This is a genomic window from Halopseudomonas pertucinogena, from assembly GCF_014646575.1.
In the GTDB taxonomy this organism is placed as follows: domain Bacteria; phylum Pseudomonadota; class Gammaproteobacteria; order Pseudomonadales; family Pseudomonadaceae; genus Halopseudomonas; species Halopseudomonas pertucinogena.
Genome location: NZ_BMNN01000004.1, coordinates 1 through 113,785, shown reverse-complemented (window position 1 = coordinate 113,785; position 113,785 = coordinate 1). Strand labels below are relative to the sequence as shown.

General features: G+C 64.0%; 105 protein-coding genes, 1 pseudogene and 2 riboswitches. Of the genes and pseudogenes, 38 read left to right on the top strand and 68 right to left on the bottom strand.

The genetic code is table 11. The features are described from left to right. Positions 1 to 128 precede the first annotated feature (128 nt). The 18 genes from IEW63_RS09970 to tssA form a co-directional block, all read right to left on the bottom strand. A complete protein-coding gene (locus tag IEW63_RS09970; RefSeq protein WP_188636475.1) occupies positions 129 to 1,313 on the bottom strand; it encodes a DesA family fatty acid desaturase in 1,185 nt (394 codons plus the stop codon). Positions 1,314 to 1,474: 161 nt separating this feature from the next. Next, positions 1,475 to 2,428, bottom strand: a complete 954-nt coding sequence (locus IEW63_RS09965) for a serine/threonine-protein kinase (protein ID WP_188636474.1) — start codon at positions 2,426 to 2,428, stop codon at positions 1,475 to 1,477. 17 nt (positions 2,429 to 2,445) lie between these two features. Further along, positions 2,446 to 3,174, bottom strand: a complete 729-nt coding sequence (locus IEW63_RS09960; RefSeq protein ID WP_188636473.1) for a PP2C family protein-serine/threonine phosphatase — start codon at positions 3,172 to 3,174, stop codon at positions 2,446 to 2,448. Then, positions 3,174 to 6,599 (bottom strand): type VI secretion system membrane subunit TssM, encoded by a 3,426-nt coding sequence (tssM, locus tag IEW63_RS09955; protein WP_229710442.1) that lies wholly within the window; start codon positions 6,597 to 6,599, stop codon positions 3,174 to 3,176. Before tssM ends, IEW63_RS09960 begins: the two co-directional genes overlap by 1 nt. Continuing rightward, positions 6,596 to 7,480, bottom strand: a complete 885-nt coding sequence (gene icmH / locus IEW63_RS09950) for a type IVB secretion system protein IcmH/DotU (RefSeq protein WP_188636472.1) — start codon at positions 7,478 to 7,480, stop codon at positions 6,596 to 6,598. The genes tssM and icmH overlap by 4 nt, the downstream gene beginning before the upstream one ends. A gap of 5 nt (positions 7,481 to 7,485) precedes the next feature. Then, positions 7,486 to 8,817 (bottom strand): type VI secretion system baseplate subunit TssK, encoded by a 1,332-nt coding sequence (gene tssK / locus IEW63_RS09945; RefSeq protein ID WP_188636471.1) that lies wholly within the window; start codon positions 8,815 to 8,817, stop codon positions 7,486 to 7,488. Between the two features lie 3 nt (positions 8,818 to 8,820). Then, positions 8,821 to 9,297 (bottom strand): type VI secretion system lipoprotein TssJ, encoded by a 477-nt coding sequence (gene tssJ, locus IEW63_RS09940; RefSeq protein WP_373288225.1) that lies wholly within the window; start codon positions 9,295 to 9,297, stop codon positions 8,821 to 8,823. 2 nt (positions 9,298 to 9,299) lie between these two features. Beyond that, positions 9,300 to 10,496, bottom strand: a complete 1,197-nt coding sequence (tagH, locus tag IEW63_RS09935; RefSeq protein WP_188636469.1) for a type VI secretion system-associated FHA domain protein TagH — start codon at positions 10,494 to 10,496, stop codon at positions 9,300 to 9,302. A gap of 21 nt (positions 10,497 to 10,517) precedes the next feature. Then, positions 10,518 to 10,640: a hypothetical protein gene (locus tag IEW63_RS14725; protein WP_272872590.1), complete on the bottom strand. Its 123-nt coding sequence runs from the start codon at positions 10,638 to 10,640 to the stop codon at positions 10,518 to 10,520. Positions 10,641 to 10,964: 324 nt separating this feature from the next. Then, positions 10,965 to 11,414, bottom strand: coding sequence for a hypothetical protein (locus tag IEW63_RS09930; RefSeq protein WP_188636468.1), 450 nt, complete (start codon positions 11,412 to 11,414; stop codon positions 10,965 to 10,967). A gap of 264 nt (positions 11,415 to 11,678) precedes the next feature. Next, positions 11,679 to 13,208, bottom strand: a complete 1,530-nt coding sequence (locus IEW63_RS09925; protein WP_188636663.1) for a sigma-54 interaction domain-containing protein — start codon at positions 13,206 to 13,208, stop codon at positions 11,679 to 11,681. 10 nt (positions 13,209 to 13,218) lie between these two features. Further along, positions 13,219 to 15,813, bottom strand: coding sequence for a type VI secretion system ATPase TssH (gene tssH / locus IEW63_RS09920; RefSeq protein ID WP_188636467.1), 2,595 nt, complete (start codon positions 15,811 to 15,813; stop codon positions 13,219 to 13,221). A 5-nt stretch (positions 15,814 to 15,818) separates the two neighbouring features. Beyond that, on the bottom strand, positions 15,819 to 16,829 hold the full coding sequence (gene tssG / locus IEW63_RS09915) for a type VI secretion system baseplate subunit TssG (RefSeq protein ID WP_188636466.1): 1,011 nt from the start codon (positions 16,827 to 16,829) through the stop codon (positions 15,819 to 15,821). Then, a complete protein-coding gene (gene tssF / locus IEW63_RS09910) occupies positions 16,793 to 18,589 on the bottom strand; it encodes a type VI secretion system baseplate subunit TssF (RefSeq protein WP_188636465.1) in 1,797 nt (598 codons plus the stop codon). Before tssF ends, tssG begins: the two co-directional genes overlap by 37 nt. A 19-nt stretch (positions 18,590 to 18,608) precedes the next feature. After that, positions 18,609 to 19,013: a type VI secretion system baseplate subunit TssE gene (tssE, locus tag IEW63_RS09905; RefSeq protein WP_188636464.1), complete on the bottom strand. Its 405-nt coding sequence runs from the start codon at positions 19,011 to 19,013 to the stop codon at positions 18,609 to 18,611. Positions 19,014 to 19,019: 6 nt separating this feature from the next. Then, positions 19,020 to 20,495, bottom strand: coding sequence for a type VI secretion system contractile sheath large subunit (tssC, locus tag IEW63_RS09900; RefSeq protein ID WP_188636463.1), 1,476 nt, complete (start codon positions 20,493 to 20,495; stop codon positions 19,020 to 19,022). 19 nt (positions 20,496 to 20,514) lie between these two features. Then, a complete protein-coding gene (gene tssB / locus IEW63_RS09895) occupies positions 20,515 to 21,021 on the bottom strand; it encodes a type VI secretion system contractile sheath small subunit (RefSeq protein WP_188636662.1) in 507 nt (168 codons plus the stop codon). Positions 21,022 to 21,038: 17 nt separating this feature from the next. Then, positions 21,039 to 22,610, bottom strand: coding sequence for a type VI secretion system protein TssA (gene tssA / locus IEW63_RS09890; RefSeq protein ID WP_229710441.1), 1,572 nt, complete (start codon positions 22,608 to 22,610; stop codon positions 21,039 to 21,041). A 639-nt stretch (positions 22,611 to 23,249) separates the two neighbouring features. Between tssA and IEW63_RS09885 the strand changes: the two genes are divergently transcribed. The 5 genes from IEW63_RS09885 to IEW63_RS09865 all read left to right on the top strand — a co-directional run bounded on the left by IEW63_RS09885 (position 23,250) and on the right by IEW63_RS09865 (position 28,879). Continuing rightward, positions 23,250 to 24,509 carry an OprD family outer membrane porin gene (locus IEW63_RS09885; protein ID WP_188636461.1) on the top strand — a complete coding sequence of 420 codons (1,260 nt, stop codon included), beginning with the start codon at positions 23,250 to 23,252 and terminating at the stop codon, positions 24,507 to 24,509. A 140-nt stretch (positions 24,510 to 24,649) separates the two neighbouring features. Beyond that, entirely contained in the window at positions 24,650 to 25,549 is a 900-nt protein-coding gene (gene rarD, locus IEW63_RS09880; RefSeq protein ID WP_188636460.1) for an EamA family transporter RarD, read from the top strand. Positions 25,550 to 25,687: 138 nt separating this feature from the next. Then, positions 25,688 to 26,779, top strand: coding sequence for a pyruvate dehydrogenase (acetyl-transferring) E1 component subunit alpha (gene pdhA / locus IEW63_RS09875; protein ID WP_188636459.1), 1,092 nt, complete (start codon positions 25,688 to 25,690; stop codon positions 26,777 to 26,779). Then, positions 26,772 to 27,767 (top strand): alpha-ketoacid dehydrogenase subunit beta, encoded by a 996-nt coding sequence (locus IEW63_RS09870; protein WP_188636458.1) that lies wholly within the window; start codon positions 26,772 to 26,774, stop codon positions 27,765 to 27,767. The genes pdhA and IEW63_RS09870 overlap by 8 nt, the downstream gene beginning before the upstream one ends. After that, a complete protein-coding gene (locus tag IEW63_RS09865; protein ID WP_188636457.1) occupies positions 27,764 to 28,879 on the top strand; it encodes a dihydrolipoamide acetyltransferase family protein in 1,116 nt (371 codons plus the stop codon). The genes IEW63_RS09870 and IEW63_RS09865 overlap by 4 nt, the downstream gene beginning before the upstream one ends. A gap of 5 nt (positions 28,880 to 28,884) precedes the next feature. Here IEW63_RS09865 and IEW63_RS09860 read toward each other — a convergent pair whose 3' ends face one another. Next, the gene (locus IEW63_RS09860) at positions 28,885 to 30,036 is read right to left on the bottom strand and encodes a GGDEF domain-containing protein (protein ID WP_188636456.1); all 1,152 of its coding nucleotides are present in this window, start codon (positions 30,034 to 30,036) and stop codon (positions 28,885 to 28,887) included. A gap of 119 nt (positions 30,037 to 30,155) precedes the next feature. Here IEW63_RS09860 and IEW63_RS09855 point away from each other — a divergent pair, with 119 nt between their 5' ends. Further along, positions 30,156 to 30,629, top strand: coding sequence for a DUF2946 family protein (locus IEW63_RS09855; protein ID WP_229710440.1), 474 nt, complete (start codon positions 30,156 to 30,158; stop codon positions 30,627 to 30,629). 55 nt (positions 30,630 to 30,684) lie between these two features. Beyond that, complete coding sequence (locus IEW63_RS09850) at positions 30,685 to 32,745, top strand: TonB-dependent copper receptor (protein ID WP_188636455.1); 2,061 nt, start codon at positions 30,685 to 30,687, stop codon at positions 32,743 to 32,745. Between the two features lie 253 nt (positions 32,746 to 32,998). Here IEW63_RS09850 and IEW63_RS09845 read toward each other — a convergent pair whose 3' ends face one another. The 11 genes from IEW63_RS09845 to IEW63_RS09795 form a co-directional block, all read right to left on the bottom strand. Further along, positions 32,999 to 33,796 (bottom strand): undecaprenyl-diphosphate phosphatase, encoded by a 798-nt coding sequence (locus tag IEW63_RS09845; protein ID WP_188636454.1) that lies wholly within the window; start codon positions 33,794 to 33,796, stop codon positions 32,999 to 33,001. A 91-nt stretch (positions 33,797 to 33,887) separates the two neighbouring features. Continuing rightward, on the bottom strand, positions 33,888 to 35,195 hold the full coding sequence (trhP, locus tag IEW63_RS09840; protein WP_188636453.1) for a prephenate-dependent tRNA uridine(34) hydroxylase TrhP: 1,308 nt from the start codon (positions 35,193 to 35,195) through the stop codon (positions 33,888 to 33,890). Positions 35,196 to 35,312: 117 nt separating this feature from the next. Next, complete coding sequence (gene hemW / locus IEW63_RS09835) at positions 35,313 to 36,446, bottom strand: radical SAM family heme chaperone HemW (protein ID WP_188636452.1); 1,134 nt, start codon at positions 36,444 to 36,446, stop codon at positions 35,313 to 35,315. A gap of 3 nt (positions 36,447 to 36,449) precedes the next feature. After that, a complete protein-coding gene (gene rdgB / locus IEW63_RS09830; protein ID WP_188636451.1) occupies positions 36,450 to 37,055 on the bottom strand; it encodes an RdgB/HAM1 family non-canonical purine NTP pyrophosphatase in 606 nt (201 codons plus the stop codon). After that, on the bottom strand, positions 37,048 to 37,497 hold the full coding sequence (locus IEW63_RS09825) for a DUF4426 domain-containing protein (RefSeq protein ID WP_229710439.1): 450 nt from the start codon (positions 37,495 to 37,497) through the stop codon (positions 37,048 to 37,050). Before IEW63_RS09825 ends, rdgB begins: the two co-directional genes overlap by 8 nt. Before the next feature lie 13 nt (positions 37,498 to 37,510). Beyond that, positions 37,511 to 38,101, bottom strand: coding sequence for a methionine biosynthesis protein MetW (gene metW, locus IEW63_RS09820; protein ID WP_188636659.1), 591 nt, complete (start codon positions 38,099 to 38,101; stop codon positions 37,511 to 37,513). Between the two features lie 2 nt (positions 38,102 to 38,103). After that, positions 38,104 to 39,246, bottom strand: a complete 1,143-nt coding sequence (gene metX / locus IEW63_RS09815) for a homoserine O-succinyltransferase MetX (RefSeq protein WP_188636450.1) — start codon at positions 39,244 to 39,246, stop codon at positions 38,104 to 38,106. A 106-nt stretch (positions 39,247 to 39,352) separates the two neighbouring features. Then, a complete protein-coding gene (locus IEW63_RS09810; RefSeq protein ID WP_188636449.1) occupies positions 39,353 to 39,649 on the bottom strand; it encodes a DUF167 family protein in 297 nt (98 codons plus the stop codon). Between the two features lie 2 nt (positions 39,650 to 39,651). Then, positions 39,652 to 40,242, bottom strand: coding sequence for a YggT family protein (locus IEW63_RS09805; protein ID WP_188636448.1), 591 nt, complete (start codon positions 40,240 to 40,242; stop codon positions 39,652 to 39,654). 9 nt (positions 40,243 to 40,251) lie between these two features. Further along, positions 40,252 to 41,070: a pyrroline-5-carboxylate reductase gene (gene proC / locus IEW63_RS09800; protein WP_188636447.1), complete on the bottom strand. Its 819-nt coding sequence runs from the start codon at positions 41,068 to 41,070 to the stop codon at positions 40,252 to 40,254. 1 nt (position 41,071) lies between these two features. Continuing rightward, positions 41,072 to 41,770 carry a YggS family pyridoxal phosphate-dependent enzyme gene (locus IEW63_RS09795; RefSeq protein ID WP_188636446.1) on the bottom strand — a complete coding sequence of 233 codons (699 nt, stop codon included), beginning with the start codon at positions 41,768 to 41,770 and terminating at the stop codon, positions 41,072 to 41,074. Positions 41,771 to 41,849: 79 nt separating this feature from the next. Between IEW63_RS09795 and IEW63_RS09790 the strand changes: the two genes are divergently transcribed. Together IEW63_RS09790 and IEW63_RS09785 are read left to right on the top strand one after the other, a co-directional pair. Next, positions 41,850 to 42,884: a type IV pilus twitching motility protein PilT gene (locus tag IEW63_RS09790; RefSeq protein ID WP_188636445.1), complete on the top strand. Its 1,035-nt coding sequence runs from the start codon at positions 41,850 to 41,852 to the stop codon at positions 42,882 to 42,884. A gap of 45 nt (positions 42,885 to 42,929) precedes the next feature. Further along, the gene (locus IEW63_RS09785) at positions 42,930 to 44,075 is read left to right on the top strand and encodes a PilT/PilU family type 4a pilus ATPase (protein ID WP_188636444.1); all 1,146 of its coding nucleotides are present in this window, start codon (positions 42,930 to 42,932) and stop codon (positions 44,073 to 44,075) included. Between the two features lie 54 nt (positions 44,076 to 44,129). On the opposite strand, the gene IEW63_RS09780 is transcribed toward IEW63_RS09785, so the two are convergent. From IEW63_RS09780 to gshB, 7 genes are read right to left on the bottom strand one after another with little or no spacing between them, the layout of a single operon-like run. Next, a complete protein-coding gene (locus IEW63_RS09780; protein WP_188636658.1) occupies positions 44,130 to 45,410 on the bottom strand; it encodes a dihydroorotase in 1,281 nt (426 codons plus the stop codon). A 2-nt stretch (positions 45,411 to 45,412) separates the two neighbouring features. Then, entirely contained in the window at positions 45,413 to 46,408 is a 996-nt protein-coding gene (locus IEW63_RS09775) for an aspartate carbamoyltransferase catalytic subunit (protein ID WP_188636443.1), read from the bottom strand. 3 nt (positions 46,409 to 46,411) lie between these two features. Continuing rightward, positions 46,412 to 46,924 (bottom strand): bifunctional pyr operon transcriptional regulator/uracil phosphoribosyltransferase PyrR, encoded by a 513-nt coding sequence (gene pyrR / locus IEW63_RS09770; protein ID WP_188636442.1) that lies wholly within the window; start codon positions 46,922 to 46,924, stop codon positions 46,412 to 46,414. After that, on the bottom strand, positions 46,924 to 47,364 hold the full coding sequence (ruvX, locus tag IEW63_RS09765; RefSeq protein WP_188636441.1) for a Holliday junction resolvase RuvX: 441 nt from the start codon (positions 47,362 to 47,364) through the stop codon (positions 46,924 to 46,926). The genes pyrR and ruvX overlap by 1 nt, the downstream gene beginning before the upstream one ends. Then, the gene (locus tag IEW63_RS09760) at positions 47,364 to 47,933 is read right to left on the bottom strand and encodes a YqgE/AlgH family protein (protein ID WP_188636440.1); all 570 of its coding nucleotides are present in this window, start codon (positions 47,931 to 47,933) and stop codon (positions 47,364 to 47,366) included. The genes ruvX and IEW63_RS09760 overlap by 1 nt, the downstream gene beginning before the upstream one ends. Before the next feature lie 60 nt (positions 47,934 to 47,993). Next, positions 47,994 to 48,896, bottom strand: coding sequence for an energy transducer TonB (locus IEW63_RS09755; protein ID WP_188636439.1), 903 nt, complete (start codon positions 48,894 to 48,896; stop codon positions 47,994 to 47,996). Positions 48,897 to 48,955: 59 nt separating this feature from the next. Beyond that, positions 48,956 to 49,918 (bottom strand): glutathione synthase, encoded by a 963-nt coding sequence (gene gshB / locus IEW63_RS09750; protein ID WP_188636438.1) that lies wholly within the window; start codon positions 49,916 to 49,918, stop codon positions 48,956 to 48,958. 215 nt (positions 49,919 to 50,133) lie between these two features. Between gshB and IEW63_RS09745 the strand changes: the two genes are divergently transcribed. From IEW63_RS09745 to IEW63_RS09710, 8 genes are all read left to right on the top strand, one after another. Continuing rightward, positions 50,134 to 50,550: a response regulator gene (locus IEW63_RS09745; RefSeq protein WP_188636437.1), complete on the top strand. Its 417-nt coding sequence runs from the start codon at positions 50,134 to 50,136 to the stop codon at positions 50,548 to 50,550. Positions 50,551 to 50,585: 35 nt separating this feature from the next. Then, positions 50,586 to 50,951 carry a twitching motility response regulator PilH gene (gene pilH / locus IEW63_RS09740; protein WP_188636436.1) on the top strand — a complete coding sequence of 122 codons (366 nt, stop codon included), beginning with the start codon at positions 50,586 to 50,588 and terminating at the stop codon, positions 50,949 to 50,951. A gap of 44 nt (positions 50,952 to 50,995) precedes the next feature. Continuing rightward, positions 50,996 to 51,532, top strand: coding sequence for a chemotaxis protein CheW (locus IEW63_RS09735; RefSeq protein WP_188636435.1), 537 nt, complete (start codon positions 50,996 to 50,998; stop codon positions 51,530 to 51,532). A gap of 85 nt (positions 51,533 to 51,617) precedes the next feature. Continuing rightward, entirely contained in the window at positions 51,618 to 53,657 is a 2,040-nt protein-coding gene (locus tag IEW63_RS09730) for a methyl-accepting chemotaxis protein (RefSeq protein ID WP_188636434.1), read from the top strand. Between the two features lie 99 nt (positions 53,658 to 53,756). Continuing rightward, positions 53,757 to 54,596: a CheR family methyltransferase gene (locus tag IEW63_RS09725; protein WP_188636433.1), complete on the top strand. Its 840-nt coding sequence runs from the start codon at positions 53,757 to 53,759 to the stop codon at positions 54,594 to 54,596. Next, on the top strand, positions 54,584 to 60,958 hold the full coding sequence (locus IEW63_RS09720) for an Hpt domain-containing protein (protein ID WP_373288221.1): 6,375 nt from the start codon (positions 54,584 to 54,586) through the stop codon (positions 60,956 to 60,958). The genes IEW63_RS09725 and IEW63_RS09720 overlap by 13 nt, the downstream gene beginning before the upstream one ends. Further along, the gene (locus tag IEW63_RS09715) at positions 60,951 to 61,904 is read left to right on the top strand and encodes a chemotaxis protein CheB (protein WP_188636432.1); all 954 of its coding nucleotides are present in this window, start codon (positions 60,951 to 60,953) and stop codon (positions 61,902 to 61,904) included. Before IEW63_RS09720 ends, IEW63_RS09715 begins: the two co-directional genes overlap by 8 nt. A gap of 25 nt (positions 61,905 to 61,929) precedes the next feature. After that, positions 61,930 to 62,391, top strand: a complete 462-nt coding sequence (locus IEW63_RS09710) for a chemotaxis protein CheW (RefSeq protein WP_188636431.1) — start codon at positions 61,930 to 61,932, stop codon at positions 62,389 to 62,391. Here IEW63_RS09710 and IEW63_RS09705 read toward each other — a convergent pair. Together IEW63_RS09705 and ompR are read right to left on the bottom strand one after the other, a co-directional pair. After that, positions 62,385 to 63,695, bottom strand: coding sequence for an ATP-binding protein (locus tag IEW63_RS09705; RefSeq protein WP_229710438.1), 1,311 nt, complete (start codon positions 63,693 to 63,695; stop codon positions 62,385 to 62,387). The two genes, IEW63_RS09710 and IEW63_RS09705, sit on opposite strands and share 7 nt — an antisense overlap. Continuing rightward, a complete protein-coding gene (gene ompR, locus IEW63_RS09700; RefSeq protein WP_188636430.1) occupies positions 63,692 to 64,417 on the bottom strand; it encodes an osmolarity response regulator transcription factor OmpR in 726 nt (241 codons plus the stop codon). The genes IEW63_RS09705 and ompR overlap by 4 nt, the downstream gene beginning before the upstream one ends. A gap of 144 nt (positions 64,418 to 64,561) precedes the next feature. Here ompR and IEW63_RS09695 point away from each other — a divergent pair, with 144 nt between their 5' ends. From IEW63_RS09695 to IEW63_RS09680, 4 genes are all read left to right on the top strand, one after another. Next, a complete protein-coding gene (locus tag IEW63_RS09695; RefSeq protein ID WP_188636429.1) occupies positions 64,562 to 66,889 on the top strand; it encodes a Tex family protein in 2,328 nt (775 codons plus the stop codon). Positions 66,890 to 66,892: 3 nt separating this feature from the next. After that, entirely contained in the window at positions 66,893 to 67,075 is a 183-nt protein-coding gene (locus IEW63_RS09690; RefSeq protein ID WP_188636428.1) for a hypothetical protein, read from the top strand. A gap of 54 nt (positions 67,076 to 67,129) precedes the next feature. Next, positions 67,130 to 68,701: a glutamate--cysteine ligase gene (gene gshA, locus IEW63_RS09685; protein ID WP_188636427.1), complete on the top strand. Its 1,572-nt coding sequence runs from the start codon at positions 67,130 to 67,132 to the stop codon at positions 68,699 to 68,701. A gap of 135 nt (positions 68,702 to 68,836) precedes the next feature. Further along, a complete protein-coding gene (locus IEW63_RS09680; protein WP_188636426.1) occupies positions 68,837 to 69,814 on the top strand; it encodes an NADPH:quinone oxidoreductase family protein in 978 nt (325 codons plus the stop codon). A 203-nt stretch (positions 69,815 to 70,017) separates the two neighbouring features. Here the strand turns inward: IEW63_RS09680 and trmL are convergent, their stop codons facing one another. From trmL to glnA, 5 genes are all read right to left on the bottom strand, one after another. Next, positions 70,018 to 70,509, bottom strand: coding sequence for a tRNA (uridine(34)/cytosine(34)/5-carboxymethylaminomethyluridine(34)-2'-O)-methyltransferase TrmL (gene trmL, locus IEW63_RS09675; protein ID WP_188636425.1), 492 nt, complete (start codon positions 70,507 to 70,509; stop codon positions 70,018 to 70,020). An 80-nt stretch (positions 70,510 to 70,589) separates the two neighbouring features. Further along, on the bottom strand, positions 70,590 to 72,023 hold the full coding sequence (gene ntrC / locus IEW63_RS09670) for a nitrogen regulation protein NR(I) (protein WP_188636424.1): 1,434 nt from the start codon (positions 72,021 to 72,023) through the stop codon (positions 70,590 to 70,592). After that, positions 72,020 to 73,096, bottom strand: coding sequence for a nitrogen regulation protein NR(II) (glnL, locus tag IEW63_RS09665; RefSeq protein ID WP_188636423.1), 1,077 nt, complete (start codon positions 73,094 to 73,096; stop codon positions 72,020 to 72,022). Before glnL ends, ntrC begins: the two co-directional genes overlap by 4 nt. Before the next feature lie 201 nt (positions 73,097 to 73,297). Then, positions 73,298 to 73,924, bottom strand: coding sequence for a DUF4124 domain-containing protein (locus tag IEW63_RS09660; RefSeq protein ID WP_188636422.1), 627 nt, complete (start codon positions 73,922 to 73,924; stop codon positions 73,298 to 73,300). A 217-nt stretch (positions 73,925 to 74,141) separates the two neighbouring features. Next, entirely contained in the window at positions 74,142 to 75,545 is a 1,404-nt protein-coding gene (gene glnA / locus IEW63_RS09655) for a glutamate--ammonia ligase (RefSeq protein WP_188636421.1), read from the bottom strand. Between the two features lie 315 nt (positions 75,546 to 75,860). On the opposite strand from glnA, the gene thiI reads away from it, so the two are divergent. The 3 genes from thiI to IEW63_RS09640 all read left to right on the top strand — a co-directional run bounded on the left by thiI (position 75,861) and on the right by IEW63_RS09640 (position 79,803). Further along, on the top strand, positions 75,861 to 77,315 hold the full coding sequence (gene thiI / locus IEW63_RS09650) for a tRNA uracil 4-sulfurtransferase ThiI (protein ID WP_188636420.1): 1,455 nt from the start codon (positions 75,861 to 75,863) through the stop codon (positions 77,313 to 77,315). 118 nt (positions 77,316 to 77,433) lie between these two features. Then, positions 77,434 to 79,245, top strand: coding sequence for a translational GTPase TypA (typA, locus tag IEW63_RS09645; RefSeq protein ID WP_188636419.1), 1,812 nt, complete (start codon positions 77,434 to 77,436; stop codon positions 79,243 to 79,245). A gap of 162 nt (positions 79,246 to 79,407) precedes the next feature. Continuing rightward, the gene (locus tag IEW63_RS09640; protein WP_229710437.1) at positions 79,408 to 79,803 is read left to right on the top strand and encodes a DUF1801 domain-containing protein; all 396 of its coding nucleotides are present in this window, start codon (positions 79,408 to 79,410) and stop codon (positions 79,801 to 79,803) included. Positions 79,804 to 79,819: 16 nt separating this feature from the next. On the opposite strand, the gene IEW63_RS09635 is transcribed toward IEW63_RS09640, so the two are convergent. Then, entirely contained in the window at positions 79,820 to 80,722 is a 903-nt protein-coding gene (locus IEW63_RS09635) for an NAD(P)/FAD-dependent oxidoreductase (RefSeq protein ID WP_188636418.1), read from the bottom strand. Between the two features lie 188 nt (positions 80,723 to 80,910). On the opposite strand from IEW63_RS09635, the gene IEW63_RS14720 reads away from it, so the two are divergent. Continuing rightward, positions 80,911 to 81,042, top strand: a complete 132-nt coding sequence (locus tag IEW63_RS14720) for a hypothetical protein (protein WP_272872589.1) — start codon at positions 80,911 to 80,913, stop codon at positions 81,040 to 81,042. A 110-nt stretch (positions 81,043 to 81,152) separates the two neighbouring features. On the opposite strand, the gene IEW63_RS09630 is transcribed toward IEW63_RS14720, so the two are convergent. After that, entirely contained in the window at positions 81,153 to 82,502 is a 1,350-nt protein-coding gene (locus tag IEW63_RS09630) for a KamA family radical SAM protein (RefSeq protein ID WP_188636417.1), read from the bottom strand. Between the two features lie 300 nt (positions 82,503 to 82,802). On the opposite strand from IEW63_RS09630, the gene IEW63_RS09625 reads away from it, so the two are divergent. After that, entirely contained in the window at positions 82,803 to 83,432 is a 630-nt protein-coding gene (locus IEW63_RS09625) for an NAD(P)H-binding protein (RefSeq protein ID WP_188636416.1), read from the top strand. Between the two features lie 94 nt (positions 83,433 to 83,526). On the opposite strand, the gene IEW63_RS09620 is transcribed toward IEW63_RS09625, so the two are convergent. The 3 genes from IEW63_RS09620 to IEW63_RS09610 form a co-directional block, all read right to left on the bottom strand. After that, entirely contained in the window at positions 83,527 to 84,765 is a 1,239-nt protein-coding gene (locus IEW63_RS09620; RefSeq protein WP_188636415.1) for a serine hydrolase domain-containing protein, read from the bottom strand. Positions 84,766 to 84,845: 80 nt separating this feature from the next. Next, on the bottom strand, positions 84,846 to 85,658 hold the full coding sequence (locus tag IEW63_RS09615; protein WP_188636414.1) for a TIGR03915 family putative DNA repair protein: 813 nt from the start codon (positions 85,656 to 85,658) through the stop codon (positions 84,846 to 84,848). Between the two features lie 2 nt (positions 85,659 to 85,660). Continuing rightward, positions 85,661 to 86,902, bottom strand: coding sequence for a putative DNA modification/repair radical SAM protein (locus tag IEW63_RS09610; protein WP_229710436.1), 1,242 nt, complete (start codon positions 86,900 to 86,902; stop codon positions 85,661 to 85,663). A gap of 166 nt (positions 86,903 to 87,068) precedes the next feature. Between IEW63_RS09610 and IEW63_RS09605 the strand changes: the two genes are divergently transcribed. After that, a complete protein-coding gene (locus IEW63_RS09605; RefSeq protein ID WP_188636413.1) occupies positions 87,069 to 88,319 on the top strand; it encodes a DUF2254 domain-containing protein in 1,251 nt (416 codons plus the stop codon). Between the two features lie 56 nt (positions 88,320 to 88,375). Here the strand turns inward: IEW63_RS09605 and IEW63_RS09600 are convergent, their stop codons facing one another. Then, entirely contained in the window at positions 88,376 to 89,875 is a 1,500-nt protein-coding gene (locus IEW63_RS09600; RefSeq protein ID WP_188636412.1) for a catalase, read from the bottom strand. Between the two features lie 135 nt (positions 89,876 to 90,010). Then, a complete protein-coding gene (locus tag IEW63_RS09595) occupies positions 90,011 to 90,631 on the bottom strand; it encodes a trimeric intracellular cation channel family protein (protein ID WP_188636411.1) in 621 nt (206 codons plus the stop codon). A 23-nt stretch (positions 90,632 to 90,654) separates the two neighbouring features. Further along, positions 90,655 to 90,751: riboswitch (glycine riboswitch) on the bottom strand. A gap of 35 nt (positions 90,752 to 90,786) precedes the next feature. Continuing rightward, positions 90,787 to 90,876, bottom strand: a riboswitch (glycine riboswitch). Positions 90,877 to 90,974: 98 nt separating this feature from the next. Between IEW63_RS09595 and IEW63_RS09590 the strand changes: the two genes are divergently transcribed. The 5 genes from IEW63_RS09590 (at position 90,975) to dtd (ending at position 94,586) form a co-directional block, all read left to right on the top strand. Beyond that, positions 90,975 to 91,511 carry a DUF924 family protein gene (locus tag IEW63_RS09590; RefSeq protein ID WP_188636410.1) on the top strand — a complete coding sequence of 179 codons (537 nt, stop codon included), beginning with the start codon at positions 90,975 to 90,977 and terminating at the stop codon, positions 91,509 to 91,511. Positions 91,512 to 91,538: 27 nt separating this feature from the next. Next, positions 91,539 to 92,480, top strand: a complete 942-nt coding sequence (locus IEW63_RS09585; protein ID WP_188636409.1) for an META domain-containing protein — start codon at positions 91,539 to 91,541, stop codon at positions 92,478 to 92,480. Positions 92,481 to 92,509: 29 nt separating this feature from the next. Beyond that, positions 92,510 to 93,091, top strand: a complete 582-nt coding sequence (locus IEW63_RS09580; RefSeq protein ID WP_188636408.1) for an NnrU family protein — start codon at positions 92,510 to 92,512, stop codon at positions 93,089 to 93,091. 85 nt (positions 93,092 to 93,176) lie between these two features. After that, positions 93,177 to 94,148 carry a prolyl aminopeptidase gene (gene pip / locus IEW63_RS09575; RefSeq protein WP_188636407.1) on the top strand — a complete coding sequence of 324 codons (972 nt, stop codon included), beginning with the start codon at positions 93,177 to 93,179 and terminating at the stop codon, positions 94,146 to 94,148. After that, a complete protein-coding gene (dtd, locus tag IEW63_RS09570) occupies positions 94,149 to 94,586 on the top strand; it encodes a D-aminoacyl-tRNA deacylase (RefSeq protein WP_188636406.1) in 438 nt (145 codons plus the stop codon). Positions 94,587 to 95,020: 434 nt separating this feature from the next. Here dtd and IEW63_RS09565 read toward each other — a convergent pair whose 3' ends face one another. Together IEW63_RS09565 and IEW63_RS09560 are read right to left on the bottom strand one after the other, a co-directional pair. Then, the gene (locus tag IEW63_RS09565) at positions 95,021 to 95,611 is read right to left on the bottom strand and encodes a 2-hydroxychromene-2-carboxylate isomerase (RefSeq protein ID WP_188636405.1); all 591 of its coding nucleotides are present in this window, start codon (positions 95,609 to 95,611) and stop codon (positions 95,021 to 95,023) included. Between the two features lie 23 nt (positions 95,612 to 95,634). Further along, a complete protein-coding gene (locus IEW63_RS09560; RefSeq protein ID WP_188636404.1) occupies positions 95,635 to 96,363 on the bottom strand; it encodes an SDR family oxidoreductase in 729 nt (242 codons plus the stop codon). A gap of 104 nt (positions 96,364 to 96,467) precedes the next feature. Here IEW63_RS09560 and IEW63_RS09555 point away from each other — a divergent pair, with 104 nt between their 5' ends. Then, positions 96,468 to 96,962 carry a winged helix-turn-helix transcriptional regulator gene (locus IEW63_RS09555; protein WP_188636403.1) on the top strand — a complete coding sequence of 165 codons (495 nt, stop codon included), beginning with the start codon at positions 96,468 to 96,470 and terminating at the stop codon, positions 96,960 to 96,962. A 3-nt stretch (positions 96,963 to 96,965) separates the two neighbouring features. Here IEW63_RS09555 and IEW63_RS09550 read toward each other — a convergent pair whose 3' ends face one another. From IEW63_RS09550 to ubiE, 9 genes are read right to left on the bottom strand one after another with little or no spacing between them, the layout of a single operon-like run. Then, positions 96,966 to 97,673, bottom strand: coding sequence for a 16S rRNA (uracil(1498)-N(3))-methyltransferase (locus IEW63_RS09550; RefSeq protein WP_188636402.1), 708 nt, complete (start codon positions 97,671 to 97,673; stop codon positions 96,966 to 96,968). Then, positions 97,670 to 98,449: a twin-arginine translocase subunit TatC gene (gene tatC, locus IEW63_RS09545; protein WP_188636401.1), complete on the bottom strand. Its 780-nt coding sequence runs from the start codon at positions 98,447 to 98,449 to the stop codon at positions 97,670 to 97,672. Before tatC ends, IEW63_RS09550 begins: the two co-directional genes overlap by 4 nt. Then, entirely contained in the window at positions 98,446 to 98,829 is a 384-nt protein-coding gene (gene tatB / locus IEW63_RS09540) for a Sec-independent protein translocase protein TatB (RefSeq protein WP_188636400.1), read from the bottom strand. Before tatB ends, tatC begins: the two co-directional genes overlap by 4 nt. A gap of 6 nt (positions 98,830 to 98,835) precedes the next feature. After that, entirely contained in the window at positions 98,836 to 99,066 is a 231-nt protein-coding gene (gene tatA, locus IEW63_RS09535; protein ID WP_188636399.1) for a twin-arginine translocase TatA/TatE family subunit, read from the bottom strand. A gap of 21 nt (positions 99,067 to 99,087) precedes the next feature. Beyond that, positions 99,088 to 99,432 (bottom strand): phosphoribosyl-ATP diphosphatase, encoded by a 345-nt coding sequence (locus IEW63_RS09530; protein WP_188636398.1) that lies wholly within the window; start codon positions 99,430 to 99,432, stop codon positions 99,088 to 99,090. Further along, positions 99,413 to 99,826, bottom strand: a complete 414-nt coding sequence (gene hisI / locus IEW63_RS09525; protein ID WP_188636397.1) for a phosphoribosyl-AMP cyclohydrolase — start codon at positions 99,824 to 99,826, stop codon at positions 99,413 to 99,415. Before hisI ends, IEW63_RS09530 begins: the two co-directional genes overlap by 20 nt. 24 nt (positions 99,827 to 99,850) lie before the next feature. Continuing rightward, on the bottom strand, positions 99,851 to 101,440 hold the full coding sequence (gene ubiB / locus IEW63_RS09520; RefSeq protein ID WP_188636396.1) for a ubiquinone biosynthesis regulatory protein kinase UbiB: 1,590 nt from the start codon (positions 101,438 to 101,440) through the stop codon (positions 99,851 to 99,853). Further along, positions 101,437 to 102,057 carry a ubiquinone biosynthesis accessory factor UbiJ gene (locus tag IEW63_RS09515; protein ID WP_188636395.1) on the bottom strand — a complete coding sequence of 207 codons (621 nt, stop codon included), beginning with the start codon at positions 102,055 to 102,057 and terminating at the stop codon, positions 101,437 to 101,439. Before IEW63_RS09515 ends, ubiB begins: the two co-directional genes overlap by 4 nt. Then, positions 102,057 to 102,818: a bifunctional demethylmenaquinone methyltransferase/2-methoxy-6-polyprenyl-1,4-benzoquinol methylase UbiE gene (gene ubiE, locus IEW63_RS09510; RefSeq protein ID WP_188636394.1), complete on the bottom strand. Its 762-nt coding sequence runs from the start codon at positions 102,816 to 102,818 to the stop codon at positions 102,057 to 102,059. The genes IEW63_RS09515 and ubiE overlap by 1 nt, the downstream gene beginning before the upstream one ends. Positions 102,819 to 102,975: 157 nt before the next feature. Here ubiE and IEW63_RS09505 point away from each other — a divergent pair, with 157 nt between their 5' ends. Next, positions 102,976 to 103,251: a polyhydroxyalkanoic acid system family protein gene (locus IEW63_RS09505; RefSeq protein ID WP_188636393.1), complete on the top strand. Its 276-nt coding sequence runs from the start codon at positions 102,976 to 102,978 to the stop codon at positions 103,249 to 103,251. 70 nt (positions 103,252 to 103,321) lie between these two features. Next, entirely contained in the window at positions 103,322 to 103,894 is a 573-nt protein-coding gene (locus IEW63_RS09500) for a phasin family protein (protein ID WP_188636392.1), read from the top strand. A 22-nt stretch (positions 103,895 to 103,916) separates the two neighbouring features. Here the strand turns inward: IEW63_RS09500 and IEW63_RS09495 are convergent, their stop codons facing one another. The 6 genes and pseudogenes from IEW63_RS09495 to IEW63_RS09470 form a co-directional block, all read right to left on the bottom strand. Then, positions 103,917 to 104,297, bottom strand: coding sequence for a gamma-butyrobetaine hydroxylase family protein (locus tag IEW63_RS09495; protein ID WP_188636391.1), 381 nt, complete (start codon positions 104,295 to 104,297; stop codon positions 103,917 to 103,919). A gap of 19 nt (positions 104,298 to 104,316) precedes the next feature. Next, positions 104,317 to 105,660, bottom strand: a complete 1,344-nt coding sequence (hslU, locus tag IEW63_RS09490; RefSeq protein WP_188636390.1) for an ATP-dependent protease ATPase subunit HslU — start codon at positions 105,658 to 105,660, stop codon at positions 104,317 to 104,319. 19 nt (positions 105,661 to 105,679) lie between these two features. Beyond that, positions 105,680 to 106,210, bottom strand: a complete 531-nt coding sequence (gene hslV, locus IEW63_RS09485; RefSeq protein ID WP_188636389.1) for an ATP-dependent protease subunit HslV — start codon at positions 106,208 to 106,210, stop codon at positions 105,680 to 105,682. Between the two features lie 151 nt (positions 106,211 to 106,361). Beyond that, positions 106,362 to 106,947, bottom strand: a pseudogene (locus IEW63_RS09480) (SPOR domain-containing protein). A 5-nt stretch (positions 106,948 to 106,952) separates the two neighbouring features. Beyond that, complete coding sequence (gene argS / locus IEW63_RS09475) at positions 106,953 to 108,698, bottom strand: arginine--tRNA ligase (RefSeq protein ID WP_188636388.1); 1,746 nt, start codon at positions 108,696 to 108,698, stop codon at positions 106,953 to 106,955. An 86-nt stretch (positions 108,699 to 108,784) separates the two neighbouring features. Next, complete coding sequence (locus IEW63_RS09470; RefSeq protein WP_188636387.1) at positions 108,785 to 111,001, bottom strand: primosomal protein N'; 2,217 nt, start codon at positions 110,999 to 111,001, stop codon at positions 108,785 to 108,787. A 222-nt stretch (positions 111,002 to 111,223) separates the two neighbouring features. Here IEW63_RS09470 and rpmE point away from each other — a divergent pair, with 222 nt between their 5' ends. From rpmE to IEW63_RS09455, 3 genes are all read left to right on the top strand, one after another. Further along, a complete protein-coding gene (gene rpmE / locus IEW63_RS09465; protein WP_188636386.1) occupies positions 111,224 to 111,439 on the top strand; it encodes a 50S ribosomal protein L31 in 216 nt (71 codons plus the stop codon). A 17-nt stretch (positions 111,440 to 111,456) separates the two neighbouring features. Then, positions 111,457 to 112,230, top strand: coding sequence for a thermonuclease family protein (locus tag IEW63_RS09460; RefSeq protein WP_188636385.1), 774 nt, complete (start codon positions 111,457 to 111,459; stop codon positions 112,228 to 112,230). Between the two features lie 120 nt (positions 112,231 to 112,350). Beyond that, on the top strand, positions 112,351 to 113,613 hold the full coding sequence (locus IEW63_RS09455; protein ID WP_188636384.1) for a malic enzyme-like NAD(P)-binding protein: 1,263 nt from the start codon (positions 112,351 to 112,353) through the stop codon (positions 113,611 to 113,613). Positions 113,614 to 113,785: the final 172 nt, after the last annotated feature.

Here is a 113,785-nt window from a genome sequence, read left to right as displayed (position 1 = left end):
GCATTTCCTTTGTTCCAGGAGCGTGAAGGCCGTTGCGCGGGCACAACGGCGTCTGTGACCAGTCTAGTGCAGGCTCCGCGCTGCGCCAGCGAAGCGGCAAGCGCAGCGCGGAAGCCGGGCGAAAGGGTTCAGCCGGCGGTGGGTTGCAGGCTGTAGGTACGCAGGTGCGCCGCAAAGTCTGCGAGCACCCGGATGCGGGTGGCTTCCGCCTGGGCGCACCAGTCCCGCAGGGCCTGGGTCATGTCATGCCCGTTGCTGCTGGTGCGATTCCAGATCTGCTGCAGCGCCAGCTGTTTTTCGTGGATGATGCGCAGTGCCTGGTTCTGCTCCAGCACCCGCTGAATGCGCGCCTGCTGCTGCGGTTCGAGCAGGCTGGCTTCGCGGCCCATGAGGCGCCGCACGCGACGCAGCAGCTCACGCATGGAGTCATCCACGCGCTGCATCTCCTGACGAACCAGCGGGCGGATAACGGTCTTGCGGTACTGGGCCATGACCTGGAAGCGGTTGTTGAGAATGGCGCGTGCGGTCTCCAGATCCAGGGTCTGCTTGCCTTCGATGCGGTGCGGCACAGGAGCCACCCGACGTACCCTGGCCAGGCCCAGCAGGCTGAACACCCGTATCCACATCCAGCCCATGTCGAATTCCCACTTCTTCACCGACAGCTTGGCCGAATTCGGGTAGGTATGGTGGTTGTTATGCAGCTCCTCACCGCCAATGAGGATGCCCCAGGGCACGATGTTGGTCGCTGCATCCTTGCATTCGAAGTTGCGGTACCCGATCGCGTGGCCCAGGCCGTTGACCACCCCGGCAGCCCAGAACGGAATCCAGATCATCTGGACTGCCCAGACGGTCAGGCCGAGCACGCCGAACAGCGCCAGGTCGACCAGCAGCATCAGGACGATGCCGGTATTGCGGAAGCGACCGTACAGGTTGCGCTCGATCCAGTCGTCCGGGCAATTCTTGCCGTAGATGCGCAGGGTTTCCTCGTTGCGCGCTTCCTCCATGTACAGCTCGGCACCCTTGCGCAGCACGGTCGACAGGCCTTTCTGCACCGGGCTGTGCGGGTCTTCCGGCGTTTCGCACTTGGCGTGGTGCTTGCGGTGGATGGCCGTCCACTCGCGGGTGTTCATGCTGGTGGTCAGCCACAGCCAGAAGCGGAAGAAGTGCTGCAGCGCCGGATGCAGTTCCAGCGAGCGGTGCGCGGAATAGCGGTGCAGGTAGACGGTGACGCTGACAATCGTGATGTGGGTCAGTACCAGGGTGATGGCCAGCAATTGCCAGCCGGTAGGATCAAGCAGCCCGTTGTACCACATGAATCTGAACCTCTGTGAAGCTGTTTCCGGGGACCGGTATGTTATTCGAGTATGTACCAGCTTCCGTGAAGCTGACATGACCAGTGGACGAATGGAAGAGGGCGGCGGCCACCCAATTGCTACGGGATGTTATGCCCTCCCACAGGTGGAGGGCGGCTGGGCTAGCGTTGCCGGCGGGCGAACAGGCGTCGCAGAAGGGAGGGCGACGGCGCGCTGAAGGCCTGCAGCAACGTCTGGCTGTCGGGACGGTGGTGCTGATCGAACGCCAGCGCCTGGCGCAGCACCACCCAGCAGTGAGCCGGCAATGAGGAGGGGCGCTGCAGCGTCCGGTCCTGGGCCATTTCCCTGGCCTGGCTTGCGGTGAGCCGGCTGAAGGGATGATGTCCACTGCTCAGCTCGTACAGGACACAGGCGGCAGCGTAGACATCCGCCGCCTCGGTCAGCGCCTCGCCCTCCAGCAGCTCCAGGGCAGCGTAGCGTGGGGTCCAGGCCGCCAGCCGGGTGCGGCTGAGGCGCGGCAGGCCCGGCAGATGATCGCCGGTCGACTGGCCCAGGCCGAAATCGAACAACCGCAGGCCGTCCTCGGCCATGATCACGTTGCTCGGCTTGATGTCGCCATGCAGCACGCCGCGGCTATGGGAATAGGCGAGTGCCTGCAGCAGGGCAACGGCAATTTCCTGCAGCTGATCCCAGGGCATGCCCTGCGGGTTGGCGCTGATCAGGTCGTCCAGCGTCGGCCCCTTGAGCAGCTCCATCGTGATGTAGGCGCGGCGGCAGCTGGAGTCGGTATGAAAGCCGTACAGCTGCACCACATGGGCATGGTGCAGGCGGCTGGTGAGGGCAAACTCGCTGTACAGCAGCGCGTGGGCGTCCGGGTACTCGGCGAAGGTGTCGTTCAGCGCCTTGATGGCAATCCGGGGCTGGGGGTCGCCGAACTGCTCGCGCAGCAGGTCCGTGGCCCGGTACACCGCGCCCATGCCGCCGACGCCGAGCAGGCGTTCGATGCGGTAGCGCTTGCTCAGCAGGTCCGGTATCGGGCCAGGCGGCAGGGCCTGCTTCCGGGTCGATGGATTCGACTCGACGGCTGGTTCGGGGGCGGTGATGGGAGCGTCCATGAAATCTCCTGCAGGATTCAGCGGCGGATGACCACTGCGCTGATGTTGTCTCGCGCGGGGCCGTCCAGCGCCAGCTCGAACAGCCGCTCAAGCGCCAGCTGGGTGGAAGGCAGGCTCAGGGCGCGACCGAGGTCGGCTCCGCTCATGTTCTGGTACAGGCCATCACTGCACAGCAGCAGGGTATCGCCGGGATAGACATTGAATTCCACCACATCCAGCACCAGGGTCTCGCTGGCGCCCACGGCGCGGGTCAGTGCCCCGGCTGAAGGGTGGCTGGCGGCCTGTTCCGGGCTGAGCTGCTGCTCTTCGACGAGTTGCTGAAACAGCGAATGGTCGCGGGAGATCTGGTAGAGGCCGCCGCTGCGCCAGAGATAGCAGCGACTGTCTCCGGCCCAGACGCAGGCGGCGCGGTCGTCCTCGGCCAGCAGGGCGACCACGGTGCTGCCCATCACCGGCTCGGGCTCGCCGCTGACCAGTGTCAGTTCGCGGCTCAGGCGACGGTTGATGGCATGCAGAGCCTGACGCAACTGCCTGACGCGCAGATCAAGATCGCTGCCGCCGTGCAGTTCGGCCAGCTGTTCGACGATCAGCCGGCTGGCAAGCGCGCCGTTCTGGTGCCCGCCCATGCCGTCCGCCACCGCCCAGAGGCCACGCTCGGGCAGGGACAGGAAGGCATCCTCGTTGTGGCTGCGCACCTTGCCGGTATCGGTTCTGGCATTGCTGCGCCAGGCAGTCAGCAGGTCCATCATAATCTCGTTGGCAGGCTGAAGCCGCGCAGCAGGCTGAGGTCGAACGGGTTCGGCGAGCGCTGGCTGTGCAGCAGATACTGCGCACGCATGCCGCCGATGTCGGCCTTGAGCAGCAGCACATCGCGATCCGAGTGATGGTCGACCTGCAGTTCATCGAGCAGGCGGAACAGCGACCACACACCGCGGTTGTGATCCAGCGTCATGCGCTTGCCGCCCAGGTCCTCCAGTACCAGGCTGGTGCGCCCGGCTTCGTTTTCCGCCGGCCAGCGGAACGCGGTCTGCACGATCGGACCATGGCGGTACTCCAGGTTCTGGTAGCCGATACGCAGACTGGCGCGGCCCAGGTTGGAGTCGAGGAAGAAGGGCTCCAGGCGGAACTGCACCTGCGGCTCGTTCGGGTTCTCGGCGAAGAAGCTGCGGCGAATGCGTTCCACCCGGGCCATCTGTGCCAGCAGATCGCGGGACAGTGGCAGGCCGCGCCCATCCACCTGTCGCACGTGATAGCTGCCGCGGCTGCTGCTGACGAAGGGCTGGAGATACTGGTCGAAGAACTGCGCCGCGGTGCCCCGGCTGCGGAAGAATTCGCGGAAATCGCCCAGCGTCACTTCGCTTTCGCTGTCCTTGCGGAACGGATAGCGCTGGCCCACCGAGTTGCGCCAGCTGGCGAACAGCTCGCTGCGATAACGCTGATTGATGTGCTTGTAGGTCTCGTCCAGCACCAGCATCCAGCCATCGCCAGCCAGATCGGTGAGCCATTTGGCTACCGGCTGGGGCAGGCGCGAGGCAGCGCTGCGCAACTGGGTGATGGCGTCTGCCTGACCGCCGATGCGTGCCCTGGCCATGTCGAATGCCGCCTGGCCGGGCACGCTGGCCTGGGCCAGGGCGCTGAACTGCCCATGCATGGCATCGATTGCCTGCAGTGCATGCAGCATCTCCGGCCCGGGATTGGCATCCTTGTCCAGCAGCTGATGCAGCGGCTCGAAACGCCGTTCCATGCTGCGCATGGCCCGGTTGGGCGTGGCGGTTTCATCGGTCAAGAGGGTGTTATGGCGTACCTCCTCAAGCAGCTTCACCAGCGGTGAATTGGCCGCTGCCAGGGCGCTCATGTTCTGCGCCGCCTGGGTGGCGTCGGGCAGCGGGTCCAGGGCGATGCGATTGAGCAGCTCGACCCAGTGGCCGGCGTAGTCCTCGAAGTACAGTTGCTCCATCTCCAGCATCAGGCGGTTGCGATCCTGGCTGCTGAGCTCGTCGTTACCGCCCAGGACCCAATTGTCACGCAGCATGTCCTGCACCAGGTCGTTGCCCCGGGCGAGGAAGATCTGCTGATAGCCGCTGCGGGTGTAGAACCCCGGTACGCTGTTCTGGTTGCTGGTCAGCAGCGCGCCCCGCGGTCCCAGATGGTTGATCAGACGGTACTCGGGAAGGTTCTGCGCCTGTTCCACCAGGGTGCGATACAGCACGCTGGCCAGGGACTCGCGGCGCAGCTCCTGGCGGGCCTGGGCCACCAATCTGGCATCCAGCGGGTAGGGGCGGAACGGCTCCTCCAGCAATCGGGAGAAGTGGGTGTTGAGGCTGGTCTGCATCAGCGTATTGCCGGCGTAGCGCTGGGACCAGTCGGCGGCCATCCAGTCCTGCAGCCACTGGCGGTCACGGCGGTCGTGCATGGCGAGCATCAGGTACGCCCGCAGGTTGCCGAACAGCTGTTCGCGGTCATGCATGCTGGCGTCAATCCGGGACTCCAGGCGCAGCGCCACGTTCTTCAGCATCAGCTGTTCCAGCTGCTGGCGGTAGGCCCTGTGCAGCTGCGGATTGACCTCATCGCCCTGGTACAGACCGGCCCGCTCGCGCCAGCGGGTATCCTTGCGCGGCGCATACACCTGACTGGCGGCATGGCTGGCGTCCAGCACCCGCAGCATGGCGGCGGTCTGTTTGCTGGCGCGCAGCTGACGCTGGTTCTGCTCCAGCTTCTGGGACAGCTCGCGCAGCTGCTCCAGACGTTCGTGGTTGGCGGAGAAGCTGTTCGCCCAGGCCAGACCGGCCACCAGCAGGCAGGCTGCAGCGGAGGCGAACAGGGCGCGCTGGCGCCAGTTGATCCGCCGCACCTCGCGCTGGTCGAGCCCGGCCAGTTCCGCCTCGGGGAAGATGACCCGGCTGAGCAGACGCCGGATGAAGCGTGGGCGGCCGGTCCGGGCGGCGGGCGCCGCAGCGCTGCCGGAGCCCAGATTGCGGCCGATGCTGGTGGTCAGCGGGTCAAGCCCGCCCTGCAGGCTCGGCGCGCTGGTGAGATAGAAGCCACGCAGCTGAGTGGCCCGCTGGTAGCGGTTGCCGGCGAAGGCGAGCTCGATGAACAGACTCAGGGGTTCGCCGATGCGGCCCAGCTGATGGGGGAAGTCGAGAATGCGACCGCGGCGGGCGATGTCTCGCTCCTGATGCAGGCGCATGATCACCTGGCTGTTGAGCCGCTGCAGCAGATCCTCGAACTGCTGGCGCACCACCTGCAGGTCGGTGCCGTCCTGCTCCTTGCGGAAGCTGGCACCGAGTACCTGATCGTTCTCGTCGCTGGACAGGTTCTCGAAGTACTCATCGAAACCGTGCAGCAGGTCGGCCTTGCTCAGCACCAGGTAAACCGGCACGTCCATACCCAGCTTCTGGTTGATCTCCAGCAGGCGCTGCCGCACCTGGCGGGCCTGGTTCTCCAGTTCCTGCTGACTGTCGCTGAGCAGCAGGTCAACGGGCAGGGTCACCAGTACGCCGTTCAGCGGGCGCTGCCGGCGACTGCGCAGCAGCCCCAGCAGGGTGTTCCAGCCGAGGCTGTCCACCTGCGGGTCGGGTTGGGTGAGATAGCGGCCGGCGCTGTCCAGCAGCACCGCGTGCTCGGCAAAATACCAGTCGGCGTAGCGGGTTGCGGAAATCTCGTCGCTGACCCGCTGCTGATCGTTGTTGAGCGGAAACTCCAGCCCGGAGTACTCAAGCAGGCTGGTCTTGCCTGCGGCCTGAGGGCCGAGCAGCAGGTACCAGGGCAGTTCGCTTCGCCAGCGTTCACTGCGGCCCTTGTACAGGCTCGAGCGACTCAGGGTGCGCAGCGCCTGCTTGAACCGGCCGTGCAACTCCAGCTGCTCCTCCACGATCAGGCTTTCCCGACGCAGACGTTCCTGCGCCTCGGTATCGCTTTCCTCCGCCTTCTGTTTGCGGGTCTTCTTCCAGTTGGCGAATACCAGGCTCAGTCCCCAGCCCAGAAACAGCGTGCTGATGGTCAGCAACCGTGCAGTGGCGCTGCCCCAGGGCTTGCGGTCGTTGATCGCCAGGGCCGGCCCGAACTGCCAGATGAAGAAGGCCAGCATGAGTACCACAGCCAGGCTCCAGGCCCAGCTGTGGCGGAACAGGCGCAATCCTCTGAAAAGTATGGCTTTGGCTTGCATCATGAATCATCCCTGAGAATGGTCTGAACCGCTGCCGGGCTGACGATGGTCTCGTAGCCCTGCATGACGTGATGGCGCTGCTCCCTGAGTACCCAGCTGAACCCGCCGTACATGATGCTCAGGCACAGCAGGGTGAACAGGGCAACGGCCCACCAGGGTGCCGCACGGACGAACTGGCCGCGCTCGCCCTGAAGTCCCTGCCAGTGCGGGGAGATTTCGCTGGGCACATCACCGCGCAGCTGGCGGATCTGCCGGTACAGGCTGTCGCGGATCACCTCCAGTTCCAGCGTACCCCGCGGCATCACCCGGTACTTGCCCTCGAAGCCGAGGGACAGGCACAGATACATCAGTTCCAGCAGGTGCAGATGCTTGACCGGATTGCGCGACAGGCGCTCCAGCAGCTGGAAGAACTTCTCGCCGCCGAAGGTCTCGTTGTGAAAGCTGCTGAGCAGGCTCATCTGCGACCAGGCGCTTTCATTGCCCCAGGGGGTGGTGGCTACCGCCTCGTCAATGGCAGTACACAGCACGTAGCGTGCGGCCATGACCTCGCTGCTGTCGCCGCTGTCCTGCAAGGCATGGTGCTCGAACAGGCGAATCTCGGCGCTGAGACGGTCCTTGAGACTGTGCAGATCCTCCGCCTGATAGGTGTTCTTCAACCGAACGACCTCGGACAACAGCGAAGCAGCGAGGGAGATCAGTGGATTCAGACTGGGATTGAAGCTTCCGGCATCCCGCCGGCGCGCCGCATACACCATGCGCTGCTCGATCTTCTCCATGCGCGGGGCCGAGCCGAAATCGGTCAGGGCCGTCTTCGCCGGCGGCTCGCCGCTGCGGTTGAGGATGACGGTACGGTCGTCCTGGCTGTGTTCCATATCCTTGATCATGGTGGTCAGTTCCTGATGGCCCAGAATTTGAGTTCAAGCCCGGGGAAGTCGCCGGAGACGTGGAAGGCAAAACCGCCGGAGCGCTCAAGCTGGGCCAGCTCCTCCGAGTTGAGCTCCAGGGCGTAGTAGGTCTTGCCGGCGTGGAAGGGAATCTGCCGCGGCGCCACCGGCAGCGGCTTCACCCGGATGCCCGGCAGGTGCAGGTTGACCAGCTGGCGGATGCGTTCGACGGGGCCGACCTTGAGGTGGGCCGGCAGACGCTGGCGCAGCTCCTCGGTATCGCACTGGGCACTGGCGGCCAGCACGAAGGAGGCACTGCCGAGCAACTTGTGATCATGCAGCGGCGACACCTGGATACCGTACTGGCGCTGCTGCAGCGCCAGTTCCACCGCGTGCTGCTCCAGCACCATCGACAGTGACTGGCGAAGGGCCTCCATCAGCTTGCGGAAACTGGTGCCCTGATCGCTGTGCTGGTAGCGGCTGTCCAGGCGCGGACGGCGGGTATCCCCGGAGAAGGTCGACAGTTCGCCGAACAGGCCCAGCAGCTCGCGGTACAGATGCTCCGGGTGCAGGTGTTCCTGCGCCATGTAATGGCGCAGCAGGGGTTCATGCCGATTGATCAGCTGCAACATGACGAAATCGCCGAACTCCGCCCCGCTGACCTTGCCCCCGGCGCGGATGCGTTCGGCGAGGATATCGCCACGGTGGGCCAGCATGCTGATCACTTCCTTCAGGCAGGACTGCAGGAACTGGCTGGCCTGGGCATGCAGGAAGCTCGGCACGAACTCACTGTCCAGACTCACGACCCCGTCGGGGGTGGTGTCCAGGACGTGACACAGTTGCAGACGCACGTAGGCCTGCGCATCCGGCTGCTCGCCAAGCAGCAGACGGAAGTCCGGCTGGGCGCAGCAGACGACGCCGCTGCTGTCGTCGCCGGCGTTGGAATCGCTGACCTCCATATCGTGGATGGTATAGCGCGCCAGCACATCCTGCTGCTGGGGCCGGCGGGCTTCCACGTGGTTGCCGGTGACCAGCGGCAGCGCCAGCCATATCGGCGTGTTGCTGGTGTTGGCCGGAATATCCAGTGACAGCGGGCTGTGTCCGGTACCCAGCTCGAACAGGCTGCCGTCCGGCAGGATGCCGCTGGCCTGACTCAGCACCACCTTGCCCATGGCCAGGAACTGCTGGTCGATCTCCAGACTGAAGAAACCGTAGGCTGCATTGTGCAGCAGCTGGGTCCGGGTCTTCAGCTGGTGATCGTAGTAGCGGTCATTCTGCTGGAAATGCTGGGGCCGCAGCAGCATGCCCTCGTGCCAGACAACTTTGTTGGTCATCATGGCTCAGTTTCTCGCCTGCGCGCTGTCGTCCCGGTTGATGCTCAGCTCATCCAGCCGCAGGTGGATGCGGTTGAGCTCACCGATCTGCAGTGGGATCGCCAGCTGCCACTCCGCTTCGGCAAGATTCCGGTAGGCAGCCAGTACCCCGAGGTAGCCGCCGGCCGGTGTGGTTCTGAGGTTGAGCTCCAGTTTCTCGCCGGGGCGCAGCTCCAGCTCTTCGTGGGCCACCAGGTCCAGCGCCAGCGTCTCCTGAGGCTGCTGATAGAGACTGAAGAATTCGGCGTGTTCGAAGGTGACCGGGTTCTTCAGCTCGTACAGCCGCAACACGATCGGCGAGGGCCGGCCATGCAGGTCCGGATTGAGTCGCTCGCTGCCCGTCAGGTGCAGGTCGATGCGGGTGGTGGGGGAGGTCGGCTTCAGGCTGCATGCGGTCAACGACAGGCAGGACAGCAGTAATACAAAGGCAAGGCGCAGCATGATGTTTATCCCTGGATATCCATGTTGAGGGTGGCGATCAGTCGAATCTGTTCTTCATAGGCATTGGCGAAGTCGCGGGCGAACAGCCGCTTGCTCCAGTCCTCCTCGGACTGGATGGCGTGGTGCAGGCGGGCGTAGGCCTTCCAGCGGGCGCCGTTGGTGTTTAGCAGGCCCTTGTTCTCCCGCTCGAAACGCAGGCTCAGCTGCTCCGGCGAGAGATGCTCCAGCATGCCCTTGAGCGCCGCACGGCTGGCGGCGCTCAACGCCACCTGGTGGGCCTGCAGGTCACGGAAGGCCCGTGCCACGGCATGGTTCGGCGGCAGCTGGCCGGGCTCCTTGCCGCGCAGCATCAGGTTCAGCGCCTCGCTGCCGTCCGCGGCATGCTTGAGCGGGTTGTTGCCGGAGGTCTGGACCGTGGTCTGCGCCAGCCGCAGCTCGGTCTTCAGTTCGCTGCGGGTCTTCAGACTCTGGTGCAGGTTGCCCACGCACTGTCTGAGCAGCGCAGCGGCGGTGAGCGCCAGCTCCTCGCGCTGGGTGTCGGGCAGTCCGTCCAGGCTGACGCCCAGCGCCTGGGAATAGCGGGACCAGAACCCGTCGGGCATGGTTTCACGCGGCGCAGGTGGCGGCTCCGCCGGCGCCGGCGCCGGAGGCGCCACCAGTTCGGGCACCGGCAGGCTTTCCATGTCGATCCGGGCGTAGTCATGGGGCTGCGGCAGCGCAGTCTCGACCGGCGAGGCCAGCGACAGGTCATCGTCCTGATACTGGCGACGCTCCTGCTGATCCAGCGCGTTCAACGGATCCAGATCGAGGAAGGCATCATCCGGAATGATGCTGCCGGTAGCCTGACTGTGCTGCAGGCCGGTTTCGAACTCCGCCGGGTTCTGCAGCAGGCGGGCGCGGATCTCGTAGTCGCCGATGCAGAACACGTTCCCATGTTCGATACGCACCGGTTCGCCCCTGGCCATGGGCATGCCGCTTTCCTTGAGGTGAATGCCGTTGCTGCTGGTGTCGGTGAGGTAGAAGGCGCCATTGTCGAAGGTCACCAGGGCATGCTTGCCGGAAACCACCCGATTCCGATCTGGAAGAACCCAGTCGCAGCTTTCCGAGCGACCGATAATGCCGCCTGCCAGCCTGAAGGTCTTGCTCGCACCGCTGCCCGTTATCGGTTGCGGCGCACTGACCATATCGAAAACCAGTTCCATGCCAGATTGCTCCTGTATCGATCAGAGACCACGTGTGGCCAGCGGCTCGCCAAGCGGCCGATAGTCCTTCTTGTTGCTGCTGCAGCCGACGCTGAGAGCAAGCAGGAAGGAAAGGGTGAGTACCGAGTAGAATTTCCTGTTCATGCGCATTTCCTTGGCGATGATTTGTCAGTGGTTGTCGTGATGACCGTGCTGTTTGCGTCCGTTGCAGGCTGCCCTGCGCGACAGGTTCCCTTGAGACGGTCTGCGTCGAGCAGAAGGGAACCCTTGCGTGGAGGTTCTCGCTGCGAATGAAATACGGGTACTGGAGGTGGCTCGAAGCATCGCATTCCTGCCCTCCGCTTGCACCCAGGCGGTACCGGAATTGGGAAATGGATCAAGGTTCGATCATCCAAACTTGCCTTATTCACCGCATGGAGAAGGCATGAACATGCTGATTTCGGCGCGCCTCCTTTATCCATGTGCCAGCTACGTCAAGGGGAACCCCAGAATGATAAAAAAGGTAAACGGCACGATTATCAGAAGGCTTCCGCCAGCCACGATGAAACATAAACGCTGTGAGGATCTTCGTACTGCCATTAGCATCAACGTCAGTGATCCGGCAATAACGCTAAGGCCGCTATACGGTTGGTGGATGCTGATCAGAGCCAGACCAACAAGAAATGACAGTATTCCGAGGCTAACGGATACAGTTTTCAGTAGCTTCGGTATCCCGCCATATTTTTTCACCTCGTAGCGCCAATAAAGAAGCCAGCCTGTGGCGCAGGCGAAAAGAGGAATCATCCAGGTGACCGTATCAGCGGGATGGTTCGATAAAATGAAATGACCTGCTTCCAATGAGTCCTGCAGCAGCCCCCAATAAAAGGTGATGAGGCTTATACTCATGGTTATCAGAAAGAATGCAGCCAGATAAATCATTGTCTTCCCTTGTTTTGATGATGTGCTACCGGCACCTGAGTTGGCGCCCCGCTACTGCTCCGTCACAATATGTATGATTGGTACTCCGCTTTTATCAGATAGGTGCCTCGCTTCCCGGGCTCTGTCTGCAAGTGACGACGCTGCAACGCGCCTGGAGGTAGCAGGCCATGCGCTTGCCGCACTCGCCTGTGGCAGCGTGATGCACCACTGAAGTCGCGGTCGGTGCCCGGCCGTGTCAGGGTGTAATTGACATGGTTCGCCAGGCTAAACATGATTTCTCTCCCTGGCCTTGAGGTCGGCCGGGTTGATGTTTAGCCGCTGCATCCGGTACAGCAGGGTGCGCCGGGGCAGGCCGAGTTCGCTGGCGGCGCTGGTCTGGTTGCCCTGGTTGCGCTGCAGGCACTCCAGCAGCAGGTTGCGTTCGACCCGCTCCAGGCGGTCGCGCAAGCTCATTGCGGACGAGGGGTTGCTGTCATCCGGCAGATTGAAGTGTTCGGGCAGCAGCAGGTTGCCTTCACACAGCAGCAGGGCGCGGGCGATCATGCCCTTGAGCTCGCGCACGTTGCCCGGAAAGCCATAGTCGCGGAGCTGCTCCAGTGTGCCGCCGGCCCACTGGCAGGCATCACGGTTGAGGAAGCGGCAGGCCTCCTCGGCGAAGCGACGGGCCAGCAGCTGGATATCGTCTCCGCGTTCACGCAGGGGCGGCAGGTCGATGGGGAAGGGCGCCAGACGGTAGTACAGGTCTTCACGGAAGCGCCCCTGGCTGACCATTTCCGGCAGATTCTGGTGGGTGGCGGTAATGATCCGCACGTCCACCTTGCGCGTTTCGTTGCTGCCCAGCGGGCGCACTTCGCCTTCCTGCAGTACCCGCAGCAGCTTGGCCTGCAGCGTCAGGGGCATGTCACCGATCTCGTCGAGGAACAGGGTGCCGCAATGGGCATTGTCGATCAGGCCGCGGTAATCCCTGTCGGCGCCGGTGAAGGCGCCCTTGCGATAGCCGAACAGTTCACTTTCCAGCAGATGCTCCGGCAGCGCCGCGCAGTTCTGCACCACAAAGCGCTGGCTGCGCCGCGATCCGTAGTCATGGATGGCCCGTGCCACCAGCTCCTTGCCGGTGCCGGTCTCGCCGGTGATCATCACCGTCACCGGGTTGTGCAGTACCTTGCTGATGAGCTGATAGACCTGCTGCATGGCCGGGCTTTCGCCGATCAGACCGTAACTGCGGCTCAGCGCCGGTGTTGGTTCTGCCGGGCGGGGGGCCGGTTCCGGCCGGGCCTGTTGCAGCAGCTGCAGCTGATGCAGCGTGAAATTGCCCAGCAGGTGCAGCGAGTCCCCATAGACCTTCAGCTGCGCCGCTTCCCGGCTGGCCAGCAGCAGCAGGCCGCTGACATGCTGCTGGTCATCCTGCAGCGGCAGGCACAGCAGGCTGCACCAGTTGCCCGCATCGGCCGGCAGGAAGTCGGTGGCATAGAGATGGTTGTCGAGCTGCTCGATGTACAACGGCTGGTTCTGCGTCAGACAGTACTGCAGCAGCTGTTCATCGCGATAATCGCTGGACAGGGCACCGGTGTCCCGCTCATACCGCCGGCCGTCCAGCCATTCAGCGGTCAGGGTCAGCTGGGTATGGGTCACATCCAGCAGATACAGCTGACTCAGCGCCGCGCCGCTCAACGTGCCGGCGGCTTCGGCCAGGCCGTCCTGGAGCTGCTGCTTGCTCCTGCTGCGTGCCAGCTGGGTGAAGCTGGCCAGCAGCCGCTCGGCATAATGCAGCGGCTGGGCCAGCTGGCCGAACAGGGCGGGCAACTTAAGCGAACTCACAGACCAGCGCCCCTTCGCCGTCCAGGGTGGCGTGCACGTGCTGCAGGGCGGTGCCGCAAGCCATGCTGTCGAGCAGCTGATCGACGATGCGGGGCTGCAGCTGCTGGTCGATGAGGTGGTCGATCAGCCGTGCGCCGCTGTCGCTGTGGTGGCAGCGCTGGACGAAATGCTCTACCAGTGCCGGGCAATGGCTGAAGCCCAGCTGGCGGCGTTGCAGGCGCTGGCCGAAGCGCTGCAGTTTGAGCTCGATCAACTCCTGCAGCACAGCGCCATCCACGGGGTAGTAGGGCACGACCCGCATGCGCGCCAGCAATGCCGGCTTGAAGTGGCGACTCAAGGTCGGGCGGATCGCCTGCTCGAGCTGCTCGGCTGCGGGCCGCTGATCCTGGCTGCAGAGCTGGCTGATCTGCTCGCTGGCCAGGTTGGAGGTCATCAGGATCAGCGTGTTGCGGAAGTTGATCTCCCGGCCTTCGCCATCATTGGCGACGCCCTTGTCGAAGATCTGGTAGAACACATTGAGCACGTCCGGATCGGCTTTCTCGATTTCATCCAGCAGCACCACCGAGTAGGGCTTCTGCCGTACGGCTTCGGTGAGCATGCCCCCTTCGCCGTAGCCGACATAGCCGGGCGGCGCACCGAGCAGCCGCGAGACGCTGTGTTTTTCCTGGAATTCGGACATGTTGATGGTGGTAAGGAAGCGCTCGCCGCCGTACAGCAGATCGGCCAGTGCCAGTGCGGTTTCGGTCTTGCCGACGCCACTGGGGCCCACCAGCAGGAACACCCCGGCCGGTGCTTCCGGATTGTTCAATCCAGCCGCCGCTGCGCGCATGGCCCGGTCCAGAGCCACCACCGCCTGCTCCTGGCCACGGATGCGCTGGCGCAGATCGTCGGCGAAACTTGCGACCTTGCTGTTGTGCTCCCGCGCCAGCTGGGCGATGGGCACGCCGGTCCAGTGACTGATGACCTCGGCGACCAGTCGCGGACAGACCTCGTGACTGACCAGCCGCTGGTCCGCCGGAATGGCCAGCAGCCGGGCCTGGGCTTCAGCCAGCTGGGCCTCCAGCTGTGCGGGGTCAGGTTGCGAGTCCGGCGCGTCGGTGTCGGATCGGGCCTGGCGCGCCTCGGCGTACTCTCTGCGCAGTTCCAGCACCTGATCGGCCAGCTGCCGCTGTTCGTCCCAGCTGGCCTGCAGCGCGAGCAGGCGCTCGCGGTTATCGGCCAGTTCCCGTTGCAGCTGCTCGATCTGACCCGCGTCCAGCGGCAGGCCGGCCTCGTGATCACGTTGCTGGGCCTGCAGCTGGCGCTCCTGTTCGGCGATGGTGTTGCGCAGCCGTTCGATGCTTTCGGGGGCCGAGGCCAGGCTGATGCGTACCCGGGCGCAGGCGGTGTCGAGCACATCCACGGCCTTGTCGGGCAGCTGGCGGCCGGCCAGATAGCGGGCGGACAACTCGGCGGCGGCTACCACTGCATCATCACGCAGGTAGACCCCGTGGCTGCGCTCATAAAGCGGCGCCAGTCCCCGCAGGATGGTGGCGGCTTCGGTGGCGGTGGGCTCGTGCAGCTGCACGGGCTGGAAGCGCCTGGCCAGGGCCGGGTCCTTCTCGAAGTACTTCTTGTACTCACTCCAGGTGGTGGCGGCAATGGTGCGCAGCTCGCCCCGGGCCAGTGCCGGTTTGAGCAGGTTCGCTGCATCCGAGGTGCCGGCCTGGGCGCCCGCGCCGATCAGGGTGTGGGCCTCGTCGATGAACAGGATCACCGGGCGGGCGGCGGCTTTTACCTCGTCGATCACGCCCTGCAGGCGGCGCTCGAATTCACCCTTGATGCTGGCCCCTGCCTGCAGCAGACCCAGGTCCAGTGACAGCAGTTCGACGTCACGCAGTGTTTCAGGCACCTCGCCAGCGGCGATGCGCAGCGCCAGTCCCTCGACAATGGCGGTCTTGCCGACGCCGGCCTCGCCGACCACGATGGGGTTGTTCTTGCGCCGTCGGGCGAGGATATCGATCATCTGCCGCAGGGCCTGGTCGCGGCACAGCACCGGGTCCAGCTTGCCTTCCCGGGCCTGGGCGGTGATGTTGTGGGTGAAGCGCGCCAGGGCACTGTCACCGGTGGGCTGGGGGCCCGCTGCCGACGGCTGCATGGCCTGGGCGTAGTCGCTCAGGCGCTCGGTGCGGATGCTGTCCAGTATCGGTTGATAACGGCTGCCGGCATACCGCAGCGGGTTGCGCAGCAGACCCAGCAGCAGGGCTGCCTGGTCCACATTGTTCTGCTTCAGTTCCAGGGTGGCCACCAGCAGGGCGTCCTGCAACCACTGCACCAGTTCCAGGGAAAAGCTCGGATTGCGGCTGCCATCGCCCTCGCCCCTGGGCTGGAGCAGCTGGCGGAACTCATCGACATCGGCCTGGGCATCCTGAAGCGCACGGCGCAGCAGGCTGTCCTGACGCTCCAACAGTACCAGCAGCAGATCTTCGGTCTGTACCTTGTCGGCGCCGCGCTGCAGGCAGCGCTCGGCAGCGGCTTCGAGGTCGCGGCGGCTGGCGCTGTCCAGCGCCTGTACCAGTTTCTGGATATCCAGATTGATCATCTTGTTCAGTCCTTTGTTCCGGTGGCCAGGGTGACCTCGGGGTTGCTGTCGGCATGGCCTATCCAGCTGGTCCAGCCCAGCTGGCAGAGGTTGTCCCGGGCCAGATGCAGGGGGTGTACTGCTTCCCGACGCAACTGCAGGCGGATGTCATGGGCCAGCGGCGTGCGCAGACAGAAACGTACGAGTGTCAGCAGCGGATTGTGGGATTTTCCGGTGGGCAGAAAGTCGTGAAACCGCTCCCAGTCCAGATCCCGGATATGTATGCGGAATTTGCCGCTGCGGTCGCGGATGCGGTCACCGAGTACCAGGCTGCCGCCCAGCTGGTTGTTGGTCTGACCCAGGCGGTTCTGCTGCTCGGGGTCGATATCCACCTTGCGCTCGATGCATTCCTCGATATGAAGGTCGGTGTGCTGGAAGTAGTAGCGCAGTACCGCTTCCAGCAGGGCGGCGGACTGGGCGCGCATGCTGAGCAACCCGAGGTATGGCAGCAGGCGGCGCCAGTCCAGATCACCCGCCTCGCGCAGCGCGGGGTAGCCCAGCCCGATCAGCGCGAACATCTGCCCGGAGACCACGTCCCGGGCGCCGGCGCGGTAGCGGCTGTGGTAGCGGTACTTGCGCCAGATCGGCAGCAGCAGTCGCTGCAGGCGGTTGTTGAACAGATCCAGAAAATCCCGGGTAGGGTTCTCGCCCAGGCTGTCGCCGAGCGCCTGCTCGCTGTAGAAGGCGGGCAGCGGCGAGCCGGAGCCGAACAGGCTGACCAGGTTGATGCACAGGCGGGCGCGCAGCTCGCCATGCTCATGGAACAGTTCAACGCTCTCGATATCGGTGCCCGGGAACCCCATGCTCGGGTTGGCACGGAACTCGAGGCGCTCGTATAGGGCATCCTCATCCAGATGAGGGTGCGCCTGCCGCAGCCGATGCAGCACCAGCTTGATGCCCTGGAACAGGGTGTATTCCCGAATGTTGCGACCCAGGCTGCTCAGAGCAGGGGTTGCAACCCCATGCGTGGCGTCCATTGATACCGCTCTCCCTGGGTTGTTCTTACCCTCAGTTCGTGGAACGAGTTGAGGCTGGCATAGAGCGCAAAGAACTCATTGAGTACCGAAGCGAACAGGAACAGCTCCCCTTCGCTCAGGTAATACTCCGCATCCATTTCCAGCTCGGTACGCACTCCACGCACCGGCAGGCCGCCATGCAGGCGGTCAACGTGGCGATGACTTATGTGCCGCAGGCCATCCAGCCGGTGCTGGCCGATGCGCGCCGCGTGCTGGTCGTAATGGCGTGGCAGGTCGTAGTTCTGCAGCATCGCCCGCAGCGCTTCGACATTGGTCAGCGACAGGTAGTTGAGTGACATGTTGCTTATCAGCTTCCACAGGAAGTCGCTGTCCAGCGGCGGCGTGTAACTCGGGGTGACGGCGCTGATGTTGCGGAAGCTGAGAAAGTCGGGCGTGTCCTCGGCCAGGCAGCAGATATCCCCCAGGCCAAGCTGACTGGGCAGATTCTGATTGGTACAGATCAGCTCGATGGACAGCGTCTCGTGCAGCTCGCTGCTTTGCGGACCGAAACTGAGGAAGGTTTCCAGACCATCGCCGCTGATCGACGGGTACTGGCGGACACTGTAATAGGGTTTTGCCTGGCCGTTGTCGGTGCTGTGGTCGTGTTCGAAGGATTCGAACGGCACGTATTCGGCATGGCCCATGCCCCCGGGCTTCCAGCCGGTGATGTTCTCGACCGAGTACACACCGCAGTGCTGGGGTGCATATTCGGCCGGTCGAAGAAGATAATGGTCCTGCCGGCCATCCAGCCGGATCGGGGTCGCATCATGGGCGAACAGATTCACCACCGGGGTGCAGTACAGGCGGATGTTGTCCAGCGTTGGCCGGATGCGCTGGCTGCCGGTCCTGCGGATATGGAAGCGCAGCTCCAGCCCGCAGGCCTGCTTGAGAACCTCTGGGTCCACCTGTCCGATACAGTCCAGCCCGCCGATATCGACAAACAGGAATTTCTCCTCGAAGGCATGGTATTCCTGCAGATAGCGGTAGCCGCTGAAGGTGTTCAGCGGGTAGGGGATCAGGCCCTGGTCCGGACCGAATCCTCCGGGTTGCAGCTGCTCCGGGGCAATGCGCAACGGCCGGGCCGTGGCGCCGGGGTGGGCGCTGAGGGCCAGCGGCTTTTCCCTGTCATCCAGCAGGACCAGCTCGACATGGTCCAGCTGGCGCAGCAGGTACAGATAGAGCATCTGGCTGACATGGCGCTCGCCTGCCAGGTGAAGCTGCAGCCGCTCAAGGGCCAGGTCGCCGAGATGGCCTTCACAGACCATCCCCAGCCGGAGGCTGAGCAGGGCGCCCTCGCCCTTTACCGAATGATCCAGTCGGGTCGGTTGCAGCGGGAGAATTTCCACTTCGCTGGTGGTGCGGAACTGGCAGTGCACCCCCTGCACGGCCCGGGATTCAACCGGCGTGTGGCGGGCGACCCGCACCGCTGGTCCGGCGCGTTTGACCGGATCGAACTGCAGCATGCTGAAGGCCGGCAGCGGTCGCATGTAATTGGGCCACAGCAGATGCATCAGCGAGTGGGTGAGTTCGGGAAGCTCGTCATCGAGCTTCTGCCGCAGGCGGCCGGTAAGGAAGGCGAAGCCCTCAAGCAGCCGCTCGACATCCGGATCCTTGCCGCTCTGCCCGAGAAACGAGGCCAGAGCCGGGTTGCGTTCGGCAAACTGCTTGCCGCTCTGCCGCAGCGCGGTGAGCTCGCTCTGGTAGTAATGATTGAATGACATGACGCCTACCCGTGCTCCTTCATTGCACCAGCACCTTGCCGCTGCCATCCAGGGTGGCGGCGAAACTCACTTTCCGGCGCTGGTTGCCGGTATCCAGCATCCCCTCGATGGTGAACGCGAGATACAGCGGATCGTGACTGCGAGGCAGGGCAACCACCCGGACCTGGCTCAGGCGCGGCTCATGCCGCTCGATGAACCGTTCGATCGCCAGGCGCGCCTGCTGCAACGCGTCGTGCACCGACAGGCGCATGTCATTGAGATCCGGCAGCCCGTAATCCGGCGACGTCTGCACGCTGCCGGCGCGGGTGCTGAGCATCCGCGTCAGGTGGCGCGAGACCGACGCCGCTACCGCATCGGCGTGGGTCAGGCCGCCACGCTGATGGGTTTCGCCGGCCAGGCGTTCGAACAGGCTGCCGTAGCTCACCGGCGATTACTCCTTGTCCAGCTTGCCGACCAGCGACAGGGTGAAGTCGGCACCCATGTACTTGAAGTGCGGACGCACGCTCAGGCTGACCCGGTACCAGCCCGGCTCCCCTTCGACATCGGTAACCTTGACCTGGGCGGCGCGCAGCGGGCGGCGGCCACGTACCTCCGGGTTCGGATTGTCCTGGTCGGCCACGTACTGGCGAATCCACTTGTTCAGCTCCAGTTCCAGGTCGGTGCGCTCCTTCCAGGCGCCGATCTGTTCGCGCTGCAGCACCTTCAGGTAGTGGGCCAGACGGTTGACGATGAACAGGTAGGGCAACTGGGTACCCAGCCGGAAATTCAGCTCGGCGTTCTTGCCCTCCTCGCTGTTGCCAAAGAATTTGGCCTTCTGTGTGGAGTTGGCCGAGAAGAACGCGGCGTTGTCGCTGCCCTTGCGCATGGTCAGGGCAATGAACCCCTGTTCCGCCAGTTCATACTCGCGGCGGTCGGACACCAGCACCTCGGTGGGAATCTTGGTTTCGATCTCGCCCATGCTCTCGAAATGATGCAGCGGCAGATCTTCCACCGCGCCGCCGTTCTGCGGCCCGATGATGTTCGGGCACCAGCGGTACTTGGCGAAGCTGTCGGTCAGGCGCGTGGCGAAGGTGAAGGCGGTATTGCCCCACAGGTAGTCTTCGTGACTGCCGGACACATTCTCCTTGTAGACGAAGCTCTTCACCGGGTTTTCCACCGGATCATAGGGCGTGCGCAGCAGGAAGCGAGGCAGGGTAAGCCCCACATAGCGTGCGTCGTCGCGCTCGCGGAAGGACTGCCATTTGGCAAACTGCGGCCCTTCGAAATGGTCTTCCAGATCCTTGATATCCGGCAGACCGTTGAAGCTTTCCAGGCCGAAGAACTGCGGGCCGGCCGAGGCGATGAACGGCGCATGGGACATGCTGGCCACAGTGGCCACGTATTGCAGGGTCTTGATGTCCGGGGCGCTGGGGCCGAAGTAATAGTTGGAGATCAGCGCGCCCACCGGCTTGCCACCGAACTGGCCGTATTCGGCGGTGTAGACATGCTTGTAGAGTCCGGACTGAACGATGTCGGGGCTGTCCTCGAAGTCTTCCAGCAGATCCTGCTTGGAGGCGTTGATCAGCTCGATGCGGGTGTTCTCGCGGAAGTCGGTGCGGTCGACCAGCAGCTTCAGTCCGCGCCAGGCCGATTCCAGCGCCTGGAAGCTGTCATGGTGCAGGATCTCGTCCATCTGCTGGCTGAGCTTGGCGTCGATCTCTGCGATCATGCGATCGACCAGGGCCTTCTTCACCGGCTGCTTGTCGTTCTGGGGCTTGAGCAGTTCCTCGATGAACGCGGACACGCCCCGCTTGGCGATACCGTAGGCTTCGTCCTCGGGGTTGAGCCGGGTTTCGGCGATGATGCGATCGAGAATGCTGTCTTCACTGCTCTGCTGGGCGTTTTCCAGCGCTGTCTGGGTGGTCATGTCAGGCGTCCTTGGCGTGTCAGGAATCGGATTGCTGTTGGGCAGCCAGGCCCAGCTCATTCAGAATGCGCTCACGCGAGTCATCGTCGCTGAGTACGCTCTCGATGGCCTTGCGGAACGCGGGGGCGTTGCCCAGCGGACCCTTCAGGGCCACCAGCGCATCACGCAGCTCCATCAGCTTGCGCAGCTCCGGTACCTGATCGACCAGGTTCGCCGGGTTGAAATCCTTCATGGAATTGATGTTGAGGCTGACCGCCAGGTCTTCGCTTTCGGCGTCATCCTGAAGTCGATTGGGCACGTTGAAGCTGAGGCTCAGCTCCTGCTTGGCCAGCACTTCGTCGAAATTGTGCTTGTCGATGGAAATCGGCTTGCGGTCCTCGATCTTGCGCTCGTCCTCACGCTGGGTGAAATCGCCCAGCACCATCAACTTCAGGGGCAGCTCCAGTTCCTCCTGGGCGCCGCTGGTATCCGGGCTGAAAGTGACATTGATGCGTTCCTTGGGTGCTACCGAGCCTTCTTTGGCCATGTTCATTCTCCGTTCCGTTATGGCCCTAGGGCCTGCTCCAGCACCACTTCGAAATCGAGGTGGCACAACCGTTGAAAGATTTCATCCCGCCGCTCGCGGCCGGCCTTGCCGCCGGTCTGCTCGTGGGTCTTGAGCAGCAGCCGCAATACCCGCACCAGCAGTTGCGGCTCCCAGTCGCCCAGTCGCGCTTCGCGCAGGGTCTGTTCCATGCCCTCCAGCAGGCTGCGGGCCAGCTCGTGCTTGCCTGCCTGCATGCACAGCCGGGCGACAGCCAGCTGCCAGTGGAGTCGGGCGCGCCCGCCCCGGGCGGTGGCAATTCCCGCCTGCAGCGATGCCATGGCGGCCTGCAGTCCGTCGCTGCGCAGCAGGGTAGTGGCCTCGCCAAGGGCGGTTTCCCAGGGTTCGTCCGATGACGGCTCGGTGGCGACGCCCGCGCCCGGTGTGCTGTCGGTCAGGACGCTGGTGGCGATCCAGCCCAGCGTCTGCTGATCGGCAAAGGGAGTGCCATCGAAGAACTGCAGATGCTCGATACCCGGCAGCCGGCGCAGGAAACCGCCGAGCTGCAGTTCCAGTTCCCGACGAGCAGCATCTGCTCTGAGCTCATCCAGACAGCGCCAGGCCAGATACTGGCCGTCGAGCCAGAAGGGGGCCCGCGCCACGCTGCTTTCCACATCCCGCAGCAGCTCGGCGGGCTGGCCCTGGGCGAGGCGTTCCTGGAAACTCTTCTGCCGATCGGCGGGCAGGCCACGCAGTCCGGTCTTGCCGGCCTTGTCATGTTCCGGCAGCGCCTCTATCGGCAACCACAGGCAGGTGCGGGAAAGGGCAATGGCGCGGCTGTCGACGATCGATTGCGTCTGCCACCACTGGCACAGGCTTCGTGCCTGTTCCTGCAGCGCGCGCAGCCCCTTGTGGGCATCGCGCGGGCTGATGATGGGGTCGGCACCCACCGTGCTCCCGGTCAGCACCGGGTTCTCGACCGGCTGCGCCAGCGGCGTCACGCTGGCCGTTTGCGGTGCGGTGGAGGGCGCGGCTGCGGCTGTCGGCGGCGCATCCTGGGCCGCTCTGGCCTTGAGCTGCCGGCACAGGGGCTGCAGCAGGGGCGCCTGGTCCTCGAGTAACCGGTTCAGTTGCAGATCCAGATCGCTCAGTGCTTCAGCGAGCAACGGCCAGACGGTGCTGTCCGGCTTGCCGGAGAGAATTTCCGGCATCGCGCTTTCCAGCCGGTTTGCAAACCAGGTCAATGCAGCGGAGCGGGTTCTGGGCTTGCGCGGATGCAGCGCGTCCCAGTGATCGAGCAGATTGCGCAGCAGCGCCAGACCGGCCTGCAGACCTTCCGTTCCGTTGGTGCGATACAGCGCCCAGGCCAGCCAGCAGGCAACCCGCAGGTCCTTGGACTGACTCTGCAGCAGCTGCTCGCCCTGCTCCACTATTCTGGTCCAGTCCGGACCGCCGTTCCGGTGAATGGAACCTTCCTGCTGCAACGCATTTTCGATCTGCTCGAACTCGCTGGAATAGCGTACGTCCGGTCCGGCGTAATCGCCGTCCGTGACGGGTGTTGCCGCCAGCGCTGTATATCGGGTTACGAGCATTGAAGTCATCGATCCATGAAAACCGGGTCAGGCCAGCCGCCGACATCTTTCAACTGCAAGAAAGTTGAAATGCGTATCAGCAGGCAACTAAAGCGCCTGAATAGTTGTGTGCGTTGTGTGCAACTTGTTGCGCAATATGCGTAGCTGCGAACTCTATTAGTGATGTCCGGACAGGACAAGGCTGTTTATGTGAGCTGTTTAGCGTTTCAACAAAATTGCTCGGTATACATTGACTCAGAGCGTCGGCATGACATTGATTTGACGCCATTTTTTTGTTGATGTGCGGTTTTTTATGATAACTGGTTCACGGTTTTAAACGTCGCGATATTGAATTGATATTGAAGTGGGTCCGAGGCAGGGCGTGTATTAAGCGCACGGTCTTGAATTATTCGGTACTTCATTTAGTGAACAGCTTCACATTATTAGTGCGCAACTTTTTGCGCACTTTGAGGTTGGGTCAGATATATGGTCGTGTGGGTTTCTACCCCGTTGTTTGTAGTAGCATGCGGCGGCGCGGCAACTGCAGCCGCTAGGCAAACCGGCCAGAATATGGATAATGCGTGAACATCCCGTTACATCGTCCCCCGGACGGGTGAGGGGCTAATAATGAAAAAACAACTCACATCCAGGCATCCAAACATGACCAAATACAAACTGAGCGCCATTGCATTGGCCCTGATGACCTCCGTCCCTGCCCTGGCCGCCAGCCAGGCGGAATCCAATGGTTTTGTAGAGGACAGCAGTCTCGATCTGTTTCTGCGTAATGCTTATATGAACCGTGATTACGGAGATGGCGAACAGGACAAGGCCGAGTGGGGGCAGGGCGCAGTGCTCACCTATAACTCCGGCTTTACCAAGGGCCTGGTCGGTTTCGGCGTGGACGCCTTCGGCATGTATGGCTATCGCCTGGACAGCGGCCGTGGCCGCGCGGGCGCCGGCGGCATCGACTTCTTCATGATTGATGACGATGGAGATGTAGAGCGCGATATGGCCCATGCCGGGGCAGCAGTAAAGGCTCGTTTCTCGAAGACCGTACTGGCCTATGGCGACCAGCGTCCGGTGCTGCCCGTACTGAGCCACGACGACAGCCGCCTGCTGCCGGAAGCCTACACCGGCACCATGATCACCTCCAACGAGATCGACGGCCTGACCGTGCATGCCGGTCGCTTCCACGCCCAGCATCGCAAGAGCGATGAAGGCCGTGACAGCGGCGGACTGCGCCAAATCGAGGTGCTCGGCGGCAGCTATCAATTCAACGACAACTTCCGCACCGCACTGTATGCCTCGGACGTGGAAGATGTGCTCAAGCGCCAGTACGTGAACCTGAACTACGTCCTGCCGATGGATCAGGCCGATACGCTGACCCTCGACTTCAGCGGCTACCGTACCAAGCAGGATAAGAAATGGGATAACGGCGAAGGCGCTCGCAACAACCTGTGGAGCCTGTCCGCCAACTACGCCTGGGATGCGCATAACGTGACCCTGGCGTACCAGCGCAGCAGCGGTGATACCGGCTACAGCTACGGCTTCTACCAGAACCAGGGAGAAGTGGGCGATGGCGGCACCACCATCTGGGTGGCGAACTCTTTCTGGTCCGATTTCAACGCCGAGGACGAGCGCTCCTGGCAGCTGGGCTACGGCTATGACTTCACCCAGTACGGCATCCCCGGTCTGAGCTACAACTTCGCCTATATCTACGGTACCGATATCAATATGGGTAACGGCGAGCGCGGGGGGGAGCGTGAGATCTTCAACCAGGTCAAGTACGTCGTGCAAAGCGGTGCGGCCAAGGACCTGAGCGTGCGTCTGCGTAGCTCCGTCCTGCGTACCTCCAACGGTTACGCTGCAGACGGCAACGAAGTCCGCATTTTCGTCGACTTCCCGATCGATATTCTGTAAGGGGTACTCCCCAGGGCAGGCCGGCTCCGGCCTGCCCTTCATACTCCGCCCCGCCTTTCGTTTCTGCGACCTTCCGCGACTGGGTTTCTGTCATCTGAAGCCAGTACAATCACCTGTTGATCCCGCTCCCTGGAGGCGTCTTGTCACCTGGTGTCCTGTTGTCCGTCATGGCATCCGTGCTGTTCGGCGGTCTTTACTATTTCTCCACTCTGCTTGCTCCGCTCAGCGGCGAGCAGATCTTCGGCTGGCGCATGCTGCTGACCTTTCCGTTCGTGACGGTGTTCATGCTGTGCAGCAGTTACTGGTCGCTGGTACGCGAGCAGGTGGCGCGCATGCGCAGGAGGCCGTCGCTGTTTCTGCTGCAGCTGGTGACCTCGGCGCTGGCGGGCACGCAGCTGTGGATATTTCTCTGGGCGCCGGTCAATGGCCGGGCGCTGGAGGTGTCGCTGGGCTATTTCCTGCTGCCGCTGAGCATGGTGCTGGCGGGCTATCTGGTATTTCGCGAGCATCCCTCGCGGCTGCAGCAACTGGCGATCGGTTGCGCGGTGGTCGGGGTCGCCAATGCCCTATTGCAGGCCGGTACCTTTGCCTGGGAAACAGTATTGGTAGCAGCGGGCTATCCGTTCTATTTCATCCTGCGCCGGCTGGCCGGCACCGATAACCTCGGCGGCTTCTGGTTCGACATGCTGCTGATGTTGCCGGCGGCTGCCTGGTTCGCCTGGGCGGGAGGGGCGGCACCGGCGATGTTCGAGTCGACGCCCAACCTGTACTGGCTGGTTGCTCTGCTGGGTGCTTTCAGTGCGCTGGCGCTGGTCGGCTACATCCTGGCGGCGCGTCTGCTGACCTTCACCCTGTTCGGTCTTCTCGCCTATGTAGAGCCCGTGCTGCTGGTGCTGGTGGCGCTGTTGCTGGGCGAGCAGATCGCCCCCGAGGAGTGGCTGACCTACATTGCCATCTGGGCCTCAGTGGGTGTGCTGGTATTCGAGGGGTTGCGCCATCTGCGGCGCAGCCGCCGCCCGCTTAGCCGTCCCGGCGAATGATTGGCTCACGGCGAGACACCCCTCGGCACCGCAAAAGCTGACCTATACTCCTGACGAGACGCTGTCATCGCCGGCACCCCACCAGGGCGCTGGCGGGACGACCGGCCACAAGCCGGCCACCCGGTCAGGAGGATAGCCATGCCATTATCGGTACAGATTCCCTTTAGCCGTTACCTTGACGACCAGGGCCAGCCGCTCGGTGAGCTGCCAGGCTGGGTCGACGATCCCACTCTGCTGCACGCGCTGTATCGCCAGATGAACCTGGTCCGGGTGTTCGACCAGAAGAGCGTGGCGCTGCAACGCACCGGACAGATCGGCACCTACGCCTCCACCCTCGGTCAGGAAGCCATAGGCACCGCGCTGGGGCGTGCGATGACTGCCGCTGATGTGCTCATCCCCTATTACCGTGACACGGCGGTGCAACTGCAGCGGGGCGTGGCGATGGAAGACATTCTGGCGTACTGGGGCGGGGACGAGCGCGGCAGTGCCTGGGCCGCGCCGGGCGCCGCCGAGGATTTCCCGATCTGCGTACCGATAGCCACCCAGGCCTGCCATGCCTGTGGCGTGGCGTCGGCGTTTCGTATCCGCCAGCAGCCCCGGGTAGCGGTCACTACCTGCGGCGATGGCGCTACCAGCAAGGGCGACTTTCTGGAGAGCCTCAACCTGGCTGGGGTCTGGCAACTGCCGCTGGTGTTCGTGGTGAATAACAACCAGTGGGCAATATCAGTACCCCGACATCTGCAGTCAGCCGCGCCGACGCTGGCGCACAAGGCGCTGGCGGCCGGCATCCCCGGTGAACAGGTGGATGGCAATGATGTGCTGGCCGTGTATGACCGCTTGCACAACGCCATCGAGCGGGCCCGCGCGGGCAAGGGACCGGTGCTGATCGAGTGTGTGACCTACCGTCTGGGTGACCACACCACCTCGGACGATGCCAGCCGGTACCGCAGTGCCGACGAGCTGGCCGAGGCCTGGAAGCGCGAGCCGATCGGGCGCATGCAGCGCTTCCTGCACTGCCAGGGCCTGTGGGACGAGCAGCGCGAGCAGCAGCTGCAGCAGGAACTGAGCGATCAGGTCAATGCGGCGGTCGAGCGCTTCCGTACGATGCCGGACGAAGACCCCGGCGCGGCTTTCGATCATCTCTACCAGCGGTTGCCGGATCGCTATCGTGGCCAGCGCGACGAGCTGGTGACCCGCAGCGCTGCCGCGCAGGGAGGCAACCATGGCTGAGCAGAAGACACTGTGCATGGTGGAAGCCATCAACCTGGCATTGCATCGGGCGATGGCCGACGATCCCGACGTGGTGGTGCTGGGCGAGGACGTCGGGCCCAACGGCGGTGTGTTCCGCGCCACCCTCGGGCTGTACGAACGCTTCGGTTTTCGCCGGGTGATGGACACGCCGCTGGCTGAAACGCTGATCACCGGCATGACCGTCGGCATGGCCGCCCAGGGGCTGAAGCCGGTGGCTGAAATCCAGTTCATGGGTTTCATCTACGCGGGAATGGAGCACCTGATTTCCCACGCCAGTCGCCTGCGCAGCCGCACCCGCGGTCGGCTGAGCTGCCCGATGGTGATGCGCACACCGCATGGTGCCGGCATCCACGCCCCGGAGCACCACGGTGAGAGCACCGAGGCGCTGCTGGCGCATGTACCGGGGCTGCGGGTGGTAATCCCGTCCTCGCCCCGCCGCGCCTACGGCCTGCTGCTGGCGGCCATCGCCGATCCGGATCCGGTGATCTTCCTCGAACCGTCGCGGCTCTATCGCTCGGTGCGGCAGACAGTGACGGACGACGGCCAGCCGCTGCCACTGGATACCTGTTTTACCCTGCGCGAGGGCAGCGATCTGACCCTGGTCAGCTGGGGCGCGGCGTTGAAGGAGACGATGCAGGCCGCCGGCCGGCTGGCGGAGCAGGGCATCGATTGCGAGGTGATCGATGTGGCGACGCTCAAGCCACTGGACAGCGAGACCATCCTCGCTTCGGTGAACAAGACCGGGCGCTGCATCATTATCCACGAGGCGGCGCGCAGTTACGGTCCGGGGGCGGAGATTGCGGCGGTTCTGCAGGAGCGGCTGTTCCACCGGCTGGAAGCGCCGGTACAGCGGGTGACCGGTTTCGACTGTGTGATTCCCTACGCCCGTGGGGAGATGGCCTATCTGCCGGACGTGGACAGCATCTGCCGGGCGGCCCGGCGGAGCATGCAGGGGGAAGCATCATGAAACAGTTCAAACTGCCCGACCTGGGTGAAGGTCTGCAGGAGGCGGAAATCGTCGAATGGCACGTGCAGCCCGGCGCGAGTGTAGAACTGGACCAGTTGCTGGTCTCGGTCGAGACCGCCAAGGCCATCGTCGAGATTCCGTCGCCCCGGGCCGGGGTCATCAGCCGCTGTTTCGGCGCACCGGGGGACGTGCTGCACGTTGGCGCTCCGCTGGTGGAGTTCGAGGGTGCCGGAGAGGACAGCGGTACCGTGGTCGGCAGCCTGGGCCAGGACAGCGGCCACAGTGACCTGGCCGCCGATGACTTCATCATCGGTGCTGCGCCCTCCAGCCGCGACGCCTGGGCCGTCCAGGCCTCGGCCCAGACCCGGCAGCTGGCTCGGCACATGGGTATTGATCTGCAACAGCTCGAGGGCAGCGGAGCGCACGGGCAGGTGACCGAGGCCGATGTCCAGCGTGCCGCGCATGCCCGCCCCGGCGCCGGCGAGCCTGTACGGGGCGTGCGCCGGACCATGGCGAAGAACATGGCCCGTTCCCATGCCGAGGTGGTACCCGTCACCCTGATGGAGGATGCCGATCTGCATCGCTGGCCCGAGGGCGCGCGTGACCCGATGGTGAGGCTGGCGCGGGCCATCGCCCGAGCCTGTGAAGCCGAGCCGGCACTGAATGTGGGTTTTGACGCCCTTGCCATGAGCCTCACCCGCCATGCCCAGGTCGACCTGGGGGTGGCAGTGGACACGCCCGATGGCCTGTTCGTGCCGGTGCTGCGGGATGTGGGCCGGCGCGATGCGGAAGACCTGCGCGAAGGTCTGCGGCGACTGCGGGCGGATGTGCGCAGCAGATCGATACCGCCCGCCGAGCTGATGGGCGCGACCATTACCCTGTCCAATTACGGAGCGCTGTTCGGACGCTACGCCACGCCAATGATCGTCCCGCCGCAGGTGGCTATCGTGGGCGCCGGGGTAATCCGGGAACAGGTGGTGGCGGCTGGCGGGGAAATGGCCGTGCATCCGGTGTTGCCGATCTCGGTGACCATCGACCATCGGGTAGTGACCGGCGGAGAAGCTGCGCGCTTTCTCAAGGCGCTGGTGGAGGATCTCCAGGCGCCGGAATAACCGGATCAGATGGCCTGGATGCGGTTGCGGCCGGCGGCCTTGGCCCGATACATGCGGCTGTCGGCCAGCTCCAGCAGCCCGCTGGAGCTGTCGATCCGGTCGTAAAAGCGTTCGGCCAGGCCGATGCTGGCGGTCAGCGGCGTGCCGTCCGGGCGTGAGCCCAGACCGCTGCGCTGCAGTCGGTCCAGCGCTTGGCGCGCCCGGGTCATGTCGGTGTCCGGCATGATCAACAGGAACTCCTCGCCGCCCCAGCGCACCAGGCTATCCGAGCTGCGCATGCAGCTCTGGATACGCTGGCTCGCCTCGCGCAGCGCCTGATCGCCCATGGCATGGCCAAAACGGTCATTGATCTGCTTGAAATGATCGAGATCGATGAAGGCCACCGACAGGGCGCTGTTATTGCGCAGGCTGGTGCTCCATTGCACCTGAAGGATCTCCTGGCCGCTGTTGCGGGCGAATACCCCGGTCAGGTCGTCGCGGATTGCCCGGCGCAGCAGGGCGACCATATAGGCCAGCTGGCTCATGCAGGCCAGACTGGTGACCCCGGCAATCAGGATCAGCAACCAGAAGGCACCGACGAAGGAAGGCCAGTTGAGGGTCGACCAGTTCATATACCCGGCGATGCCCTGGGCCATCAGCAGGACGGCTCCCACCAACAGGTTTTCCAGCAGCGTGAGGGGAAACAGTGCCAAACCCGCCATCAACACGAAGGGCAGGAAGGCATAGCCGGCAGCCACTGCGGCGGGCAGGTCGGTCAGCTGGTAATGCGCCAGCAGCGTATGCGAACCGACATAGAAAAGGGTGGGAATGGCGAACAGGAAGAACATCGCCAGGTAGGCATCGGCCATGTGTTCCTGGTCTCGATAGAACAGCAGCAGACTGAAGAAGGCCAGGCATACCAGCAGACGCATACCCAACAGCTGCGCCCACAGCGGAAACGGAAAGGCCAGGTAATCGATCACCCCCCACAGCGGAGTCAGCACAGCGAACAGCAGGGCAAACAGCCGCACCCGGTCAACAATGAGGCTGGCGCGGTGACGGCTGACCAGCAGCGGGTGACGAAAGGGTGTCAGCAATTTCAAGCGTTCGCTGCCGGCGACCTCGGCAGGCAGGAGACGCGACAGACGGTAGCGGAGCAAGCTGAGAAGCGAAGGCATGGGAATGAAGTTGTAATTGATGTCGTAATGATGGCCTGGGCAAGATTACCGGCGTTCAGCCAGGCGCTGGCTGACGCAGATCAACGGAATGAAATGCGCGAAGAAAAATTGCGCCGGAATTGACGCTCGCCAAGAAAGCGTTTCCGCGCCTTCGCTATGCTCTGGACATCGAACCTGATGCGGACCTTCTACCGGTGCACAGACGACTCTCCCCGGCAAGTATCCGGCTTGGCCTGCTTGCACTGCTGCTGATCCACGTCGGCCCGCTGTATTCAGCATGGCAGCTGGCCCAGACCGGAACGCCGCAGGTCCACCGCCAATACGTGGACACCGCAGCTGGCGAGCTGGAATCCCCGGCCCACAGCGCACATCACCAGGCCATGGCCGGTCAGCCCCGGTGGCTGACCGTGTTGAACATGTGTGGCTATTGCGACCTGCTGACGCTGATTCCGCCGCTCACGCTGTTCGCTGCGCTGGTCCTGCCTCGATACCGGCCAGCAAAAGCGCACCCGCTGCCGGACATGTCGATGCCGCCAGCGTGGCGGCATGGTACCCACCATCCGCGGGCACCCCCTGGACCCATTTCCATCTGAACAGCCCGACCGTGCCAGACACGGCGATCCTGACTACTGAAAATGGAAATGTCCCATGTCCCGATTTCGTGACCGGCAGGCCCCCGTGCGCCTGCCCCAGGGCTGCGCCCTGCTCAACTCCCGCCGCCGCTGGCAGGCGGCCCATGCCGCCTTGCTCAGCGCCCTCGCTGCTGGCGCACTGGCGGCGGATCACCACGCCCACCATGGACACCACGACGCCGCCCAGCTGGCGCCGGTGGTCATCACCGGAGTCGGCCAGCAGTCCGCGCTGACGGTGATCACCGATCCGAAAATTCCGCGCCAGCCGGTACCGGCCAGCGATGCCGGTGATTATCTGCAGACCATCCCCGGCTTCGCCGCAGTGAGCGGCGGCGGTTCGAACAGCGACCCGGTATTCCGCGGCATGTTCGGCTCCCGCCTGAAGCTGCTGAGCAACGGCGGTGAGATGCTCGGCGCCTGTCCCAGCCGCATGGACTCGCCCAGTTCCTACATCACCCCCGAGAACTACGATTCGCTGACGGTGATCAAGGGCCCACAGACGGTGTTGTGGGGGCCGGGCAATTCGGCGGCGACCATCCTGTTCGAGCGCGACCCGGAGAGCTTCAGTGAGCCGGACGCACGCATCGATGCCAGCGTTCTGGGCGGCTCACACGGGCGTTTCGATCGCAACATCGATGCGGCGGCGGGCAGCGGGCAGGGCTACATCCGGCTGCTGGCCAACAGCTCCAGATCCGACGACTACGAGGATGGCAGTGGGGACGAAGTGCACTCGCGCTGGGCCAAGTGGAACAGCGACCTGGTGCTGGGCTGGACGCCGGATGCGGAGACCCTGCTGGAGCTGACCCTGGGCCGGGGCGACGGCGAGGCCCGTTACGCCGGCCGTGGCATGGACGGCAGCCAGTTCGAACGCGAGAGCCTGTCCCTGCGCTTCGAGAAAGGTGGTTTAGGCGACGTGCTGCAGCAGCTGGATGCGCGGGTCTATTACAACTACGCCGACCACGTCATGGACAACTACAGTCTGCGTACGCCGGGCATGATGCTGATGGCCTCCAATGTCGACCGCCGCACTCTGGGCGGACGTGTTGCAGCCACCTGGCAATGGGGCAACCATGAGCTGATTACCGGTGTGGACGCCCAGCGCAACGAGCACCGCCGGCGTGGCGGGGTGGATTACAGTGATCAGCCCTGGGACAAGGATGCCGACTTCCACAATTACGGCCTGTTCGGCGAATGGACGCTGGAGCTGGAGGACGATAACCGCTGGGTCACCGGTGCCCGCTTCGACCGCGCCAGCTCGCGGGATCACCGCCCGTCCGGCCCCACCGCCGGCAGCCGTCGCAGTGATAATCTGCCCAGCGGCTTTGTCCGCTTCGAGGGCGGGCTGGAAGCTCTGCCCGCCACCTACTACATCGGCCTGGGGCATACCCGGCGCTTTCCGGATTACTGGGAACTGTTCTCCGGCGGCACCGATGCCTTCGCCAGCCTGAGCCCGGAGAAGACTACCCAGCTGGATCTTGGGCTGGAATACTCGCGCGGCAATCTGGACGCCTGGGTGTCAGCCTACGCTGGTCAGGTGCGTGATTACATCCTGTTCGTCTACCCCGCGGGTGGCGGCATGGGCATGAACTCAGCCCAGGCCTCCAATGTGGACGCCCGCATCATGGGCGCCGAGCTGGGCGCCGGCTACCGCTGGGCGGAAAACTGGAAGACCGACGCAAGCCTGGCCTATGCCTGGGGCAAGAACAGCTCCGACGGCGAGGCGCTGCCGCAGATGCCGCCGCTGGAAGCACGGCTGGGACTGACCTGGGAGCGGGACGACGTCAGTGTCAGCGGCCTCTGGCGGGTAGTCGCCGCGCAGACCCGGGTGGCGGAAGGCAGGGGCAACGTGACCAGCAGGGACTTCGACGAGAGCGCCGGCTTCGGTCTGCTGTCCGTCAACGGGGCATATCGCTTCAATGAGCATTTCAAGCTCAGCGCGGGTGTGGACAACCTGCTCGACAAGACCTACAGCGAACACCTCAATCAGCTGGGCAATGCCGGGGTAGGCCTGTCGGCCAGTGAGCGGTTCAACGAACCGGGGCGGACCCTGTGGGCGAGGGTGGATATGAGCTTCTGAAGGTGTGCTTCCCCCTCTCCCTGTGCAAACCGGCAACATGGGTTAAAAGTGTTACCCATGCTCCGGTTGCACAGTCAGTACTGCAGCTGAGTTCACCCTCTCCGCCCGGGGGATAAGGGCGGATCTGAGTTTTTGAGAGGTGGCTACCCTTGGATGATGGACTGCCATCCAGAGACTGAAATCTGTGCTCAACCAGTCACCCCTCTCCCCTCGCGGAAGAGGGGCCGGGGGGAGCAGCGACCTGGGAAAGGCCTCAGTAAAACACCACCAAAAGCGCCGCACCCAGAATGATCCGGTAGATCACGAAAGGCTGCATGCCGATACGCTTGATGAACACCAGGAAGTAGTGAATGCACAGGAAGGCACTCACTGCCGACACCAGTACACCCAGCCCCATGGCAAACCAGTCCACCGCCACCTGCTCCTCGATCAGATCCCTGGTCTTGAGCAGGCAGGCCAGCAGAATCACCGGAATGGACAGCAGGAAGGAGAAGCGCGAGGCGGCTTCCCGGTTCAGACCCAGCATCAGCGCGGCGGTGATGGTGATGCCGGCCCGGGAGGTGCCCGGTATCAGCGCCAGCGCCTGGGCGCAACCGATGATCAGCACGTCCTTCCAGGTCATCTGGCTCTCGGTGCGGTTGCCGCGGAACTTCCAGTCGGCCCAGCCCAGCAAGAGGCCGAAGAACACCAGTCCCATGGCCAGATAGAACGGCGAGCGCAGGTACAGCTCGATCTGGTCCTTGAACGCCAGCCCTGCCAGCCCCACCGGGATGGTGGCGAACAGCACTCCCCAGGCCAGCCGGGCATCGTCGTCGGCCTGGCGGGTAATTACCGAGCGGCCCCAGCTGCGGGTCATGTTGAACAGGTCGCGGCGAAAATACAGCAGCACCGCAAACAGGCTGCCGAAGTGCAGCGCCACGTCGAATGCCAGGCCCTGATCAGGCCAGCCGGTCAGGGCCGGGACCAGGATCAGGTGGGCCGAGCTGGACACCGGCAGAAACTCGGTCAGGCCCTGCAACAGGGCCAGAATCACTACTTGCAACCAATCCATCTGTTACTGCGCTCCAAGGTTGGGAGGAAATGAGGCTGGACGAGGGCGCAAGTAAACCACGATCGGACGGATTGAGCGACTGCCGGCTGGCCTACTCCGTCGTCGGCAGACAGCGCAGCAGCAGCGCCATCTGCGCCGTCGCACCTTCGGGTCTGGGAATGCGCACAACGTGCCCGGTGCCCGGCGCGATCTCGGCGGGCTGGCCATGGCGGTCCAGCAGTGACTGCAGAACGAAGCTGTGATTGCCGGAGGGGGTCATGAGTTCCATCCGGTCGCCCAGTTCGAAGCGGTTCTTCACCTCGATGCTCAGCCAGTCGCCCAGATCTTCCAGCACTTCGCCGACAAACTGATGACGGCTCATGCTGGAATTGCCCCGCTCGTAGTTCTGGTACACACCCGGCGGGTGGCGGCGGTAGAAGCCTTCGGTGTAGCCGCGGTTGGCCAGGCTTTCCAGATCGTCCATCAGGCCCATGTCGAAGGGCCGCCCGGCGACGGCATCGTCGATCGCCCGGCGGTAGGTCTGTACCGTGCGCGCGACGTAGAAATGCGACTTGGTGCGGCCCTCGATCTTCAGTGAATGCATGCCCATGTCGACGAAGCGCGGCACATGCTGCACGGCGCGCAGATCCTTCGAGTTCATGATGTAGGTGCCGTGTTCATCCTCCTCGATGGCCATCTGCTCGTCGGGTTTGTCGCTCTGGTTCAGCAGGAACACCGGCTGCTCCTCCGGTTGATAGGTGCGCACCGGCTCGACATTGCCTTCGGCGGTCTCCCGGGCCGGCTGCAGGTCGTACTTCCAGCGGCAGGCGTTGGTGCAGGCGCCCTGGTTGGCGTCCCGGTGGTTGAAGTAGCCGGACAGCAGGCAGCGGCCCGAGTAGGCAATGCACAGGGCACCGTGGACAAAAACTTCCAGCTCCATGTCCGGGCACTGCCGGCGGATCTGCTCGATCTCGTCCAGCGAGAGCTCCCGGGACAGGATCACCCGTTCCAGCCCCTGTTGCTGCCAGAACTTCACCGTGGCCCAGTTGGTGGCATTGGCCTGCACCGAAAGATGCACCGGCATGTGCGGCCAGCGTTCGCGCACCAGCATGATCAGTCCGGGGTCGGACATGATCAGCGCATCGGGGCCCATGGCGATGATCTGCTCCAGATCCCGTTCATAGGTCGCCACCTTGCTGTTGTGGGCGGCGATGTTGCTGGCCAGGTAGAACTTCCTGCCCAGCGAGTGGGCTTCCTTGATGGCCTCGGCCAGCACCTGGGGATCGTGGAAATCATTTTCGCGCACACGCAGGCTGTAGCGCGGCTGGCCGGCGTAGACCGCATCGGCGCCGTAGGCAAAGGCAAAACGCATGGCCTTGAGGGTGCCGGCTGGCGCCAGCAGTTCGGGGGCTTGGGGCATGAGTGATCCTGTTTACAAGACAAGAGGGCGGGGAGGATAGCCGCTCGGTCCTTGCGGGACATTGATCAGGATCAGGTGAAGTGGGGGATTCGCCGGGCTGCTGCGCAGCCCCGGGATCTAGAGAAACATCTCCAGCAGATCATTGAGAAACAGCCGGCCCTGCTCGGTCGGACGCAGCTGCCGGTGCCAGGGCTCGAGCAGGCCCCGCTGTACTGACTGGTCGAGGAGCGGGGCGATAGACTCGATGGGCTGGCCGGTGCGCTGGCTGTACCAGGCGCTGGGCACACCGTCGACCAGGCGCAGGGCATTCATCAGGAAATCGAAAGGCAGCTCCTGCTCGCTCAACACCTTGCTGCCGGCGAGAAACGCCTTGTCCCGATCCAGATAATCCCGCGGCTGACGGGTCTTCCAGTAGCGTTCCACCCGGCCATCCGGGTGGGTCAGCTTGCCGTGGGCACCGGCGCCGATACCGAGGAAGTCGCCATATTGCCAGTAGTTGAGGTTGTGTCGCGCCCGACGCCCGTCGCGGGCATAGGCTGATATCTCGTACTGGGCATAACCGGTTTCAGCCAGCCGGGCCTGACCGGCTTCCTGGATGTCCCACAGCACCTCCTCTTCGGGCAGCACCGGCGGGCGGCTGTAGAACACCGTATTGGGTTCCAGCGTCAGCTGATACCAGGACAGATGTTCAGGTGCCAGGGCAATGGCCTGATCGACATCGGCCCGGGCCTGCTCCAGCGACTGGCCGGGCAGGCCATGCATCAGGTCCAGGTTGAGGTTGTCGAAGCCGGCCCGGCGTGCCATGTCGACCGCCGCCAGGGCTTCGCGGTCGTCATGGATACGCCCCAGGGCCTTGAGATGGACCGGATTGAAACTCTGGATGCCGATCGACAGCCGGTTGATGCCGGCGACCCGGTAGTCCCTGAATCTGGCCTGCTCGAAAGTCCCGGGGTTGGCTTCCAGGGTGATCTCGATATCCGATGCGAAGGCAACGCGTCGCTGCATGACCTGCAGCAGCCGATCGAGGCTGGCGGCGGAGAACAGGCTTGGCGTGCCGCCGCCGAAGAAGATCGAGCCCAGCTCGCGGCCATGGACATGCTGCAGGTCGCCATCCAGATCGGCGATCAGCGCATCGATATAGTCCTCTTCCGGCAGCCCGCCCTCATGGGTATGGGAGTTGAAGTCGCAATAGGGGCATTTGCGCACGCACCAGGGGATGTGCACATAGGCGGCCAGCGGCGGGAGCGTCATGGGTTATTCCGCCAGCCCCAGCCGGGCGCGCAGCAGGGCCATGGCCCGGGCGCGGTGGCTCAGCCGGTTCTTCTGCTCGGCCGGCAGTTCGGCGCTGGAGACGCCCAGTTCCGGGATCAGGAACAGCGGATCGTAGCCGAAACCGTGCTCACCTCTTGCAGCGTGAAGGATGCGTCCTTCCCAGGCACTTTCACAGATGATCGGTGCCGGGTCGTCGGCATGGCGCACCAGCGCCAGCGCACAGATGAAACGGGCGCTGCGCCGCTCATCCGGCACCTGGGCCAGTGCGTCGAGCAGCTTGGCATTGTTGGCCGCGTCACCCTGGCCATCGGCATAGCGTGCCGAGTAGATACCCGGTGCGCCGCCCAGCGCGTCCACTGCCAGACCGGAATCATCCGCCAGCGCCGGCAGCCCGGAGGCGCGGGCGGCGTGGCGGGCCTTGATGATGGCGTTTTCGACGAAGCTCAGCCCGGTTTCCTCGGCCTCCTCATTGATGAAGCGGCTCTGCGGCAACACCTCGATGTCATCGCCGAGCATGGCCTGCAATTCTTTCAGCTTGCCGCTGTTGTTGCTGGCCAGCACCAGCTGGCTGAACTTCAGATCACTCATCCGGGTGGAATTCCTGCTGGAAGCGCACGGTATGTACCGGTGCGTTGTCGTCGGCCTGCACCCGCACCTCAAACTGCAGCAGCCCGCGCTGGGCTGCGCTGTAGTTGGCGACGAAGTAGATCGCCTCCTCCTCCTGGATGCGGATGAACTTCAGCGGCGTGGTCTGCTGGATCAGGTTCTTTACCGTCCCTTCGACTCGCGCGTCCACCACTTCAATGCCGTCGTCGGTGAGCCGCTGTACGGCGATGTTGACCACGCCCTGGCGCGGACCGCGTTGCAGGCCTGCGGCAGCGGCGATCTCCGGCTGCAGATAGGAGCTGTTGAAGGTGTTGTGATGCACCAGCAGATCGCCGAAGCGCTGGGGACTCTGTGCCGGGCCCGACTGGGCAAGGGCGAGGGCAGAGGCAAACATCAGCAGGGTGGCGGATATCAGACGTTTCATCAGTTTCTCCTTGTCAGCGGGTGACGCGATAAATGGCGACTTCGCCGAGCAGGTTCGGCCACATGGTGCTCAGGCGATTGCTGCGGTGGGTCTGGTCCACCACCAGCCGGTCGAGGATGCGGACCGAGCGCTCATGGCACAGTCTCTCGAAGTCATTGAAGGTACAGAAATGGATATTGGGCGTGTTGTACCAGGTGTAGGGCATGAACTCGGAGACCGGCATGCGCCCCTTCAGCCCGAGGTACAGGCGACAGCGCCAGTGTCCGAAGTTGGGGAAGGTGAGAATGGCCTCGCGGCCGATGCGCAGCATATCCTCGAGGATGCGGTCGGGATAGTGCACCGCCTGCAGCGCCTGGGTCATGACCACCGTGTCGAAGCTGCGGTCGGCGAAGTTGTCCAGACCGAGGTCGAGGTTCTTGTCGATGACATTGACCCCCTTCTCGATGCAGGCGTTGATGTTGTCCGGATCGATCTCCAGCCCGTAACCGCGTACCTCCTTATGGTTCTGCAGGTAGTGCAGCAGTTCGCCCTGACCGCAGCCCAGGTCGAGCACATGGCTGCCGGGCTGGATCCATTTTTCGATGATCTGCAGATCGGCGCGCAGGCTCATGCGTCCACCTCGATACGATTCATGTAACTGCCCAGCGCCTGGATGTACCTGGGTATCGGCAGCAGGAAGGCGTCATGGCCCTGCTCGGCTTCCACTTCCAGATAGCTTACGTCCTTGCGCGCGGTGATCAGCGCATTGGCCAGTTCCCGCGAGCGGGCCGGCGGGAAGCGCCAGTCGGTGCTGAAGGAGATGACCAGAAAACGGGCCTTCACCGGCTCCAGGGTCTTGCCCAGATCCCCGCCGTGGGCACGGGCCGGATCGTAGTAGTCCAGTGCCTTGGTCATCAGCAGGTAGGTGTTGGCGTCGAAGCTCTTCGAGAAGGCCTGGCCCTGATAGCGCAGATAGCTCTCCACCTGGAATTCGACGCTCTTGATGTCGTATTTCAGCTCGTCCGAGCGCAGGTCGCGGCCGAATTTCTGGCCCATGGCATCGTCCGACAGGTAGGTGATATGACCGACCATGCGCGCCAGACCGAGGCCGTGCTTGGGCACCACGCCGAAGGCGGCATAGTCGCCGTCGCGGAAGTCCGGGTCGCTGAGGATTGCCTGACGGGCGACCTCGTTGAAGGCGATGTTCTGGGCCGACAGCTTGGACGCCGTGGCAATCGCCACGCAGTGGCGCAGCCGGTCCGGGTACGCAATTGCCCATTGCAGCGCCTGCATCCCGCCAAGGCTGCCGCCGACCACGGCGGCCCAGCAGTCGATCCCCAGGTGGTCGGCCAGACGGGCCTGACTGTTGACCCAGTCCTCCACCACGATCATCGGGAAGTTGGCGCCCCAGACCTTGCCGGTTTCCGGGTTGATGCTCGACGGGCCGGTGGAGCCGTGACAGCCGCCGAGGTTGTTCAGCGCAACGACGAAGAAACGGTTGGTATCGATGGCCTTGCCGGGGCCGATACAGGCATCCCACCAGCCGGGCTTGCGATCATCTTCGCTGTGGTAGCCGGCGGCGTGGTGATGGCCGGACAGCGCGTGGCAGATCAGCACCGCATTGCTGCGGCTGGCATTGAGCTGGCCGTAGGTTTCATACACCAGCTCGTACTGAGCCAGGCTGCGCCCGCAGGCCAGCTGCAGAGGCTCGCTGAAGGTCTGCCGCTGCGGCGTGACCAGGCCGACGGAATCAGCAGGGAATCGGGACATTGGGTTTCGCTTTTCCTGTAGTGAATTGGCCGCGATGTACGGTCCGGGCCAATAATCGAGGCGTCAGTCTAGGGTGTCTCGACATCCTGTCGCAAGCGGCGACGCATCATCCTGGGCGCTGGATCCCCAGCGCAGCGGGCAGCTGTTGCGGCGATTCGATCAACACCCTTTTCTGCCGGCTCTGCTGGCCGCTCAGCAGGCTGACCTGGCGCTTGCCCACGGCAAACTCGCGGGCGAGGAAGTCGATCAGCATGCCGTTGGCCTTGCCGTCCACCGGCGGGGCGCTGATGCGGATCTTCAGGCGTTCACCATGCTGCCCGGCAAAGCCGATCTGCCTTGCCCCCGGCTGCAGGTGGCAGTCCAGAATCAGGTCCGGACCGCGCCAGTGATAGAACCCGGCCATCCTCAGAGCGCCAGGGTCAGGCCCTTCGGCATGCCGGTGGCGATGGCCAGGTTGGTGATCAGCAGCATGTCCAGCAGATTCAGCGCGATGAACGCGAAGATCGGTGACAGGTCCAGCCCGCCCATGCTCGGCAGGAAGCGGCGGAAGGGCGCCAGCACCGGTTCGCAGATCTGGATTACCAGAATCGCCGCCGGGTTGTGGCTGTGCGGCGCCACCCAGGACAGGATCACGCTGATGATCAGCGCGAAGAAGAAGATCTTCAGGAACAGCGCGGTGATCCCCACCAGCGACCACACCAGCAGCTGAAGTATCGGCGGCAGGGCGTAGCCCATCAGCTTGATGATCAGCGCCAGCAGTACCAGCTGTACCAGCACCGCCAGCACCAGCGACGCCACGTCAACGCCGCCGAAGCCCGGAATGACCCGGCGCATGGGTTTGAGCAGGGGCTGGGTGGCCCGCACTATGAACTGCGACAGCGGGTTGTAGAAGTCGGCGCGGACCAGCTGCAGGATGAAGCGCAGCAGCACGATCAGCAGGTACAGGCTGCCCAGGGTCTGCACCACGTACACGGCGGCCATGTTCATTCCGTTCATCATGTCTCCTCAGGCAAGTTCTCTTGAAAGGTCTGCGGACCGCTCCGCGGCGGCTTCCATGGCCCGGGCCACCATGCCCGGAAGATCATCCTTGGTGAAGCTCTTTATGGCCTGCTCGGTGGTGCCGTTGGGCGAGGTGACACGGCGGCGCAGCTCGGCAGGGTCCACATCGCTGTGCACCGCCATGTCGGCGGCGCCCAGCGCGGTGTGCAGGGTCAGGCGCTCGGCCACGTCGCGGGGCAGACCGAGCTGCACGCCGGCATCGGTCATGGCCTCCATCAGATAGAAGAAATACGCCGGACCGCTGCCGGATACCGCGGTGACCGCATGGATCAGGTCTTCCTGCTCCAGCCAGAGACTGATGCCCACCGCGTTGAGGATGTCCTCGGCCAGTGCCTTCTGCTGCGCGCTGACCAGGTCACTGGCATACAGGCCGCTGACCCCGCGGCCACGCAGCGCCGGCGTGTTGGGCATGCAGCGTACCAGCGGGGTGTCCTCGCCCAGCCAACGGGCCAGGCTGGCACAGGTGATGCCGGCGGCAATCGAGATCACCAGCTGACCGGGCTTGCGCGGGCGTGGCAGCGCCTGGCAGACGGCGCGCATGACCTGCGGCTTGACCGCCAGTACCAGCACGTCACATTCGCGCGCCAGTTCGCCGTTGTCGCTGCTGGTGCGGATGCCGGCCTGGCGGGCCAGGTCGGCTAGCTGCTGCTCGTTGAGGTCGCTGGCCATGATCCGCGAGGCCTCGACACCCTGCTGCAGCAGGCCGCCGATCAGGCTGGAGGCCATGTTGCCGGCGCCGATGAATCCGATGGTGGGTGCGGTCATGTCAGTGATCCTTCTGGGTGGAGGAGTAATCGCGGGCCCCGAACAGGGCGGTGCCGATGCGTACCAGGGTAGCGCCTTCGGCAATGGCTTCGTCGAGGTCATCGCTCATGCCCATGGACAGGGTATCCAGCGGCAGTGCCAGCTCGGCCATGGCCTCGCGCAGGGCACGCAGCGGTACACGACGTTCGGCACTGGTCGCGGCCGGGGCGGGAATGGCCATCAGGCCACGCAGGCGCAGCCGGGGCAGCTCCGCCACCGCCCGGGCCAGGGCCGGCAACTCGTCGGGGCTGACGCCGGACTTGCTGTCCTCGCCGCTGATGTTCACCTGCAGGCATATGTTAAGCGGCGGGGCGTCGGCCGGGCGCTGGTCGGACAGGCGCTGGGCAATCTTCAGCCGGTCCACGCTGTGCACCCACTGGAAGTGCTCGGCGATGGCGCGGGTCTTGTTCGACTGGATCGGGCCGATGAAATGCCAGACCAGCGGCAGATCGGTCAGCTCGGTCATCTTGGCGAGGGCTTCCTGCAGGTAGTTCTCGCCGATATCCGCCACGCCGGCGGCATGCGCTTCACGAATGGCCGAGGCCGGGCGGGTTTTGCTGACCGCCATCAGGGTAATGTCCTGCGAATCGCGTCCAACAGCGTGCGCAGCACGCAAAATGCGCATACGAACGTTTGCAATATTCTCTGCTATCGTGGACATTACGGACGTTAATCACCTTGCCAAATGGAGCTGACCTGCGCTGCATTCTACATGCTTGCAGGTTGCAATGGGGAACCCTATGGATATTACCGAGCTGTTAGCCTTCAGCGCCAAGCAGGGCGCGTCGGACTTGCATCTTTCGGCCGGACTGCCGCCCATGATTCGCGTGGATGGTGATGTGCGCCGTATCAACGTGCCGGCGCTCGAGCACAAGCAGGTGCATGCGCTGATCTATGACATCATGAACGACCGCCAGCGCAAGGATTACGAAGAGTTTCTCGAAACCGACTTCTCCTTCGAGGTGCCCGGAGTGGCACGCTTCCGGGTCAACGCATTCAACCAGAACCGGGGCGCCGGTGCGGTGTTCCGGACCATTCCTTCCAAGGTACTGACCATGGAAGATCTGGGCATGAGCGACGTGTTCAAGAAGATCTCCGACGTGCCGCGCGGTCTGGTACTGGTTACCGGGCCCACCGGCTCGGGCAAGTCCACCACGCTGGCCGCGATGATCGACTATCTCAACACCACCAAGTATCAGCACATCCTGACCATCGAGGACCCCATCGAATTCGTCCACGAATCGAAGAAGTGCCTGGTCAACCAGCGTGAAGTGCACCGCGATACCCATGGCTTTGCCGAGGCGCTGCGCTCGGCCCTGCGTGAAGACCCGGACATCATCCTGGTGGGTGAGATGCGAGACCTGGAGACCATCCGCCTGGCACTGACTGCGGCGGAAACGGGTCACCTGGTGTTCGGCACCCTGCATACCACCTCAGCGGCCAAGACCATCGACCGGGTGGTGGACGTGTTCCCCGGTGAAGAGAAGGCGATGGTCCGTTCGATGCTGTCCGAGTCGCTGCAGGCGGTGATCTCCCAGACCCTGCTGAAGAAGATCGGTGGTGGCCGGGTGGCGGCCCACGAAATCATGATCGGCACCCCGGCGATCCGCAACCTGATCCGCGAAGACAAGGTAGCGCAGATGTATTCGGCGATCCAGACCGGCGGCAACATCGGCATGCAGACGCTGGACATGTGCCTGAAGAATCTGGTTTCGCGTGGCCTGGTCACCCGGGAAGCGGCACGGGAAAAGGCCAAGGCGGCGGAAGGTCTCTGATGATATTTGGCAGGGTGCAGGAAGGCGCCCGCAGACGAGGAAGCTATGGAGTTTGAGAAGCTGTTGCGACTGATGGTCGAGAAGGGCGCGTCGGACCTGTTCGTCACCGCCGGCGTGGCGCCGAGCATGAAGGTGCACGGCAAGATCCTGCCGGTGACCAAGACCCCGCTGTCCCCGGAGCAGACCCGGGAGACGGTGCTGGGGGTGATGTCCGAGGCCCAGCGCCGGGAGTTCGCCGAGAAGAAGGAATGCAACTTCGCGATCAGCGCGCGGGGCATCGGCCGCTTCCGCGTCAGCGCCTTCTACCAGCGCAACCTGGTGGGCATGGTGTTGCGCCGCATCGAGGTCAACATCCCGACCATGGAAGACCTGCGCCTGCCGGAGATCCTCAAGAAACTGGCCATGACCAAGCGCGGGCTGGTGATCTTCGTTGGCGCCACCGGCACCGGCAAGTCCACCTCGCTGGCGTCGATGATCGGCTACCGCAACAAGCACTCCAGCGGCCATATCATCTCCATCGAGGACCCGATCGAGTTCATCCACCAGCATCAGAACTGCATCGTCACCCAGCACGAGGTGGGCATCGATACCGACAGTTTCGAAGTGGCGCTGAAGAACACGCTGCGCCAGGCGCCGGACGTGATCCTGATCGGTGAGATCCGGACCCGCGAGACCATGGAGCATGCTCTGGCGTTTGCCGAGACCGGCCACCTGTGTCTGGCCACCCTGCACGCCAACAACGCCAACCAGGCGCTGGACCGCATCATCCACTTCTTCCCGGCGGACATGCACCAGCAGGTGTGGATGGACCTGTCGCTCAACCTCAAGGCCATCGTCGCCCAGCAGCTGATACCGACGCCGGACGGCAAGGGTCGCCGTGCCGCCATCGAGGTCATGCTCAACACCCCGCTGGCGGCGGACATGATCCGCAAGGGCGATGTTCACGAGCTCAAGCCGCTGATGGCGCGCTCCAACGAACTGGGCATGCAGACCTTCGACCAGGCGCTGTACAAGCTCTACAGCCAGGGCGAGATCACCTATGAGGACGCGCTGGCCCACGCCGACTCGGCCAACGACCTGCGTTTGCTGATCAAGCTGGGCTCGGAAACCGACGGCAAGTATCTGATGCGCGAGGAGCAGTCGCTTTCCATTCAGGGCGACGAGGAAGAAACCTTCCATCTGCGCCGCTAGGCTTCACCGACACTCCCCGGCGCCAGCCGGGGAGTTCTCCCCAGACTTCGCTGCTCAACCTGCCTGGTTGTAATAGACCTGCCGACCCTGATACAGGGTATGAACCACTCGCCCCGGTGCGCTCTGGCCGATGAACGGGCAGTTGTTGCCGCGGGACAGCCAGTTGGTACCGATGTCGGTGGTGATCGCCGGGTCGAACAGCACCAGATCGGCACTGTCGCCCTGGGCAATACGCCCGGCGGGCAGGCCCAGTGCTGCAGCGGGGCCGGAAGTCAGGCGGGCCAGCAGCGCCGGCAGCTCCAGCAAGCCATCGGCCACCAGCGTCAGCGCCAGCGGCAGGAGGATCTCCACGCTGCTGATGCCCGGTGCCGCAGCGGCGAAGGGGACGCGCTTGGCTTCGGACTCGTGGGGCTGGTGATGAGAGGCGATGGCCTGGATCACCCCGCTCTGTACCGCCGCCCGCAGCGCACGCCGGTCGCTGCTGCTGCGCAGTGGCGGCATCACGTGGAGCAGGCTGGAGTAGCCATCCAGATCCTCATCACACAGCAGCAACTGATACATGGCCACGTCGGCGGTGACCGGCAGGCCGCGGGCCTGGGCATCGGCGAGCATATCGACGGCCCGGGCGCTGCTCAGGCCGCTGAAATGCGCGCGCACACCGGTCTGCTCGATCAACAGCAGGTCTCGCGCCAGCGCCACGGTTTCGGCGGTTTCCGGAATGCCCCGCAGGCCCAGCCGCGCCGCGGTGGGGCCCTCGTGGGCCACGCCGCCTTCGGCCAGCGCGGCGTCGAGCGGCATGAAGATCACCGGCAGGTCGAACCCGGCGGCGTATTCCAGTGCCCGGCGCAGGATACGGTTGCTGCCGAAGGGTGCCAGCCCCTGGGTGAAGGCCACGCAGCCGGCGTCACGCAGGGCCACCAGTTCGCTCAGCTGGTCACCTTCGAGCCCCTTGGTCAGGGCGCCGATGGGGAAAACCCGGGTCTGACCGGCGCGCTCGCTGCGGTCGAGGATCAGCTCGGCCACCGCCGGGGTATCCAGCACCGGCCGGCTGTCCGGCGGACAGCACAGGCTGGTCACGCCGCCGGCGGCCGCGGCCCGGGTTTCACTGGCGATATTGCCCTTACGGCCGAAGCCCGGTTCGCGCAGGCTGGCATCGAGGTCGACCAGGCCCGGGCAGGCGATCAGCCCGCGGGCGTCGATCGTCTGGGCGGCGACGAAACCTTCCGGCGCCTCGCCCAGGGCGTGAATCCGGCCGTCATCAATATGCAGGTCAATGATCTGGTCGAGCTGGCTGGCAGGGTCAATCACCCGAGCGCCGGCAACGGTAATGCGCATGCTCATACTGCTCCCTGTCTGGACTGGCGTTGGGTGGTCTGGCCGGCCATCGCCATGGACATCACGGCCATGCGTACGGCGATGCCGTAGGTCACCTGGTTGAGGATCACCGACTGGGCGCCGTCGGCCACCGCCGATTCGATTTCCACCCCGCGATTGATCGGTCCCGGATGCATCACCAGCGCATCGGGCCGGGCCAGCGCCAAGCTGTCACTGGTCAGCCCGTACTGGCGATAGAACTCGCCTTCGCTGGGCAGCAGTCCACTCTGCATGCGCTCCTTCTGCAGGCGCAGCATGATCACCACGTCCACATCCCGCAGGCCGACCCGCAGGTCGTTGAACACCCGCACGCCGTACTGCTCGATGCCCTCGGGCAGCAGCGTGCGCGGGGCGATCACGCGGATGTCCGGGCAGCCGAGAATGCGCAGCGCCTCCATGTTCGAGCGGGCCACCCGTGAATGCAGGATGTCACCGACAATGGCCACCGACAGCTGTTCGAAGGGCGCCTGATGGCGGCGGATGGTCAGCATGTCGAGCATCGCCTGGGTGGGGTGGGCATGGTTGCCATCGCCGGCGTTGATGATAGCCACATCCGGGCAGACGTTGCCGGCAATGAAATGCGCGGCGCCGGAGTCGCCATGGCGAACGATGAACATGTCGGCGGCCATGGCTTCCAGGTTACGCAGGGTGTCGTACAGGGTTTCGCCCTTGCTGGTGGAGGAGGTCTGCACATCCAGGTTCAGCACGTCGGCGGACAGCCGCTTGGCGGCCAGCTCGAAGGTGCTGCGGGTACGCGTGGAATTCTCGAAGAACACGTTGCACACGGTCTTGCCGCGCAGCAGCGGCACCTTCTTGATGGCCCGCTCGCCCACCTCGAGGAAGGAATCGGCGGTGTCCAGGATCTCGGTCAGCAACTCCCGCGACAGCCCGTCGATGCCGAGGAAGTGACGCAGCTGGCCTTGGTCGTTCAGTTGCAGTTTGCTGGATTTCAGGCTCATTGCTCAGGACTCGGCGGTGTGGATCAGGGTCAGGCGCAGCGGCTCGGGGCCGGTCAGCTTGATCCGCTGGCCGGTGGCGAGTTTCATGCTGGTGCCGAGAATGTCAGCGCGGATGGGCAGCTCCCGGGATTCGATATCCACCAGCGTCACCAGGGTTACCGAAGCAGGACGCCCATAGTCGAACAGCTCGTTGAGCGCCGCGCGAATGGTACGGCCGGTCATCAGCACGTCATCCACCAGCACCAGATGCCGGCCATCGACGCTGAACGGCAGTTCCGAAGGGCGCACCCCCGGCTGCAGACCGATCTGCTCGAAGTCGTCGCGATAGAAGGTGATATCCAGGGTGCCCAGCGGCGCATCAGGCAGGAACCGGTCGCGCAGCCGTTCGGCGATCCAGGCGCCACCGGTATGGATGCCGACAATGGCGGGGTCGGGACGGGCGGTGCGGTCGAGCCAGGCAGCAAGCTCCTGTCCCATGCGCTCTATCAGTACTTCGACGTCGGGGGTGTCGCTCATCAGGTCTCCTTGGTCTGGCCGCCAAGCCAGGTCTCCAGCAGCAGCACGGCAGCCAGGCTGTCCACCGGGTTGTCCCGGTAGCTGCCGTGCTGCCGGCGACCGCTGTCGCGCAGTGTCTGTTTGGCTTCGAAGGTGGAAAGGCGTTCGTCGATGCAGTGGACGGGCAGGCCGAAGCGGCCCTGCAGCCGCCGGGCGAACTTCTCGGCGCGGGCGCTCATGTCGCTGGGGGTGCCATCCATGTTTAGCGGCAGGCCGACAACCAGGGCGTCGGGCCGCCATTCGCGCAGCAGCGCGGCAATCTCCTCCCAGTCCGGGATGCCGTCACGGGCACGCAGCTCCCTGAGCGGGCTGGCGCTGGCGGTGAGGGTCTGGCCGACGGCCACGCCGATCTGGCGAGTGCCATAGTCGAATCCCAGTACCCGTTGCAGCGCCCCTGTCATCAGGCGTGGCCTGCCTGACTGGTAAGCAGGCCGAGGTCGATGCCCAGGCTGCGGGCGGCTGCGTCCAGGCGCAGCTCGGCGGCCAGTTCGAAGAGGATGTGATAATCGGCGGGGCAGCTGAGCCAGACGTTGTCCAGCAGCTCCTGCTCGAGCTGCCCGGCTTCCCAGCCGGCATAGCCCAGGGCAACGAAGGATTCGCCCGGGCCCTGGCCACGGGTCATGTCGACCAGGATATCCCGGGAGGTGGTCAGCTGCAGCGGTCCCAGATCCAGGCTCGACTCCCATTTGCGCGGCCCCCGGTGCAATACGAAGCCGCGCTCGCTCTGTACCGGGCCACCGTTGAAGACGATGCGCTCGCCGATATCCAGCGGCACGCTCAGCTCGGGAGAGGTCTGCTCCAGCACGTCGCCCAGGTTCAGCCCGCTGGGGCGGTTGATGACCAACCCCATGGCGCCGTCGGCGTTGTGCTCGCACAGGTAGATCACGCTCTGGGCAAAGCGCGGGTCTTCCATGTGCGGCATGGCAATCAGGAAGTGGTGCTTGAGGTAGCTCGGTAGTGTCTGGGTCATGCGCATAGTATTGGGTGCGTCGGCGCGGAGGGCAAGGGCGCGCCGTGCCGGACCCGGTATTCAGAAGCTGGAAATGCGGTCACCCGGTTCGAAACGCCAGGTACGGGTGATTTCCAGGACGCCGTACTCCATGAGATCGCCGGTGAAGGGCGCATAGGGCGCCGCCAGTCGGACGATGCGCAGGGCGGCATTGTCCAGCACCTCATGTCCGGAGGACTGCACCAGCTCCACACTGGAAAGCGTGCCGTCGCGCTTGATCGAGACCCGCAGCACCAGACTGCCATAGATGCCCTCGCGGCGCGCCTCGGCTGGGTAGTTCTGGTTGCCGATCCGCTCGATCTTGCGCCGCCAGGAATCCATGTAGTACGCCCCGGGATCGCGCCGGGTCGAAGCCGAATTGACCCGGTGCACACGGGGCCGCTCGGCATAGAGCTGGCGCTCCCTGGCGACCTGCGCCTCCAGGCTGGCGATCTCCTGGGACAGCTGAGACATGTCGAAGCGTATGCCGGTCTGCGGGGCATCCAGCGGGTCGGGCTGGGGTGGGGCAGTGGCCACCTTGTCCGGTGCCGGTGAGGTGGTGGTCACTACCTGCTCCTCGGTCACCGGAACGGGGTCGGGTGCCGCTTCCTCGGCCGGCATCACCGGCTGGATCTCGTTGTCCTGGAATACGGTCTCTTCCGGCGTGCTGGGCGTGGCCTTCTCGTCCAGGGTGCCGCTGCCCAGCTGGTCGAACTGGGCAAGATAGTCGGCCTTTTCCGGCGCCTCGGTACTCGGCTGGCTGGCCAGGGTAATTTCCAGGCTGCGGGCCAGCTCGCGCGGGTCGGGCAGATCGAAGGTCACGCCGAGAATGACCAGGGCGTGCAGAACCGCCGCCAGGAACAGGGTAAAACCGAGACGATCCCGGGGTTCGATACCCGCTCCGGGCGGGCGGACGGTGGCTGGCTGCGTCGCTGCTGTGTTCATGCTATCCATAGACATTGGGGCTGGCTGCTGCGCAGTCTGCCCCCGTCGCGGAAAAAAATCTACGCACTGCGTCGCTGTTTCAGCTGTTCGGCAATGCAATCCATCAGTTTCCCGCCGATATCCGTATCGTAGGCCGCGTCGATCTCACGGATGCAGGTCGGGCTGGTCACGTTGATCTCGGTGAGATAGTCGCCGATCACGTCCAGGCCGACGAAAAGCAGCCCGCGGCGGCGCAGCTCCGGCCCTACCTGGGCGGCGATCCAGCGGTCCCGTTCGGTCAGCGGTCGCGCCTCGCCCCGCCCGCCGGCGGCCAGGTTGCCCCGGGTTTCCCCGGCCTGGGGGATGCGCGCCAGACAATAGGGTACCGGCTCCCCGTCGATCATCAGAATGCGCTTGTCGCCGTCGACGATCTCCGGCAGGTAGCGCTGGGCCATGATCTGCTGCTGCCCGTGCAGGGTCAGGGTCTCGATGATCACGCTGATGTTCGGGTCATCCTCGCGCACGCGGAAGATCTGCGAACCACCCATGCCGTCCAGCGGCTTCAGGATCACGTCGCGGTGCTCGCCGATGAAGGCCCGGAGGATGTCCGCCCGTCGCGAAACGGTGTTCGGCGGCGAGCACTGCGGGAAGCGGGTGGCAAAGAGCTTCTCGTTGCAGTCACGCAGGCTGGCCGGCCGGTTGACCACCAGCGCGCCTGCACGCTCGGCAGCCTCCAGGATATGAGTGGCGTAGAGAAATTCGTTGTCGAAGGGCGGGTCCTTGCGCATCAGGATCACATCCAGCTCGCCGAGCGGCTGTTGCCGGGCCTCGCCCAGTTCGTACCAGTGCGCCGGATCGGCAAATACCTGCAGCGGCCGCATGCTGCCCATGGCTTCACCGCTCTGCAGATACAGGTCCTGCGGCTCCATGTAGCTGAGCTGCCACTGGCGCTGCTGTGCTGCCAGCAGCATGGCCAGGGAGCTGTCCTTCCTGTAGTGGATCTCGCTGATCGGATCCATGACGATACCAACGTGAATGGTCATGCTGTGTTTCACCAGGCTGTTCAGAGGTCACAGCAGTGTACCCCCTGCACCGGAGCCGGATAAAGGATGACCGGTTTCGCAAGCTGCTCATTCGGGGTAAGGGTTTATGGATTGCCTTCTGAAACTGTGTTAAAAGTAGCCGGAAATGGAATTGGTCGGTCTGTCTGCCACTGGCCGCCCGGTAACTGACCGCCGTATATACAAGGGCTGTGTTTATGGAAGAAAATTTCGAGAGCCTGAAAGTCATGGTAATTGACGACAGCAAGACCATTCGGCGTACGGCGGAAACGCTGCTGAAAAAGGTCGGCTGCAACGTCATCACCGCCGTCGATGGCTTTGATGCCCTGGCCAAGATCGCTGATAATCACCCCGATATCATATTCGTTGACATCATGATGCCGCGCCTTGATGGGTATCAGACCTGCGCGCTGATCAAGAACAATACCGCTTTCCGCTCCACGCCCGTGGTCATGCTGTCCAGCAAGGACGGCCTGTTCGACAAGGCCAAGGGGCGTATCGTCGGTTCCGATCAGTACCTGACCAAGCCATTCAGCAAGGAAGAACTGCTGGGCGCGATTCGTGCTCACGTTCCGCAGTCGGACAAGAATATGGCCGGTGCAGCGGGAAGCTGAACCAGCCGGCATCTTATTTAAATCCAGGGGGATAAATGGCTCGCATACTCGTAGTTGATGATTCGCCGACAGAGCTCTACAAGCTGGGCGGCATGCTGGAAAAGCACGGTTATGAAGTGATCAAGGCAGAAAACGGCGCCGATGGCGTGGCACTGGCACGCCAGGAAAAGCCCGACGCCGTGTTGATGGACATCGTCATGCCCGGCCTCAACGGCTTCCAGGCGACCCGTCAGCTGACCAAGGATCCGGAAACCTCCGGTATCCCGGTGATCATAGTGACAACCAAGGACCAGGAAACCGACAGGGTGTGGGGCAAGCGCCAGGGCGCCAGGGACTACCTCACCAAGCCGGTCGAGGAAGCCACGCTGATCAAGACCTTGAAGTCGGTACTCGCAGGCTGACCATCGCCGGTACACCCCGGCACGCCAATGACAACAGGGACGGTATGTCAGAGACAATACATCCTTTCGATCTTCTCCAGCAGCTGGCGGAGCGCTGCCTGCGCATGGCAAGCGGTCTGCCGGCGCAGCAGGTCGTGTCCGAAACCTGGAGCGGCATCGGCTTCCGTCTGGCCGGCCAGCCCATGGTCGCCACGCTGGGGGAGATCAGTGAAATTCTTCACGAGCCGCGCTATACCGCCCTGCCGCGGGTCAAGCCCTGGGTCAGGGGTGTAGCCAACGTCCGCGGCAGGCTCCTGCCGATCGTTGATCTGAGCCAGTTCTTCGGTGCCACCGTCAGCGCCCCGCGCAAGCAGCGTCGGGTCCTGGTGCTGGACCGTGACGACCTCTTCGTCGGGCTGCTGGTCGACGAGCTGTTCGGCATGCAGCACTTTCCAGTAAGCAGTTTCACCACATCGGTCCCTGCGCTCCCGGAGCAGTTCAGGCCCTATGTGGTGGGCGCTTATGCCGGTGAGCAGTACTCCATGATCTTCAACTTCCGGGCATTGGCACGCGACCAGGCGTTCCTTGATGTGGCGATCTGATCGGTAGGGGCGGGCTGGCATCAAGTCAGTGCGTAACAATTCAGGACTTCAAGCAGCATGCGGTAGGCCAGGTAGGGGCCAGAAAATGAAAAAGTTTGATACCACCAACATCGTTACCACACTGCGCAGCAACCGGACCATCAGTGCGCTGTTCCTTGCGCTGGTCATGTCCCTGGTTCTGCTGTTCGCCAACTTCGTGTATCTGAACGTGCAGAGCTCGTACGATACCGAATACATCGGCCACTCCGGTGAGCTGCGGGTTCTGTCCCAGCAGATCTCCAAGTCGGCCACCGAAGCCGCGACCGGTACCAGGGAAGCCTTCCCGCTGCTGCTGCAGGCGCGCAACGACTATGAAGAGCGCTGGCGCTACCTGACGGACGGTCGGGACGAGACCGGCCTGCCGCCCACCCCGGGCTCGCTGCACGAGCCGCTGGAGGCGGCCGGTGCCGACTGGGACAGGGTGCGTGCCAACGCCGACGCCATCCTCAGCAGTGAGGAAACGGTACTGTCGCTGCACGATCTGGCTGCCCAGCTGTCCGACACCGTGCCGCAGCTGCAGGTGGAGTATGAGGACGTGGTGGACGTGCTCATCGACAGTGGCGCGAGTGCTACCCAGGTATCCCTGGCCCAGCGCCAGTCGCTGCTCGCCGAGCGTATTCTCGGCTCGGTGAACCGGGTACTGGCCGGTGACGCCGACGCGGTGATGGCGGCGGACAGCTTCGGTCGTGACGCGACCCTGTTTGGCCGCGTTCTGGATGGCATGATCAACGGCAACGAAGTGCTCGGCATCGCCCGGGTGACCGATGCCGACGCGGTGAGCCGTCTGGAAGAGATCGCCGACCTGTTCAGCTACGTATCCGAATCCGTCGAGCAGATCCTGCTGACCTCCCCCGAGCTGTACCAGGTACGGACCGCGGCCAACAGCATCTTCACCGACTCCCAACAGTTGCTGAACAACGTTTCCGACCTGTCGCAGGCGTTCGAGAAGCGCAGCGCGGGCCGCTGGATCAACACCCTGCTGGGTTATGTGCTGGCGGCGGTAGCGCTGGGCTCGATTCTGCTGATCGGTCTGCAGCTGACCCGCGAAACCCGGATCCGCCTGGCGGAGACCGCTGCCACCAACGAGCGTAACCAGGCCGCGATTCTGCGTCTGCTGGACGAGATCGCCGACCTCGCGGACGGTGACCTGACGGCCGAGGCCACGGTAACCGAGGACTTCACCGGTGCCATCGCCGACTCCATCAACTACTCCATCGACCAGCTGCGGGCACTGGTGGAAACGATCAACCACACCGCCCTGCAGGTGGCCAGCGCCGCCCAGGAAACCCAGAGCACGGCCATGCACCTTGCCGAGGCGTCCGAGCACCAGGCCCAGGAAATCGCCGGGGCCTCCGCCGCGGTGAACGAGATGGCCGTGTCCATCGACCAGGTATCGGCCAACGCCGCCGAGTCCGCTGCGGTAGCGGAGCGCTCGGTAGCCATCGCCAACAAGGGCAACGAGGTTGTACAGAGCACCATCGCCGGCATGGACGTGATCCGCGAGCAGATCCAGGACACCTCCAAGCGGATCAAGCGCCTGGGTGAGTCTTCCCAAGAGATCGGTGACATCGTGAGCCTGATCAACGACATTGCCGACCAGACCAACATTCTGGCTCTGAACGCGGCGATCCAGGCCGCCATGGCCGGTGACGCCGGTCGCGGCTTCGCGGTGGTTGCGGACGAAGTACAGCGACTGGCGGAACGTTCCTCGGCGGCGACCAAGCAGATCGAGGCGCTGGTGAAGACCATTCAGACCGACACCAACGAGGCGGTGATCTCCATGGAGCAGACCACCTCCGAGGTAGTGAGTGGTGCGCGTCTGACCCAGGACGCGGGTGTCGCACTGGAGGAGATCGAGAAGGTATCCACCAGCCTGGCGGCGCTGATTCAGAACATCTCCAACGCGGCACGGCAGCAGGCTTCGTCTGCGGGTCACATCTCCAACACGATGAACGTGATTCAGGAGATCACCTCGCAGACGTCGGCCGGTACCACCACCACGGCCCGCAGCATTGGCGAGCTGGCCAAATTGGCGGAGAGCATGCGTCAGTCGGTGGCCGGCTTCACCCTGCCAGGGCAGAACTGAGGGCAGCGCGGGGCGGCCACCGGCCGCCCTCCATAAGGGCACCGCGAGGGTCGCAACGTGCACACAACGCCGCACTGGTCATTGGAGAAGTTGCCAGAGATGGACGGACAGCAGTTTCGTCAATGGCAGGCGTTGCTCGAACTGCGAACCGGCGTGTGCATCAGCGCGGAGCGCAAGGTGTATCTGCAGACCGGGCTCGGGACGCGCATGCGAGCATTGGGTATCCGGGATTATCAGGCCTACTACCAGTACGTCACCGAAGGCATCAGCGGTGCCGTGGAGTGGTCGGCGCTGGTGGAATGGCTGACGATCCGGGAAACCAGCTTCATGCGTCACCGGCCCTCGTTTGATTGCGTTGCGCGTCACCTGCGGGCGCGGATGAGCGAGGGGCTCGACCGTCCGCTGCAACTGTGGAGCGTGGGTTGTGCCAGCGGCGAGGAAGCCTACTCGCTGGCGATCATCCTCGAACAGCTGCTCAGCGACAGCGCGATCCAGCGTCGGGATTACGGGATATGGGCGACCGACATCAGCCAGCAGGCGCTGGACCAGGCGCGCAGGGGCTGTTATCCGGCGCGTCGCCTCGGTGGCCTGACCGACGCGGAGATTCACCAATGGCTCGAACAACAACCGGATGGTCAGTATCAGGTGGCTGCGGCGCTGCATGAGCGCGTCTGTTTCACCCGGCTGAATATCCTGGAACTGGCCCAGGCCCCGATCCGGGATCTGGATATCATTTTCTGCCAGAACCTGCTCATCTACTTCCGGCGCTGGCGCCGTCGTGAACTGCTCAACCAGTTGGCATCAAGGTTGGCACCGGGCGGCGTACTGGTGATCGGTCCGGGTGAAATAATGGACTGGAACAATCCCTCGCTTGAGCCCGTAGCCGACGACCGGGTACAGGCCTACCGACGCAGGGAAAGCATGGAATGTCTGGAGTGACTATGGGTGATCGGCATGATTATGTCGCCCTCGACTGGGTTAAAGGCGAAATTTCCGAGACGCTGAATCAGGCGCGCCAGGCACTTGAAGCCTATGTGGAAAACCCCGGGGACACGACGCGGCTGCGGTTTTGCCTGACCTATATCCATCAGGTGCACGGCACCTTGCAGATGGTCGAGTTCTACGGTGCGGCATTGCTGGCCGAGGAGATGGAAAAGCTGGCCCAGGCGCTGATGCATGGCAGCTGCAGTCGGCAGTCCGAAGCACTTGAGGTGCTGATGCAGGCGATCCTGCAGATGCCTGCCTACCTGGATCGGGTCCAGAGCGCGCGACGGGACATGCCGCTGCTGCTGTTGCCGCTGCTCAATGACATGCGAACGGCCCGTGGCGAAAACTTGCTGACCGAGACTGCGGTATTCAATCCCCGGCTGAAGACCGGCGAGCCGCAACCGCAGCAGCCGGGCGTCGACTTCGCCAGCGAGGGGGTGTTGCTGCAGCTGCGCAAACTGCGTCAGGCCATGCAGATCACCCACGCGGCGATCATTCGCGGACAGGACGTGGAGCGCAACAGCCATCAGATGGCCCGGGTGTTCGATCGGCTGCAGCAACTCTGCACCGGGACCCGTTTTGCCGAGCTCTGGGCGGTCTTCGCCGGGGTCGCCGAAGGGCTCGGGCACGGCAGCATCGAGAACGGTGCCGCGATACGCCAGTTGCTGCGCCTGGGCGACCGGGAGCTGCGCGATCTGCTGGAGGATGCCGCCAGCATCGCCAGTCGCGAACCCAACTCCGAACTGCTGCGCAATCTGCTTTTCTATGTCGCCAAGAGCGCCGGTGATACCCCGCGTCTCAGTGCCCTGCGCGAGCATTATCAACTGGCTGCCCTGTGGCAGGAGGAGCCAGCCCCCGCCAGCGAGTCCCACAGCCGTCTGGTCGGACCCGACAAGGACACCATGCAGTCGGTGGCTGTGGCGCTGAACGAGGAGCTGCTGCAGGTCAAGGAGCGCCTCGACCTGTTCGTCCGCAGCACCTCGCGCAGCCAGCAGGACCTCGACGGCCTGCTGCCGGACATGAAGCGCATCGCCGATACCCTTGCGGTGCTGGGCCTGGGGCAGCCGCGCCGGGTGCTGCAGGAACAGATAGAGCGGGTCGAACAGATGACCCTGGCCGACGAGCCGCCCGCCGATGCCCAGCTGATGGAAATCGCCGGTGGCATGCTCTATGTCGAAGCCAGCATGCACGGCATTCTGGCAATGGAGCGTGTGGCCGCCGATGGCCCGGCACAGGGCAGTCAGGGCAGCCAGCTGGCTGACGCCGGCGAGATCCTGCAGATCCAGCAGCAGGTCGTGCTGGAGGCGCGCAATGCGCTGGAGCAGACCCGTGAGGCGATCAATGCGTTCATCGCCGCCCAATGGGATTTCAGTCTGCTGGAGCCGGTTGACGAGCTGCTGAACAGCATCCGCGGCGGACTGGCCATGCTGCCGCTGGAACGCGCCGCCAATGTGGTTGCCGCCTGCCGGCTGTACATCCATCGTGAGCTGTTTGTCCGCCAGCGCAGGCCTGACTGGGAAGCGCTGGATACCCTGGCCGATGTCATTTCCGGGATCGACTACTACCTGGAGCGGGTTGCCCGGGATGACATCGACCGGGGTGAGGGGATTCTCGCTGCCGCCGAGGGCTGTCTCGCGGTGCTCGGCTACGCGCCGGCAGATCTGCCGGCTCTGCTCGCCGAGGAAGAGCAGGACGACCCGGCAGTTCTAGCGGACGAGCCGGCGCAGGCCGTCGCAGCGGAGCCGGACGAGGATGAAGATGAGCTCGATCCCGAGCTGCTGGAAATCTTCGTCGAGGAAGTCGGCGAGGTGCTCGAGACACTGGACGAATACAGCCCCCAGTGGCAGGCCGACCCGGACAACAAGGCCGCCCGCACCGAAGTGCGGCGCGCCTTCCACACCCTCAAGGGCAGTGGCCGCATGGTCAAGGCGAGCATCCTCGCGGAACTAGCCTGGGCGGTGGAGAACATGCTCAACCGGGTGATCGATGGCAACGTCGAAGCCAGCCCGGCCGTGTTTGCCGTGGTCAATGCCGTGCGCGAACTGATGCCCGGCCTGCTGGAAGACTTTGCTGCCGGGCGGGCCGCGCCATCACCGGTGGTCGACCGGCTGGCCGGGCAGGCCGAAATGCTGTCCCGTGGCGAAACCCTCACGGAACCGGTCAGCCTGGAGGGGGCGCAGGCGAACTCGCCGGAATCCGCAGAGGAGTCGGCAGACATCGAGCCGACCTTCGAGCTTGCCGATGCGTCGGAAGGTGACGACACCGGCGCAGCGCTCGAACCGACTGCGGAGGTGCCCGGGGAGCCGACGGTTGCCGAGGAGCCTTTCACGGCATGGCAGGGTCCGGACGTGGCCGACGAGGAGGTGCTGGAGTTCGAGATCACCGAGCTGCCGGAAGTCGACGTACAGATCGCCGATGCCGTGGAGGACCTCGACTTCGGACAGTTCGACGAGCCGCAGCCCCTCGACGAATCGCTTCCGGATGAGGGGCTGGAAAACATTACCCTGGAGCCGCTTGAGGACGCTGCGGAACAAGCGCAGGATGCGACACTGCCGGAACGGCTCGACACGCTGCCACAGGCCGACGAGCCGGAACCGGAGCTGCCGGTGGTCGCCGTCGAGGAGCACGATCTCCCTGCGGAGGCGGCGGAGCCGATGTCCGGCGAGCTCGACCCGCTGCTGCTGAAGATCTTCCGCACCGAAACCGAAGCCCATATCGGCCAGATCCGCGGCTTCCTCGAGAAGTGCGAGCAGAGCCTGCCGCAGCCCCTGAGCGATGCGTTGCAGCGGGCATTGCATACGCTCAAGGGCAGCGCCCACATGGCGGGTATCCAGCCGGTAGCGCAACTGGCCACGCCGCTGGAGAAACTGGCCAAGGACTTCAAGACCAACCTGATCCCGGCCGACCGCCCGCTGGCGGAGCTGCTGGGCGATGCGGTGGACAAGCTGGAGCAATGGCTGGCGCAGGGCGACGCCCGCCAGCCGATAGCCGGCAGCGAGGAACTGCTGTCGCGACTGGATGCCCTGTACGGGCAGGCCATGGAGGAGCGCGAGAGCAGCCGCGCCCAGCTGGAAGGGGGCAGCGATACGGACCTGCTGTCGATCTTCCTCACCGAGGGCATCGAGCTGCTGCTGGATGCTTCCGACGAGCTGGCGCAGGGCAGGCAGATCGATCACGCCGCTCTGGCAAGGGCGCTGCGCGCGCTGGCGGACGTCGCCCAGGATGTGGAGCTGGGGCCGATCGAAGAGCTCTGCCAGGGGCTTGAGGATGTACACGAAGCGCTGGTCGGCCAGCGTCTGCCTTTCTCCGACGAGGTCGCCAGCAGTCTTGCCCAGGGTCACGAGCGGCTGATCGCGATGATGGACCAGGTCGCGGCCCACCAGCATGTGCAGTCGGCCAGCGGTGAGTTGCAGCTGTTGCAGGAATTGTTCTCCCAGCCGCTGGGAACCGGCGACCCGCACGCCGAGACGGCGGAATCGGATGCCGACAGAGGGCCTTCGGCCCCGGCGGCGCCGTCCGCAGGGCTGTGGGATCCGACCGACGCCGGTACCGACGACGAACTGGTGGATATCTTCCTCGAAGAAGCCCAGGAGATTCTCGACAGCGCCGCCGGCAGCCTCACGCAATGGCTTGCCGAGCCCGCCGAGGAAGCCCCGCTGCATGCGGTGCTTCGCGACCTGCACACCCTCAAGGGTGGTGCCCGCATGGCCGAGATCCGTCCGGTGGGGGATCTGGCCCACGAGCTCGAATTCCTCTACGAGGGTCTGGTCGGCAAGCGTTTCGAACTTGTCGAGGGGCTGCCTGCCTTGCTTCTGGCGTGCCAGGACAGCCTCGCCGAAATGGTCGAGGGCATTCTGGCCGGCCGTTCGATCAGCGACGGCATGGGCCTGGTCCGGGCCATCCGCGACTTCCGCGCGGCACCGGATCAGCCGCCCAGGCTACCGACGGAGGGTACGGCCGAGCTGCCCGAAGCGGCACCTCAGCAAGCGGCCACGGCCGAACCGCCTGTTACCCCGGAGCCACAGCCGACGGTGCCCGGCATGCTCGGCATGTTCATCGAGGAAGCCCGCGAGCTGCTGCAGCCCTGCGCCGCACTGGTCGGCCAGTTGCAGGGCGATCCGCAGGCCTCGCTCGACCTGCTGCATCGTCTGCAGACGCTGAAGGGCAGCGCACGTCTGGCGGGCCAGCAGGCCCTCGCCGAGCAGGCCAGAGAGCTGGAGCAGGCCCTGCACCAGACCGGTGAGAGCGACCAGCCGCAGCTGCAGCTGCAGCTGTCCCGGTTGCAGGCAGCGATAGAGCAGCTGGCGCAGGGTCAGGGCATCGAGCAGGTCAGCTGGGAACTGCCGGTACCGGCGGCGCGCCCGACCGGTGCGCCCATGGCTGCCCCGGATCCCGCCGCCGCGGGACGCACCCTGGCCGATGTGCGGCAGATCCTGCGCGACGCCATGGGCGTAGGCCGGGATGAAGCCGCCGGTACCAGCCGCGCCAGCGTGCAGGAAACCGTCAAGGTGCCGGCCGCGTTGCTGGAGGAGCTGGTCAACCTGGCGGGTGAGACGTCCATCTTCCGTGGCCGGGTCGAGCAGCAGGTCAGCGATATCAGCCATACGCTCAACGACATGGAGAGCACCATCGAACGGGTACGCGACCAGCTGCGGCGCCTGGACATGGAAACCCAGGCCCAGATCCTGTCCCGCCACCAGGAAGAGATCGAACAGGGTTACGAGGATTTCGACCCGCTGGAGATGGACCGCTACTCGCAGCTGCAACAGCTGTCCCGATCGCTGTTCGAGTCGGCATCGGACATGCTCGACCTCAAGGAAACCCTCGCCACCCGCAGCCGTGATGCAGAGACCCTGCTGCTGCAGCAGGCACGGGTCAACACCGAGCTGCAGGAAGGTCTCATGCGCACCCGCATGGTGCCCTTCGAGCGGCTGCTGCCGCGCCTGCGTCGGGTGGTCCGTCAGGTATCGACGGAAGTCGGCAAGCAGATCGAGCTGGTGGTCGCCAATGCCGAAGGGGAGATGGACCGCAGCGTGCTGGAGCGGATGATGAGCCCGCTGGAGCACATGCTGCGCAACGCGGTGGACCATGGCATCGAGACGCCCGAGCGGCGGGCCGAGCTGGGCAAGCCTGCGGAAGGACGTATTACCCTGGAGCTCGAGCGCGAAGGCGGCGAGATCCTGCTGCGGCTGAGCGACGACGGACGGGGTATCGACCTTGAAGCCGTGCGGCGCAAGGCCATCGAGCGCGGGCTGATGGATGCCGACGCCAACCTGACCGATCAGGAAATCCTGCAGTTCATCCTCGAGGCCGGTTTCAGTACCGCCGCCCAGGTGACGCAGATCTCCGGCCGCGGGGTGGGCATGGATGTGGTCAACAGCGAGATCAAGCAGCTGGGTGGCAGCATGACGCTCACCACCGAGCCCGGCCAGGGCACCACCTTCATCATCCGGCTGCCGTTCACCGTGTCGGTGAACCGGGCGCTGATGGTGTACTCCGGCGATGACCTGTACGCCATTCCGCTGAACACCATCGAGGGGATCGTGCGGGTATCCGGCTACGAGCTGGAAGCCTACTACGCACCGGGGGCGCCGCCGTTCGAGTATGCCGGCAAGCATTACGATCTGCGCTATCTGGGCGACCTGCTGGCGACCGGCCAGCAGCCCAGGCTCAGCGGCCACAGCCTGCCGCTGCCGGTAATCCTGGTACGCGGCGCCGAGCACAGCATCGCGGTGCAGGTCGACTCGCTGGCCGGCTCGCGGGAGATCGTGGTGAAGAACCTCGGCAAGCAGTTTGCCGTGGTGTCGGGTATCTCCGGCGCGACCATCCTCGGGGATGGCCGAGTGGTGGTGATCCTCGATCTCCTGGCGGTGATCCGCGCCCAGCAGGCCCATGCCCAGCACCAGCAGCGCATCGAGCAGCCCTCCGCGGTGGAAGACCGCGCCACCCTGGTCATGGTGGTGGACGACTCCATCACCGTTCGCAAGGTGACCAGCCGACTGCTCGAGCGCCACGGCATGGAGGTGGTGACCGCCAAGGACGGGGTGGACGCCATCGCCCAGCTGCAGGATCTGCAGCCGGACATCATGCTGCTGGACATCGAGATGCCGCGCATGGACGGCTTCGAGGTTGCCACCCTCGTACGCCATGACGAGCGGCTGCAGGATCTGCCGATCATCATGATCACCTCCCGGACCGGCGAGAAACACCGGGAGCGGGCGCGGAGCCTGGGGGTCAACGAGTATCTGGGCAAACCCTATCAGGAAGCGCAGCTTCTCGAACTGATAGGCAGTCTGGTCGAGGCGGGTGACTGAGATCGCCGCGCCCGCTGTAGCGCTGCTGGTGGCCTGTGATGACAGGCGCCGCAGCCTGAGCGAGACGGTCCGGCGCCTTGGTTACGCGGTGGTGTTCGACGCGCCGCCGCTGCGATTGGGCCCGCCGCAGCTGGCCGAGGTCGCCACCGACCTCTGGCTGCTGGATATGGAAGAGGATTCGGCGCTGGTGGATTGGCTGCTGGAACACAGCGACGTCCCGGTGCTGCTGGGTAACGACGAGATTCCGGCGCAGCGTGATGAGGATTTTCCCCGCTGGCAGCGCCGTCTGCTGGGCAAGCTCAGCAAGCTGGCGGGTGCGCCGGCGGGTGTCCCGCAGCTGGCCCCGGCGGTAGCGCCCGAGCCGGCCTGCTGCGTGTGGCTGCTGGGCGCATCCCTCGGTGGACCGGCAGCGGTGAAGCGGTTTCTGGATCTGCTGCCCGATTCGCTGCCGGTGGCCTTTGTCTACGCCCAGCATATCGATGCTGGGTTCGAGCATCAGCTGCCGCGGATCCTCGGGCGCGAGAACGGCTGGCGCATACTCAACTGTGAGGAAGGTGCCCGGCTGCAGCCGGGCGAAGTACTGGTGGCGCCGATCAGCCGGGCCCTGAGCTTCGACGCCGGGAAACGGATATGTCTGCAGGAAGGCGGCTGGTCGGGTGCCTACCAGCCAGCGATCGGCATGCTGCTGGACGAAGTGGCGGCGGCGTTCGCACCGCACTGTGGAGCGATCATCTTCAGCGGCATGGGCGAGGACGGCGTGGATGCCTGCGGCCGCCTGCGTCGTCAGGGAATGCAGGTGTGGACCCAGAGCGCGGATAGCTCGGCCTGTGCCACCATGCCCGAGGCGGTGCAACGGGCCGGCTACAGCTGTCTGCAGGGCTCACCCGAAGAGTTGGCCATGGCCATGCGCCAATGGCTGGAACAGGAACGCCCGGCGCCCCAGTGAGCGTCGCCGGGCAAGAGGATGATGTATGTCAGATGCACTGGATAGTCTCAACGGACTGATCATTCCACTCACCGCCGAGCCGTTGCTGCTGCCTAACGTGGCGGTCGCGGAGCTGGTCGGTTACCGTCTTGTCGAGACGGCTGCGCAGGGCCCCGACTGGTTCCTCGGCTGGGCGAACTGGCGTGATCAGCGCATACCGCTGGCGGATGCGGCGCAACTGCTGGGCCAGCCCCCGCTGGCGCCGGACGTTGCCCCGCGCATGCTGATCCTCAACGCCGTCGGCGGCGACGAGCGGTTGCGCTTCATTGCCCTGCGGGTTGCTGGTATCCCCCGTTCCCGGCGCGTTCTGCGCGGGGAGATCGGAAGGGTGGCCGGCGGCAGCGGCTTTGTCAGCCAGCTCGTCAGTCTGGCCGACGAGGAGCGCTCCTTGCTGATTCCGGATCTGGCGGCCATCGAGCAGGCGCTGGCGCAGGCCGCCGCTCAGTGAGACGGGACCGGGAAACTCAACCGTGCCTCGGTGCCGCCACCCGTTCGGTTGAGTAGCTGCACACTGATGCCGTGGCCGTCGGCGATGCGTTTGACGATGGCCAGCCCCAGCCCGGTGCCCTTGGTGGACCGGGCCCGGTCGCCCCGGATGAACGGGGTGAAGAGATCCTGCCCCTTGCTCTGGTCCACCCCGGGACCGCGATCGAGCACACTCACCACCACGCAGGGCTGTATGCTGCTGCGCTCCAGATGGCTGGTCACCTCGACCCCCTCCACCCCGTGATTGAGAGCGTTCTCCACCAGGTTGGTCAGCATCCGCTTGACCGACAGGCGCCGCAGCGCCAGCTCGGGTAGCGGCTGCAGATACAGCGCTACCCGCTGCTCGGTCATGTTCAGCGGGGCCACTACCTCGCTGATCAGCTCGTTGAGATCGCAGGGTTCGATCGGCTCCGCGCTGCCGTCGCGGATATAAGCCATGAACTGATCGAGAATGGCGTCCATGTCTTCGATGTCGCGGATCATGCCTTCGGTCAGCTCCGGCTCGACATCGGCCATCAGTTCGGTGGACAGCCGCATGCGGGTCAAGGGTGTGCGCAGGTCGTGGGATACCCCGGCGAGCAGCAGCGCGCGGTCACTGTTGGCCTGCTCGACATCCTGGGCCATCTGATTGAAGGCCCGGTAGACTTCGGCGATCTCCGCCGGGCCGCTGGTATCCAGCAAGCGGACGCTGTGGCCCTGGCCGATACGCTGGGCGGCACGCTCGAGGGTCTTCAGCGGCCGGTTGAGCTGGCGCACGAACATCCAGGCGGTAGCGGTGGAAAGCATCACGATCAGCGCCAGCCAGGTCATCACCAGCCCGAGGCGCTGGCCACGCAGGGGGTGGGCATACAGCGGGACCTTCAGCCAGTAGTCGTCATAGCTGGGCTGATGCACCCAGATGGCCGGCTGTTCCTGGGTCTGCACGCGGATCTGGGTGCGGTCACCCAGCTCGTCACGCAGCTGCCGGGTGAACACGCCGGAATAGGGCCAGTGCACTTCCCCGGGGGGAACCAGGCTATGGTGCACCAGTCGCATGCCGGTCAGCCGTTCCAGATCGCTGCGGGCCTCCGGGCCGCTGGCCCAGTAGGCGTGGACCATCATCGCGGTACCGTGACTGTACTGCCGGTCGACCAGCAGGTCCTCGTTGCTCATCAGATAGACCAGCGTGAGGATCTTGGAGAACAGCAGAGTCAGCAGTACCAGCAGCAGGGTGCGGGCAAAGAAACTGCGGGGCAGCAGCGGGTGCCAGCCCGGGCCACCCTTCACTGTTGCTGACCATCCGGCACGAATACGTATCCCACCCCCCAGACGGTCTGGATATAGCGGGGCTTGGACGGATCGGGTTCCAGCAGCCGGCGCAGGCGCGAGATCTGCACGTCGATGGAGCGCTCCAGCGCGTCCCATTCCCGGCCCCGGGCCAGCTGCATCAGCTTGTCCCGGGTCAGCGGAATGCGCGGGTGGTGCACCAGTGCCTTGAGCACGGAAAACTCGCCGGAGGTCAGCATGTGCACCTCATCGCCGCGCTTGAGCTCCCGGGTCGCCAGGCTGAGCACGAAGTCGCCGAAGGTCACCTCGTCATCCTCGATGCTGGGCGCGCCCGGGATCTGCGGCGCCTGACGGCGCAGCACCGCCTTGATCCGTGCCACCAGCTCCCGCGGGTTGAACGGCTTGGGCAGATAATCATCCGCACCCAGTTCCAGGCCCTGGATGCGGCTGGTCTCGTCGCCCTTGGCGGTGAGCATGATGATGGGCGTGGTGTTGCCCCGCTCGCGCAGGCGCTCGCAGGCCTTGAGGCCATCCTCACCCGGCAGCATCAGATCCAGCACGATCAGCGAATACAGCTCGCGATCCAGCAGGCGGTCCATCTGCGCGGTGTCCTCGACGGCGCGCACCCGGTAACCCTGCTCACTCAGAAAACGTTCCAGCAGACGACGCAAGCGGGCGTCGTCGTCCACGATCAGAATCTTCTCGCCTTCAGTATTGGTCATTATTCAACCACCTATTTAGCAGGGTGACATTGTCGCTGATGCCAGTGGTACCGCGACATGGCCATTGTTACAAGAGGTTTCGCCGCGACTGCCACGGGGGGTTATACTGCCGCGCTTGAGTCAACTGATGTGGATACAGACCCAATGGACAGTATTGCCTCGCGCATCGCCGCTGAGCTGAGCGTGCGCCCCGAGCAGGTTGCCGCCACCGTAGCCCTGCTGGACGAGGGCGCCAGCGTGCCTTTCATTTCCCGCTACCGCAAGGAAGTCACCGGCAGTCTGGATGATACCCAGCTGCGCCAGCTGGAAGAGCGCCTGCGCTATCTGCGCGAACTGGAAGACCGTCGCAGCACCATCCTCGGCAGTATCCAGGAGCAGGGCAAGCTCACCCCGGAGCTGGAGCGGGACATCCGCAACGCCGAAACCAAGACCGCCCTGGAAGATCTGTATCTGCCCTACAAGCCGAAGCGCCGCACCCGTGGCCAGATCGCGCTTGAGGCCGGCCTCGGGCCGCTGGCCGAGCAGCTGTACGAGAACCCGGAACTGGATCCGCAGCAGCTGGCCGCCGAATTCGTCGATCCCGACAAGGGCGTGGCCGACATCAAGGCGGCGCTGGACGGCGCCAAGTACATCCTCATGGAGCGCTTCAGCGAGGACGCCCGGCTGCTCGAGCGTCTGCGCCAGACCCTGCGCCAGGACGGCCGGGTGGTCTCCCGGCTGGTACCCGGCAAGGAGCAGGAGGGGGCCAAGTTCCGCGATTATTTCGAATATGACGAGCCGCTGCGCAACGTGCCCTCGCACCGCGCGCTGGCCATTCTGCGCGGGCGCAACGAGGGCATTCTGAGCATCGCCCTGGAACTGGGCGAGCCGGATGCCCCCGCTGGCGCCAGTCATCCCTGTGAGGGGCTGATTGCCGAATCTGCCGGCATCGGCAACCAGGGCCGGGCAGCGGACGGCTGGCTGCAGGAAGTGGTGCGCTGGACCTGGCGGGTCAAGTTGCTCGGGCAGATGGAAACCGAGCTGCTGGGAGAGCTGCGTGAAGCGGCCGAGGATGAAGCCATCCGCGTGTTCGCCAGCAACCTCAAGGATCTGCTGCTCGCCGCACCCGCCGGTCCGCGGGTGACCCTGGCGATGGACCCGGGCCTGCGTACCGGAGTCAAGCTGGCGGTGGTGGATGCCACCGGCAAATTGCTGGATACCGCGACCATCTTCCCCCACGCGCCGCGCAACCAGTGGGACCAGTCTCTGGCGGTGCTCGGCGCGTTGTGCCGCAAGCACCAGGTCAGCCTGCTGGCCATCGGCAACGGCACCGCCTCGCGGGAGACCGACAAGCTGGCCGGCGACCTGCTCAAGGCCTGTCCGGAACTGAAGATGCAGAAGGTCACCGTGTCCGAGGCCGGCGCTTCGGTGTACTCGGCCTCCGAACTGGCGGCGAAGGAGTTTCCGGATCTGGACGTGACCTATCGCGGTGCGGTCTCCATCGGCCGGCGCCTGCAGGATCCGCTCGCCGAGCTGGTCAAGATCGAACCCAAGGCCATCGGCGTCGGCCAGTACCAGCATGACGTGTCACAGATGAAGCTGGCGCGCAGCCTGGATGCGGTGGTCGAGGACTGCGTGAACGCGGTCGGCGTCGATCTGAACACCGCCTCGGCAGCGCTGCTGACGCGGGTATCCGGGCTGAACCCGACCATCGCCCAGAACATCGTCGAATACCGCGACCAGCACGGCGCCTTCCACAGCCGCAAGGAGCTGCTCAAGGTCTCCCGGCTGGGTGCCAAGACCTTTGAACAGGCGGCGGGGTTCCTGCGGGTCATGGGCGGCGACAACCCGCTGGATGCCTCGGCGGTACACCCCGAAGCCTACCCGCTGGTCAACCGCATCGCCGAACAGACCGGCCGGGACATCCGCAGCCTGATCGGTGATTCGGCCTTCCTGCGCAAGCTGGACCCGGCACGCTTCACCGACGAGCACTTCGGTATTCCGACCATCACCGACATTCTCAGCGAGCTGGACAAGCCCGGCCGCGACCCGCGTCCGGAGTTCAAGGCTGCCGCCTTCCAGGAAGGGGTGGAGAAGATCAGTGACCTGGAGCCGGGCATGGTATTGGAGGGCGTGGTGAGCAACGTGGCGAACTTCGGCGCCTTTGTCGACATCGGTGTGCATCAGGACGGCCTGGTGCATATCTCCATGCTGGCCGACAGCTTCGTCAAGGACCCGCGGGATGTGGTCAAGGCGGGCGATATCGTCAAGGTCAAGGTGCTGGAGGTGGACGTACCGCGTCAGCGCATCAGTCTGACCATGCGCATGGGCGATCAGCCCGGCGCCGTCGAGCGCACGCGTGGCGGTACCGGCGGCAATGAGCGCAGGGGTGCCCGGGCGCCCCGGGCGGAGAAAGACCGCTCTGGTCCGGGGGCGCAGTCAGGTGCTACCTTTGCCAACCTGTTCGCCAATGCCCGAAATCTCAGGAAGTAACTCATGAGCACCGCCCTGTTCGCTCACCTGGACGCCCATGCGACAACCGCTACCATTGAATGCATGGCCAGCCACGTGCCGGGCCTTTCCGGTGACGCGGTGAATGGCCGCGCGGTCGCGCATGGCGGGGTATGGCAAGGCGATACACTGGCGGCCAGATGTCCGGGCACCTCTGCCCGTATCTGACCGGTCTGCCGGAGCGGCCCGAGCGGCCGACCCATTTTTTGAGGAGTGACGGCTTTGTCACCACTGTTGAAACAACGCCTGGACCTGCTGGCCCGGTCCGAATTGCAGGATCACCTGCGGGGCGCCATGCATGGTATCGAGAAGGAAAGCCTGCGGATCAACGCCCGCGGTGAACTGTCCCGGCGTCCGCATCCACCGGCCTGGGGCTCGGCGCTGACCCACCCGAGCATCACCACCGACTACTCCGAAGCCCTGGTCGAGCTGATCACCCCGGTGACGGGCGACATCGACGAGCTGTTTGCCGAGCTCGACCGCATCCATCGCTTCGCCTACGGCGAGCTCGGCGACGAGCTGCTGTGGACCGAGTCCATGCCCTGCCGCCTGCCGGCCTGCGACAACGATATCCCGATCGCCTGGTACGGCACGTCCAACGTCGGCATGCTCAAGCATGTCTACCGTCGAGGGTTGGCGGTGCGTTACGGCAAGCCCATGCAGTGCATTGCCGGCATTCACTACAACTTCTCGCTGGCGCCGGCCCTCTGGCAGGCGCTGCAGCGCGAGGATGGCGACGCCCGCAGCGCGCAGGACTATCAGTCGGAACGCTACGCCGGGCTGATCCGCAACTTCCGCCGTTACGCCTGGCTGCTGATGTACCTGTTCGGTGCGTCCCCCGCCCTGTGCGCCACCTTCCTGCAGGGGCGCGATCACCAGCTGCAGCCGCTGGGGGAGAAGGGGCTGTATCTGCCCTATGCCACCAGCCTGCGCATGAGCGACCTGGGCTATAACAACGATGCCCAGGCCGGCCTGAACATCTGCTACAACAGCCTTGAAAGCTACATCGCCAGCATGCGTCAGGCGATCAGCCTGCCGTATCCGCGCTATGCCGAACTCGGCACCCACGACGCCGACGGCGAGTGGCAGCAGCTCAATACCAACCTGTTGCAGATCGAGAACGAGTTCTACAGCTCCATCCGGCCAAAGCGGGTCGCCCGCAGCGGCGAGAAACCGGTGATGGCGCTGGAAGAGCGCGGGATCGAATACGTCGAGGTGCGCTGCCTGGATATCGACCCCTTCGCTCCCATGGGGATCGAGCCGAGTACTGCCTATTTCCTCGACAGCTTCCTGCTGTTCTGTGCCCTGGCGGAAAGCCCGGCCATGTCCCAGGACGAATGCCGCGCCAGCAACGACAACTTCACCCTGGCCGTGCTGCGCGGCCGCGAGCCGGGCCTGCAGCTGACCCGCAAGGGCCAGGACTGTGGGCTGCTCGAGTGGGGCGAGCATCTGCTGGACAACATTGCCTCCTGCGCCGCCCTGCTGGACGAGGCGCACCGGACCACGGCCTACAGCGACGCCCTGCAGCTGCAGCGCGACAAGCTGCATGACCCGGCGCTGACACCCTCCGCCCGGGTGCTGGAGGAAATCCGGCAGCACGGCGACAGCTTCTTCGCCTTCGCCCTGGCCCAGTCGCAGGCGCACAATCAGCACTTCCGGGCCCGTCCGCTGGACGAATCCGACCAGCGGGCGTTCGCCGAGCTGGCACGCCAGTCGCTGGTGGATCAGGAGGCGTTGGAGCGGGGCGACAGTATCGACTTCGATACCTACGTGGAGCGCTATCTCGCGCAGTAGTCGCCTGACGCCAATCCTGGGATGAGCTCTCCTGGCAGTTGTCTTATGCACACCGATCAATCACCGGTATGGTGATTGACCGGGTTGCGGGGCACGCAGCTAGACTATGAAAAAATTCGATAAAAGGGAGCCATCATGAAAGCCGTATTGTGCAAAGCCTACGGTCCTGCCAGCAGCCTGTCGCTGGAAGAGACTGCCGATCCGGTAGCCGGGGACAACGAAGTGGTCATCGACGTCCACGCCGCCGGCGTCAACTTCCCGGATACCCTGATCATCGAAGGCAAGTATCAGGTCAAACCGGAATTCCCCTTCTCCCCCGGCGGCGAGGCCGCCGGTGTGGTGTCCAGCGTCGGTTCCAAGGTCAAGCATCTCAAGCCCGGCGACCGGGTCATGGGCCTGACCGGCTACGGCAGCTTTGCCGAAAAGGTCTCGGCTGACGCCTTCCGTGTGCTGCCGATGCCCGACGACATGGATTACGTTACCGCTGCGGGCTTCAGCATGACCTATGGCACCTCCATGCACGCCCTGGCCCAGCGCGGCCAGTTGCAGCCCGGCGAGACCCTGCTGGTGCTGGGTGCCTCCGGTGGCGTCGGTCTGGCTGCGGTGGAAATCGGCAAGGCCATGGGCGCGCGGGTAATCGCTGCCGCTTCCAGCGAGGAGAAGCTGGAGGTCGCGCGCAATGCGGGCGCTGACGAACTGGTCAACTACAGCGAAGGCGACTTCAAGGAGAAGATCAAGGCGCTGACCGACGGCAAGGGCGCCGATGTCATCTATGATCCGGTCGGTGGCGATCTGTTCGACCAGTGCATGCGCTGCATCAACTGGAAGGGCCGTCTGCTGGTAGTAGGCTTTGCCAGCGGCCGCATCCCCGAGCTGCCGGTGAACCTCGCCCTGCTCAAGGGTGCCTCGGTGGTCGGTGTGTTCTGGGGAGCCTTTGCCACCCGTGAGCCCCAGGCCAACCTGGACAACTTCCGCCAGCTGTTCAAGTGGTACAGCGAAGGCAAGCTCAAGCCGCTGGTATCCCAGACCTTCGCGCTGGATCAGTACGAAGCCGCCCTGACCACCCTCACCAGCCGCCAGGCCGTGGGCAAGATAGTCATCAATACCCGCTGACCTACGCTGTGTCGAGATGGAACTCGACACTCCCGAATGGAAGGCCGGGTTCCATCCCGGCCAGCGGCGTCTCCGGCAGCCGCCCCCATGTCGAACTGGAACTCGACACTCCGGATGGAAGGCCGAGTTCCACCTTGGCCAGCGGCGTTTCCGGCAACCTTCATGTCGAGATGCAAACTCGACACTCCCCAGCCACTTGCGCCCTACAGAGGCTCGCTGTTTACCGGCAGCCCCTGCTGCCCCACGAACCCCTGCTGCCTCCAGGCCTCATACACCAGCACCGCCGCGCTGTTGGACAGATTCAGACTGCGATTCCCCGGAAACATCGGAATCCGCAGTACCTGCTCCCGCGGCAGCGCATCGCGTACCTCGGCAGGCAGCCCGCGGCTTTCCGGTCCGAACAGGAACAGGTCCCCCGGCTGGTAACGCACCTGGCTGTAACACTGCTGTCCCTTGGTGCTCAGTGCAAACACCCGGGTCGGCCGCACGGCGGCCAGACAGCTGTCGAGATCGGGGTGGGTCTGTACCCGGGCATATTCTTGGTAGTCCAGGCCTGCCCGCCGCAGCCGCTTGTCATCCAGTTCGAAACCCAGCGGCTCGATCAGATGCAGCTGGCAGCCGGCATTGGCGCACAGACGGATGATGTTGCCCGTGTTGGGAGGAATTTCGGGCTCGAGCAGGGCAATATGGAACATGACGTGCGATCCGCAGGAAAACGGCTGCAAGTGTAAGAGTGGTCATGAGGCGCTTCAAGCGCAGAAGTGACCGGGCTCATTCACTCGCCACTGTCGTCCTCGGTATCCGCTACATTCATCCCCAGCTCCTTTATCTTGCGGGTCAGGGTATTGCGGCCCCAGCCCAGCAGCAAGGCTGCATCACGCCGGCGCCCGGCGCTGTGCTTGAGGGCGGTCTCGATCATGACCCGCTCGAATGCCGGCACTGCCTCGTCCAGCAGATTGCGAACGCCCCGGGTCAGCTGCTGGTCGGCCCAGTTGCGCAGGCTCTGCTCCCAGTTGCTGTCGCTGGGGGTGCCCTGGTGCTGCGCCAGCAGCTCCGGTGGCAGGTCGTCGACCAGCACCTCACGGCCGGACGCCATGACGGTAATCCAGCGGCAGGTGTTTTCCAGCTGGCGCACATTGCCGGGCCAGGGCAGGGCCTTGAGGTATTCTTCGGTCTGGGGCCTGAGCACCTTGGGCTCCACCGCCAGCTCCTTTGCGGCCCGGGCAAGGAAATGCCTGGCCAGGGTGGGAATATCCTCGCGACGTTCCGCCAGAGTCGGGATATGAATGCGGATCACGTTCAGCCGGTGGAACAGGTCCTCGCGGAACTTGCCGGCCTGCACCAGCGCTTCCAGATCCTGATGGGTAGCGGCAATGATGCGCACATCTACCTTGATCGGCGCGTGGCCGCCGACCCGGTAGAACTCGCCATCGGCCAGCACCCGCAGCAACCGGGTCTGGGTTTCGGCCGGCATGTCGCCGATCTCGTCGAGAAACAGCGTGCCGCCGTCGGCCTGCTCGAAGCGCCCGCGCCGTTGCAGTGCGGCGCCGGTGAAAGCCCCCTTCTCGTGACCGAACAGCTCGGACTCCATCAGCTCGCGGGGGATGGCCGCCATGTTCAGGGCGATGAAGGAGCCTCGGGAGCGGGGACTGTGGCGGTGCAGGGCATGGGCGACCAGCTCCTTGCCGGTACCGGACTCGCCGTTGATCAGCACCGTGATGTTGGAGTGCGACAGCCTGCCGATAGCGCGGAACACCTCCTGCATGGCCGGCGCCTCGCCGATGATTTCCGGGGTGTGCGCCAGCCCGCCTCCGGTGCTGCCGGCCTCCTGTTCGCTGCTGTGCGCCAGCGCACGGCGCACCAGTGCCACCGCCTCGTCGACGTCGAACGGCTTGGGCAGATATTCGAAGGCGCCCCCCTGATAGGAGGCCACCGCACTGTCCAGATCGGAGTGTGCCGTGATGATGATAACCGGCAGCCCCGGGTGCAGCTCGCGGACGCTGGCCAGCAGCTCCAGTCCGCTGCTGCCGGGCATGCGGATATCGCTGATCAGCACATCGGGACGCTGCTGGCGGCGCAGCCGCGCCACGGCGCTGTCGGCATTGTCGAAACATACCGTCTGCAGGCCATCCTGCTGCAGGGCCTTTTCCAGTACCCAGCGGATGGAGCGATCGTCATCAACGATCCAGACATTGGCGGATGGATTCATTCATGGTCCCCGGTGATGGGTAGGAAAAGGGTGAAGGTGGTATGCCCGGGCACGCTGTCACACTCGATCAGCCCCTGGTGTCGGCTGACGATGGTCTGGGTAATCGACAGACCCAGCCCCGTCCCGTCGGCGCGGCCGCTGACCATGGGGTAGAAGATGCTGTCGAGGATGGCCGGCGGAATGCCCGGTCCGTTGTCGCTGATCTCCAGCCGGCATACCAGCCGGTGGCGCCGCGAGCCGATGGTGAACTGGCGCAGGGTACGGGTGCGCAGGGTGATGCGGCCACGGCGGTCATCGGTGGCCGACATGATCGCCTGCATCGCGTTACGGACGATGTTCAGCACCGCCTGGATCAGCTGTTCCCGATCACCCGGCAGGTCGGGAATGCTCGGATCGTAGTCACGGTGGATATCCAGACTGCCCAGGGTCTCGGCTTCCACCAGGCTGCATACATGCTCGGTGATCTCGTGGATATTGATCGGCATCAGTCGTGGCGGCTGGTAGGGGCCGAGCATGCGGTCGACCAGGTTTCGCAGTCGGTCTGCTTCCTGGATGATGACATCGGTGTAATCGCTCAATGCCGGCTCGACCAGTTCCCGGGCCAGCAGCTGCGCTGCGCCTCGAATGCCACCCAGCGGATTCTTGATCTCGTGGGCCAGCCCGCGTATCAGTACCCGGGTGACCTCCTGCTTGGTGACCTGGGCCTCTTCTCTGGTAATGCGCAGCAGGCGGTCGCGGGGCAGGATCTCCAGCAGTATCCACTGCCTGTCCAGCGCCGGCATGGGCGTGACCGAATAATCGGCCATCAGACACTGACCGGTGCTCAGGTTGAGCTGGGCTTCGCGCTTGGTGAAGGGGTGGCCGCTGCTGATGGCGCTGCGCAGCGACTCCATGGTTTCGCTGGCGTCGCTGAACAGGCTGGAGATACGCTGGCCATTGACCCGCTGACCGCTGACCTCCAGCAGCATTTCTGCGGCGGGATTCATGTAACTCACGCGCAGGGGGGCGTCCAGCAGCAGTACCGCCGTGGTCAGGTTATCCAGTATCTGTCGGAGGAATTGCTCGGGCGGCATAGAAATCGTCCAGCCGGAAACGGTTCATGGATCTTTGCAAGAAGCGAACCAGAGTGGCGCAACAGACCGCAATCAGGCGGCGCGCCCGGGAGCCCGCCACCGCAGCGCGGGCCCGCCGGGTCGGATTGATGCCCTGCGGGAAACTATCGCACAAAAAGAGGGCGCGCGCCCCATGATGGTGCAGCGCCTGTTCAATGAATATCAGCCGCCGCTGCCGGGACGGGCCGGGGTAGGGGCGCGAGGGGCAGCCGGTGCACGGGGAGCCTGGTTGGCGCCGACGCGTCCCGGCTGATTGACCGAGGTGCGCTGCACATGCACGGTGATGGGCGTGCTGCGCTGGATTTCTTCACCCCGTGCATCCACTACTACCGCAGCCACTTCATGGGTGCCACGATCGACATTGTGCACGGTCAGCTGGTGCATCCCGCCACCGGTGCCGGGCAGTCCCGCCTGACTCACCACCCCGTCCAGCGCGACCTTCAGCAGGTGGCTGCCGCTCAGTGGCGGATCGGTGACTATCGTCAGGGTCAGCTCGCCCTCATTGCTGCGGATGGCGCTGTCATGGGTCGGATTGGTGATTGCCAGCTGCTGATAGGCATTGCCCGGCTCGGATGACGACGGGTCATCCCGCTCGGCCCGCGGTGCGTCGGTCACAGGCGGTGGCTGCACGACGTTGGTGGGCTTGAGCTCGACGGTGCTGGCGCCGGGGCGGGGCTGGTCGGAGTACACTCGATTGCCTTCCGCATCGGTCCAGGAGTAGATCTGCGCGGCGGCAGGGCCAGCCAGCAGTGTCAGCAGACAGAACAGCGGCAGTATCGGACGCAACATGGCTTTTTGACTCCCGGGGAAATAACCCAAGCGTTGCACTCAACGGCCGTTGTGGCAAGTGACGCGCAGCAGCGTGCGACGCCGTTCGCACCCGCAGCAGAGCCGATGGTCGAAAACCTCGAAAAATGGAAAGCGGTTTCTCAGAACGCCCATCCCCGGCCTGGGCCGGGGATGGGTGAGCCGGATCCTGCGAGTCCGGCCAGAGGTACCTGCTGAATTACACGCTGTAATACAGCTCGTATTCCAGCGGGTGGACGAAGGTGCGCACCTTGAGCTCTTCGGCCGCCTTCAGCTCGATGAAGGCATCGATGAAGGTGTCGGTGAATACGCCGCCCTTGGTCAGGAAGGCACGGTCGGCATCGAGCGCTTCCAGTGCCTCCTTCAGGCTGCCGCAGACCTGCGGGATTTCCCTTGCCTCTTCCGGAGGAAGGTCATACAGGTTCTTGTCCGCGGCATCGCCGGGGTGGATCTTGTTCTGGATGCCGTCCAGACCGGCCATCAGCAGCGCAGCGAAGGCCAGGTAGGGGTTGGCAGCCGGGTCCGGGAAGCGCGCCTCGATGCGGCGGGCCTTCGGGCTGGTCACGTAGGGGATGCGGATCGACGCGGAGCGGTTGCGGGCCGAGTAAGCGAGCATCACCGGTGCTTCGAAGCCGGGCACCAGACGCTTGTAGGAGTTGGTGGACGGGTTGGTGAAGGCGTTCAGCGCCTTGCCGTGCTTGATGATGCCGCCGATGAAGTACAGCGCGGTATCGGACAGGCCGGCATAGCCTTCGCCGGCGAAGGTGTTCTTGCCGTCCTTGCTGATGGACATGTGCACATGCATGCCGGAGCCGTTGTCGCCGTACAGGGGTTTGGGCATGAAGGTCGCGGTCTTGCCGTAGGCATCGGCCACGTTGTGCACCACATACTTCAGGTTCTGCACCTCGTCGGCCTTGGCCACCAGGGTGTTGAACTGCACGCCGATCTCGTTCTGGCCGGCGGTAGCCACCTCGTGGTGGTGCACCTCGACGGTCTGGCCCATTTCCTCCAGCGCGTTGCACATGGCGGTACGGATCTCGTGGTCATGGTCTACCGGCGGCACCGGGAAGTAGCCGCCCTTGACGCCCGGACGGTGACCCTTGTTGCCGGTCTCGAAGGAGCTGTCGGTATTCCAGGAGGCCTGCTCGGAGTAGATCTTGAACATGGAGCCGGAGATGTCGGACTTGAACTTCACCTCGTCGAAGATGAAGAACTCGGGCTCGGGGCCGAAGAAGGCGGTATCGCCGATGCCGGTGGACTTCAGGTACTCCTCGGCCATCCGGGCGATGCTGCGCGGGTCGCGCTCGTAGCGCTGCATGGTCGACGGCTCGATGATGTCGCAGACCAAAATCAGGGTAGGCTCCTCGGTGAAGGGGTCCAGTACCGCAGTGCTGTCATCGGGCATGAGAATCATGTCGGACGCTTCGATACCCTTCCAGCCGGCGATGGAGGAGCCGTCGAACATCTTGCCTTCTTCGAAGAACTCTTCGTTGACGTCGCGGGCGGGCATGGTGACATGCTGCTGCTTGCCTTTGGTATCGGTGAAGCGCAGGTCAACCCACTTCACGTCAAATTCGTTGATCAGTTGGATCGCTTTCGACATGCTGTTCTCCAGAAGGACTCATATTCCAGGTGGTGCCTGGCGGTTATCTCGGTAGTGTCGCGGAACGCATTCCGCCGGTTCGTCGTCCATCCAATAGCCAGCAAAAGCTGTGCCATCATTCCCTGGTTGCCGAAACCCATCTCCGACCTGACGCAGACGTGCTGTGCAGATATTGCGGCACATTATTGCGCACTTGAACGGTGCGTGGAACCGCGGCCATGCACCATATTAGCGCGCCTGTCCGCAAACCGCGCAGTTATGGCCCGGCCTCGGTATAATGGCCGGTTTTCGCCGCCCCGACTGCTGAATCTCTCTATGAAACTGATCATCAAATTCTTTGCCGAAGTCACCATCAAGTCGCCCCAGGTGCGCAAGCGCTTCGTCAGCCAGCTGCGCAAGAACCTGAAGGTACTGCTGCGCGCCATTGACCCGGAAATCCGTCTCACCGGCACCTGGGACAGCCTGGAGGTAGTGGTCGGTGACGATACGGCGGTGCAGACACAGGTGCTGGAGCGGCTGAAGAACACCCCGGGCATCAACCATATCCATGAGGTGCGCGAATATCCGCTGGGCACCATCGAGGAGCTCGGTCAGCTGTGTGCCGAGCTGTTCGCCGATCAGTTGACGGGCAGGACGTTCGCCGTGCGCTGCAAGCGGGTCGGCAATCACCCCTTCACCTCGAACGAGGTGGCCCGGGATGTCGGCGCCTATCTGCTGACCCACACCGATGTGAGCGGCGTGTCGCTGAAGGAGCCGGAGGTGACCGTGCAGGTGGAGATCCGCCAGCAGCGGGTATTTCTGATCCGGGCGCGGCACGAAGGTATCGGCGGTTTCCCGCTGGGGACCATGGAGCCGGTACTGAGCCTGATGTCCGGCGGCTTCGACTCCACCGTCGCCAGCTACCAGATGCTGCAACGGGGCATCCTGCCCCATTTCGTGTTCTTCAACCTCGGCGGGCGTGCCCACGAACTGGGCGTGCGTCAGGTGGCGCACTATCTGTGGGAGAAATACGCCGCCAGCCACCGCCTGCGCTTCATCAGTGTGCCCTTCGAGGGCGTGGTCGCCGAAATCCTGCAGAACGTCGACAACAGCCAGATGGGCGTGGTGCTCAAGCGCATGATGCTGCGCGCCGCCAGCCGCATCGCCCACCGCCGCGGCTTCCATGCGCTGGTCACCGGCGAGGCCATTGCTCAGGTGTCCAGCCAGACCCTGCCCAACCTGGCCGCCATCGACCAGGTGTGCGACATGATGGTGCTGCGCCCGCTGATCACCACCAGCAAGACCGAGATCATCCGCACCGCCCGGCGCATCGGTACCGAGGCCTTCTCCAGCAGCATGCCGGAATATTGCGGGGTGATCTCCGTCAGTCCGGATATCCATACCAACGTGCGCAAGGTGGAGGCCGCCGAGGCCGGCTTCGACTTCAGCGTGCTGGATGAAGCCATCGAACAGGCCACCTCCACCGATTGCTGCGATCTGGAGCTGGAAATGGACGGCTCCGAAGTGGAGACCGTGGAGCAGGCGCTGACCGGGCAGGTGGTACTGGATATCCGCGCGCCCGATGAAGAAGAAGCCCGTCCGCTGGAACTGGAAGGAGTGGAAGTGCTCAAGGTGCCCTTCTATCAGCTCAGCAGCCGATTCGCCGAACTGGATGCCGCCCGGGCCTATCTGCTGTATTGCGAGAAGGGCGTGATGAGTCAGTTGCATGCCCAGTATCTGCTGGATCAAGGGCACGACAACGTGCGGGTATTACGCCTGCCGCGGCGCTGAATCTACCGGCGGTCCGACCAATTCGTACAAAAAACAGACACTGGACACCGGTGTCTGTATAATGCGTGCCTCTTTTAAGACAGGCGCGCCTGTCCTTGCGTACTCCAGGATGACCCCAGTGATCGAGAATCTCCGTAATATCGCCATCATCGCCCACGTTGACCACGGCAAGACCACGCTGGTTGACATGTTGCTGCGCCTCTCCGGCACGCTCGACCGCAAGGAAGCGGAAAACGAACGCGTGATGGACTCCAACGATCAGGAGAAGGAACGCGGGATCACCATCCTGGCGAAGAACACCGCGCTGAAGTGGAAGGACTACAACATCAACATCGTCGACACCCCCGGCCACGCCGATTTCGGTGGTGAAGTCGAGCGCGTGATGAGCATGGTCGACTGCGTACTGCTGGTGGTCGACTCCATCGACGGTCCGATGCCGCAGACCCGCTTCGTGACCCAGAAGGCCTTCCAGGCCGGTCTGAACCCGATCGTGGTGGTGAACAAGATCGACCGCCCGGGCGCCCGTCCGGACTGGGTCGTGGACCAGATCTTCGACCTGTTCGACAACCTGGGTGCCAACGAGGAGCAGCTGGACTTTCCGATCGTCTACGCCAGTGCCCTCAACGGCATCGCTGGCATGGACCACGAGAACCTCGACGACAACATGGACGCCCTGTTCCAGGCCATCGTCGATCATGTGCCGGCGCCCAGCGTCGACCTGGACGGCCCGTTCCAGATGCAGATCTCCCAGCTGGACTACAACAGCTTCCTCGGCGTGATCGGGGTGGGCCGCATCAACCGCGGCAAGGTCAAGACCAATACCCCGGTGGTCGCCATCGGTGCCGACGGCAAGAAGCGCCAGGGTCGCATCCTCAAGATCATGGGCCACCATGGTCTGCAGCGCGTGGAAGTGGAAGAAGCCCAGGCCGGTGACATCGTCTGTGTCAGCGGCATGGACGAGCTGTTCATCTCCGACACCCTGTGCGACATGAACAACGTCGAAGCCCTGCCGCCGCTGACCGTGGACGAGCCCACCGTGTCCATGACCTTCCAGGTCAATGACTCGCCCTTCGCCGGCAAGGAAGGCAAGTTCGTCACCAGTCGGAACATCAAGGAGCGTCTGGAGAAGGAGCTGCTGCACAACGTGGCCCTGCGCGTCGAGGAAGGTGACTCCGCGGACAAGTTCAAGGTCTCCGGCCGTGGCGAGCTGCACCTGTCGGTACTGATCGAGACCATGCGCCGCGAAGGCTTCGAGCTGGCCATCGGCCGTCCGGAAGTGGTGATCCGCGAGATCGACGGCGAGAAGCAGGAGCCCTACGAGAACGTCATCATCGACATCGAAGAGCAGCACCAGGGCGCCTTGATGGAACAGATGGGTCTGCGCAAGGGTGATCTGACCGACATGGCACCGGATGGCAAGGGCCGTATCCGCCTGGAATACACCATTCCGGCGCGCGGCCTGATAGGCTTCCGTAACAGCTTCCTGACCATGACCTCGGGCACCGGCATCCTGGCCTCCACCTTCAGCCACTACGGCCCGATCAAGGGTGGCGACGTAGCCCACCGCCAGAACGGCGTACTGGTGTCCATGGCCACCGGCAAGGCGTTGACCTACTCGCTGGAAACCCTGCAGGAGCGCGGCAAGCTGTTCCTCGACCCGGGTCAGGATATCTACGAAGGTCAGGTCATCGGCATCCACAGCCGCGACAACGACCTGGTGGTGAACCCGACCAAGGCCAAGAAGCTCGACAACATGCGCGCTTCCGGCAAGGACGATACCGTCCAGCTGACCCCGCCGGTCCGCTTCACCCTGGAACAGGCGCTGGAGTTCATCGATGACGACGAGCTGGTAGAAGTGACGCCCAAGTCGATCCGCATCCGCAAGAAGCTGCTCGACGAAAACCAGCGCAAGCGCGCCGCTAAGAACTGATCGCCCGCCGGTAAGCACAAGCCCCCGACGCGTACGCCTAGGGGGCTTTTTTTGCCTGCTCGACCCGCGCTGGTATCAGCTACCGTAACTCCTCATCACACCAGCTAAACTGCCGTAACACATATTGCCCCGGCTGGTGCCGGCGAGTTACGGAGACCCTCCATGAAAACTCATAAGCCGCTTTCCACGAAAAAGCCACCGGCGCCCGAGGAAGATCATCAGCTCATCGAAGACTGGATAGCGGATGCCAGGCCTGCCGTGAACCCCGTCCTCAAGGCATTGGACAAGCAGATCGGTAGTGAGCTGAAGAATCCCCGTTACGCAATCAAGTGGGGCAAGGCCTATTACGGCTCGCCCGGGCGGGGCTGGTGTATCGAGGTGGCGGCCTACGACATTTCGGCCAATATCGTGTTTCTCAATGGCAACCGGCTTGATCCGCCGCCGGAGCTGGGGGACGAAACGCGGTATGTGAAGATCAGGAAGCCTGAAGAGCTCGAGTCTTCCCGGTTGCGGGAATGGATCAGGCAGTCGTGCAGCAACTCGGGGTGGGGCTGGTGAGCGAGCCGGCGTGACCTCACCAGGGAGGCTCCAGGCTGTTATGCACGGCAGTCGCTGCGATGGCAGCCTGACCGGTAGCAACGCAGATCTGTCGCAGGCCATCCACCACGTCTCCCGCCGCGTAGAGTCCTTTCACTGACGTCTGTTGGTGGCTATCGACCACCAGCGACCCCGCTTCGTTACATGCCGCCCCCAGCGTGCAGGCCAACGAGGCCCGGCAGGTACTGCCCATCACGGGATAAACCAGGTCGAAGACTCTGCGTCCCGACTCAACCATGACCTCCACCTTGTCTTCAGCGGTCACCCGCATGGCCCTGGTGTCGCCAGTCATTACCTCGATACCGAGCTGTTCCGCACGGGCCGCCGCCTCCGGTCGCACCTCCTCGCTGCCCTGGGTCAGTACGGTTACCCGAGAGGTGAAGGTACGCAGAAAAGCCGCATGCCCAATGGCATTGTTTGCCTCGCCATACACGGCGATGTCGTCCCCATCGACCTCGTAACCATCGCAGATTGCACAGAGCCTGACGATACCCGCCGTAATAGCCTGACCCACATCCGGTATATCCGGCAGGGCATCGTCAATACCCGTGGCGAGGATCACCCGGCGCGCCAGCAGCTGTCGGTCGCCAACCGTCGCCAGAAACCCATCACCATGGCTGTCCAGGCCGTCCACCTGGCCCTGCTCCAGGCATGCACCGTAGCCCACGGCCTGCTCGCGCAGACGGGCCAGCAGATCGGGGCCGGAGATACCCGGCGGAAAGCCGGGGTAGTTATGACTCTTCGGAATGTACGAAGCACGGCTGGCGCCGGCATCCAGCACCAGGCAGCGCCGGCGAAATCGCGCGAGATAGATGGCAGCAGTGAGGCCTGCGGGCCCGCCGCCGATAATCAGGCAATCGAGGGTCGGCAGATCTGGCATGAGTGGCTCCCTGGGTAGCGTCACCAGTAGAAAATACTTGCCGACAGAAGTTCGGGCAGTTTGAGAAAAGGCCGATATTTGCTTCGCTGCCGAAGCGCTGCTAGACAGGGTAGGGAGGCACTGGCATTCGCGTTGTTAAAGGCGCAGGGACGCCGGGCACCATCCTGAGTACAACGAAGGAGAAGAATATGGGCATCAAAACCGGTCCCAAGAGAACCGCCGAATCGACGGGCAAGCCCGATAAGCGTCAGCGGGACAATAAAGGCACCCCGGGTAACGAGTCGTCCCTCAAGCCGCATAAGCACAAGAAGGGCGACTAACGCCGGTACCGTACACGTGTGGCTGACGAGTGGGCAGGCTCGCTGCACTGGAGGTGCTTCGATGATCAACCCGGGCTGAAAGGGAGCTCGCCCGGGCCGGTATTGGCTGCCTAGTCCTCTTCGAAGAAGAAGCGTTCTTCCCCGAAGGCCGGGCGCAGGTGGTTGAGCCAGGTGGCCTTGTCGTCGTAGCGGGCGAAGAAGGGCCGTTGCACCCAGTCCGGGTTGCGGCCCTGGATCATTCTCAGCGCGAGCACCTTCTCGCCGTTGATTTCAGTCACTCCCTGAATTTCCACTTTGCCTGGCTCCGAGCTCATGGAAGGGCCCCGGGCGGTGCGGGCGATCCCGGACACGCGCTGGATGGCGTCACGGTAGATCTCCCAGGCGCGTACCAGTGGCACCTCGAAGTAATGCCGGGCGCCGGTGTCCCGTTCCACGAACATGTAGTAGGGGATGATCCCCAGCTCTACCTGTGTCTGCCACAGGCGGGCCCAGACCGCCGGGTCGTCGTTGATATGCGCCAGCAGCGGCCCCTGAGCCCGGATCTGGGCGCCGGTGGCGCGGATCCGGCGGATGGCTTCACGGGCTATTTCCGGCTCCAGCTCCCGCCAGTGGTTGTAGTGCGCCATCAGCGCCAGGTGTTTGCCCGCGGCCTGGATTTCCTCGAACAGGGCCAGCAGGTCGTCCGCGTCCTCGTCGGTGACAAAGCGCTGGGGCCAGAAACTCAGTGCCTTGCTGCCGATGCGGATGGTGCGCACATGATCGAATTCCGGACTGAGCAGTGGCTCGAGGCAGGCGCGCAGGTTGCGGGTCTTCATGACCAGCGGATCGCCGCCAGTGACCAGCACGTCGGTGACCTGAGGGTGGGCCCGCAGGTAATCGCAGAGCTGGCTGGATTCCTTGGCGGCGATGCGCAGGTCCTTGTCCCCGACAAACTGCGCCCAGCGGAAGCAGAAGGTGCAATAACTGTGGCAGACCTGACCGGAGCTGGGGAAGAACAGCACCGTTTCACGGTACTTGTGCTGGATGCCTTCGACCCGCTCCCCGTCGAGCTGGGGGATGTTGTGTTCCAGTTGACCCGCCGGATGCGGGTTCAGCTCGTTGCGGACGTCCGCCACCAGGGCATTGAACCGTTCGGCGGGCCATTCCTCCCGCAGCGCCTGCGCCACGCGGTCAAAGTGCTCCGGACGCAGCATGCCCCGCTGGGGGAAGGTAAGTTGAAACAACGGGTCGTTCGGGACGGCTGACCAGTCGATCAGCTGCTCTATCACGTATTGGTTGACTCTGAACGGCAGCACACTGGCCACCACCCGCATATCGAAGCGCTGCTCCTCGGAGAGCTGGCGCAGCTGGGGGATCTGGTCAAGTTGGCGGGCGGTAAAGACCCGGAACCGTTCAGCCTTGAACGAATGGACGGTAGGCGTTATATCGCGGACCGCCACTGCAGAATCATGTGTTTTCATCTTTAGAGCTGTTATCTATCTTTTAGTCAGAGCCGAGGCAGGCAGGCGCGAGAAAGCCTGGGTAATGCAGAAAGTCGTTTCGTTCAACCAGTATATGGTTGGAAACTGACCGGCTTCGGCTATCAGGTTTATCTGAGGGGAGTGTTCAGCAGAACTGCATGAAAGGATACAGCAGTAAGCAATTGCTTGTCCAAAATGACCTATGCCACAGCGCGGCGCGGGACGGGCTTTGATCCAGCTGGCTGTGTGATCATCGGTGTGATTCAGATAGATTGACGCGACTGCGAGAGAGGGATCCAGATGAAGATTCTGTTGGTTGGTGCAACCGGTCTGGTGGGCAGCCATGTGCTGAAGCGCGCGCTGGCGGATCAGCGAGTCACCAGGGTGGTGGCGCCAGCCCGGCGCAACCTGACTGAACACCCGAAGCTTGAAGCGCCGCTGGTGGACTTCGAGCACCTGCCCGCCGATGCTTCCTGGTGGCAGGCTGATGCGGTGATCTGCACCCTCGGCACCACCATGAAGCAGGCTGGGTCGCGGGAGGCTTTCCGTCAGGTGGATCACCATTATCCGCTGGCGGTGGCGCATCTTGCCCGGCGCCACGGCACGCCCACCTACGTGCTCAATTCAGCGGTGGGCGCCAGCAGCGCGTCGCGCTTTTTCTATAACAGGGTCAAGGGTGCGCTGGAGGATGATCTGGCCACCTGCGGCTTTGCTTCCCTTACCTTCGTGCGTCCCGGTCTGATCAGTGGGCCGCGCCAGCAGTTCCGCGCCGGGGAGCGGGCAGCGGAGTGCGTGCTGGCCTTGCTGGGCCCGGTATTGCCTCGGCGGATGCGGGTCAATCCGGCGGATAACATTGCCCGTGCCCTGCTGGACGCGGCGATCGAGGCGAAGCCGGGGGTGAATGTCATCGGCTCGGAGGCGCTGGCCTGAGGGCAGCATCCTGTCACAAGCCCATCTATCAGCTGGAGCAGCCCACCGACTTCAGCAGATGAGACGGTGGCTGCGTCCGGAGCGCGAGTTCGGCTCAGCGCTCCCCAAACAGAATATGACTCACCGTCCCGTGCACTACCCGTGAGTGGCGATAGTCGGTGTTCTGCATCATCCCCAGCACGATCCGGTTGTTGCTCGGGTCGACCCACATCCAGGGGCCCTGGATACCCCACCACCAGTAGGTGCCCACCGGCAGATGCCCGGCCGCGGTACTGTCATTGACCACGGCCACGTTCAGGCCGAAGCGGTTGCCCGGTGCCCAGCTGGGGCCGGCGACCTCAGCCGGGAGCTGGTCGCGGCTCATCTCGGCGATGGACTCGGCGGAGACGATGCGCACCCCGTCCAGCTCGCCGCCGTTGAGCAGCATGCGGGCGAAGCGCAGATAGTCGTCCATGCTGGAGATCAGGCCGCTGCCGCCCTGGATCAGGGTCGGCTTGCTCAGATACTGGCTGTTGTCCTGCGGCTCCAGTCCGCTGTCGCCGGCTTTGTAGGATACGGCCAGCCGCGGCGCCTGGTCGGCACTGGCGTGGTAGCCAGTGTCCTTCATGCCCAGCGGCTTGAAAATGTGCTCGGCGACGAACTGGTCATAGGGCTGGCCGCTGACGACCTCGACCACGCGGGCCTGGATGTCCACCGACAGGCTGTAGTTCCACACCGTCCCGGGCTGGTTCATCAGCGGTAATCTGGCAAGCTTGCCGACCATCTGCTCCAGTGTCTGTTCGGTATTGAACAGGTCGGCCTTGAGGTACAGGGTGTCGACCTGGGACTGGCTGAATACTCCGTAGCTGAAGCCGGCGGTCTGGTTCATCAGCTCGCGCAGGGTAGGGGCATGGGTTGGCTCGGTGGTTTGCGGAATGCCATCAGGGCCGTCGGCCACTGCTACCCGCAGATTGGCGAATTCCGGCAGGTATTTCTCCAGCGGATCATCCAGCGACAGCTTGCCCTGTTCCTGCAGCATCAGCATGGCGATGCTGGTTACCGGTTTGGTCAGGGAGAAGATCTTGTACAGGCTGTCCTCGGCCAGCGGGACCTCACCGGCGATGTCCTGATAACCGTGCTGGCTGCGGTGCAGCAGCTTGCCGTCCTGCTCGACCAGTATCGCGATGCCGGCCAGGCGGCCTTCGTTCACTTCCTTCTGCAATGCCGCTTCCAGAAGCCTGAAGCGTTCCGGGGCGATGGACGGGGCGGGTGTCTCGGCATGCAGGGCGGCGCTGAACAGCAGGCAGGCGGACAGCCAGAGGGAGAACAGGGCGCGATGAGTGAGCTTGGTCATGACAGGTTTTCTTGTTGTTTGGTGGGTGACACACAATAGCATTCTGCTACGTCGGGCAGAAGATGCAGCGTGGCGTGCCGCTAACGGCGCGAACGCAGATCTATATCCACAGGCTGCGCGCCGTTGCGCGGCTGCTTTTCCGACAGGTATTTCCAGTACCGCTTGGGCAGCTGGCGCAGGTGGTGCTTCCGGTTGGCGCGCGCCTTGATGTTCACCGAATCGAAATAGGTTTTCCACAATCCCTGAAAGGCCTGTTCCTGCTCGTCCAGCATGGCTTCGTTCAGCTGCGCCCGGCGGGTGTCCAGCAGACCGTCCAGGGAGGCGATCAGCCGTACCGTTACGCCATCGTAGGCGATGCCGTATTGGCGGCGCACGTCGAAGATGTGCCAGCGCATGTCGGCGAAGCGGCGCACGAAATGATCATCAAGTAGCGGAACCACGTCGAAGTCCGGGTCGATCAGGGCGTAATACGCGCCGTCATGGGCCTTCTGAAAGCGGATGAAGGCATGCATGCGGTGGATCTCCCGGCTCATCATCTTGCGGATCTGGGCGGCGCGCAGTACGTCGCTGTCCGCATAGTTGCCGAGAAACCCGGCGCTCTTCACCCGCATCAGCTTCCGGATCAGCCGCCAGACCAGCAGATTGGCGTCGTCGAACTCGGAGAGAAAGATCATCAGGCACAGCCGGCTGGCCTTGTCATCACTGACCGTATCGATGCCCCTGAGTACCCGCAGGGCAATCTCTTCGTCCGTTGTTATCTCGATGATGTCGTCGAACAGGTTGGTCTGGTACACCGCCGCATCGACGATGGCGGTGGGCATGGAGCAACTGTAGGAAGCGAACACGGCGCACAGCAGCCCCTCGAAGCTGCCATCGGTCACGTAAATACTCATGGTTAACCGAACAGGCTCAGCTGAGGCGATTCGAGGGGGCGGCTGGCGGGTGCGATCAGTTCGCTGCGCAGGCGCGGGGTGTCCCAGTCCGGCGCGGCGGTAAGGCCCGGGCAGCTGATGAAGTAGCGGGCCCGCCTGGTCGCCACGCCCAGGGCCTTGAGGTTGTCCCAGGTGATGCGCTGGAAGCGCCGGGCGCTGACGATCTTCCTTGCTGACTTCACGCCGATACCGGGTACACGCAGGATCATCTCGTAGTCGGCGCGGTTGATATCCACAGGGAAGGCCTGTGGGTTGCGCAGGGCGTAGCCCAGCTTGGGGTCGACTTCCAGATCCAGGTCGGGCGCTTCGGGGGTGACGATCTCGTCCAGCGAGAACCTGTAGAAGCGCAGCAGCCAGTCCGCCTGGTAGACCCGATTCTCGCGGAGCAATGGCGGGGCGCTCACGCTCGGTACCCTATCGTCCGTGGCGATGGGCACGTACCCGGAGTAGTACACGCGTTTGAGCTTCTGCTGCTTGTACAGACCATCGGCCAGATTGAGGATCTGCCAGTCGCTGTCGGGGGACGCGCCGACAATCAGCTGGGTACTCTGCCCGGCGGGCATGAATCTGGGCGCGCTGCGGATCACCTTGCGCTCGTCCACCAGCCGGATGCGCTCCTCGCTGAGGAAGTTCATCGGTGTGATGATGTCGCTGTAGTTCTTTTCCGGCGCGACCTTCTGCAGGCTGGGCTCGGAGGGGATCTCGATGTTCACGCTGAGTCGGTCGGCATACAGGCCGGCCTCGTGCAGCAGGTCCTCGCTGGCGCCCGGAATGGCCTTGATGTGGATATAACCGTTGAAGTTGTGCTCGTTGCGCAGGGTCCTGGCTACGCGCACCAGCTTTTCCATGGTGGCGTCGGCGCTCTTGAAGATCCCCGAACTGAGAAAAAGCCCCTCAATAAAGTTGCGCCGATAGAAGTTCAGCGTCAGCGCGACCACCTCCTGCACGGTGAAGCTGGCGCGCTGCACATCATTACTGCGACGGCTGACGCAATAGGCGCAGTCATAGATGCAGACGTTGGAGAACAGGATCTTGAGCAGGGAGACGCAGCGGCCGTCCTCGGTATAGCTGTGGCAGATGCCCATGCCATCAGAATTGCCCAGGCCCTTGTCCTTGTTGGCCCGCTTGCTGCCGCTCGACGAGCAGGAGGCGTCGTACTTTGCCGCATCGGCAAGGATGGATAACTTTTCGGAAACGGAAGCCATAATGCACCTAGCTGTATATGCGTACAGTATAGCTCGGTGAAAAGTGTCGGCAAATATCGAGCCGCTATATGGTCGCGGCGCAACCCGGACGCCAGAGCATGATCTGCCTCCCTCTTTCACACCCTGCTGCTAACCTCTGATTAACGAAACGGGAGGAGAGGTGGCGGTGAACTACTGGCGCTGGATATTCGAGCGGGTGCGGCGGCAACTGTGGTGGCGAGTGGTGGCGTACGGTCTGGCAGGAATGCTGACGGCCATCGTGGCGCTGCTGGTGGAGGAATACTTTCTCTGGGAGCTGCCCTTCGACCTCAGCCCGGATGCGGTGGAAAGCCTGCTGACCATCATTGCCTCGAGCATGCTGGCGGTGACCACCTTCTCCCTGGGCGTCATGACCTCGGCCTTCAGTGCGGCCACCACCAACGTGACGCCCCGGGCCACCAAACTGCTGATGGAGGACGAGCTGACCAACAGCGTGCTGTCCACCTTCATCGGCGCCTTCATCTTCGGCGTGGTCGGCATCATAGTGCTGAAGACCGGCTCCTATGGTGAGCGAGGGCGAGTGGTGCTGTTCCTGATCACCATTGTGGTCATCGCCCTGGTGGTGATCCAGTTGCTGCGCTGGATCAACCACCTGATCTCCCTGGGCCGGGTAGGGGCCACCATCGATCGGGTCGAGGAGGCCACCCGGACTGCGCTGGTGGAGCGTCTGGCGGTGCCCTATCTGGGCGCCAGACCCTGGCACGATACCAGTGCCGTGCCAGAGGGCACCATCCCGGTGCATGCACGCTCCATCGGCTATATCCAGTTCATTGATGTACGCATGATCTCGCACTTGTGTGAAGAGGCTGGGTGCGACGCCTATCTGCCCTGCAATCCCGGTACCTTTGTGTTCGAAGATACAGTCATGGCCTGGGTGCACACGCCCGACGAGCTGCCGGAACATTTGCTGGGCAAGATAGCCAGCCACTTCGTGATCGCCACCAACCGCAGCTTCGAGCAGGACCCGCGCTTTGGTCTGGCGGTGATGGCTGAGGTGGGCTCGCGCGCCTTGCCGCCGACGAACAATGATCCGGGCACGGCCATCGATGTGATCGGCCGTCTGACCCGGCTGCTGGCGCTCTGGGCCGAGGGACGGGACGACGTGGCGGTGGATTTCCCCCGGCTGCATCTGCACCCGTTGCAGGAGGCGGATCTGTTCGAGGATGCCTTTATGCTGATCGCCCGGGATGGGGCGGAGCTGGTCGAGGTGCAGTTGCGCCTGCAGAAGTCGCTGGCGGCACTGCAGCGTCTGGGTAGCCCGAGCTTCCGCGCGGCGGCAGCAGCGCAGTCAGTGCTTGCGCTGGAGCGCAGCGACCAGGCTCTGACCTGCGAGACCGATAGGCACCGACTGCGCGAGCTGGTGGCGCAGGCTGATTAGAGCGGAAATGAAAAGGGCCGGCATTGCGCAGGCCCCTTTCAGGATGAGCCAGGCTATCAGGCCTCGCCCATGCCCTCCGCCGGTTGACCGGCGCTGCCGCTGCGGACCTTCTCCTCGATCCGCCGGCCGACATCGGGATCGATGCTCTTCCAGTAATCGAATGCCCGCTCCAGCACGGGGCTGCGCACGCCGCCGAGCAGGCTGCCGGCGACCTGGTCGACCAGCCGATCACGCTGGGCGTCGTCGAACACGTCGCGCACCATGGTGCCCGGCTGGCTGAAGTCATCATCCTCGGAGTGCAGGTTGTAGGCGCTGCGTACCATGTCGCCGTCCGCTTCCCAGCCGTCTTCCATCTTGCCGGTCGTGTCGGCCCAGCTGCGGCCTTCGCTGTTGGTCGCGTACACCGGAGCATTACCGCTGTGCTCGTAGGTCATGTGGCCGTCAAACATGTAAGTGTTGACCGGCACCTTGGGGCGGTTCACCGGCAGCTGATGGAAATTGGTGCCGATGCGGTTGCGCTGCGCGTCGTTGTAGGCGAACGCACGGCCCAGCAGCATCTTGTCCGGAGACAGGCCGATGCCCGGTACGGTGTTGCCGGGGGAGAAGGCCGCCTGCTCGATCTGGGCGAAGAAGTTGTCCGGGTTGCGGTTCAGGGTCATCCTGCCGACCCTGATCAGCGGATAGTCCTTGTGCGGCCAGACCTTGGTCAGGTCGAAGGGGTTGAAGCGGTAGGTCTTCGCCTCTTCATAGGGCATGACCTGTACCGACAGCGTCCAGCTCGGGTGCTCGCCACGGGCGATTGCCTCGAACAGGTCACGGCGATGGAAGTCCGCGTCCTTGCCGGCCATATCGGCGGCTTCGGCGTTGTTGAAAAACTCCATGCCCTGATCGGTATGGAAATGGTACTTGACCCAGAAACGGTCGCCGGCGGCGTTGATCCACATGTAGGTGTGCGAGCCGTAACCGTTCATGTGACGCCAGGTGCGCGGCAGGCCGCGATCGCCCATCAGGTAGGTGACCTGGTGTGCCGATTCCGGATTGTTGGTCCAGAAGTCCCACTGCATGTGGTTGTCGCGCAGGCCGGAGTCGGGCAGACGCTTCTGGCTGCGGATGAAATGCGGGAACTTCATCGGATCGCGGACGAAGAAAATGGGTGTGTTGTTGCCCACCAGATCGTAGTTGCCTTCGCTGGTGTAGAACTTCAGCGAGAAGCCGCGCACGTCGCGCCAGGTATCCGGGCTGCCCATCTCACCGGCCACGGTGGAGAAGCGCGCCAGCATCTCGGTCTGCGCGCCTTTCTGGAACAGTGCGGCCTTGGTGTAGGCCGAGACGTCCTCGGTGGTTTCGAACATACCGAAGGCGCCGGCGCCCTTGGCATGGGGCTGGCGCTCGGGCACCTTCTCCCGGTTAAAATGCGCCATCTGCTCGAGGAAGTGCACATCGTGCAGCACGATCGGGCCGTTGGCACCGATGGTCAGCGAGTTGCGGTCACTGGGAGCCGGCGCTCCGGTACTCATGGTCGAGCCGGTGGCGGACTTGTTGGTGGGGTCGGTCATACCGAATTCTCCTGGTCAGGCAGTTGACGGAGCCATCATGGCGGGTCGTCTTTACTGTAGACCATACCGCTGCGTTGGGAACCGCTCTCTTTATTACTAGTTACGAGGCGCGCTGGTTCTCCGCATGGCGGACCTTCAATCGTTCCAGCGCCCCGGGGCGTAGGAGAACACCGGCAGGGACCAGTGCCAGCGGATGGCCGCCAGGCGGATGGCCAGCCCGAAGGAGAAGGAGGCGATCATGTTGATGTCCTCGTTCACCTCGAAATGGCGCAGGGTCAGGTAGAGGATGGCCACCGCCAGCGACACGCTCGCGTACAGCTCCTTGCGCAGCACCATGGGCGTGCGGTTGCACAGGATATCCCGCAGGATGCCACCGAAGATACCGGTGGTCATACCGGCCATGATCACCACCGTGGTGGTGTAACCCAGGTTCAGCGCGACGTTGCAGCCGATGATGGTGAAGGCGATCAGGCCCATGGCATCGAGCACCAGGAAGATCGAGTGCAGGCGGTGCATGTAGCGGGCGACCAGCATGGTCAGCAGACCGGCGGAGATGGTCAGGTGGATGTACATCGGATGCTGGGTCCAGGTGACCGGATAGTTGCCCAGCAGCATGTCGCGGACGGTACCGCCACCCAGGGCGGTGATGAAGGCGATGAAACCGACACCGAACATGTCCATGTTGCGCCGACCGGCGGCCAGGGCGCCGGACATGGCTTCGGCAGTGATTGCGATCAGATAGATGTAAAGAAGCACACAGGTATCCTCGTAACTGTGTCGCCTCTCCCCCTGTCCTTTTACCTGAGAGTTTACGCAGTCAGCGACTGCTTGCCCCTTCGGTGGGTTGCAAGGCAACCTCTCTCCAGCTGGCGGTACGGTTGCGTTGCCTACATGGTAGCAACGGTTTCCGGATCTGATTCGCAGTAACTTGTGCCTGAGCGATTATGGGAGTTTGCGCCTTCGGCGGGAGCAGTGAAGCTCCTCTCTCCTGCGAGCCGGCGATTATACATCAAGCCTCGGCCATGGATAGCCCGGCTCGCCGGGCGGCAGCGGAGCAGATTGTTTACACTGGGTAAGCCCAGGCGAGCGGAGGTAGGACATGCATCAGGCGATACTGGAATTCTGGTTCGAGGAGCTCAAGCCGGCCAACTGGTGGGAAAAGAGTCCGCGACTGGATGACACCATCCGCCAGCGCTTCGGTGAGCTCCATCGGCGGGCGGCCGGCGGCGAGCTGTGGCACTGGCGCGGCAGCGCGGAAGGGCGACTGGCGGAAATCATCATCCTGGATCAGTTCTCCCGCAACCTGTACCGCGACCGGCCAGAGGCCTTTGCCCAGGACGGCATGGCGCTGGTGCTGGCGCAGGAGGCGATCAGCCTCGGGCTGGATGAAGAGCTGCCGGTGGTGCAACGTGCCTTCCTGTACATGCCCTTCATGCACAGCGAATCCCTGGCGATTCATGATCGGGCGGTGAAGCTGTTCGACGTGCCGGGTATGGAGAGCAGTCTGGATTACGAACACCGCCACCGGGATATCATCCTGCGCTTCGGCCGCTACCCCCATCGCAATGCGATTCTCGGGCGAGCTTCCACGGAGGAGGAACAGCAGTTTCTCCGCCAGCCGGGCTCGTCGTTCTGATGTTCATTCCCATTGAGGACAATACCCTTGAACAGGATTACCCATGCAGCGCCCCTTGCCATCCTTGCTGCCCTTGCCGGCTGCAAGGGCAACGTAGCCGAGCCCGTTGCCGAACCCCGCAACTTCACTGCCGAATTGCACTGCGGTGCATTGCCGCTGAAGGTCAGCGGCGCCGGCGAGCAGCTGACGGCGGACCTGCCCGGTCGGCAGCTTGCGCTGCAGCAGGCAGTGAGCGCCTCCGGTGCCCGTTACGTTGCCACGGATGAGACGGACACCAGCCTGTGGTTCAAGGGCGAGCAGGCAACGCTGGTGGTGGACGGCATGGAGTACCCCCGGTGCGCCCCGGCCAATGCGCTCGTCGAGCCGTTTCGTGCGTCGGGCAACGAGCCGTTCTGGAGTCTGGTTGCCGATGACGGGCAGATGACGCTGAATCGTCTGAATGAAGGCGAGTTGCCGGCGCAGCGCTACACAGCCGGTGAGCAGGCCGGGGACTACCTCGGCGATGGCGAGCCGCCGCTGAAGTTGCGGGTACGTGATGGGCTGTGCCGGGACGACATGAGCGGCATGCCGCACCCGCAGCAGGTGACTCTGGAGCGGGACGGCGCGGCTCTGACCGGGTGCGGCGGTGCTCCAGCCCGGCTGTTGCAAGGTGTCGAATGGGTAATCGAGGACATCAACGGTGGCGGCATCATTGATCGCTCGCGGGTTACGCTGAATTTCTGGCAGGATGGGCGGGTGACCGGACGCGCGTCCTGTAACAGTCTGATGGGACAGTATGAACTGACCGGCGAAGGGCTTGCCTTAAGCCAGCTCGGCACCACCCGGGTGGCCTGCGCCCCCGCCCTGATGAATCAGGAGCAGCGGGTGCTGAATACATTGCAGCAGGTGCAACGCTTCGACTTCGATGAAACCGGCGCGCTGCTGCTGCATGCGCAAGAGGGCACCCTGAAGGCCCGCACGGAATACTGATAAGCCAAAAAATGGATGAGGAGATATACATGCTGGCGCTGATACTGGGGTTACTGATTTTTCTCGGGATACATTCAACGCGGCTGTTCGCTGCCGACTGGCGTGAACATCAGGTGCAGCGCATGGGGCTCACGCCATGGAAGGCCATCTATTCTCTGGTATCACTTATCGGTCTGGTGCTGATCGTCTGGGGCTACGGCCAGGCGCGGCTCAGCCCCGAGTGGTTGTGGGTTTCGCCGGTCTGGACGCGCCATCTGGCAGCCTTGCTGACCATTCCCGCCTTCATCCTGATTGTCGCGGCCTACGTGCCCGGTACCCATATCCGTGCGCGGGTCGGTCATCCGATGCTGCTGGGTGTGAAGTTCTGGGCGCTGGCGCACCTGATCGCCAACGGCACGCTGGCTGATCTGCTGCTGTTTGGCGGCTTCCTCGCCTGGGCCGTGGCACTGTTCATCGTGCTGCGCCGGCGTGATCGTCTGGCTGGCATCACCTATCCGGCAAAAGGTGTGAGCCGTGATCTGATTGCCATCGTGCTCGGGATAGTCGCCTTCGGCGTGTTCGCCATGGTGCTGCACGGGCCGTTGATCGGCGTGCGGCCCTTCGGCGGCTGAGCAGTAGCAAACAACCGGCGCCATGGCGCCGGTTCCATTTGTGCGGCCGCTGCAGGCAGCCCGGCCGCTGAGCGGGAGTCGAACCATGCAATTGCTGTATCCGGCGATCAAGCCATATGCCCGTCATGACCTGGCGGTAGAGGCACCCCACGTGCTGTACGTGGACGAAAGCGGCCAGGACGATGGCCTGCCGGTGGTATTCATTCACGGTGGGCCGGGTGGCGGCTGCGATGAGCTGAGCCGGCGGTTCTTCGATCCATCGGTGTACCGCATCATCACCTACGATCAGCGAGGCGCCGGCCGCTCCACGCCCCATGCCAGTCTGGAGAACAACACCACTGCGCATCTGATTGCAGATCTCGAGGCGTTGCGGGTGCATCTGAACATCGACAAATGGGTGCTGTTCGGTGGGTCATGGGGCTCGACCCTGGCGCTGGCCTATGCCCAGGCCCATCCCGAGCGGGTGCTGGGCATGGTCCTGCGGGGCATCTTTCTCTGTCGTGACCGGGACATCCACTGGTTCTACCAGGAGGGTGCCAGCCGCGTCTTTCCCGATTACTGGGAAGAATATGAAGCGCTGATCCCCGAGGAAGAGCGCGGGGATATGGTGGCGGCCTACTACCGGCGCCTGACCGGCGATGACGAGATATGCCAGATGCATGCAGCACGAGCCTGGTCCGCCTGGGAGGGCCGCTGCGCCACCCTGAGGCCCAGCGCCCAGGTGGTGGAGCGCTTCACGGATTCCCGCCGGGCGCTGGCCATGGCTCGCATCGAGTGCCATTACTTCGTCAACCAGTCCTTCCTCGAGCCGGACCAGCTACTGCGGGACATGCCCCGCATCCAGCATATACCGGGGATCATCGTGCATGGGCGATACGACATGATCTGCCCGCTGGACAATGCCCTGGCGCTGCACCAGCGCTGGCCGGGCAGCGAGCTGCAGATCATCCGCGACGCCGGCCACTCGGCGGGAGAGCCGGGGATAGCCGATGCGCTGGTCCGCGCCACCCAGAGCATGGCGCAGCGATTGCTGAAACTGGCGCCGGAGGCAGAGTAGGTGAAGGGATTATTGCAACGGGTCAGCCAGGCCCGAGTGGAGGTTGCAGGAGAGATCGTGGGTGCCATTGACCGGGGCCTGCTGGTGCTGGTCGGCGTCGAGCCGCAGGATGACAAGGCCAGCGCCGACAGGCTGCTGCACAAGCTGCTCAACTATCGGGTGTTTGCCGATGCCGAAGGACGGATGAACTGCTCGGTGCAGGACGTGCAGGGCGGGCTGCTGCTGGTCTCCCAATTCACCCTCGCCGCCGATACCCGCAAGGGCCTGCGCCCCGGATTCTCCACCGCCGCCCCGCCGCAACAGGCTCAGGAACTGTTCGACTACCTGCTGGCGCAGGCGCGCGCCGCCTGGCCGCGGGTGGAAACCGGCCAGTTCGGCGCCGATATGCAGGTGCACCTGGTCAACGACGGTCCCGTGACCATTCTGCTGGAAACCTGAGCCCCGGAGGGCCTTGTTCTGGAAGGCCGAGTTCCACGTCGGCCAGCGGCGGCTGCCGCACGCTCGCATCATCGAGATGGAACTCGACGCTCCCCGGGTTTTGGAAGGCCGAGCTCCACCTCGGCCAGCAGAGGCTGCCGCATGCTCGCATCATCGAGATGGAACTCGACGCTCCCGGGTTCTGGAAGGCCGAGTTCCACCTCGGCCAGCGGAGGTCGCCGCACGCTCGCTCGTCGAGATGGAACTCGACGTTCCCGGGTTCTGGAAGGCCGAGTTCCACGTCGGCCAGCGGCGGCTGCCGCACGCTCGCTCGTCGAGCTGGAACCCGACGTCCCCGGGTTCTGGAAGGCCGAGTTCCACCTCGGCCAGCGGAGGTCGCCGCACGCTCGCATCGTCGAGATGGAACCCGACGTCCCCCGGTCCGGACGCCCGCTTCAACCCGCCGCCAGCGCTTCCTCAACGAAATCCAGCCGATCCTGGCCGAAAAACATCTCCCCATTCACAAAGAACGTCGGCGCACCGAACACGCCGCGCCCGATGGCCCCTTCGGTGATCTGCCGCAGCCGGTCCTTCACCTCCGGTTCATTGACCTTCTGCATCACCTCGCCGGGATCAAACTCGCTGGCAGCAAGTACCTGCCCCACCACCTCCGGATTGCCCAGGTCCTTGCCATCCACCCACATCGCCTGGAACACCACCTCCAGGTAAGTCGGAAAGCGCTCCGTTCCCAGGTAGGCCACCGCTCCACGCATCAGCTGCATGGTGTTGACCGGAAAGTGAGGGTTATGGGCGAAGGGCACCCCGTAACGCCGGGCAAAGCGCTGGAAGTCCACCCGGGTATACGCGCCCTTGGCCGGGACCGTGGCCGGTGAGCTGTTGCCGGTGGCCTTGAATACTCCGCCCAGCAACATCGGCTGGAAAATGACCTCCGCGCCGTGGCGCTCGGCCAGTGAGCGGATCTGCGTCCAGGCCAGATAACTCGCCGGGCTGCCTACATCAAAATAGAACTCCACCTGCTTGCTCATTGTTGCTGCTCCGTCGGTCAGGCTCAGAAGGTTTCCATCCATGGCCGCAGGTCCAGTTCGTGCGTCCAGGCGTCCCGTGGCTGGCAATGAATCTGCCAGTACTGCTCGGCGATATGCTCGGGGTTGAGTATTCCGTCCTGTTCCTTGAGCGCGTAGCGTTCCGGGAAATTGTCGCGGATGAAGGCGGTGTCGATGGCACCGTCGATGATCGGGTGAGCCACATGGATACCCTTGGGTCCCAGCTCCCGGGCCATGCTCTGGGCCAGCGCGCGAAGGGCGAACTTGGCGCCGGCAAAGGCGCAGAAACCACTGCCGCCGCGCAGCGAGGCGGTGGCACCGGTGAAGATGATGGTGCCACGGCCCCGGGGCAACATGACCCTGGCCGCTTCGCGCCCGGTCAGGAATCCCGACAGCGCAGCCATTTCCCATACCTTGCGATAGACCCGCTCGGTGGTTTCGGTAATGGAAAAGCGCACGTTGGCGCCGATATTGAATACCACCACCTCGATCGAACCGATGTCCCGCTCGATATCGGCAAACAGCTGCACCATCTCGCTCTCGACCCGGGCGTCACAGCCGAAGGCATGCGCCCTGCCACCTTCCAGCTCGATACGGGAAACCAGCTCCTGAAGCTTGTCGGCCTGGCGTCGGGTGACGCAAAGGGTGAAACCTTCACGGGCGAAACGTCTGGCGATGGCACCGCCTGTGGCGTCACCGGCGCCAATGATGACGGCTACGGGGGTAACGGACATTGTGGGCTCCTGTTATAGGTTCTTTTTCGGAACTGAGGGTATCGTGGGTTCCTTAAAGGAACTTGTCAAGCTAAGCTCTGCCACTAAACCGAAGGAGAATGACCATGAGATGGGAAGAACTGGGCCAGCAGCCATGCTCGCTGGCGCGTACCCTGGCGGTGCTGGGCGACCGCTGGACGCTGATGATCCTGAGGGACTGTTTTCTGGGCATCCGGCGCTTCGAACAGTTTGAGAGGCGACTTGGCATCACCCGTCATGTATTGGCGGACCGGTTGAAGAAACTGGTGGAGCACGGCGTGCTGAGCCGGGTGCCGTACCAGCAGCGCCCGCTGCGCGAGGAATACCGGCTGACCGAGAGCGGACTCGACCTGCACCCGGCGATCATGGCGCTGGTCAGCTGGGGTGATCGGCATATGGCTGATGAACGGGGCGCGCCGGTGCAGCACCGGCACAAGGCCTGCGGGCAACTGATTCGGCCGGTAACCGTCTGCTCGGAATGTGGCGAGCCGGTGACCGCGCGGGATATCGAGGTGCAGGTGGGGAGTGGCTGGAAGGCCGATGAGCTTTCGCCGCTGTCGATCCCGGCAGCGCAGGGTTGACGCTCAGCTCAGGCGGGCGATCAGTGCAGTGACCGCTGTTTCCACCCGCAGGATTCGTTCGCCCAACTGCACCGGCTGCAATCCCGCATCCTTCAGCTTGTCGACCTCGTAGGGGATCCAGCCGCCTTCGGGACCGATGGCCAGAGTGACGGGTCGCTCGACGGCACGAGGGCAGGCTGGGTAGTTACCGGGGTGAGCGACCAGCCCAAGGCTGTCACCCAGCAGCGCGGGCAGACGATCCTCGACAAAGGGCTTGAAGCGTTTCTCGATGCGCACCTGCGGCAGTACCGTGTCCCGGGCCTGTTCCAGCCCCAGCAGCAGGTTCTCGCGGATCACCTCGGGCTGCAGAAAAGGCGTTTGCCAGAAGCTTTTCTCCACACGGTAGCTGTTGAGCAGCACGATGTCGGCTACGCCGAGGGAGGCGCAATGCTGGAGAATGCGGCGGAACATCTTCGGGCGGGGCATGGCCAGCAGCAGGGTGAGCGGGAGTTTGGATGGGGGTGGCTCGCTCAGACAGACCTCCAGCTCGGCCTTGGTATCGGACAGCTCCAGCACCCGACCCTCACCCATCAGGCCGTCGACCTGTCCGACCCGCAGGCTGGTGCCTAGCTGCACCTGATGCACCTGCAGCATGTGCTGCAACCGCCGCCCGCTCAGACGAACTCGTTCGGGAGCAATGAAATCCTGCTCCTCGAGCAACAGCAGGTTCATGCGGAAGGGCTGTCCTCTTCGGACTGCTCTTCCCGCTTGACCGGTTTGAGCATGCCGCCGAACAGGATACCGACCTCATACAGCAGCCACATCGGTACCGCCAGCAGGGTCTGGGAAATGACATCCGGCGGCGTCAGCAGCATGCCGATGGCGAAACAGCCAATGATCACATAGGGTCGGATTTCCTTGAGCTTCGCTACATCCACCACGCCGGCCAGCACCAGCAGCACCGTGGCCACCGGGATCTCGAATGACAGGCCGAAGGCGAGGAACAGAGTCATGACGAAATCGAGGTAGGCGCTTATATCGGTCATCACTGCGACGCCTTCCGGCGCCACGCTGGTGAAGAAGCCGAAGATCAATGGAAAGACCACAAAGTAGGCAAAGGCCATGCCGGCATAGAACAGGATGATGCTCGACGCCAGCAGCGGCAGGGCGATGCGCTTCTCGTGCTTGTACAGGCCCGGAGCGATGAACCCCCAGAACTGATGCAGGATAAAGGGCATGGCCAGGAACAGCGCGCTGATCAGCGCCAGCTTGAAGGGCGTCAGGAACGGCGAGGCGACGTCCGTCGCAATCATGCTGGCGCCTTCAGGCAGGTATGCGCGCAGCGGCTCTGAAATGAAGGTGTACAGATCGTTGGCGAAGTAGAACAGACCGAGAAAGATCACAAGCCAGATGAGCACGATACGCAGTAGACGGGAGCGCAGTTCGGTCAGGTGCGCGACCAGGGGCATATGGCCCTGGTTATTCTCGGGGGGCAGCTTGTCACTCATGGGCGCGGTGTCTGGTCATCGTTGGATGGGGGCGGAGAGCCGGCTTCGCTGCTGCCCGTTTCCGGGGCGGCAGCGGGCGCAGCCGGCGACGTCCCCGCAGCGGGCTCTTCTTCGTCGGCATCCTGATTGCGCCGTTTGACGTTAGAGGTACCGGGCTTCTTCGCCAGGTCCGCCATGATCTTTTCGTTATGAAGGGTCTGGCGCAGTTCGTCGGCGCCTATCTCGCGCTCGACCTGACTGCGGACCTCGGCCAGGCTGCGCTTGATACGCCCCATATAGAGACCGGCCATGCGCACCGCGCCGGGCAGTTTCTCCGGGCCGAGCACCAGCAGGGCGACCACGGCCATCACCACCATCTCGAGAAAACCGATATCAAACATGGACGATCAGTCCTTGTGCGAAGTGGATTCCGCTTTCTTCTCGGCTTTCACGTCCAGGGTCTCGCCCTTCTGCTCTTCCACCGAGGGCTTGTCATCCTCGTGCATGGATTTGCGGAAGCCCTTGATGGCCTCGCCGACATCGGTGCCGATGCCCTTGAGCCGCTTGGTTCCGAACAGCAGGATCACGATCAGCAGGATGATCGCCAGTTGCCAGATACTGATTCCACCAAATCCCATCTCAACCTCCAGGGCGTCGCCCTATCTAGTGTCTCGCGCTGCTTTCTCGGCCAGGCCGGACAAGTCAAAACGCCGTTCCAGTTCATTCAATACATCGTCCGGACCAAGGCCCAGATGGCTGAGCATGACCAGACTATGGAACCACAGATCAGCGGTCTCATAGATCAGCTCGCTCTTGTCCCCGCTGCGCTCACAATCCTTGGCTGCGAGCAGGGTTTCCGTGCATTCCTCGCCTACTTTCTCGAGGATCTTGTTCAGTCCCTTGGCATGCAGGCTGGCGACATAGGACGTGTCTGCCCCGGCCTGCTTGCGTTGCTCCAGGACCTCGGCGAGGCGCTGGAGCGTGTCAGTCGTGCTTGTGCGCATAGATATCTTCCGGGTTCCTGATGACAGGATCGGTATCCTGCCATTGTCCATTGCTGTAAACCTTGTAGAAGCAGCTCTGCCGCCCGGTGTGGCAGGCGATGCCGCCGCGCTGCTCGACCTGCATGACGATCACATCATTGTCGCAGTCCAGTCGCAGCTCATGCAGTATCTGCACGTGACCGGATTCCTCGCCCTTGCGCCACAGTCTGGCACGGGATCGTGACCAGTAGATGGCGCGGCCTTCACGGGCTGTCAGTTGCAGTGCTTCACGGTTCATCCAGGCGACCATCAGTACGCGGCCGGTGGCATGATCCTGGGCAATGGCGGGCACCAGACCGTCCGCATCCCATTTGATGCAGTCCAGCCAGGTGGTATCGGTTTTGTTGTCGGTCATGATATCAGGTCGGGCGCTATCAGGTCAGCGGCGCAGCACCAGCCAGGCACCGGCCACAAGGGAAAGCCAGTACAGCGGCTGGGTCTGGGCCCAGGTGGTCGGGTCCGCGCCCAGGCTGCTGGCACCCAGCGCGACCAGCGCGGCGCCCAGCAACCGCAGGGCGCGTGCATCATTGCGGCGCGCACGGGGATGGTGCTCCCACTGGGCGATATTGTCCAGTGCACGGTGGGTGGTATGCAACAGCGGTGGGATGCGTTCCATCTGCTGGCGCAACTTCTCGAACTGTTGCCGCGGGCTGGCCCGCTCACGCATCCAGCGTTCCAGATACGGCTTGCCGGTGCGCCACAGGTCCAGCTCGGGGTAGAGCTGACGGCCCAGCCCCTCGATGTTCAGCAGAGTCTTCTGCAACAGGACCAGCTGGGGCTGTACTTCCATATTGAACCGACGGGCGGTCTGGAACAGGCGCAACAGCAACTGACCGAAGGAGATGTCCTTGAGCGGGCGTTCGAAAATGGGCTCGCAGACGCTGCGGATGGCTGCCTCGAATTCGTTGACCCGGGTCTCCGGCGGTACCCAGCCGGAGTCGATGTGCAGTTGCGCGACCCGGCGGTAATCCCGCTTGAAGAACGCCATCAGGTTGCGCGCCAGATACGTCTGGTCTTCCGGAGTGAGGCTGCCGACGATACCGAAATCGATGGCAATGTACTTCGGCTGCTCCGGATGTTCATGGGAAACGAAGATGTTGCCCGGGTGCATGTCGGCATGAAAGAAACTGTCGCGAAACACCTGGGAGAAAAAGACCTCCACGCCACGCTCGGCCAGCTTCTTCATGTCGGTGCCCTGTGCCTTCAGCGCATCGATATCGGTCACCGGAATGCCGACGATTCTCTCCATGACCAGTACCTTGTGCCGGCACCAGTCCCAGTAGATCTTCGGAACGTACAGCACCTGTGAGTCCTGGAAGTTGCGCCGCAGCAGGGAGGCGTTGGCGGCCTCGCGATAGAGGTCCAGTTCGTCGAAGATCGTCTGTTCGTAATCGCGCACCACTTCCACCGGGCGCAGCCGGCGGCCTTCCCGGGATACCCGCTCCAGCGTGCGGGCGGCCAGGTACAGCCACTGGATATCCTGATGGATGACGTCTTCGATGCCCGGGCGCACCACCTTCACCACCACTTCACTGCCATCGTGCAGGCGGGCGGCATGCACCTGTGCTACCGAGGCCGACGCCAGAGGTGTCTGGGAAAACTCGGCGAAGGCGTGTTCTATGGAGACGCCCAGCTGCTCCTCGATCCGCCTGCGCGCCAGTTCGGGCGGGAACGGTGGAACCTTGTCCTGCAGGAAGGCCAGCTCGGTGGCAATGTCATCAGGCAGCAGGTCGCGCCGGGTGGAAAGGATCTGACCGAACTTGATGAATACCGGGCCCAGATTCTCGAACGCCAGCCGCAGCCGGGCGCCGCGCGTCAGTCCCCGGGGCGCCGGGTAGAGCTTCCATGGGCCGATCAGCAGCAGCCGCACGTACCAGGGCAGCGGCAGGGGAGCGAGGATCTGGTCCAGGCGGTAGCGGGTGAATACCAGCAGAATGCGGAACAGACGCAGAAAAGCGGTCAGGTTCATGTATCGGACTCGGTATCGTTCTGCAGCAGGCGCTGCACGCGGGCTTCCAGGCGATCGAGCTGCAGGCGCAGCTCGTGAATCCGGGCAGCACTGGTATCGGCCTCGGCCCGGCCGGCCAGCTGCTGCCCCTCCTCGGTGAGATATTCACTCACCGCCTGCTGCAGATTATCCCGACTGCCAGCGGCCCAGCCGCGTCCGCGGCGGGCGAGGCGGCCGAGGGCATGTGCCGCCACCGGACCCAGCCAGCGGGCCAGGGCCGCTTCGCCGTCAAGCTGCAGGTCGGCAAAAATGTTCTGCAGCTGCACCAGCAGTTGGGTGTCGCCGCTGAGCTCCACCTCCGGCAGCTGCAGCAGCTGCTGACGGTCACTGCTCAGCGCCAGACGGGCGAGCAGGCTGGCGGGTGCGCTCAAGGTGCAATCCGGGTCCTCTTCGTGATGACTCGCAAGACGCAGGCCTTCGCTGTCCGGCAGCAGATAGACGGACATGGCCGGCTCCCGGGAGCGCAGCAGGATCACCCGCCCCGCCAGCGTGGCCAGCCGTTGCCTGGTGAGCGGGTCCTGATTGATGGCCAGCGCCAGACTGCGCTCGACCCCGGCCAGCAGCAGACGGCTGGACATCAGGGCTTGATACCTCGGTGCAGGGCCACAATGCCCCCGGTCATGTTGTGATAGGTCACCCGGGCGAAGCCGGCCTCTTCCATCATTCCCTTGAGGGTTTCCTGATCCGGGTGCATGCGGATGGATTCGGCCAGATAGCGGTAGCTTTCAGCATCGCCGGTAATCATCCGGCCCATCAGCGGCAGCATGGTGAAGGAATACTGGTCATAGGCCTTGGACAACAGTTCGTTGCCCGGCTTGGAAAACTCCAGCACCAGCAGGCGGCCGCCCGGTTTGAGCACCCGCAGCATGGAAGTGATGGCTTCTTCCTTGTGGGTCACGTTGCGCAGGCCGAATGCGATGGTGATGCAGTCGAAATGGTTGTCCGGGAAAGGCAATTTCTCGGCATCGGCCTGGACGAACCGCACATTGCCCGCCACGCCCTTGTCCAGCAACCGATCACGACCAACCTTGAGCATGGACGCGTTGATGTCGGCCAGTACCACTTCGCCGGTGGGACCCACCAGACGGGAAAACTTGCGGGTCAGGTCACCGGTGCCGCCGGCGATATCCAGTACCCGATTGCCGGGGCGCACCCCGGACAGCTCGATGGTGAAGCGCTTCCACAGCCGGTGAATGCCACCGGACATCAGGTCGTTCATCAGGTCATACTTGGATGCGACGGAGTGGAAGACTTCGGCAACCCTCCCGGCCTTTTCCGCCTCGCTGACTGTCTGGAAGCCGAAATGAGTGGTGCGGTCTGAGCTGGATCTGTCTGTCATGGAAGCATCTGCCTTGGCAAATTGAATGGCCATTCTACCCCTATTTTGCGGCTGCGGAGGGATCGCCGCCTGCTGAATGATAGGACAGGCTGTCGCATGTCGGCGCGACATCCGGCATGCTAGGCGTTTTTCAACAACCATACTCAAGGGAATAGCCGTGGCAACAGTCGAAATCACCCGTGAACACTCGCTGGGCAAGGAAGTGGCAAAGGAGCGTGCACAACAGATGGCCGACAAGCTGGCCGCCAAGCTGGGCGCCGAGTGCACCTGGAACGAGGATGAGCTGACCTTCCAGCGCAGCGGTGTGGATGGCAGCATTCTGGTGGGTGCGGACAGTGTTCGGGTGGCGGTCAAGCTCGGCATGATGCTTACGCCGATGGCCGGCATGGTCAAGGGCGAGATCGAGAAGGCGCTCAATCGCTATCTCGTTTGATCCAGCGCAAGGCAGGGCCGTGCGGGTCTGCTAATCTGCAGTTCTCACAATCGAAGGGGTGGGTGCTGCGATGGCGGACAAGAAGAGGAAGGCAAAGGACAGCAATCGGGACGAGCTGGAAGACTACGCACGGCAGATCTGGCTGGCGGGACTGGGGGCGTATACCAGGCTTGGCAAGGAAGGCGGCAAGCTGTTCGAGGCGCTGATTCGCGAAGGCGAGGAGGCGGAGAAGCTCGCCAGCAAGGTCTCGCTGGAGGGGGCCAGAGCCAAGGTCGAGAAGGCCCGCAGAAAGCTCGCCGACAAGCTCGGTGATTGGGAGGAGCATGTCGACAGGCGCCTGCAGGAGGCTGCCGAGCGCATGGGACTTGCCAGCCAGGCCGATCTCGAGGCGCTGGGCACGCGGGTCGACGAGCTGGCCCGCATGGTGGAGAAATTGGCCACCCCGCCGGCGACCAGGCCCTCGACTGCGCGCAAGCCGGCAGCCGCACGCAAGCCCGCTGCGGCAGACTCCGCAGGCACGGCCACCGCTGCCGCCAAAGCAGCTCCCCGGCGCCGTACCACTGCTCCCAAGGCCGCCACCCGGGGCAAGACCTCTCCCGCGCCGGCGACCGACGCCGCACCGGGTACACCGCCGGAGCTGTAAGCGCTGACGCCCGGGTGTCAGCTCAGAGCATCACCCTCACGACCGAGACATCCGGGTCGCGACTGGCACCGGCTGCATGCAGCCGGTCCAGATACTCCTGCCACAGGCGCTCCTGGTCGCTGCCCAGCTCATGCAGGTACTCCCAGCTGTACAACCCGCTGTCATGACCGTCATCGAAGGTCAGCTTCAGCGCATAGTTGCCCGCCGCCTCGACGCCGATCAGGGCCACGTTCTGCTTGCCGGTCTGCAGCACCGGTTTACCATGTCCCTGCACTTCGGCGGAGGGTGAATGCACACGCAGGAACTCCGCCGGCAGGACGAAGCTCCGGCCGTCGGCGTAGGTCAGCTCCAGGGTGCGCGATGCCTTGTGCAGCTTTACCCCGGTAGGGATGGGATGGCTCATGTCGGCACGTCCATGGGTCTCAGAGGATGTAGCGTGACAGGTCTTCGTTGACCGCAAGCTCACCCAGATGCTCGTTGACATAGGCTGCGTCGATTACCAGCTTCTCACCCGCCTGGCGGGCCGCCAGATCACCGGCGCTGAACGACAGTTCCTCAAGCAGGCGCTCCAGCACCGTGTGCAGGCGACGGGCACCGATGTTCTCGGTCTTCTCGTTGACCTGCCAGGCAATTTCCGCCAGCCGGGCGATGGCATCCTCGGCAAATTCGATCTCCAGCCCTTCGGTCTTCAGCAGTGCCCGGTACTGCTCGGTGAGCGAGGCGTCGGGCTCGGTCAGGATACGCTTGAAGTCCTCCGGCGAGAGCGACTGCAGTTCGACACGGATCGGCAGACGTCCCTGCAGCTCGGGGATGAGGTCCGATGGCTTGGTCAGATGAAAGGCGCCGGAGGCGATGAACAGGATGTGATCGGTCTTGACCATGCCGAACTTGGTATTCACCGTGCAACCTTCGATCAGCGGCAGCAGGTCGCGCTGAACCCCCTCGCGGGACACATCGGCGCCACCACCACCGCTGTTGGCGCGCTTGCTGACCTTGTCGATCTCGTCAAGGAAGACGATGCCGTTCTGCTCGGCCACTTCGATGGCGCGGGCCTTGAGGTCTTCTTCGTTGACCAGCCGTGCAGCTTCCTCGTCGCGGATCAGCTTGAAGGCTTCGCTGACCTTGAGCTTGCGGGTCTTGCGTTTGCCCTTGCCCAGCCCGGAAAACATGTTCTGCAGCTGGCTGGTCATTTCCTCCATCCCCGGCGGCGCCATGATTTCCACCCCCACCGGGGCGTCGGCCACCTCGATGTCGATTTCCTTGTCGTCCAGCTGACCTTCGCGCAGGCGCTTGCGGAACAGCTGGCGGGTGCTGGAGTCCTCGCGGGCCGGCTCGTCACCGGTGCCCTGGCGTGGCGGAGGCAGCAGAGCATCGAGAATGCGCTCCTCAGCGGCGTCCTCGGCGCGGTGGCCGACCTTGGCGATCTCCTGCTGGCGCAACATCTTCAGCGAGGCGTCGACCAGGTCGCGGATGATCGATTCCACGTCGCGCCCGACGTAGCCGACTTCGGTGAACTTGGTCGCCTCGACCTTGATGAAGGGGGCCTGGGCCAGGCGTGCCAGACGACGGGCGATTTCGGTCTTGCCGACGCCGGTCGGCCCGATCATCAGAATATTCTTGGGCGTCACTTCCTGGCGCAGCCGCTCGGGAAGCTGCATACGCCGCCAGCGGTTGCGCAGGGCAATGGCGACGGCGCGCTTGGCATCCTGCTGGCCGATGATGTGGCGGTCCAGTTCATGGACGATTTCACGGGGTGTCATGGACATGTAGTTACTCCTGGCCGCCTCAGGTATTGGCGTCCAGCTCCTCGATGGTTTGATTCTGGTTGGTGTAGATGCAGATTTCGCCGGCGATGCCCAGGCTGGATTCGACAATTTCCCGGGCGGACAGATCGGTGTGGCGCAGCAGTGCGCGGGCGGCGGATTGGGCATAGGGGCCGCCGGAGCCGATGGCGATCAGGCCTTCTTCAGGTTCAAGCACATCGCCGTTGCCGGTGATGATCAGCGAGGCATCCTTGTTGGCCACTGCCAGCAGGGCTTCCAGCCGGCGCAGGGTGCGGTCGGTGCGCCACTCCTTCGCCATCTCCACCGCGGCGCGCACCAGATGACCCTGGTGTTTCTCGAGATGACCTTCGAAGTGCTCGAACAGCGTGAAGGCGTCGGCGGTGCCGCCGGCAAACCCGGCAATCACCTGATCATGGTAGAGGCGGCGCACCTTGCGCGCGTTGCCCTTCATCACGGTGTTGCCAAGCGATACCTGGCCATCTCCACCGATGACCACCTTGCCGTGGCGGCGTACTGAAACGATCGTAGTCACGCGCAGCTCCTGTTGACTGTTCAAATGGTGTGCAGCACGGCGTGCGCGCTGTCATGAACAGGTATCTGGGGATGCCGGCGGGAGAATTCAAGCCGCCGGGGGCTGGCGGGGCAGGGAGCTGACCAGCGGATGCGGGTCAGCCGTTGCTGTTTCAGCGAACGGTACGCTGCTGGCGCAGCAGGTTGCTGAAGCCGTTGCCGCTCAACGTCCGCTCCGCCTGGCTGACGCGGGTCTCATCAGCGAAGGGGCCGACCTGGACCCGATGCCAGACCTCACCATTGGCCAGCCTGGCGTCCTCCAGGCGGGCATCCAGACCCATGAGGATGATCTGCGCGCGCACCCGGTCGGCTTCAGCGCGCTGGCGGAACGAGCCGGCCTGCAGGAAGTACTGGGTGGTCGAGGCCGCCTTTTCCGGCTTCGGGGCCGGAGCGGGGGGGCGGTGCGGGCGCCGGGCGTGGCGCAGGCACTACCACTTCGGATTCCGGCAGCAGGGTATAGAAGTCGTAGCTGGGGCTCTGGCGCTTCGGCTGTTCCGCCGGACGCAGGGCCGGCTGCGGTGGCGGCGTGCTGCCCCGTTTGACGCTTTCCCGCCCCGGCTCCAGCGTGAACAGGAAGGCAATGAACAGCCCGACTATCACGCCACAGATGGCGATCAGCCAAACGGGAACACGGGGGCCGGTCTTCGGTCTGGCGCGGCTGGCGCCGCGGCGGGAGGCTGCCTTGCGTGCTTTGGCCATCGGTATTACATGCGCTCCAGAGTATTGATACCCAGCAGGTTAAGGCCCTGGGCCAGGGTACGTCCAGTCAGTGCGGCCAGGCGCAGCCGACTGTCGCGATCCTGTGGCTGCCCGGCGGTGAGAATGGGGCAGTTCTCATAGAAGCTGGAGAAGCGGCCGGCCAGATCGTAGAGATAATGGCAGAGAGTGTGCGGCGTGCCTTCCCGGGCAACGTACTGGAGCAGACTGCCGAACTGGTTCAGGTGGGCAGCCAGGTCGATTTCCGCCTCCTCTTTCAGCGCCAGTGGGGCCAGGTCATCCAGTTGCTGCATGTCGCGGTCGATCCTGCGGAACACGCTGGCGACCCGGGTGTAGGCATACATCAGATAGGGGGCGGTATTGCCCTCGAAACTGAGCATCTGGTCGAAGTTGAAGTTGTAATCGCTGCTGCGGTGCTTCGACAGGTCGGCGTATTTCACCGCGCCGATACCCACGGCACGGGCGATCTGCTGCAACTCCTCGGCATCCAGCTGCGGGTTTTTCTCCTGTACCAGCTGCAGGGCGCGCTGCTCCGCTTCGTCCAGCAGGTCGATGAGCTTGACCGTGCCGCCGTCCCGGGTCTTGAAGGGCTTGCCGTCGGCACCGTTCATGGTGCCGAATCCCATGTGCTCCAGTTGCATATCGGCCGGCACGAACCCGGCCTTGCGTGCCACGGCGAATACCTGCTGGAAGTGCAGTGCCTGGCGCTGGTCGACAAAGTACAGCACGCGGTCGGCATTCAGCTCCCGGTGCCGATAGCGCATGGCGGCCAGATCCGTGGTGGCATAGAGGTAGCCACCGCCGGCCTTCTGCACGATGACCGGGAGCGGCTTGTCTTCGCTGGTGCGGAATTCGTCAAGAAACACGCAGCGGGCGCCCTCGCTCTCGGTCAGCAGCCCGGCCTGCTGCAGGCTGTCGACCACGTCAGCGAGCTGATCGTTATAGGCGCTTTCACCGCGTACGTCGGCCGGCGTGAGACTGACACCGAGGCGGTCATACACGGCCTGACAGTGGCCCAGGGAAATGCTGTTGAAACGGTTCCACAGCGCCAGACAGTCAGGGTCGCCGGCCTGCAGCTGCACCACACGCTCGCGGGCGCGGTCGGCGAAGGCCTCGCTTTCATCGAAGCGCTTCTTGGCCTGACGGTAGAAGTTCTCCAGATCGCCCAGCTCTGCTTCGGCGGTGGCCGGGTTCTCTTCCAGATAGGCCAGCAGCATGCCGAACTGTGTGCCCCAGTCGCCGACGTGGTTCTGACGGATCACGGTATGGCCGAGGAATTCCAGCACTCTCGCCACCGCATCGCCGATGATGGAGGAACGCAGGTGGCCGACGTGCATCTCCTTGGCCAGATTGGGCGAGGAATAGTCCACCACCACGCGCTGGGCTGGATCGGCGCGCGCCACGTTCAGGCGCGGATCGTCCAGCGCCTGCTGCAGCTGGCCGGCCAGCCAGGCGCGATCCTGGAAAAAGTTGATGAAGCCGGGCCCGGCAATGGAGATCTGGGCCACTGCCTCGTTGGCTGGCAGGGCAGCGACGATCTTCTCGGCAAGGTCACGGGGCTTCATGCCTGCGGGCTTGGCCAGCATCATCGCGAGGTTGCTGGCGAAGTCGCCATGGCTCTTGTCGCGGGCCGTCTCCACCTGAATGTTGGGGCTGATATCGGCGGGCAGCACGCCCTCGGTCTGCAGGGTGCTGATGGCGCTGGCGAGCAGCTGGCTGATGAGGTTCTTCATAAATGCTCTGGATTCCGACAAGGGCCCGGGGAAAACCACACATTATCCGGTTTAACCGCGGCCTTGCCAAATCCTCCGGCGACCGTTCAGAACATATCCATGGGGTCGACATCGATCGACCAGCGCACCCGACGGGCCTGGGGCTGCTGTTCCAGAGCGACCAACAGCAGATGCAACAGCTGATGCAGCGACGAGCGCTGCCGGCCCAGCACCAGCAGCTGCGCGCGGTAGCGCCCGGCCCGGCGCTCCATGGGTGAGGGAACCGGCCCGAGCAGCTCGACGCCGGATATCCGATGAGTAGCAAGCAGCTGTTCGGCAATGTCGCAGGCATTGTCGAGGAACTCGTCGGTCTGCGTCACGGCGTTCGCTTCCGCCCTCAGCAGCGCCATGAAACTATAGGGGGGCAGGCCGGCCGCCTGGCGGGCTGCCAGCTCGCGGGAGGCGAAGCGGCTGTAGTCATGCTCGACCAGGTCCAGCAGGAGCGGGTGCTCGGCCATGTGGGTCTGGATGATGACCTGGCCGGGCTTGTCGGCCCGCCCGGCCCGTCCGGCTACCTGGATCACCTGCTGGGCCATGCGCTCGGGGCCGCGGAAGTCGGCGGAGAACAGGCCGCCGTCGGCGTCCAGGATGGCCACCAGGGTGACGTCGGGAAAGTGATGCCCCTTGGCGAGCATCTGGGTACCCACCAACAGACAGGGTTCACCGCTGTGGATGCGTTCGAGCATGTCCTGCATGGCCCGCTTGCGGCCCATGGTGTCACGGTCGATACGCAGTACCGGAAAGTCCGGGAAGCTGGCGATCAGCTGCTCCTCGGTGCGCTCGGTACCGGCGCCAATGGGGCGCAGCTCCTCGCTCTGGCACTTGGGGCAGCAACGCTCGACCGGTCGCTGGCTGCCGCAGTGGTGGCAGTTCAGCTGGGGTGGCGACTGGTGCAGCGTCATACGTGCATCGCAGCGGCGGCATTCGGCCATCCAGCCGCAGTCATGGCACATCAGCGTCGGAGCGAAGCCGCGGCGGTTGATGAACACCAGCACCTGGTTGCCTTGCTGAAGATGGTCACCCATCAGCTTGATCAGCGGCCGGGACATGCCGCCTTCAAGGGGGCGGCTGCGGATATCCAGCGCCTGGAAGCGGGGAGGGCGTGCATTGCCGGCCCGCTGGGTCAGGCGCAGCAGCTGGTAACGGTTGCGCTGGACATTGTAGAGGCTTTCGAATGACGGCGTGGCCGAGCCGAGAATGACGCCGGTCTGTTCCAGGCTGGCGCGGTATACCGCCAGGTCCCGCGCGTTGTATCGCAGACCTTCCTGCTGTTTATAGGACAGATCATGTTCTTCATCGACGATGATCAGCCCCGGGCGAGCCAGCGGGGTGAAGATTGCCGAACGGGTACCGACAACGATGGCCGCTTCACCATCCCGCGCGGCAATCCAGGCGTCCAGCCGTTCCCGGTCGTTGAGTCCCGAATGCAGAATCACCACCGGCACATTGAACCGCCGGCGGAAGCGCTCCATGGTCTGCGGCGTCAGGCCGATCTCGGGGATAAGCACCAGCGCCTGGCGCTGGCGCTCCAGACAATGGGCGATCGCCTGCAGATAGACCTCGGTCTTGCCGCTGCCGGTCACCCCTTCCAGCAGCCAGCAATTGAAACCCTCGGCAGCTGTTATCCGATCAAGCGCAGCCTGCTGCTCGGGGTTGGCCTGCAGCGCCGGCTCCCTGTGCAGGGGGCGTGGCTCATGTACATGGTGTGGTGACTGACTGATCCTTCGCACCAGTCCCTTCCGCTCGAGGGCCTCCAGCACATCACGCGTCAGTCCCCACTGGCTGATCAGTGCATGGGACAGGCCATGGGGGTGCATGGCGAGAGTCTGCAGCGCCTGCTTCTGCTTGGGCGCGCGGCTGACGGCCGGGTGCGCCGGGTAGGCGCCGGGCATCAGTTGCCAGAGCATCTGCTGGCGGGCCATGGCCGGCTCGCCCTGGCGCAACAGCACCGGCAACGCGCTGCTCAGGGTATCGCCCAGGCCGTGCTGGTAGTAGCTGGCAGTCCAGCGGCATAACTGCCACAGGCTGTCGGGCAGCAGTGGGGTTTGGTCAAGGAGCTCGCTGGCCTGCCTGAGCTTGCCGGCAGGTACGTCAGAATGATCGGCGATGGCGGCGATCATTCCTACCAGCTGGCGGTTGCCGAAAGGCACCCTTACCCGCAGACCGACCTGCAGCATCTGCGCGCCCGCACCCGCCGGCGCCCGGTAATCGAATAACCGCCGCAGGGGGGAGGGAAGGGCGACCTGGATGATCGGTACTGGCACGGGGTGGATGTCCTTTTCTGTCAGGCTGCTGATGGTAGCATCGGCCGACCGGGATAGGCAGTTGCACGCGAGCTCCGGTGACACTTGCGCGGCGGCGGAATTCTGTTATCATCGCCGGCCTGTTTTCCCGTCCATTCGATTTTTTCGGTGTCGGGCAGAATCACACAGTGCGGTGCCTGATCAGGTTGGTCCGGTGGCGGCACACAAAACCGAGGAATCACCATGAAAGCTGATTTGCATCCTGCATATGAAGAGATCGAAGCCACCTGTGGTTGCGGCAACGTGATCAAGACCCGCTCCACTCTGGGCAAGAACATTTACCTGGACGTCTGCTCCGCCTGCCACCCTTTCTACACCGGTAAGCAGAAGGTTCTGGACACCGGCGGACGTATCGAGCGCTTCAATCAGCGTTTCGGTGCCGTCAGCACCAAGAAGTAACGATCAGGCAGCCCTCGATGGCTTTGCCCGGTTCGAAGAAGGCGCTCCTCTGGAGCGCCTTTTTTGTTTTCTGGCTGATGGCCGCGCCGGCGCTGGCCGGCCATTGCGCCATGCCAGGCGTCGGCGAGCAGATCAGCAGCAAGCAGGTGATCGATGGCGATACGCTTGATCTGGTGGATGGTCGACGGGTGCGGCTGATCGGTGTCAATGCACCGGAGATCGGGCGTCGGGGCAGCGCGTCGGAACCTTTCTCCCGGGCTGCCCGTCGCGAGCTGATGCGTCTGGCGGGTAAGGGCGGGCTGCGACTTCTGGTCGGCGAGGAGCGTACAGACAAGTACGGGCGCACCCTCGGCCACCTCTTCGACGCGCGGGGTGCGAATCTGGAGGCTGTACTGTTGCAGCAGGGGCTCGGCTTCGCTGTGGGTATCGCACCCAACCTGCGGCTGCTCGACTGTCATCTGCGCCACGAGCGCCAAGCCCGGCTGGCGCAGCGCGGGATCTGGACACGGAACCCGGTCACGGCGGCGGCACAGCTTGACGCTGGCGGCTTTCGGATCCTGCGTGGTCGGGTGGCCAGGCTGGGTCGCACTGGCAGCCATATCTGGGTTGACCTTGATGGCCCGCTGGCGTTGCGCCTTCCCATCGGACTGATCAAGCCCGGAGATGATGTCGCATGGCTCGGGCATGAAGTCGAAGTGCGCGGTTGGGTGGTGGATCGTGGTCCTGTTCGCCGCGGGCACAAGCGCTACATGCTGCCGGTTGACGACCTGCGTCTGATGCCCCGGAACTGACGGCTTCCGCCGCGCGACCGGAGCGCCATGCAAGCGCATAGCGCCAGCTTGTGAGGGGTAGGGCTTTTCTGTATTCTCGGGGGTTCGCAACACCATAAGAATCTGACCGGAATCGTAATCATGTCTGACCTGAGAACTGATGCACTCGAATACCACGCTCGTCCCCGTCCGGGGAAGCTGAGCGTGGAGCTGACCAAGCCCACTGCCACTGCGCGAGATCTGGCGCTGGCTTACAGCCCGGGTGTGGCAGAGCCAGTGCGTGAGATCGCCAAGGATGCAGACAACGCCTTCAAGTACACCGGCAAGGGCAACCTGGTCGCCGTGATTTCGGACGGTACCGCCATTCTGGGGCTGGGTAACCTGGGGCCGCTGGCGTCCAAGCCGGTCATGGAAGGAAAGGGCGTGCTATTCAAGCGCTTCGCCGGTGTCGACGTGTTCGATATCGAAGTCGAGGCGGAGAGCCCGCAGGCCTTCATTGATACCGTCAAGCGCATTTCCTGCACCTTCGGCGGCATCAACCTCGAGGATATCAAGGCGCCCGAGTGCTTCGAGATCGAGCGTGCGCTGATCGAGCAGTGCGACATTCCGGTGTTCCACGACGATCAGCACGGCACTGCCATTGTCACCGCGGCCGCGATGATCAACGCCCTGGAGCTGGCGGACAAGAAGCTGGAAGATGCCAGGATCGTATGTCTGGGCGCCGGTGCGGCTGCCGTTGCCTGCATGAAGCTGCTGGTCAGTCTCGGGGCGGCGATCGAGAACATTTCCATGGTTGACCGCAAGGGTGTCATCCACGCCGGTCGAGATGACCTGAACGAGTACAAGGCCATCTTTGCTACCGAAACAGACAAGCGCACCCTGTCCGATGCCATGAAGGGAGCGGATGTGTTCGTCGGTCTGTCGGGTCCGAACCTGCTGCAGCCGGCCGAGCTGAAGCTGATGGCGGAAAACCCGGTGGTGTTCGCCTGTTCCAACCCGGATCCGGAAATCAGCCCCGAGCTGGCCCATGCCTCGCGCCCCGACGTGATCATGGCCACCGGCCGTTCGGACTATCCGAACCAGGTCAACAACGTGCTGGGTTTTCCGTTCATCTTCCGTGGCGCGCTGGATGTCCGGGCAACCCGCATCAATGAGGAAATGAAGATCGCGGCCGTGCATGCCATCCGCGAGCTGGCCAAGGAGCCGGTGCCGGAATACGTAATGCAGGCCTACGGCGGTCTTTCGCTGGAGTTCGGTCGTGACTACATCATTCCCAAGCCAATGGATGTGCGTCTGATCGAGAAGGTGCCGGCGGCGGTAGCTCAGGCTGCCATCGACAGCGGCGTGGCTCGGTTGCCGTATCCTGCTCACTACCCGCTGAAGTCGGTAGAAGACTGCTTCTGAGTGCTTGCCGGAAGGGTGCAAAGCCTTCCGGCAAAATGAATCGAAAGAAGCTTGACGTACCCGCTGCGCTCTCTATAATGCGCCGCTCACCGCCGGGGCAGGTCAGCAGCAGGATCGCCAGGCAGTGAAAGGGATGTGAGGAAGGCGTTGACAAGGTGTTTCAACCCTGTAG

Excerpts from the sequence above, each read along its gene's own strand:
- IEW63_RS09970 (WP_188636475.1), bottom strand. The coding sequence starts at position 1,313 with ATGTGGTACAACGGGCTGCTTGATCCTACCGGCTGGCAATTGCTGGCC.
- IEW63_RS09965 (WP_188636474.1), bottom strand. The coding sequence starts at position 2,428 with ATGGACGCTCCCATCACCGCCCCCGAACCAGCCGTCGAGTCGAATCCA.
- IEW63_RS09960 (WP_188636473.1), bottom strand. The coding sequence starts at position 3,174 with ATGGACCTGCTGACTGCCTGGCGCAGCAATGCCAGAACCGATACCGGC.
- tssM (WP_229710442.1), bottom strand. The coding sequence starts at position 6,599 with ATGATGCAAGCCAAAGCCATACTTTTCAGAGGATTGCGCCTGTTCCGC.
- icmH (WP_188636472.1), bottom strand. The coding sequence starts at position 7,480 with ATGATCAAGGATATGGAACACAGCCAGGACGACCGTACCGTCATCCTC.
- tssK (WP_188636471.1), bottom strand. The coding sequence starts at position 8,817 with ATGATGACCAACAAAGTTGTCTGGCACGAGGGCATGCTGCTGCGGCCC.
- tagH (WP_188636469.1), bottom strand. The coding sequence starts at position 10,496 with ATGGAACTGGTTTTCGATATGGTCAGTGCGCCGCAACCGATAACGGGC.
- IEW63_RS14725 (WP_272872590.1), bottom strand. The coding sequence starts at position 10,640 with ATGAACAGGAAATTCTACTCGGTACTCACCCTTTCCTTCCTGCTTGCT.
- IEW63_RS09930 (WP_188636468.1), bottom strand. The coding sequence starts at position 11,414 with ATGATTTATCTGGCTGCATTCTTTCTGATAACCATGAGTATAAGCCTC.
- tssH (WP_188636467.1), bottom strand. The coding sequence starts at position 15,813 with ATGATCAATCTGGATATCCAGAAACTGGTACAGGCGCTGGACAGCGCC.
- tssG (WP_188636466.1), bottom strand. The coding sequence starts at position 16,829 with ATGGACGCCACGCATGGGGTTGCAACCCCTGCTCTGAGCAGCCTGGGT.
- tssF (WP_188636465.1), bottom strand. The coding sequence starts at position 18,589 with ATGTCATTCAATCATTACTACCAGAGCGAGCTCACCGCGCTGCGGCAG.
- tssC (WP_188636463.1), bottom strand. The coding sequence starts at position 20,495 with ATGACCACCCAGACAGCGCTGGAAAACGCCCAGCAGAGCAGTGAAGAC.
- tssB (WP_188636662.1), bottom strand. The coding sequence starts at position 21,021 with ATGGCCAAAGAAGGCTCGGTAGCACCCAAGGAACGCATCAATGTCACT.
- tssA (WP_229710441.1), bottom strand. The coding sequence starts at position 22,610 with ATGCTCGTAACCCGATATACAGCGCTGGCGGCAACACCCGTCACGGAC.
- IEW63_RS09885 (WP_188636461.1), top strand. The coding sequence starts at position 23,250 with ATGACCAAATACAAACTGAGCGCCATTGCATTGGCCCTGATGACCTCC.
- pdhA (WP_188636459.1), top strand. The coding sequence starts at position 25,688 with ATGCCATTATCGGTACAGATTCCCTTTAGCCGTTACCTTGACGACCAG.
- IEW63_RS09870 (WP_188636458.1), top strand. The coding sequence starts at position 26,772 with ATGGCTGAGCAGAAGACACTGTGCATGGTGGAAGCCATCAACCTGGCA.
- IEW63_RS09865 (WP_188636457.1), top strand. The coding sequence starts at position 27,764 with ATGAAACAGTTCAAACTGCCCGACCTGGGTGAAGGTCTGCAGGAGGCG.
- IEW63_RS09860 (WP_188636456.1), bottom strand. The coding sequence starts at position 30,036 with ATGCCTTCGCTTCTCAGCTTGCTCCGCTACCGTCTGTCGCGTCTCCTG.
- IEW63_RS09850 (WP_188636455.1), top strand. The coding sequence starts at position 30,685 with ATGTCCCGATTTCGTGACCGGCAGGCCCCCGTGCGCCTGCCCCAGGGC.
- IEW63_RS09845 (WP_188636454.1), bottom strand. The coding sequence starts at position 33,796 with ATGGATTGGTTGCAAGTAGTGATTCTGGCCCTGTTGCAGGGCCTGACC.
- trhP (WP_188636453.1), bottom strand. The coding sequence starts at position 35,195 with ATGCCCCAAGCCCCCGAACTGCTGGCGCCAGCCGGCACCCTCAAGGCC.
- hemW (WP_188636452.1), bottom strand. The coding sequence starts at position 36,446 with ATGACGCTCCCGCCGCTGGCCGCCTATGTGCACATCCCCTGGTGCGTG.
- rdgB (WP_188636451.1), bottom strand. The coding sequence starts at position 37,055 with ATGAGTGATCTGAAGTTCAGCCAGCTGGTGCTGGCCAGCAACAACAGC.
- IEW63_RS09825 (WP_229710439.1), bottom strand. The coding sequence starts at position 37,497 with ATGAAACGTCTGATATCCGCCACCCTGCTGATGTTTGCCTCTGCCCTC.
- metX (WP_188636450.1), bottom strand. The coding sequence starts at position 39,246 with ATGTCCCGATTCCCTGCTGATTCCGTCGGCCTGGTCACGCCGCAGCGG.
- IEW63_RS09810 (WP_188636449.1), bottom strand. The coding sequence starts at position 39,649 with ATGGCCGGGTTCTATCACTGGCGCGGTCCGGACCTGATTCTGGACTGC.
- IEW63_RS09805 (WP_188636448.1), bottom strand. The coding sequence starts at position 40,242 with ATGAACGGAATGAACATGGCCGCCGTGTACGTGGTGCAGACCCTGGGC.
- proC (WP_188636447.1), bottom strand. The coding sequence starts at position 41,070 with ATGACCGCACCCACCATCGGATTCATCGGCGCCGGCAACATGGCCTCC.
- IEW63_RS09795 (WP_188636446.1), bottom strand. The coding sequence starts at position 41,770 with ATGTCCACGATAGCAGAGAATATTGCAAACGTTCGTATGCGCATTTTG.
- IEW63_RS09790 (WP_188636445.1), top strand. The coding sequence starts at position 41,850 with ATGGATATTACCGAGCTGTTAGCCTTCAGCGCCAAGCAGGGCGCGTCG.
- IEW63_RS09785 (WP_188636444.1), top strand. The coding sequence starts at position 42,930 with ATGGAGTTTGAGAAGCTGTTGCGACTGATGGTCGAGAAGGGCGCGTCG.
- IEW63_RS09780 (WP_188636658.1), bottom strand. The coding sequence starts at position 45,410 with ATGCGCATTACCGTTGCCGGCGCTCGGGTGATTGACCCTGCCAGCCAG.
- IEW63_RS09775 (WP_188636443.1), bottom strand. The coding sequence starts at position 46,408 with ATGAGCCTGAAATCCAGCAAACTGCAACTGAACGACCAAGGCCAGCTG.
- pyrR (WP_188636442.1), bottom strand. The coding sequence starts at position 46,924 with ATGAGCGACACCCCCGACGTCGAAGTACTGATAGAGCGCATGGGACAG.
- ruvX (WP_188636441.1), bottom strand. The coding sequence starts at position 47,364 with ATGACAGGGGCGCTGCAACGGGTACTGGGATTCGACTATGGCACTCGC.
- IEW63_RS09760 (WP_188636440.1), bottom strand. The coding sequence starts at position 47,933 with ATGACCCAGACACTACCGAGCTACCTCAAGCACCACTTCCTGATTGCC.
- IEW63_RS09755 (WP_188636439.1), bottom strand. The coding sequence starts at position 48,896 with ATGAACACAGCAGCGACGCAGCCAGCCACCGTCCGCCCGCCCGGAGCG.
- gshB (WP_188636438.1), bottom strand. The coding sequence starts at position 49,918 with ATGACCATTCACGTTGGTATCGTCATGGATCCGATCAGCGAGATCCAC.
- IEW63_RS09745 (WP_188636437.1), top strand. The coding sequence starts at position 50,134 with ATGGAAGAAAATTTCGAGAGCCTGAAAGTCATGGTAATTGACGACAGC.
- pilH (WP_188636436.1), top strand. The coding sequence starts at position 50,586 with ATGGCTCGCATACTCGTAGTTGATGATTCGCCGACAGAGCTCTACAAG.
- IEW63_RS09735 (WP_188636435.1), top strand. The coding sequence starts at position 50,996 with ATGTCAGAGACAATACATCCTTTCGATCTTCTCCAGCAGCTGGCGGAG.
- IEW63_RS09730 (WP_188636434.1), top strand. The coding sequence starts at position 51,618 with ATGAAAAAGTTTGATACCACCAACATCGTTACCACACTGCGCAGCAAC.
- IEW63_RS09725 (WP_188636433.1), top strand. The coding sequence starts at position 53,757 with ATGGACGGACAGCAGTTTCGTCAATGGCAGGCGTTGCTCGAACTGCGA.
- IEW63_RS09720 (WP_373288221.1), top strand. The coding sequence starts at position 54,584 with ATGTCTGGAGTGACTATGGGTGATCGGCATGATTATGTCGCCCTCGAC.
- IEW63_RS09710 (WP_188636431.1), top strand. The coding sequence starts at position 61,930 with ATGTCAGATGCACTGGATAGTCTCAACGGACTGATCATTCCACTCACC.
- ompR (WP_188636430.1), bottom strand. The coding sequence starts at position 64,417 with ATGACCAATACTGAAGGCGAGAAGATTCTGATCGTGGACGACGACGCC.
- IEW63_RS09695 (WP_188636429.1), top strand. The coding sequence starts at position 64,562 with ATGGACAGTATTGCCTCGCGCATCGCCGCTGAGCTGAGCGTGCGCCCC.
- IEW63_RS09690 (WP_188636428.1), top strand. The coding sequence starts at position 66,893 with ATGAGCACCGCCCTGTTCGCTCACCTGGACGCCCATGCGACAACCGCT.
- IEW63_RS09680 (WP_188636426.1), top strand. The coding sequence starts at position 68,837 with ATGAAAGCCGTATTGTGCAAAGCCTACGGTCCTGCCAGCAGCCTGTCG.
- trmL (WP_188636425.1), bottom strand. The coding sequence starts at position 70,509 with ATGTTCCATATTGCCCTGCTCGAGCCCGAAATTCCTCCCAACACGGGC.
- ntrC (WP_188636424.1), bottom strand. The coding sequence starts at position 72,023 with ATGAATCCATCCGCCAATGTCTGGATCGTTGATGACGATCGCTCCATC.
- glnL (WP_188636423.1), bottom strand. The coding sequence starts at position 73,096 with ATGCCGCCCGAGCAATTCCTCCGACAGATACTGGATAACCTGACCACG.
- IEW63_RS09660 (WP_188636422.1), bottom strand. The coding sequence starts at position 73,924 with ATGTTGCGTCCGATACTGCCGCTGTTCTGTCTGCTGACACTGCTGGCT.
- glnA (WP_188636421.1), bottom strand. The coding sequence starts at position 75,545 with ATGTCGAAAGCGATCCAACTGATCAACGAATTTGACGTGAAGTGGGTT.
- thiI (WP_188636420.1), top strand. The coding sequence starts at position 75,861 with ATGAAACTGATCATCAAATTCTTTGCCGAAGTCACCATCAAGTCGCCC.
- IEW63_RS09640 (WP_229710437.1), top strand. The coding sequence starts at position 79,408 with ATGAAAACTCATAAGCCGCTTTCCACGAAAAAGCCACCGGCGCCCGAG.
- IEW63_RS09635 (WP_188636418.1), bottom strand. The coding sequence starts at position 80,722 with ATGCCAGATCTGCCGACCCTCGATTGCCTGATTATCGGCGGCGGGCCC.
- IEW63_RS14720 (WP_272872589.1), top strand. The coding sequence starts at position 80,911 with ATGGGCATCAAAACCGGTCCCAAGAGAACCGCCGAATCGACGGGCAAG.
- IEW63_RS09630 (WP_188636417.1), bottom strand. The coding sequence starts at position 82,502 with ATGAAAACACATGATTCTGCAGTGGCGGTCCGCGATATAACGCCTACC.
- IEW63_RS09625 (WP_188636416.1), top strand. The coding sequence starts at position 82,803 with ATGAAGATTCTGTTGGTTGGTGCAACCGGTCTGGTGGGCAGCCATGTG.
- IEW63_RS09620 (WP_188636415.1), bottom strand. The coding sequence starts at position 84,765 with ATGACCAAGCTCACTCATCGCGCCCTGTTCTCCCTCTGGCTGTCCGCC.
- IEW63_RS09615 (WP_188636414.1), bottom strand. The coding sequence starts at position 85,658 with ATGAGTATTTACGTGACCGATGGCAGCTTCGAGGGGCTGCTGTGCGCC.
- IEW63_RS09610 (WP_229710436.1), bottom strand. The coding sequence starts at position 86,902 with ATGGCTTCCGTTTCCGAAAAGTTATCCATCCTTGCCGATGCGGCAAAG.
- IEW63_RS09600 (WP_188636412.1), bottom strand. The coding sequence starts at position 89,875 with ATGACCGACCCCACCAACAAGTCCGCCACCGGCTCGACCATGAGTACC.
- IEW63_RS09590 (WP_188636410.1), top strand. The coding sequence starts at position 90,975 with ATGCATCAGGCGATACTGGAATTCTGGTTCGAGGAGCTCAAGCCGGCC.
- IEW63_RS09580 (WP_188636408.1), top strand. The coding sequence starts at position 92,510 with ATGCTGGCGCTGATACTGGGGTTACTGATTTTTCTCGGGATACATTCA.
- pip (WP_188636407.1), top strand. The coding sequence starts at position 93,177 with ATGCAATTGCTGTATCCGGCGATCAAGCCATATGCCCGTCATGACCTG.
- IEW63_RS09565 (WP_188636405.1), bottom strand. The coding sequence starts at position 95,611 with ATGAGCAAGCAGGTGGAGTTCTATTTTGATGTAGGCAGCCCGGCGAGT.
- IEW63_RS09560 (WP_188636404.1), bottom strand. The coding sequence starts at position 96,363 with ATGTCCGTTACCCCCGTAGCCGTCATCATTGGCGCCGGTGACGCCACA.
- IEW63_RS09555 (WP_188636403.1), top strand. The coding sequence starts at position 96,468 with ATGAGATGGGAAGAACTGGGCCAGCAGCCATGCTCGCTGGCGCGTACC.
- IEW63_RS09550 (WP_188636402.1), bottom strand. The coding sequence starts at position 97,673 with ATGAACCTGCTGTTGCTCGAGGAGCAGGATTTCATTGCTCCCGAACGA.
- tatC (WP_188636401.1), bottom strand. The coding sequence starts at position 98,449 with ATGAGTGACAAGCTGCCCCCCGAGAATAACCAGGGCCATATGCCCCTG.
- tatB (WP_188636400.1), bottom strand. The coding sequence starts at position 98,829 with ATGTTTGATATCGGTTTTCTCGAGATGGTGGTGATGGCCGTGGTCGCC.
- tatA (WP_188636399.1), bottom strand. The coding sequence starts at position 99,066 with ATGGGATTTGGTGGAATCAGTATCTGGCAACTGGCGATCATCCTGCTG.
- IEW63_RS09530 (WP_188636398.1), bottom strand. The coding sequence starts at position 99,432 with ATGCGCACAAGCACGACTGACACGCTCCAGCGCCTCGCCGAGGTCCTG.
- hisI (WP_188636397.1), bottom strand. The coding sequence starts at position 99,826 with ATGACCGACAACAAAACCGATACCACCTGGCTGGACTGCATCAAATGG.
- ubiB (WP_188636396.1), bottom strand. The coding sequence starts at position 101,440 with ATGAACCTGACCGCTTTTCTGCGTCTGTTCCGCATTCTGCTGGTATTC.
- IEW63_RS09515 (WP_188636395.1), bottom strand. The coding sequence starts at position 102,057 with ATGTCCAGCCGTCTGCTGCTGGCCGGGGTCGAGCGCAGTCTGGCGCTG.
- ubiE (WP_188636394.1), bottom strand. The coding sequence starts at position 102,818 with ATGACAGACAGATCCAGCTCAGACCGCACCACTCATTTCGGCTTCCAG.
- IEW63_RS09500 (WP_188636392.1), top strand. The coding sequence starts at position 103,322 with ATGGCGGACAAGAAGAGGAAGGCAAAGGACAGCAATCGGGACGAGCTG.
- IEW63_RS09495 (WP_188636391.1), bottom strand. The coding sequence starts at position 104,297 with ATGAGCCATCCCATCCCTACCGGGGTAAAGCTGCACAAGGCATCGCGC.
- hslU (WP_188636390.1), bottom strand. The coding sequence starts at position 105,660 with ATGTCCATGACACCCCGTGAAATCGTCCATGAACTGGACCGCCACATC.
- argS (WP_188636388.1), bottom strand. The coding sequence starts at position 108,698 with ATGAAGAACCTCATCAGCCAGCTGCTCGCCAGCGCCATCAGCACCCTG.
- rpmE (WP_188636386.1), top strand. The coding sequence starts at position 111,224 with ATGAAAGCTGATTTGCATCCTGCATATGAAGAGATCGAAGCCACCTGT.
- IEW63_RS09460 (WP_188636385.1), top strand. The coding sequence starts at position 111,457 with ATGGCTTTGCCCGGTTCGAAGAAGGCGCTCCTCTGGAGCGCCTTTTTT.
- IEW63_RS09455 (WP_188636384.1), top strand. The coding sequence starts at position 112,351 with ATGTCTGACCTGAGAACTGATGCACTCGAATACCACGCTCGTCCCCGT.